This window comes from Vibrio ostreicida (assembly GCF_013074385.2).
In the GTDB taxonomy this organism is placed as follows: Bacteria; Pseudomonadota; Gammaproteobacteria; order Enterobacterales; family Vibrionaceae; genus Vibrio; species Vibrio ostreicida.
Map to the genome: position 1 here is coordinate 57,672 of NZ_JABEYA020000002.1, position 115,343 is coordinate 173,014.

Genomic DNA, 115,343 nt, shown 5'->3' on the forward strand with positions numbered 1-115,343 from the left:
TAAACGAATAAAACCATTGGTGATGAAGTTGACCAAAACCACAATCGGAGAAAGGAGCTTCATCAAAAGGCTAAGCACAATGCTGCTGGCGTATGAGACTCGCTCTGGATAGAGTGCTGCCAACGTTTTTGGTGTCACTTCGGCGAAGACCAAAACCACCATAGTTAATGCACCTGTTGCAATCGCGACGCCAATATTACCATACAGACGCATTCCAAGAATGGTGGCAATGGCAGAGGCTAAAATATTGACTAGGTTATTGCCGATCAGAATCAAACCAATCAGACGGTCTGGCCGACTCAGCAGTTTTTCGACACGTTTAGCACCCTTGTGTCCACTGTTGGCTAAATGCTTAAGACGGTAGCGATTCAATGACATCATTCCGGTCTCTGAACCTGAGAAGTATCCTGAAATAATAATCAGACACGCGAGTAGCGCAAATAAGATACCCGTTGATATGTCGTCCAAAACTTATCTTTTCCTTTTGATGTTTGATTAATTTATGACTTAACTGACTCGTTAAGTCAATCACAGGTCACGGACAAAGCATTGTAAAAGAAAGGTGCTGCCTATGCACCTTTCAATATCAATTAGTTAAGAATGATTTCTCTAACGAAGCGACTGCCAAAATAGGCCAGTGTCAGTAAGGTGGCGCCTGCCACTGCAAACCAAGTCACCTTCCGCCCCCGCCATCCTTGTTGATAATGTCCCCAGAGCAAGATGGAATAGACGACCCAAGCAACAAACGACAGAATTCCCTTATGTGCTTTACCTTGAGCAAACATATCCTGAACAAAAACAAACCCAGTCAGTAATGTCCCTGTTAGAAGAAGGTTACCGACCAGTATGATCTTGAACAACTGGCGTTCCACCATTAACAAAGGGGGTAAGTTGGGGTTAATGGCGAGAGCCTGCTTAGTCTTGAGCTTATGATCCAGCCAAGCCAACTGAAGCGCATACAAAGCACCTATGGTTAAGGTTGAGTATGAAAACAGCGCTAAAGTGATATGGATAAGTAGTTTGGGATCTTGTTCCAAATGGGTAATAAATGTACTTGGCAGAAACGTGGCGGCAGAAAGGTTAATCGCGGAAAAACTGTAAACTACGGGGAGCAAAAACCATAGACGAGTTTTTAGCATGGCCACACTGAGCACCAGAGAAATAATAAAGCTGATTAGGGACGCGACATTGAGAATGCTGAGATTTTGCCCTGAACCTTCAAGAATAAGGGCGCTCAATAGCCAAGCATGAAAAGAAAGCGCAAAAAATGCGCTGACGACTACGGTCTTGGATCGGATACCTGTTTGATGAACAAGGCCCGGGACTATGGTTGCGATTGCGAGGCAATACAGTATTGCGGCAGCAACGGCGATTAAGTTATCCATCATTCTCTAAGGTGTGGTGAATTTTTAACAAATTATACCCTGCCTCAAGAACTTGAGCTACGACTTATCTGCCTGATTTACGTGACTTGAGAGATCAAAATTCATTACAACCGTGCAAACCACCGACTGGCTAAGGTATACTCACAGTAATTTGTCGCCATTTTCGCGCGTCTACTCAAGTGAGCCGTTCAGGTAAAGAGACTAAGATGTTTGATAATTTAACGGATCGATTATCCAAAACGCTGAAGAATATCAGTGGTAAAGGTCGTTTGACCGAAGACAATATAAAAGAAACCTTGCGTGAAGTTCGCATGGCTCTGCTTGAAGCCGATGTGGCGTTGCCGGTTGTACGCGATTTCGTTAAGCGGGTCAAAGAAGGCGCCGTAGGGGTAGAGGTGTCAAAATCTCTAACACCGGGCCAAGAATTCATCAAGATTGTTCAATCTGAACTTGAAGCGGTGATGGGTGAGTCTAATGAAGCGCTCGATTTAGCCGCTCAACCGCCCGCCGTGATTTTAATGGCTGGCTTACAAGGTGCGGGTAAGACAACCTCTGTGGGTAAGTTGGCAAAACTGCTCCATGAAAGAGACAAAAAGAAAGTACTGGTCGTTTCTGCAGACGTTTATCGTCCAGCCGCGATCAAACAGCTAGAAACCTTGGCAGACGATGTTGGTGTTGATTTCTTTCCTTCATCAGTGGACCAGAAGCCAATTGAGATCGCTAATGCTGCTATCGATCACGCTAAGAAAAAGTTCTTCGATGTATTGATCGTCGATACCGCAGGTCGTTTAGCGATTGATGAACAAATGATGGCTGAGATTCAAGAGCTGCATACAACAATAAAGCCTGTTGAAACGCTATTTGTTGTTGATGCGATGACCGGTCAGGATGCGGCGAATACCGCTAAAGCATTTGGTGACGCACTGCCGCTTACCGGTGTCGTGTTGACCAAGGTTGATGGTGATGCGCGTGGTGGTGCTGCACTCTCGGTTCGTCATATTACGGGTAAACCAATTAAATTCTTAGGGGTCGGTGAAAAAACCGATGCTCTAGAACCTTTCCATCCTGAGCGAGTTGCGTCGCGTATTCTAGGTATGGGCGACGTCCTTTCTTTGATTGAAGATTTACAGCGTAACGTTGATACCGAAAAAGCGGAGAAACTCGCTAAGAAATTTAAAGAAAAGAAAGGCTTTGATCTTGAGGATTTCCGCGAGCAACTCGGCCAGATGCAAAACATGGGCGGCATGATGGGGATGATGGATAAGCTGCCGGGAATGGGGAACCTTCCTGACAACGTCAAAGATAAAGTGGACGATAAAATGTTTAAGCAGATGGAAGCCATCATCAGCTCAATGACCATGAAAGAACGCCAACGACCTGAAATGATCAAAGGTTCACGCAAGAAGCGTATTGCCGCAGGATCGGGGACTCAAGTACAGGATGTCAATCGCCTCTTGAAGCAATTTACTCAGATGCAAAAAATGATGAAAAAAATGCAAAAGGGTGGAATGAAAGGCATGATGCGCAACATGCAAGGCATGATGGGTGGCATGGGCGGTGCAGGTGGCATGGGCGGTGGTTTCAATCCCTTCGGACGTTAATCTAAAGAGTCACAACACATGTTGAGGTTGCTACGATGACCGCACTGGTTGCCCACTCTCTTTAGATTGGTTAGCCGAGTGGTGAAAAAATAGCTAAAGACCTTGCATTGCTCCGGAATAAGAGTAAAATTCCGGAGCTTTATTTTGGCACGAGCCCCAAACTGTTTAGCGATAAATGGTTTCTGGGGTTAATTTTATTTTTGAGAAAGCAAAGAGGACGACATGGTAACCATTCGTTTGGCACGTCACGGCGCAAAGAAGCGTCCATTTTATCAAATCGTAGTAGCGGATAGCCGCAATGCTGCAACTGGCCGTTTCATCGAGAAAGTGGGTTTCTTTAACCCAACTGCGAAAGGTCAAGAAGAAGGTCTACGTTTAGACCTAGATCGCGTTAACCATTGGGTTGGTCAAGGCGCATCTGTATCTGACCGCGTAGCTAAGCTAGTTAAAGACGCTCAAAAAGCGGCATAATTCTTCAGTTAAGAAGTAGTAATTAGCTTATGTCGATGAAAGGTAAAGAAACAATGAACAGTGAAAAGATTGTTGTTGGTAAGTTTGGTGCTTCTTACGGCATTCGAGGCTGGCTCAAAGTTTTATCCTACACAGACAATACTGAAAGTATATTTGATTACGCACCTTGGTTTATTAAACAGAAAGGTGAGTGGGTCGAGTTCAAAGTAGAAAGCTGGAAGCGCCATAACAAAGGTTTGGTGGCTAAGCTGGAAGGTCTTGAATTGCGTGAAGAAGCGCAATTAATGACGAACTTTGAGATCTCCATTGACCCTGTCGTCCTTCCAGAATTGCCAGAAGATGAATTCTACTGGCGTGATTTGATTGGAATGCAGGTTGTAACCGACAAAGGTTATGATCTCGGCATTGTCTCTGACATGCTTGAAACGGGTTCCAACGATGTTTTGGTTGTGAAAGCAAATCTAAAAGATGCTTTCGGGCAAAAGGAACGATTAATCCCGTTTCTTGAAGAGCAAGTGATCAAGATGATTGATCGTGAAGCTCAACGGATCGAAGTTGACTGGGATCCTGGATTCTAACTCCCGGTAACGGAGCGATTGAACCAAGTTGAATTGGTGAAAACATGTGGATTGGCATAATTAGCCTGTTTCCTGAAATGTTCCGCAGCGTTACTGACTATGGAGTAACAGGTCAAGCGGTTAAAAAAGGTCTTTTGTCAGTGACAACGTGGAATCCTCGAGATTTTACTCACGACAAGCATCGCACTGTTGATGATAGACCTTACGGTGGTGGCCCAGGTATGTTAATGATGGTTCAGCCTTTGCGCGACGCTATCCATACTGCAAAGAAGGCCGCACCGGGTAAGACGAAAGTTATTTACCTGTCTCCTCAAGGTCGAAAGCTCAATCAGAAAGGAGTAGAAGAGCTGGCAACGAATGAGAACATGCTTCTGATTTGTGGCCGCTACGAAGGGGTAGATGAGCGTGTCATTCAGTCTGAAGTTGACGAAGAATGGTCAATCGGGGACTTTGTGATGACGGGGGGAGAAATTCCTGCCATGACGCTAATTGACTCAGTTTCTCGGTTTGTTCCGGGTGTATTGGGTGATTTTGCATCTGCAGAAGAAGATTCTTTTGCTAATGGCTTATTGGATTGTCCTCACTATACGCGTCCTGAATTGTTGGATGGGCAAGAAGTACCAACGGTACTCAAGTCCGGTAACCATAAGGACATTCGTCTTTGGCGGCTCAAGCAGTCGTTAGGCCGAACCTGGATGAGAAGACCAGAGCTCCTGGAAAACCTAGCTCTGACTGACGAACAGGAACAATTACTTGCTGAGTTCATTAGAGAACATAAAGCAACGTAACCTATTAATTTAGTATCAGTTTATTCTAGGAATATTTAAAATGAGTAACATTATTAAGGCTCTTGAAGAAGAGCAAATGAAATCAGGCCTACCTAAGTTTGCACCAGGTGACACTGTGGTTGTTAAAGTTAAGGTAAAAGAAGGTGAGCGTGAGCGTCTACAGGCTTTTGAAGGTGTTGTAATCGCAATCCGTAACCGTGGCCTGCACTCTGCTTTCACTGTACGTAAAATTTCTAACGGTGAAGGTGTTGAGCGTACGTTCCAAACTCACTCTCCAATCGTTGATAGCATCGAAGTTAAACGCCGTGGTGCAGTACGTCGTGCCAAGTTGTACTACCTACGTGAGCGTTCTGGTAAGTCAGCTCGTATTAAAGAGAAACTTGCTAAGAAGTAATGCTATAACTAGCGTTCTCATAATGTTAACGGAGACCATTTGGTCTCCGTTTTTTTATCTTCTTTGGCCGTTTGTTATTATTTATTGGATAACGAGTCAGGTGTTTCTTGTGTTAGTCACAACGCGTTATGTTGTCTAATGTTGTTCCTCTGACCAGCCATCGGAATCTGACATATCAGGCGCACCCGCGATACTGTTGTCTTCATCAGCCCATTCACCAAAATCAATCATTTGGCATTGTTTACTACAAAAAGGGCGGTGCGGGCTCTGTTCTCCCCATTCAACGTTAGCACCGCACTGTGGGCAAGGCACTATGGTGGTTTTTGTCATGTAATATCTCTAAAAAGGTGGTGGTATTTTGGTGGAGTATAACGGTAACGGCGTTAACTACATACCGCTAGACGAAATTGAATTTCATCGATGGATGCCTGACCGGATGCAAAGTTAATAAACTTAATGGCGAAACGGTTTTTGTGGCCGGAAATCATTGGATACACACCATAGTGTGTTGGAATATCCAGCCTAAGAATATTAGCGTCCTCTGCATCACTTTGGAAGAAACCATTGGACGCCATTTGTGCTTGAAAGTGTCCAGTTTCACGGGTCAGGCGGAGCCAAAGATTGAGTGAGTTGGTCAATGGCTGCAATACGTCGAGCCACAATTGCGCATCGGCGTTTTTTTGTTCAAGAGATAAATGAAGCCAATGATGGAGGGCGGGTAAATCGAAACAGCACGATCCTCCCGGCAGATTAAAGCGCTGACGAATGGCGCTGAGGAAACGATCTTCTTTCAAGCTTTGCCCAAATCGTTCTGCAGCCATCAATTTGCTGTGGACGTGATCCACTTCGCTCAAAATATCGTTCAGCATCGTTTGATCAACGCCATCAACGTTGAGCCATGATCGATAGGATAAGCGTTGCTTTTCGATGTCTTTTGCCAGCTCACTTTTCAACTGAATTTGGTCGAATATTTCTAATAAATCAAACAAAGATCGAAAGAAAAGCAAATGCTGCATGTCATCACTAAACTGAGAAGAAATGCCTAGTTGGTTTAGCAAAGCTTCAACGCGCAAATAGATGCGAGTTTTCTCGTTGAGTGGATGTTCAAAAAAATGCGTTGTCATTAACATGCGGCCTTAGACTGTTCTATGTTCATTCTCACCGATCTTCCCTACACATTTCTAGGTACTTTTGATGTAATTCTGTGATTTGAGGCAAAAGTTCTTCGTTTTTTGCGTTATTATTAATCACATCGTCTGCAATAGCCAAACGTTCAGACTGGCTGGCTTGCGCTTTTAGGGTCGATAGAACCTGCTCCACAGGTACGCCGTCCCGTTTAGTGGTTCTACTAATCTGGACTTGTGGATCGACATCAACCACCAACACCCTATCCGCTAAGCTTTGTAAGTTATTCTCAACCATTAAAGGAATCACCAACATAGCGTAAGGGGAAGACGTTTGGTCTACTTCAGCACGCATTTTTTCTCTGATGATTGGATGCAGCAATCGGTTGATCCAATCTTTTTCTTGTTCTGAACTGAATATCACGTCGCGTAGTTTTGCCCGATTTAATGTGCCATCTTGATATAGAATAGACTGGCCGAAGCGTTTTGTAATGGCATTAAGGCCTTCAGTGTCCGGTTCTACTACTTGTCTGGCAATGATATCAGCATCGATCACATCGATTCCAAAGTGGAAATTGAACAGATTTGCGATGGTGGTTTTGCCACTGGCAATCCCTCCAGTGAGTCCGACAACATAGGTCATTTTAAATCCCCAGAAAATACGTGAAGTACCCTTCTATGATGCGTTCTCCCCACATCATGAAAATCCAACCAGCGATAGCAAGGTAGGGCCCAAATGGAAATGCTTTGTCGATTCCCTGCTTTCTTAAGCGCAACTGTATCATACCGAACACGATCCCAATAAGAGACGAAAGAAAGATGATAACAGGCAGCGATTGCCAGCCCAGCCAAGCACCTAAAGCGGCGAGTAACTTAAAATCACCATACCCCATCCCTTCTTTACCCGTAAGTAATTTGAATAGCCAATAAATACTCCACAGAGACAAATAGCCGAGCATGGCCCCCAGTACTGAGTCATAGAGAGAAACCGGTGTGACGTCAAACAGGGCCAAAGCCATCCCTGCCCATGTCATCGGTAGGGTCAATTGATCCGGTAAAAGCATGGTCTCGAAATCGATAAAGGTGGCAGCGAGCAGTACGAAGGTAAACAGCAATAGCGTGATTGAGAACAGGCTAGGGGAATATTGATAAGCAACAGAAAAGCTAAGCCCTCCAGAGAGCAATTCAACAAGTGGGTAACGTGGACTGATTTTCATCTGACAAGTGTGGCACTGTCCCCGCAATAGTAGCCAGCTTATGAGTGGAATGTTATCTCTATTTCGAATCTGTGTACGGCAGCCAGGACAGGTTGAGCGCGGTAGGCTGAGGTTATAAATATCAGATGGAGGGGTTATCTTATACTCTGGAAAACTGTCGGCACATTCTTGTCGCCATTCTCTTTCCATCATTATCGGCAGGCGATGAATGACGACATTAATAAAACTCCCCACAATGAGCCCAAATATGGCTGCTAGGGTAGGAAATAGCCAAGGATAGTAAACAAATAAATCCATAAGTGATTCAACTGGTCGCTGTCGTCTAAGTTTAGAGGGATATACTATCCCATTATGCTCATTAAGTTAAAGATAGGCAGATACATGGCAAGGACCAAGATACCGATCAGTCCCCCGAGTAAAACAACAAGTAAAGGTTCGAGTATTTTTATCAGGTAATCGACAGAAATGTCGACCTCTTCCTCATAGGTGTCAGCAAGGTGATTCAGCAAAGTATCCAATTGACCTGATTCCTCTCCTATCATGATCATTTGCGTCATGAGTGGGGGGAAGGCTTTGTCATGGCGCATTGCGGTTGAAATTGGGCTGCCTTCGTTGACCTTTTGAAGCAGGTGAGCAAAGGCTGATTGATAATATGGGTGGTCGGCGGTTTTGGCCGCAATAGTGAGACATGAAATGACAGGAATGCCAGCCCTCACACATGTTGATAGGGTGCGACTGTACCTTGCGAGGGTCGTTTTCACTATCAAACCTCCAACAACAGGTAGCCTCGTGACAAGCTCGCTTGTCCGTATTGCAAAGTTCTTTGACGAGTGTCTGGCAATTGTGAGGGTCGATGATAAGAACACAGCACCGATCAACAGAGAAATGTGATGCGTTTGGGCCAAAGATGAAAGATAAAGGACCCCTTGTGTCAATGGCGGTAGTTGAGCGTCGTAGCTATTCAGCATTATTTCAAACTCAGGTATGACGTGGCTCAGTATCACGTAAATCACAAACACTGCAGTCAGGATCACGACTGCTGGGTAGAGGGACACTCGGATTAGTGTTGACTTTAGGCGTGCGATTTTTTCCCGGCTTTCCGCAATGCGGCACAAACTTTCACCAAGATTGCCGGTTTGTTCACCAGCTTGGACCAACGCGATATATAAAGAATCAAATTTTGGGCTGATGGCGCTGAGAGCCACCGAAGTGGGTAAACCTGATTGGACTCTTTGACTGAGTAAAAACAATATTGATCTCATCTCAGCTTTATGTGTTCTTTCTGCAATCAGCTGTAAGGACGCAATTATCGGAATTCCAGAGGAAAGCATAGTCCCCCATTGCCTAGTGAACTGGTTGATGTCTTTGGGGGTCATTCTTTGTGTAATGCGGGAGTAAAGTCGGGCTGGATGTTGACGTAACCGTGTTATTCTAATGTTGCGACGATTAAGCTGAGCGGTCACCTCGGATTCGTGCATGGCTAAGTCGCTTCCGACCATTCTTTTTCCATGGCAATTAATACCTGCCCATCGATACTGATGGAGTTTTGGGAGCGGGTTTTGAAAGAAAGTTTTCATGATTCGGTCATGTCAGTAGGACGCGTTGCAGTTCTGCATAGCTGATGATGCCTTGAGACAGTTTTTCTATTCCTGATTGTTCTAACGTTTGCATTCCTTGTTCAATTGCGGCGCTCTCTAATTGCTGAATGTTGGCATCTTCAAGGATAAGATGAGTGATTTCTGGGGTGATCTTAATGACTTCATAGAGTCCCACTCGACCAAGGTAGCCATTATTGCAATGGTGACATCCTTGTGGATAAGCTTCAAAGTGCTCTGTCAAAGCAGGGCCCGAGACCGACGTTTGTATTGAAACGGGGAGGGTGCTCAGACGCTTACACAGTGGGCACAGGCGCCTGGCGAGCCGTTGAGCAACCACTAAGTTGAGAGAGCTGGCAAGGTTGAAGGCTTCGACGCCCATGTTCTTTAATCGAATAATACTTTCGACGGCGGTATTGGTGTGCAGAGTTGAAAGGACCAAGTGACCTGTCTGAGCGGCTTTGGTTGCAATATCTGCGGTCTCTCCATCGCGAATTTCTCCGACCATGATCACATCGGGATCTTGACGCAAAAAAGACCTCAGTGCTTGTGCAAAACTGAACCCTATTTGCGGTTGTATCTGAGCTTGATTCACGCCATGGAGGTTAATTTCGATTGGGTCTTCAGCAGTAATGATATTGATATTAGAGTTGTTGATTGTGTCCAGCCCACTATAGAGGGATAGCGTTTTTCCGCTGCCAGTTGGTCCTGTAATGAGAATCAAACCCTGAGGTTTGCGCAGGGCTTCTTGATAGAGCTCGCTTTGGATTTTGTTGAGGCCGAGACTGTTTAAATCTAAGCCAATGTTCTGGTTATCTAGCAGTCGTAACACGACTTTTTCTCCCCAGAGCGTTGGCATCGTTGAGACTCTCATGTCGATGGCGTTATTTTCACCGAGTGATATTTTCATTCGTCCATCTTGCGGGAGTCGACGTTCGGTTATGTTGAGTTTTGAGAGCACCTTGAGCCTAGCCACGAGACGTTGGCCCAAGTGATACGGTGGGTTGTTCACTTCAATTAACAAGCCATCACAGCGAAATCTGACACGAAATGATGCCTCATATGGCTCAAAGTGGACATCGGATGCTTGCTTCGCGACCGCATGAAAAAGAACTTGTCGAATATAACGGCTGATTGGGGCCTGCTCCTCGCTCAATATTTCTCCTGTTAAGGTTTCTTCCGTCGAAAGCTCGACTAGCTGCGCCAGTTCTTCCTCATTGATGTCTTTTCCCTGGTAAGAAAAACCGCGGTCAACGCCATACAACTGACGTATCGCTGCCATTAAACTCACAATATCGACAATGACCCGTGTGATCTTTACTCCTGTTGCGAAGCGGAACTCCTCTTCGACGGTTAAGTCTGAAGGATCCGCCACGGCGAGTGTCAACATGTTTTCGGTTTTTTGCAAAGGTAATGCGACCCAATAGTGGACCATATCGCCAAGGCCGAGAGTGTTACAACAGGCCTCATAATCAAATTGATCCAATTGAACTAAGGATAAACCGAACAGTTTGGATAGCTGATCCGCCAGCGAGTGGGAGGTAAACAGCCCCATTTCAATGATGGCTATGGGAGCGTTGATCCCTTGAGTTTGAATGCTGGTGTTCAGAGAGGCTTCTTGGTCTGAGTTGATCACATTGGCGCGGCATAAAATCGAGGGAAGCTCACTCATGTTTCTTACCTCGGGCACCAGTCTTGAGCGCTTTTGCCGCTGCAATTGATTCCCCACGTAATCGTATGTGATGAAACTATGGGGGTCAGCATGACTTTTGCCTTAGAGGGCAGGGCGCCTTTGGCCCCATTGGCGGTCGCCGTAATCACGTTGGCGGCGCCACTGACTTGTGCTGAGATTGAAAAATGATCAAAGTGTTGCTGAGGTGGCACCCCGTTCATCCCTGAAACACACTGGCTTGCTATTGTATGATTGGCTAGGCAGATCACGAGCGCTGTTTTCATCGCAGAGGCTGCGGTGAGCATATTACTGGCATGAGCGCGCTTAGTGTAACTCTGATAGGCCGGTATAGAAAACGTTGAAAGAATGCCAATAATTGCCACGACAATCATCAATTCAATCAGACTGAATCCACGCAAGGTAAACCGGGTTACGTTCATTATTTCCTCTTACACCAGAAAGACGGTGCAAGCGAGAATACGATAAGTCGTGTGAGGTAACGATGATTGTGATAATGGCTTGCGATAAGCTATAGGGAAACTGAGCGCTACTCATCACTGGTATTTCAGCGTTATTCGATGTAAGGCAAATTTCCACGCCAATATGGTAAAAAAGAGGCGTTGCCTCTTTTTTTTCGAAGGTAGTGAAAGTATTACTTAAAACGCATGGAAAGGTCCATCGCTCGTACATGTTTGGTGAGGGCGCCAACCGAAATGTAATCAACCCCAGTTTGTGCATACTCGCGCAAGGTTTCTAAAGTCACATTACCTGAATTTTCTAATGCGGCTCGGCCCGCATTTATTTTGACTGCCTCACGCATCATATCGGTGGTGAAGTTGTCAAGCATAATGATGTCAGCCCCTGCTTCAATGGCTTCTGTCATTTCTTCAAGGCTTTCAGTTTCTACTTCGACGGGTTTTCCGGGATGGCGTTCTTTTGCTGTTTTAATCGTTTGGGTAATCCCACCGTTGGCGATAATGTGGTTCTCTTTGATCAGGTAGGCGTCAAAAACGCCAATACGATGATTATAGCCACCGCCGCATGCGACGGCGTATTTAAGGGCGCTACGCAGCCCCGGAATCGTTTTTCGCGTGTCGAGAAGCCTGCAATCTGTACCATCAAGTTGGCGGGCATACTCTGCTGTTATGGTCGCACACCCAGATAGGGTCTGAATAAAATTCATGGCACTGCGTTCACCTGTCAGCAGTGCGCGAGATGGGCCGGATAATGTACAAAGGGTTTGGTTTGGCTCAACGCTATCGCCATCTTTTACGTGCCACTCCATGGTGACTTGGCCACCGAGTTGTTTAAACACCTCTTCCGCCCAAGCCTTTCCGCAGAAAACCCCTTGTTCTCGAGTGATGATTGTTGCCTCGTTGTGCGTTTCTTCAGGAATTAAATTTGCGGTAATGTCAGCATTGGGGTCTAGGGTTCCGCCTAAATCCTCTCTGATGGTATCACCAACAGAGCGGCTAATTTCAAGGGGTAATTGCTGCTGCAAATATTCAAGACGTTGTTGGCTATTGTGGGAGTTTTTCATCGCAAATTTAATACGCAGTTGGAAAAGGGTTGAGAATAATACGATGACTGAGGGCGAAATTCAGCCATTAATCTCGCATTTCGTTGGTAAAAGTATAAAATTAGGGGCGAAGCAATGCGGGGGGATGGCAATGATCGATGAAACTGGCTGGTATCAAGGTGCAAGGCATGTCCCTTCTCCCTTTTATGATCAAAGAAGTGATGCGTTAGATATCTCCCTTTTGGTGATCCATAACATCAGTCTTCCACCTGGTCAGTTTGGTGGCCCATATATTGAACAATTCTTTACTGGCAAGTTAGAACCCAGTGAGCATCCTTTTTTTGAGGTTATTCATCAGATGGGTGTTTCAGCACACTGTCTTATCCGCCGAAATGGTGAAGTCATTCAGTTTGTCCCTTTTAGTGCGAGAGCTTGGCACGCAGGCCAGTCGAGCTTTGCAGGTCGAGAACAATGTAACGATTATTCAATAGGGGTTGAGCTTGAAGGCAGCGACTTTGTGGCTTATACCGAACAACAATATCAGGCACTTTCAACGCTGAGTGTGGAGATCATGCGCAAGTATCCTAAGGTGACGATTCCCCGAATCACTGGACATCAATATATTGCCCCACTGCGCAAAACCGATCCCGGACTTGTTTTTGAATGGCAGCGTTTCAAGCGAAGTGTCAGCCAGTGAACCGTTCTATAAATGATTTGGCCTGATGAGGGCTGAAAGCGCATGTGTTCATGTCGAATATGCTGCTCAGGAGAAGGGTGGACAAATCCCCCCTTCTGCTTAAAGGGTTTCCTGATATTCGATGAGAATTTGTTCAATCCAAGTCTCGATACGTTGATCACTGAGTTCGTATTGTGAATCTTCATCGAGCGCGAGGCCGACAAAATGGCGACGGTCGTTGATGAGGGCTTTCGACGCTTCAAACTCGTAACTTGTGTCATTTGGCCAGTAGCCAATGATGCGCGCTGCGGTGTTTTTCAGTTCATCATGCAGCATACCCATCGCATCCAGATACCATTCGCCATAGCCTTCTTGATCGCCTAAACCAAATAAAGCGACAACTTTACCACTCAGTGATATACCATTGATTTGGTCCCAAATTTCGTTCCAGTCTTCTTGAATTTCGCCGAAGTCCCAAGTTGAGATACCCAAAATTAGAAAATCATAATTGGCCATTTCTGATAAGGGCGTGTCTTTCACATTGTGCAGGTTGACCATCTCTTCGCCAATCATCGCACGCATTTTCTCAGCGACCATTTCGGTATAACAGGTCGTAGAGCCGTAGAACAAGCCAATTTTCATCACGTTCATTTTCACTAATAAAAAATCAATAGCGAATTCTACCCACAAAATGGCGAGGTTTGCAGCGAATATCCAAGCCAAAGTGCAATTTTTATGGCTTTCTGGTCGCTCGGCCCTTACATTGGGCGCATATTAGAAATTTGAGGTTCACTGTGGCGGACATTATATCTTCTGATCAAGAGGTGGTTGAACGGTTTTTGGATGCGATGTGGCTAGAGCGTGGCTTGTCAGAAAATACGGTCATGTCTTACCGAAATGATCTTTCTAAGTTACTCGAGTGGATGGCTGACAAGAACTATCGGCTGGCTTTTGTTAGCTTGTCTGGGCTGCAAGATTATCAGAGTTGGTTACTGGACAAAGATTACAAACAGACCTCTCGAGCGAGAATGCTCTCGGCAATACGTCGCTTATTTCAGTTCTTGCATCGTGAAAAATTACGTTCTGATGACCCCAGCGCTTTGTTGGTCAGTCCCAAGCTACCTAAACGTTTACCTAAAGACCTTAGTGAAGAACAAGTCGAGGCCTTACTTCAAGCACCTGATCCTAGTGATTCAATAGAGCTGCGTGACAAGGCAATGCTCGAATTGTTGTATGCGACAGGACTGCGAGTGACGGAACTCGTGAGTCTGACGATGGAAAACATCAGTTTGCGTCAAGGTGTGGTGCGCGTGACCGGTAAGGGCGGAAAAGAACGTTTAGTGCCAATGGGAGAGAATGCGGTTGAATGGATTGAAACTTTTCTTAATGAAGGCAGGTCTGACTTGTTAGGGGAAGTGACCTCTGATGTGGTCTTCCCAAGTAAACGGGCAAGACAGATGACCAGACAAACGTTCTGGCATCGTATCAAGCATTATGCGATTCTCGCGGGCATTGATACGCAGCTTTTGTCCCCCCATGTGCTGCGCCATGCTTTTGCCACTCATTTGCTCAATTATGGCGCAGACTTGCGAGTGGTTCAGATGCTACTCGGACACAGTGATTTATCGACGACACAAATTTATACTCACGTCGCCACTGAAAGATTAAAGCAGTTGCACAGTGAGCATCATCCAAGGGCATAAGGGAATATTCCTTATCAACAAAGTAAGGTGAATGAAATGCGCGTACTACGCCGAATAACTCTTCTGACGTTACCATTTTTAGTGGCAGCTCAGGCTGTTTCAGCAGCAGAGATAAAATTTGACAAAGCACAACTTGAAGAGCGCTTTTCAAAGTTGGGACTCGAAATAAAAAAGGTGGCCCCTGCCGACATTGATGGACTCATTGAAGTCCAAACAAGCGGCGGTATTATTTTTGCGTCGCCAACGGGCGAGTACTTTTTAGCGGGCACGCTGTATAAATTTGATGGTCAGGGTCAGTATGAAGATGTGTTAGCGAAACGACAGGCTCCGATCAATGCGAAAAAAATTGAATCGTTTAAAGACAGTACGATTGAATTTAAAGCGAAAGACGAAAAATACGTGGTGACCGTATTTACTGATATTACCTGTGGATACTGTGTGCGATTACATAATCAAATGCAGGACTATAATGATATTGGAATCACGGTTCGTTATATGGCTTACCCTCGACAGGGCGCAACAGGCTCTGTTGCTGACCAAATGGCGGCGATCTGGGGGGCGAAAGATCCGAAGTCTGCCATGCACGATGGTAAAGTGAATCGTCAATTCCCTGAGAAGAACAAAAATTTTGCGCAGTATCAGGATATTATCAAGCAACAGTATGATCTTGGTCGTGAACTCGGCATTAACGGTACCCCCGCGATATTCTTGCCAAATGGAGAAATGGTCGGTGGTTACCTCCCACCTAAGCAACTGATTCAGCGCCTTGAACAAACGAAAAAATCGTAGTGCTTTGTTCAGCATCACTCTTATTAGGAAGTGATGAACCAAGGGTAAGCTTACTTCTCTGTTTATTGGACGTAGGCTTACCACTCCGTAGATCGAAGCTTTGTAATTCACCTCCCAAATAAGACTCCATCTAACGCTATGATAGAAATTCAACGCCGACCTGATGTCGACCTGAGTCTGCTTAGTGCAGACATTCCTCCGTTACTTAAGCGACTTTATATTTCTCGTGGAGTACGCCATGCTCAACAGCTAGACACGAGCGCGAAAGCTTTGCACTCCTACCAAGCGTTGCACGGGATTGATATGGCGGTCAGTCTTTTATTTGACGGGATCCGCCACCAGAAACGTATCGTCGTTGTTGGTGATTTTGATGCAGATGGTGCGACCAGTTCGGCATTGTCTGTTTTAGCACTGCGAATGTTAGGGTCGACCAATGTTGATTATCTGGTCCCTAACCGTTTTGAAGATGGCTACGGATTAAGCCCAGAGGTGGTTGATCAAGCCATAGAAATGGGCGTTGAATTGATTATGACGGTCGACAACGGGGTGTCTTCCAACGATGGCGTTCGTTACGCGAAAGAGCAAGGGTTGACGGTTGTTGTCACGGACCATCACCTTCCAGGGCACGCTTTGCCAAATGCCGACGCTATGGTCAACCCAAACTTACAGGAATGTGCCTTTCCATCCAAAGCGCTTGCTGGTGTTGGTGTTGCGTTTTATCTCATGATGGCGCTGTGTGTTGAAATGCGAAAACAAGGTTGGTTTGCTCAGCGTGATAGGACAGAACCTAAGTTAATGGAACTGATTGATCTGGTGGCGTTGGGCACGGTGGCGGACGTGGTTCCGTTAGATGACAACAATCGAATATTGGTGCATCAGGGGCTTCAGCGTATTCGTGCGGGAAAAGCGCGTCCAGGTATTCAAGCGTTAATTGAAGTGGCAAAACGAGATGCGCGACGCTTAGTTGCTGCTGACTTTGGGTTTGCATTGGGGCCTCGTATCAATGCGGCAGGGCGTCTGGATGATATGTCATTTGGTGTAGAATTGCTGATGACAAATAATATTCATGCCGCTCGACGTATGGCCAGTGAACTGGATGCGCTTAATCAAACGCGCAAAGAAATAGAGCAAGGAATGAAACAAGAGGCGCTGGCTTTTTGTGAACGTTTACAGTTTGGTGAGCAAGATATGCCCTCAGGTTTGGTTTTGTTCCAGCGCGATTGGCATCAAGGGGTTATTGGCATTCTTGCTTCCCGTATCAAAGATAAATTTCACCGTCCGGTGATTGCCTTTGCAGACGGTGGAGAGGGGAGTATTAAAGGATCGTGCCGATCGATTGCGGGTCTGCATATGCGCGATGCTTTGGATCGCATTGATACCCAGCACCCAGGATTGATCGCTAAGTTTGGTGGCCATGCGATGGCGGCAGGCTTAACGATCTTGGAAAAAGATTTTGAACGGTTCTCTGAGTTGTTTGATCAAGTGGTTAAACAAGAATTGGATGACGCAGCATTAAAGGGCGTTATATTATCGGATGGTGAATTGTTGCCGGAAGAATTTTCCATGCATACCGCCGAAATTCTGCGTGCTGGAGGACCTTGGGGGCAAGCATTTCCTGAACCGATCTTTGATGGTGAATTTAAAGTATTGCATCAGAAATTAGTCGGAGAAAATCATCTAAAGTTAATGTTAGAGCCGCTCCATCAGACTCATCCAACGAATATTATGCTCGATGGTATTGCGTTCAATGTCGATCTACGTCGTTGGCCAGATGCCTCGATTAAAACCGTGCGTCTGGCTTACAAACTTGATATTAATGAATTTAGAGGGAATCAATCGTTGCAGCTGATGATTGAGCATATTGAAGCAAATTAGACCGAGCAATTCCACAGTAACAGCAATGAGTGTTTTCAACACGGGAGGCACTCACTTTTGCATTCCACTGATTTTCTTATTCTTACTTCTCAAGCCACTCGCAAGACTTTGACCAATCTCAGCCTCTTTCTTTCAATATGACCTCTTTGCAATTGGTCGGACCAATATTTTTGCTGTTTTAATCAGCTATTGTTATCAAAGTGTTGATGCACTATGTGTTCTATGATTTGGGTCAACTTTTGTCTGGAACTTGCGTTTTAATTATGTTAATTTTATGGCCAACTTGAAATTGGTAATACCAATTGACTGCAAAGAGTAGAAGAATAACAACTATGGCTTATCAAAGGATTCGTCAGCCAAAACTTTCTGATGTCATTGAACAAGAGTTAGAAAGGCTGATAGTGGAAGGAACATTGTCTCCGGGGCAACAATTGCCACCTGAGCGTGAACTGGCCAAACAGTTTGATGTCTCCCGACCTTCAATCCGAGAAGCGATTCAGCGATTGGAAGCTAAGCGGCTTCTTACTCGTCGTCAGGGCGGCGGTACATTTGTAAGCGAGAGTCTTTGGACGAATTTTTCTGATCCTTTGCTCAACCTTCTATCAAGCCATTCAGAAACACAGTTGGATTTGCTGGAAACGCGTCATGCGATGGAAGGTATTTCTGCCTATTTTGCAGCAGTTCGTGGTACCGAAGAAGATTTTGCCTGTATTCAGGCTTGCCTGAAAAACATTAGTGAAGAACAAACGAAGAAAAACGTTGAAGCAGAAGCGGCGGCAGTCATGCAGTTTCTTATTGCTTTAACCGAAGCTGCGCATAATGTTGTGTTGCTTCACATTGTTCGGAGTTTGGCCCCTCTACTCGAGCAAAATGTCCTACAGAATCTTAAGCTCTTACATCGCCGCGAAGAAGTGGTCGAGAAAGTAAGTAAACACCGAGCTAATATTGTGGATGCGATAGTCTCTGGTCTTCCAGAAAAGGCGCGCGAGATGTCACATTCTCACTTAGCTTATATTGAAGAAACATTGTTGGATTTGAGCCGGGAAGAATCTCGCAGAGAGCGCTCTTTACGTCGAATACAACAGGGTAACGACTCGTAATAGCGTTACTTAAATATATAGATCCAACCAACAGAAGGATAGATCGCCATGTCTGATATGAAGCATGACGTAGACGCACTGGAAACTCAAGATTGGCTAAAAGCTCTTGAATCCGTTGTTCGTGAAGAAGGTGTAGAACGTGCCCAGTTTCTACTAGAAACCGTTCTAGAAAAAGCACGTTTAGATGGTGTTGATATGCCTACGGGGATCAACACTAACTACATTAACACTATTCCAGCCGCGCAAGAGCCAGCATACCCGGGCGACACCACGCTTGAACGTCGTATTCGTTCAATCATTCGCTGGAACGCAATCATGATTGTGTTGCGTGCTTCTAAGAAAGACCTAGACCTAGGTGGTCATATGGCTTCTTATCAGTCTGCAGCGTCTTTCTACGAAGTATGTTTCAACCATTTCTTCCGTGCTCCAAATGACACGGACGGTGGCGATCTGGTTTACTACCAAGGTCATATTTCTCCAGGTATTTACTCGCGCGCATTTGTTGAAGGCCGTCTGACTGAGGAGCAGTTAGATAACTTCCGTCAAGAAGTCGACGGGAAAGGTATACCATCATACCCACACCCTAAACTCATGCCTGAGTTCTGGCAGTTCCCAACCGTCTCTATGGGCTTAGGTCCTATTTCTGCTATCTACCAAGCGCGCTTCCTCAAGTATCTTGAAGGACGTGGTCTGAAAGATACTTCAGCGCAACGTGTATATGCGTTCCTCGGTGACGGTGAGATGGATGAACCAGAATCACGCGGTTCTCTTTCGTTCGCTGCACGTGAAAAGTTAGACAACCTGTGTTTTCTTATCAACTGTAACCTACAGCGCTTAGATGGCCCTGTTATGGGTAACGGTAGCATCATCCAAGAACTAGAAGGCCTATTCAAAGGCGCTGGTTGGAATGTTGTTAAAGTTATTTGGGGCAGCAACTGGGATTCCCTACTGGCTAAAGACACGTCAGGTAAGCTGCTTCAGCTAATGAATGAAACGGTAGACGGTGATTACCAAACCTTTAAGTCTAAAGATGGTGCGTACGTACGTGAACACTTCTTTGGAAAATACCCAGAAACAGCAGCACTTGTTGCTGATATGACGGATGATGAAATCTTCGCTCTGAAGCGTGGTGGTCATGAGTCATCTAAGTTGTTTGCCGCATACAAAAATGCTGCGGATACAAAAGGTCGTCCAACCGTTATTCTAGCGAAGACGGTTAAAGGCTACGGCATGGGTGAAGCGGCTGAAGGTAAAAACATCGCACACCAAGTTAAAAAAATGGATATGACTCACGTATTGCACCTACGTGATCGTTTAGGGCTTCAAGACATCCTCACGGATGACGCAGTACAAGCGCTACCGTATCTGAAACTAGAAGAAGGCTCAGCGGAATACGAATACCTTCATGCTCGTCGTCAAGCACTGAAAGGTTACACGCCACAGCGTTTACCTAATTTCACTCAAGAGCTTCAAGTTCCTGAACTTGAAGAATTTGCGCCACTCCTTAGTGAGCAAAAGCGTGAAATCTCGACAACAATGGCCTATGTCCGTACGCTAAACATTCTGTTAAAGAATAAAGGCATTGGCAAAAACGTTGTGCCTATTATCTGTGATGAAGCACGTACGTTTGGTATGGAAGGCTTGTTCCGTCAAATCGGTATCTATAACCCGCACGGTCAAGAATACACACCGGAAGACAAAGGCATTGTTTCTTACTATAAAGAAGCGACGTCTGGTCAAGTACTCCAAGAAGGTATCAATGAACTAGGGTCTATGGCGTCTTGGGTTGCAGCGGCGACGTCATACAGCACGAACGATCTTCCTATGATTCCGTTCTACATCTATTACTCGATGTTCGGTTTCCAGCGCGTTGGTGATATGGCGTGGATGGCTGGCGATCAGCAAGCTCGTGGTTTCCTACTCGGTGCAACAGCAGGACGTACAACCCTTAATGGTGAAGGTCTGCAGCACGAAGATGGTCACTCTCACGTGCTAGCGAATACGATTCCTAATTGTATCTCTTACGATCCTACATTTGCTTATGAAGTTGCGGTGATTATGCAAGATGGTATCCGTCGCATGTACGGTACGGATCAAGAGAATGTATTTTATTACCTTACAGTGATGAATGAAAACTATGCAATGCCAGCAATGCCAGAAGGCGCTGAAGAAGGCATTCGTAAGGGTATCTATAAGCTTGAATCTTACACGGGTGATAAATCCAAAGTTCAATTATTGAGCTCTGGCACTATCATGAACGAAGTGCGTAAAGCGGCGACGATCCTGAGCGAAGAATACGGCGTAGCATCAGATGTATTCTCGGTGACTTCGTTCAATGAACTGACTCGAGACGGTCAGGATGCGGAGCGTTACAACATGCTTCACCCAGAAGCAGAAGCGAAAGTGCCATACATCACTACGGTATTGGGTAATGAGCCTACCATCGCAGCGACTGACTACATGAAGAATTATGCAGAACAAGTCCGTGCGTTCATGCCAGCGGAATCATATAAAGTCCTTGGGACTGATGGCTTCGGTCGTTCTGATAGCCGTGAAAACCTACGTCGCCACTTCGAAGTTAATGCGGGCTATGTGGTTGTTGCAGCACTAACTGAATTGGCGAAACGTGGTGAAGTTGAGAAATCTGTAGTGGCTGAAGCTATTGCTAAATTCGACATCGACACTGAAAAAACTAACCCGCAATACGCATAAGGTAGATAGACAATGGCAATCGAAATTAATGTACCTGACATTGGTGCTGATGAGGTTGAAGTAACTGAGATTCTTGTAAACGTTGGCGACAAGGTTGAAGAAGAGCAGTCACTGATCACTGTTGAAGGCGACAAAGCTTCAATGGAAGTTCCTGCGTCTCAAGCGGGTATCGTTAAAGAAATCAAAGTAGCAGAAGGCGATTCTGTTTCTACTGGTTCTCTTATCATGATCTTCGAAGCAGAAGGTGCAGCAGCATCGGCTGCTCCAGCAGTTGAATCGGCGGCGCCAGTTGCAGCTGCTCCTGCAGCGGCGGCCGAGCTTAAAGAAGTTCACGTTCCAGATATCGGCGGTGACGAAGTTGAAGTCACTGAAATCATGGTTGCTATCGGTGATGCCGTAGAAGAAGAACAATCTCTTCTTACGGTTGAAGGCGACAAAGCTTCAATGGAAGTGCCTGCACCATTCTCTGGTGTTGTTAAAGAAATCAAGATCGCTTCTGGTGATTCAGTCTCTACTGGCTCTCTAGTCATGGTATTTGAAGTCGCTGGCTCTGGCGCTCCAGTAGCCGCAGCTTCTGCTCCAGCAGCGGCACCAGTTGCAGCGGCTCCAGCAGCTGAGAAAGAAGTGAACGTTCCTGATATCGGTGGTGACGAAGTCGAAGTGACTGAAATCATGGTAGCGGTTGGCGATACAGTAGAAGAAGAGCAATCTCTAATTACTGTGGAAGGCGACAAAGCTTCAATGGAAGTGCCTGCCCCATTCGCGGGTACAGTAAAAGAAATCAAGATTGCCGCTGGCGATAAAGTGTCAACGGGTTCTTCAATCATGACGTTCGTTGTTGAAGGTGCAGCGCCTGATCCTGTTGCAGCCCCTGCACAAGCAGCAGCTCCAGCGGCGGCACCTGCTCCTAAAGCCGAAGCGCCAGCAGCAACGGGCGACTTCCAAGAGAACGGTGACTACGCGCACGCCTCTCCAGTGGTTCGTCGTCTTGCTCGTGAATTTGGCGTTAACCTTTCTAAGGTTAAAGGTACTGGTCGTAAGAGCCGTATCCTTAAAGAAGACGTTCAGTCTTACGTTAAAGATGCACTTAAGCGTCTTGAATCTGGTGCTGTGGCATCTGGTAAAGGCGGCGACGGTTCAGCTCTTGGTCTACTGCCATGGCCAAAAGTTGACTTTAGCAAGTTCGGCGAAACTGAAGTTCAGAAGCTTTCTAAGATTAAGAAGATCTCTGGCGCTAACCTGCACCGTAACTGGGTAATGATCCCTCACGTTACCCAGTGGGACAACGCAGACATCACTGAGCTAGAAGCATTCCGTAAAGAACAGAACGCAATCGAAGCGAAGAAAGACACCGGAATGAAGATCACACCACTTGTGTTCATCATGAAAGCGGTTGCTAAAGCGCTAGAAGCATTCCCAGCGTTTAACTCTTCTCTTTCTGAAGATGGCGAAAGCATCATTCTTAAGAAGTACGTAAACGTGGGTATCGCGGTTGATACACCAAACGGCCTTGTTGTTCCTGTCTTCAAAGACGTGAACAAAAAAGGCATTTACGAGCTATCTGAAGAGCTAATGGTTGTGTCTAAGAAAGCACGCTCTGGCAAGCTGACAGCGGCAGACATGCAAGGCGGTTGTTTCACCATCTCTAGCCTTGGCGGAATTGGTGGTACAGCATTTACACCAATCGTGAATGCGCCAGAAGTTGGTATCCTAGGTGTTTCTAAGTCTGAAATGAAGCCTGTATGGAACGGTAAAGAATTTGAACCGCGTCTCCAACTTCCACTGTCTCTATCATACGACCACCGTGTGATTGATGGTGCTGAAGGTGCGCGCTTTATTACCTTCCTAAATAGTGCACTATCTGATATTCGTCGTCTGGTTCTATAAACGACACTCTGATACAGAGGCGGCTATCGTCGCCTCTGTTAATAATGATTACCGGATAATTTGGTTGTAGGCCTTAGGATAACTAAGGTTTTCCCAATCGAACTGTCGTCTAGCTCACAGGCTAAATGGAATTGCTTTTCACACCTTTAACATCTCTGTAGACTGTTGTCGGTCTGAAAATAATGTTTAATACCAACCAAGCTTAAACAAAGCATCTATACCCACTCAGCCTGTTAGGGATAATGACTACAAGAGGTCAAAATGAGCAAAGAAATTAAAGCCCAAGTTGTTGTACTTGGTTCTGGTCCTGCTGGTTACTCCGCTGCATTCCGTTGTGCAGACTTAGGTCTTGAAACTGTACTTATCGAGCGCTACAGCACTCTTGGCGGCGTATGCTTAAACGTGGGATGTATTCCCTCTAAAGCACTCCTTCATGTCTCTAAAGTGATTGAAGAAGCGAAAGCAATGGCCGACCACGGTGTTGTTTTCGGTGAACCACAAACAGACATCAATAAAATCCGTATTTGGAAAGACAAAGTTGTCAATCAACTGACTGGTGGCCTTAGCGGTATGGCTAAGATGCGTGATGTGACAACCGTAAGCGGTTACGGAAAATTCACTGGACCTAATTCGATTTTAGTCGAAGGCGAAGGTGAGTCGACGGTCGTGAACTTTGACAACGCGATTGTTGCGGCAGGTTCTCGTCCGATTAAACTGCCATTTATTCCGCATGAAGACCCACGTATTTGGGACTCTACTGATGCACTAGAACTCAAAGAAGTACCGGGTAAGCTGCTTATTATGGGCGGTGGTATTATCGGTCTAGAAATGGGTACTGTGTACCAATCTTTGGGCTCTAAAGTCGACGTAGTGGAAATGTTCGACCAAGTAATTCCAGCTGCGGATAAAGACATTGTAAAAGTCTATACCAAGCGTGTGAAAGACAAATTCAACTTGATGCTAGAAACGAAAGTGACGGCAGTTGAAGCCAAAGAAGATGGCATTTACGTTTCAATGGAAGGCAAGAAAGCGCCAGCAGAAGCTGAACGTTATGACGCCGTGCTTGTTGCGATTGGCCGTGTACCAAACGGTTTATTGATGGATGCAGAAAAAGCGGGTCTAGAAGTTGATGAGCGTGGTTTTATCAATGTTGATAAACAGATGCGTACCAACATCCCTCATATTTTTGCTATCGGCGACATTGTTGGTCAACCAATGCTTGCGCATAAAGGTGTTCATGAAGGTCACGTGGCGGCTGAAGTTATCGCAGGCAAGAAGCATTACTTCGACCCGAAAGTGATCCCTTCAATTGCCTATACTGAGCCAGAAGTTGCATGGGTTGGTAAGACAGAAAAAGAAGCAAAAGCGGAAGGCATCAAATATGAAGTTGCGACGTTCCCTTGGGCAGCATCAGGCCGTGCTATTGCATCTGATTGTGCAGATGGTTTGACTAAGCTCATCTTTGATAAAGAGACTCATCGTGTTATTGGCGGTGCTATTGTCGGTACTAATGGTGGTGAGCTGCTGGGTGAAATCGGCCTCGCTATCGAAATGGGCTGTGATGCAGAAGATATTGCATTGACTATCCATGCTCACCCGACTTTGCATGAGTCAGTTGGTCTGGCTGCAGAAGTATTTGAGGGTTCAATCACTGATCTCCCAAACAAAAAAGCAGTTAAGAAGAAAAAGTAATGTTTCTTGATCGTTAGTATAAAAAGCCGCTGATAACTCAGCGGTTTTTTTTCACCCAAAATTGAATAAAAAAAGCCAAGCATGTCGTGCTCGGCTTTTGTATCAGCGAATTAAGTTAGTCTTGTTTGTAGATGCAAAGCATATCTAAGTAGCTTTGTGTCAAACGGCTGACTGACTCGTCGTCTTGTGTACGGTTTGCCTGTACAAATAATGAGTAACAGATTCCATGGAATAATGTTGCAAGATCTGCAGCATCATGAACATCACACACTTCACCACGCTCGATGGCTTTAACAAACATATTTTGTACAAGAAGTTGATTGGTGCGATTGGTCGTGACAAACAATGGCCACACTTCATCCCGTGTTGATGCACTCCACTCGAACCAGACTTTAAGCCAATGGCAATCATTGACGACTAAGTCAACCATAGCGGATGTCAGGTTACGTAGATTTTCCTTAGCGTGAATATCCAAATCTATATTGTCAGACAGGAAGTTTGAGAATTGGCGCACGACGTAATTTAATACGTCGTCGACCAAGTCTTCACGCGTAGGAAAGTAATTAAAAACGGTTGCAACCGAAACCTGCGCGATTTCGGCGATATCAGCATGACCCCCACGTCCGATCCCGCGACGCGCAAAAACTTCTAGAGCAATTTCCATAAGTTGTTGCTTACGCTTTTGTGGGGAAAGACGCGTACGTGGTCTTTTAGCTATTGAGTCCATAATTAATATTTCCTTGCCAATTGAGTTGTTTTTGTGGGCTGAGCCCTTTTTGTATTTTATTATTGCTTTCGCAGTAATGAGTGTAATGGTGCATATTAATTAGGTCAACGATTTCAGTTTATTTAATAATCATTTTTATTAATACCGTGCTGATGATCATACGATTGCATATATTTATTGCAGGCTTTAATCAAGCAAACGTTTCACCTACCGCGATGCGATGCTAAACTACTTGCTCAAAAATTATCTGGCTGTCGATGAGCGAGCTAACGTGAATAGAGAAATGAGATTGGTATGAAGCATACAATTGAGGTTTTGATTTCTGAACAAGAGGTTCAGAAACGTGTGGACGAGTTGGGCAAACAAATAACTGCCCACTATCAAGGAAGTGAAGACTTGGTACTCGTTGGTCTTTTGCGTGGTTCATTTGTTTTTATGGCCGATTTAGCAAGAAGTATCGATCTGACTCACCAAGTCGATTTTATGACGGCATCAAGCTATGGAAATACCATGGAAAGCTCACGTGACGTTCGTATCCTTAAAGATCTTGATGATGATGTAAAAGGTAAAGATGTTCTTATAATTGAAGATATCATTGATACTGGTAATACTTTGAACAAGATTAAAGACATCTTGACATTACGTGAGCCTAAATCCATTGCCATTTGTACTTTATTGGACAAACCTTCTCGTCGTGAAGTTGACGTGCCTGTCGATTGGATTGGTTTTTCTATCCCTGATGAATTCGTTGTTGGGGTGGGTATCGACTTTGCACAGAAATATCGTCATTTACCTTATATAGGCAAGGTGGTTCCTCAGGAATAAGGGGTTAACTTACCAACAATGAATAAGACCCGTAATGACGGGTCTTATTGTATTTATCCTATTACTGGTGAAGACAGTATCTTGTTGAGCGCACTTTTGTGACTCGCTTCGAGCGTTTCTCGGCTCGAACCACGGACCCCCAAATCTTGCAATTTGCCATTGCCAATACCATAAACAAACCCATGAATCTCAATCTCTTGTCCTCGCTCCCATGCACCTTGCAAAATGGTAGAGTGCCCAAGGTTATAAACTTGTTCTGCCACGTTGATCTCACACAGTTTATTTCCCCACTGCTCTTGAGGAAGGGATTCTATTTGAGTCTGATATTTAAGGTAGTTGTCGCGAATATGAAGCAGCCAATTGTTAATCAAGCCAAGCTGAGGGTTATCAATTGCAGCATTGACACCGCCACATCCGTAGTGGCCACAGACAATAATGTGCTTTACTTTGAGGACATCGACAGCGTATTGCACTACAGAAAGACAGTTTAGATCAGTATGAATGACCTGATTGGCCACGTTTCGATGGACAAATAATTCGCCTGAGTACAAGCCCGTCAAACGTTCTGCGGGGACTCTGCTATCCGAACAACCAATCCAAAGAAAACCAGGGCTCTGGCCTTTCTCAAGTTGTTCAAAGTATTCTGGCTGTTGTGCTTTGATGGATTCAGACCACGTTGAATTGTTTTCAAATAGCTGTTTAATTTCCGGCATCTTACAATTAATCCTTAACAAGTCTTAAACCACTATACACAATGTAACAATTTTGGTCTTGTCAAAAGTTTGCAAATAAGCACTCATCTGACGTCTTTAGGGCTAAAAAGTACAAAGTTAGTAGCGAAATAAGGGAAAAGTTTCCAATTGGCTATTTCGAAATAAAAAATGGATTTATTTTTTGCTCCCGTATTTGATAAACTATCAATATCGATGATTTCGCAGATGATCGCGTCAATATTGTCTTGTTTTTACTACAAAGTTTGTGGTTTTTAATTGTTGTGTTTTTAATTATTAATTAAATTGAATTAGACCCGTCGGTCAATGAAATGGAGCTGAGTTTTGGTTGGAAGTCGTTTTGAAGAGATGAGCCTCAAAGGAGATGTCTTTGGCGGGGTAACTACCGCGATTATTTCACTGCCGCTTGCTTTGGCTTTTGGTGTGGCATCAGGCGCGGGAGCGGAGGCCGGCCTGTGGGGCGCGATTATGGTCGGATTTTTTGCGTCTCTATTTGGTGGCTCAAACTCGTTGATCTCTGAGCCTACCGGACCGATGACGGTCATCATGACGGCAGTCCTAACTAGTATGGTGGCTAAATACCCAGACGCTGGAATGGCAATGACATTTACTGTCGTGATGATGGCGGGCGCATTTCAGATTTTGCTTGGGACTTTAAAGCTCGGTAAATATGTGACTTTGATGCCCTACAGTGTGATTTCGGGTTTTATGTCTGGAATCGGCGTAATCCTGATTATTTTACAGTTTGCTCCCATGCTGGGCCAACCTGCGCCAGCAGGAGGTGTCATCGGTACACTGTCGCATTTTCCTGATATTCTTGAAAATATGAAACTTAGTGAGTTGTTTTTAGGCGGATTGACGTTAGCTTTACTGTTTTTCTTTCCCACAAAATATCGTCGATATGTCCCTGCTCAACTGGTCGCTTTGATTGCCGTGACACTATTGTCGGTGCTTATTTTTGATACGAATGATATTCGCCGCATTGGTGAAATCCCAGCAGGTTTACCCTCTCTGGTTGTGCCTCAATTCAATGCAGATATGTTGACCACCATGGTTATCGATGCTCTAGTACTTGGCACACTGGGTTGTATTGACACCTTATTGACCGCGGTGATAGGCGATTCGTTAACTCGTAAAGAGCATGACTCAGACAAAGAGCTACGCGGACAAGGGCTGGCGAATATGATTGCGGGCTTGTTTGGCGCATTACCTGGCGCAGGAGCCACTATGGGAACTGTCACCAATATCCAAGTTGGCGCACGTTCTCCGTTGTCTGGCGTTATTCGAGCTTTAATTCTGGCTTTAGTTGTGATGGTAGCGAGTGGTTTAACCGAGCCTATCCCTATGGCGGTTTTGGCAGGTATTGCCATTTATGTCGGGTTTAATATTCTGGACTGGAGCTTTATCCAACGGGCGCATAAAGTTAGCTTTCCCGGTATGGCGATCATGTATGGAGTCATGTTGCTGACGGTCTTTGTGGACTTAATTGTTGCGGTGGGGCTAGGCGTATTTATTTCCAATATCATCATTATTGAAAGGCTCAGTAGGGAGCAGGCTCGTCAGGTGAAGGCGATCAGTGATGCCGATGAAAATGATGTCCCTTTAACTGACAGTGAACGTCAGCTACTCGATAAAGCGGAGGGTAAAGTGCTGTTCTTTTATCTTTCAGGCCCGATGATTTTCAGTGTTTCTAAAGCGATATCCCGTCAACACAGAAGTATTTCCGACTATGAAGTGATGATTCTTGATCTGACGGATGTCCCTATGATTGACGTCACAGTAGGGCTTGCACTTGAGAATGCGATTAAGGATGCACTTGAAGCGTGTTGCCAAGTTTACTTGTTGTGTCCAAACCAAACGACACGACAGCAACTTGAAAAGTTTCATGTGATTGATTTGGTTCCTGACGATAATACGTATAGATTCCGTTATGAGGCACTCAGGGCGGCGATCAAATATGTAGAAAATGATGAGCATCAACAACAGGCTATCTAAGGGTTACCTCAGTACATGAGAGTGTGAAATCTATATTTCCACAAATTTCGAATTATTGGATTGTTTTCATCGTCAGTCAACGATAGACTGGATGATAGCCGTGGTTTCTGTCAGTGTTTGATGGTTTGACCACCTCCTCAAACCTCAACAAAAGTGAAACCCTGAAATTATGTATGCATTGGAAATTGAACAGCTTCGCAAAACCTACGCAGGAGGACTTGAGGCGCTTAAAGGCGTAAGCCTCAACGTCAAGGAAGGTGACTTTTACGCTTTACTCGGCCCAAATGGTGCGGGTAAATCCACAACAATTGGCGTCATCTCTTCTTTGGTCAATAAAAGTTCAGGTAAGGTCAAGATTTTTGGTCATGATATTGATCAGGAACTAGAACTGGCAAAGCAGAACCTTGGCTTAGTCCCGCAAGAATTTAATTTCAATCCTTTTGAAACAGTTGAACAAATTGTACTGCAACAAGCGGGTTACTACGGTGTCCCGCGTCCTCTTGCCAAAGAACGAGCGCAAAAGTACCTCACTAAGCTTGAATTGTGGGACAAACGTAATGAGCGAGCACGAAATTTATCGGGAGGCATGAAGCGTCGCCTCATGATCGCACGAGCATTGGTCCATGAACCTAAGCTATTAATTTTGGATGAACCGACGGCTGGTGTCGATATTGAGTTACGCCGGTCAATGTGGGCGTTTTTACAACAAATTAATCGTGAAGGTATTACCATCATTTTAACCACACACTATCTTGAAGAAGCCGAAATGCTGTGTCGTAACATCGGTATCATCAGCAAGGGTGAGTTGATTGAAAACACGACGATGAAAGCGTTGCTGAATAAACTGCATGTCGAAACGTTTGTTCTTGATTTAGAAGAAGGAGTGGTGGTGCCAACTTTGAGTGGGGTCACGAGTCAGAGCGTTGAAAATGGGTCACTGGTTATAGAGATAGAAAAGAATCAGGGACTCAATTCGGTCTTCGGCCAATTGACTGATCATGGGGTGACAGTATGGTCAATGCGTAACAAAGCGAATCGTCTTGAAGAGCTGTTTGTGCATATTGTTCAAGAAAAAGGAGCATTCTAATGTACCACCTTTACTGGACGGCTTTTTGTAGCTTAGTGAGCAAAGAAATTAATCGGTTTACTCGCATTTGGGTGCAAACTTTGGTACCTCCTGCGATTACGATGACACTGTACTTCATTATTTTTGGTCGCCTCATCGGTTCCAGAATCGGTGAAATGAATGGCTTTAGTTACATGGAATATATTGTGCCGGGATTGATTATGATGTCGGTCATTACCAACTCTTACTCAAACGTAGCATCCTCGTTTTTTAGTGCAAAATTTCAAAAGAACATTGAAGAACTTCTTGTTGCCCCTGTGCCCAATTACGTCATCATTTTTGGTTTTGTGATGGGAGGCGTGGTTCGTGGACTACTTGTTGGTGCTATTGTCACGTGTGTTTCCCTATTTTTCGTTGATTTAAACATTGACCATTGGGGGATCATTATTGCAACGGTATTTTTGACCTCGGTGGTCTTCTCATTAGGTGGTTTGATCAATGCGGTATTTGCCAAGACCTTTGATGATATCTCAATCATTCCGACTTTTGTGCTGACGCCTCTAACGTATTTAGGCGGGGTATTTTATTCCATCAACTTATTGCCTGAAGTATGGCAAAGTGTCTCTAAAGTAAACCCAATCATTTACATGGTTAATGCCTTCCGTTACGGATTTCTCGGCGTGTCTGATGTGGGAATCGTGACGTCATTTTCTGTACTGGGTGTTTTTGTCGTGGCGTTATACGCTGTCGCACATTATTTGGTGACAAAGGGGATTGGTCTGAGGTCTTGAGCCTTGTTGGAGTGGCTTGAAAGGGTAGAGGTTTCTCAACCTCTACCCATCAATGATGACTGTTTGTTACTCGATATTATCTGCTGTGTGTTCGTCTTCTTTAACATCAACAATTAAATCTACAATCTGGTTGTCGATTAATCGCGCTTTGCCCAAGAAGGCAGACATGAGAATGACGGCCTTAGCGGAATCGGGATTCACGGGCTGAAGAGTGTGTGCATCGCGAATAAAAAGCTCATCAGGCTGAAGGCCCGCAGCACGAAGCTGATCACTGGCATCTTCAATCACGGAACTGTAGTCGTCTCTGCCACCTCTGATCGCGCTGCTTATCCAACGCATGGTACGGGCTAAAACGGGCGCGCGCTGACGCTCATCAATAGTCAGAAGGTTATTGCGTGAACTCATCGCTAGGCCATCCATTTCGCGGACAGTAGGCACCGCAATAATCTCAGTGTTTAAGGCTAAATCTTCGGTCATTTTTCGAATAACGGCTAACTGCTGATAATCTTTTTCACCGAAACAGGCGATATCTGGTTGCGTCAGATTGAATAGTTTCGTCACTATGGTGGCGACACCACGAAAATGCCCTGGTCGAGAAGCTCCCTCAAGGATATTGGACAAGCCAGGAACGTCCACAGACGTCTGCTTTTCAAGGCCTTGTGGGTACATGATATCTGCAGTAGGGATAAATAGCGCGTCGACATCTTCGCTGTTGAGTTTGGCGATATCTTCTTCGAGAGTTCGCGGGTAATTATTGAGATCGTCCACACGTTCAAATTGCATTGGGTTAACAAAAATGCTGACGACAACTATATCTGCGTGCTCACGAGCTTTGCGTACTAAGGCCAAGTGCCCGTCATGGAGATTACCCATAGTCGGTACTAATGCGACGCTGCGGCCGTCGCGCTTATACTGTTTAATTTGCTCGCGCAGTGCGGCAACGTCAGTAACAGAATACATGGGTCAGGTCCTTAGGCGATGGTGTGGGTTTCATTAGGGAAGACACCACTTTCAACTTCTCGTTTATACATAGCTACAGCTTCATTCAGATCGCCAGTTTCAGCAAGGAAGTTCTTTGAGAACTTGGGCATATAATTTGCCGAAACTCCGAACATGTCATGCATGACTAGAATTTGACCGTCGGTCATGTTGCCAGCACCAATACCAATTACAGGGATATCACAGACTTCCGTGATACGTGCGGCCAATTCTTTCGGTACACATTCTAGTACCAGTGCTTGGGCTCCCGCTTCCTGCAGATCCAATGCATCGCGAACCATGCGGTCTGCTTTTTCTTGTTCACGGCCTTGAACTTTGAAGCCACCAAAGAGGTGAACCGATTGGGGCGTTAGGCCTAGATGAGCGCAAACAGGAACCGCTCTCTGGGTTAGCATTTTAACGGTATCTACCAGCCAGTCGCCACCTTCTATTTTGACCATGTTTGCGCCAGCGCGCATGAGTGTTGCTGCATTCTCACAAGCTTGCTCCGGTGTTGCAAAGCTCATAAAGGGCATATCGGCCATAAGAAGACAATTTGGGCTTCCAGCACGTACACTGCGTGTATGGTAGGCAATATCTTCTACCGTCACGGCTAAGGTGGAGGAAGTGCCCTGCAACACCATTCCCAGAGAGTCGCCGACTAAAAGGACGGGGATTTCTTGCCCTTCGAATAGCTGGGCAAAACTGGCATCATAAGCGGTAGAAGTGGCAAACTTACGCCCTTCTTGTTTCCATTTTTTGAGGTCGTTTATAGTCATTTTTTTCATGATTTTTCCTTTTAAGGAGTTGGCTATGATTGCCAAATACGCAGACCGTTTTGCTCAACAACTTTTAATAAGTCTTCCAGTCTGGTTCCACATGGGAAGGTTAAATTTGGTGCGATCTCTGCAAGCGGGTAGAGCACGAATTCACGCTCTTTCATTCCATAATGAGGGACAGTCAACCGCTCCGAGTCAATCACCTCATCGCCGTAAAGTATGATATCTAAGTCTAGGGTTCGAGGCCCCCAGCGTTGATCTTTACGGACACGCCCTTGATCTTGTTCGATAGCTTGAGTGCAATCGAGCAATTCAAGCGGCGTTAATTCGGTGCTAATTTTTACTATCGCATTGATATAGTCGGGCTGATCTTTAGGCCCCATAGGTGCGCTACTATACAGCATTGAGCTTTGGTTAAACTCTGATCTCGGTAGCTTTTTTAGAGACTCTATGGCTTGATTTGCTTGAGCGATCGGATCGGTCATATTACTGCCAACAGCAATGTATACGATGTTCATGATGTCGTTGTCTTGGTTTTTTTCTTACGTGTTGGTCTGCGACGACGCTTTCTGCTTGAATCTGGTGATGTAGTCTCTAATTCTTCAAGCATGGTTTGACGAATATTACGTCCGCCACTTTGAAAACTTTCCCACCATTGAGCAAGGTCTTGCGTTTCTTGGCCCTCTATTTCACCGCGCATTTCGAGAAAATCAAAACCCGCGCGGAATTTAGTCAGTTCCATTAAGCGTAGAGCGCGTTTTCCGTTTCGGCGTGGTAGGCGCAGTTGCAGTTGCCAGATTTCACGTATAGTTGCAGTGTGGCGACGAGGGATTGCAATGGTACGAACCTGATCATCGAGAATGTCGTTGCTGGCTTCCATGATGGCATCATAGTGAGGCAGCTTGCGTTTCGCCATCAAGATTTCAGCCCTTGCTTGGAGAGGGTACCAGAGCATAGCAGCAAACATGAAAGCGGGGTTGATTCGCTTACCTTCTTCAATCCTTTGGTCGGTGGAGTCCAAGACCAAATCCAACATTTGCTCAGTTTGAGAAGAATAGTCTTCGGTAAAGTGTTCAGAAATTACAGGAAAGAGCTGTTGGAAAAGATTGTATTCGCGCATCAGATGATAGGTTTCGAGACCGTAGCCGGACTGAAGCATCTTTAGAGATTCTTCATACAATCGAGCTGAAGGGATTTCCTGCAGCAAAGTCGACATCTCTTCAATTGGGGCCGCAGTTTCCTCTTCGATATCAAAGTCTAGTTTGACAGCAAAACGAATGGCACGCAGCATGCGTACGGGATCTTCTCGATAGCGGGTCTGAGGATCGCCAATCAAACGGACTAATTTGTCTTCTCTATCTTCATTACCGCCTGCGTAGTCATGAATTGAGTAGTCATCGATATTGTAATACATCGCATTGACCGTAAAATCACGACGCTCAGCGTCTTCGTCAATCGTCCCGTAGACGTTGTCGCGCAACAGCATGCCGTCTTTGGACTGCTGGGAAACGTTTTTGGTTGTCTCTTGATGATGGCCTCGAAAAGTGGCGACTTCGATAATATCGCGGCCAAACATAATATGTGCGAGACGAAATCGTCGACCGATCAGACGACAGTTTTTAAACAGATGGCGAATCTGTTCAGGGGTTGCGTTAGTCGCAATATCAAAATCTTTTGGCTGTTGGCCAAGAAGAATATCGCGAACACCCCCGCCAACCAGAAAGGCATCGAAACCTGCACCATGAAGTCGGTATAGCACCTTCAATGCATTGTCACTGATTTGTTTGCGAGAGATATTATGCTCTTGACGAGGGATAATGTTCAGAGATAGCTCTGTATAATTGTCGTTTTCGCTTGGTGTATAGTCGTTTTTATTCATGTGCATCAGTTACTCGTTCAGCAGGCAACTTTTGGGACCCGTCTTCGAGTTTGCCTTTTGGGACTTGCTTATGATTCATTTATGCCCAGAGGGCGAAGTTGCGCCTAATGATAGCTTACAGCGAACAGTTTGAGAATCTTGGTGTAACCTTAGTTGCGCCAGTTAACTGTTCGACGCACCAATTCTCAACGCCCCATTCAATGATTTCTTCTATATTAGCATGCTCAATTTCTTTACTTATTTCAAAGTCTAAACAGCGCATTGCTTCAATTAATGCGGGAATAGGTTCGTTATTATCCAATGCTGGAGCGTGATTCTGTTTGGATAATTTGTGACCATCTTTACCTATTGCCAAAGGTAAATGCAAGTAACGAATAGGTGGCTTACCTAAAATTTTATATAGGCTTAACTGTCGCCCTGTTGGCTCTATTAAGTCTGCCCCACGAACGACTTCAGTAATACCTTGTTCAATGTCATCCAATACTACCGCAAGGTTGTAGGCATATAAGCCATCACGGCGTTTTATAATAAAATCTTCATCTGCTAGCTGTGATGGAATTGTTAGGTGGCCATGTTTTTGATCGTTAAATTGGTAAACTGGTTCGGTCATTTTAAGGCGTACAGCGCATTCTGAAAGATTGTTCAGTTCTAGAGTGCGACAAGCCCCAGTGTAAAAACCGCCCATAGCTTTGATTTTTTTCCGAGTACATTGGCAATAGTAAGCTTGCTGCGTCGCGATCCATTCTTCAATTTGCGCTTGGTAAATAGCTTGTCTTCGGCTTTGAAACATGACTTCGCCATCCCAGTGCAAATGATAAGCTTCCAACGTTTGCAAAATGAGAGTAGAGGCATTTTGCATTTCTCTTGGGGGATCAATATCTTCAATCCTGACCAACCACTTACCATGCTGTGACTTTGCCTGAAAGTAGCTCCCGAGCGCCGCAATTAAGGAACCAAAGTGCAGCGGACCAGAAGGCGAAGGGGCAAAGCGACCTATGTAGTGCATATTTGTACTGTCATACCAAACCAAAAAGGGAGCTAATGCTCCCTCTATTATTATCCAAAAGCGAAGGGTTAGCCTTGCATTTGCTTTTCTTTCATTTCTGCCAATGTCTTACAGTCAATACATAGATCGGCTGTCGGGCGAGCTTCCAGACGGCGAATCCCAATCTCGACACCACACGATTCACAGAAACCAAAATCCTCGTCTTCGATTTTTGTCAGAGTTTTCTCAATCTTTTTGATCAAGCGACGCTCACGATCTCGATTACGTAGTTCTAAGCTGAACTCTTCTTCCTGAGAAGCACGGTCAACAGGATCTGGAAAGTTTGCCGCTTCATCCTGCATGTGGTGAACGGTGCGATCAACTTCTTCCCTGAGCTGGTTGCGCCATGCTGTCAAAATTTTTGTGAAATGAGCCAATTGGTCCGGTGACATGTATTCTTCACCAGCTTTTTCTGTGTATGGCTCAACCCCTGCAATGGCTAGGATGCCTAGCGCTTTTTTCTTCGATTCTGACATGCAGTATCTCCTACTAACACCTAGTCAACTGCGCTCGCAGTTAGATTTTAAGGCGGGTATCTATAGCAAAAAGAGCCAATCGAGGCAAACTCTAAAGAGTAAACTTGTTGTCAATGTGAAGATGACAACATTTTTAACTCAATAGATGAAATCAATACGCTCGTTCAACCTCATCTCTGAGTTTGAAAGTTGTGCTTTGTAGCACAGTACTTCCACTCCTCGCTCTTGTGCGACTTTCAACAATTGTGAATATTGTGCATCTATATGGTGTGCTGGAGAAACTTTTTCAATCCCTGAATGTAAAACAGTGAATAAAAGTATTGCTCTGCTTCCATTTTGTGCCATTTCTGTGAGCTCTCGCAGATGTTTCTGACCGCGTGTGGTCACCGCATCAGGAAATCGTCCCTGCCCACTTTGCTTGTCATCCAGTAGCGTGACGCTTTTAACCTCTATATAGCAGTTTGGGCGACGTTCTGACTTGAGCAAGATATCAATCCGACTATTTTCATTGCCATATTTAACTTCTGTTCGAAGGTCTTGGTATCCCAGCAGCTCCGGAATCGTGCCTGACGCAATGGCTTCGACGGCGAGTTGGTTTGCCCGTGCAGTATTGACACAGATAAGATCGCCACATGAGGTTTCAGTTAACTCCCAGCTGTTTGGGTACTTACGCTTGGGGTTGTCAGAGGTTGAATACCAGATGGTGTTGCCGGGTGTTGCGCAGCCAGTCATGGCTCCGGTATTTGCACAATGAATTGTAATGTCGGTTTTATTCGGTAAAGAGATGTCTGCCAGAAAGCGCTTGTAGCGTTTGATTAACTGGGCGGATTTGAGTGAGGGATCAAACTTCATTTGGCACTGGATTTATGTACAATATTAGTATTATTACACCACAAGGCCATTCTATTGTCACAATTGCCGATTGAGAGCGTGATGCCTGAGTTGATCTCAGCGGTAGAGACCCGCTCCCAAGTTATCTTAAAAGCGGCCCCTGGAGCCGGTAAATCGACGTATTTTCCGCTGCAACTCCTTCTTCAGAATGTGGTTGAAGGTAAGATTATTTTGCTCGAGCCTAGGCGATTAGCAGCGCGTAATATTGCCAGATATCTTGCCCAGCAACTCGGTGAGCCCGTTGGGGAAAGAGTCGGTTATCGGGTGAGAGGGGAATCTCAGATCAGCGAGAACACGCAACTCGAGGTAGTGACCGAAGGTATCTTGACTCGTATGATCCAGTCCGAACCTGAACTCAATGGTATTTCATTGCTGATCTTTGATGAATTCCATGAGCGAAGCATCCATGCCGATATTGCACTGGCGTTCAGTCTTGAGATTCAGTCAGTGTTGCGCGATGATCTTAAGTTGGTGGTCATGTCGGCAACGTTGGATCATGGTGCTTTAAATACTCTGATGCCTGAGGCTAAGTACATTGAATCACAGGGGCGCAGCTATCCTGTGATTTACCGCTATCAACCACTCAAGCCGAATGAGCGTCTTGAAGAGGCGATGTTCAAACAGATAATCACGTTAATGAATAGTGAAACGGGGTCGTTATTGGCTTTCTTGCCCGGTGTCGCTGCGATTAAGCGTTTAGAAGAACGGCTGCTACCTGTGTTCACTGATATTCACATCTGCCCGTTATACGGACAGTTGAGTTTTTCTCAGCAGCAAGCGGCCATTCAGGGGGGCAGTCGTGGTGAGAGAAAGATCGTGCTGGCGACCAATATTGCAGAAACGTCTTTAACTATTGAGGGGATCCGTCTTGTCGTTGATTCAGGGCTGGAACGGGTGGCTAAATTCGACCTCAAAACAGGCGTGACACGTTTAGAACAAGTGAATATTTCTCAATCTTCCGCTGAACAGAGAGCGGGCCGTGCTGGTCGTGTTGAAGCGGGGGTCTGCGTGCGTTTATACAGTGAAGGTCAATTGGCTCAGAGACCTTTTTCGCCGAAAGCGGACATTCTTCAATCTGACTTATCCGGCTTGATGCTCGAAGTGGCTCAATGGGGAGCCAGTCACCCTAATGAATTGTGCTGGCTTGATATACCGCCACAAAGTGCGATAAATCAAGCGAGAACCTTACTGATCCAACTGGGTCTGTTGGATACGAAAGGGCGCCTGACAGAAATGGGTAGGGCAGCGGGGCAACTGGGTTTAGAGCCTAGGTCTTCTGCGATTTTGTCCGGTGCGACTCGGTCGCTAAGTACGGGATTTGCCATTGTCGCTTTACTAGAAGAACCTGAGCGCAATACGATTGATTTTATGCACAGTATTGAACGATTCAAGCAGGGGGAGCATGATAAACAAAATATCGTTTTGCGGCGGGCAAAAAATCTCGCCCAGCGTGTTGAGCATAATTTTCGGCTGACGGATGTTCAAGAAACCATGGTGGCACCGTTACTGGCTTTGGGATTTCCTGACCGAATTGCTCAGAGCCGGAAACATCAACTCGGGCGTTTTGTGCTTGCGAATGGGCATGGTGCTGAATTGCGAGACACAGAACGTCTATCCATGAGCCATTACTTGGTGGTGCTAGATTTACTGCGCAGTCAGTCTAATGATTCATCCAAAATATTGTCGGCGATCGACATCGATATAGAAGGCCTTCAGAGCGATTTTCCTCATCTTTTTTCTGAGTGGGAGCATGTCGATTGGGACGAGAAAAAAGGACGACTTGTTGCTGAGCAACACCTTAAGGTTGGCCAACTCGTTATTGATAGCCGAAGACTGGCAGACCCACCTCGTGAAAAAATGACCTTAGCTTTACTTAATTTTGTTCGCCGCCAAGGCTTGTCGGTGCTCAATTGGACCCGAGAAAGCAAAGAGTTACTTGAGCGTGCACGTTGTGGAAAAGAATGGATACCAGAGCAAGCTTGGCCAGCGCTATCAGACACGGAGTTACTGGCCAATTTAGAGCAATGGTTAGAACCCTATTTGAACAACGTCGGTTCAGTAAAAGCCTTGTCAACCGTGGCGCTTGATACAGCGTTGTTGGCTTATTTGGGCTGGCCGCTGAACAAAGACATAGATAAATGGTTACCAACGCATTATAAAGTACCGACGGGGTCGCGTAAAAAAATCCGCTATCTCTTCGGCCATGACCCCGTTTTGTCTGTTCGCTTACAGGAAATGTTTGGAGAGCATAGCTCACCTCAGATTGCGTTGGGGCGAAAAACGCTCGTTCTTGAACTTTTGTCTCCCGCTCAAAGGCCTTTGCAGGTGACTCAAAATTTGGCCAGCTTCTGGCATGGAGCCTATAAAGATGTACAGAAAGAAATGAAAGGCCGTTACCCTAAACACGTTTGGCCAGACGATCCTGCCAGCCATCAAGCGACGACGAAAACTAAGCGACATCTTAATTTATGAGTAAGAATAAAACCCCGGCAAGCAACAAATCAAAATCAGCCAAAAAACCAGCTCGAAAGCGTCAATCTGGCCAACGTAAAACGGTCAATAAACCCCGTAGAAGTTGGATTAAAACTTGGTGGGGAATCAGCTGGAAATTCGGATTGGCGGTTTTTGCGTTAATGGTTTTTGTGGGCATTTACCTCGATAGCGTGGTGAAGCAGCGTTTTGAAGGTCAATTGTTTGATCTTCCAACCGTTGTTTATGCCCGTATTCTCACATTATCACCGGGAGACTCGCATTCTCTTGAGGAAGTACGTAACGAGCTTGATGTCCTGAATTATCGTAAAGTTCGCCAGCCGCGTTACCCAGGTGAGTACTCTTCCTCATCCACTAAAATTGAACTTATTCGTCGACCGTTTGAGTTTACTGGTGGCCCTGAGCCGGACCGCCATGTCATGTTGCACTTTGATTCTTCAGGGCTTCAGCGTGTTCAATCGCTCGAAACCTCGGGGGATTTAGGGTATCTGCGCATTGAACCTAAAATGTTGGGAATGTTAGAGAAAAATCATGATGAGCAGCGCTTATTTTTGCGCAGAGATCAGTTTCCTGAAGTGATGGTTGATGCATTACTTGCAACAGAGGATAGGGATTTCTACCAGCATGAGGGGGTGTCGCCACTTGCGATAACCCGAGCGATGGTGGTCAACTTAAAAGCCGGACGTACGGTGCAGGGGGGAAGTACGCTAACCCAGCAGCTCGCAAAGAATCTCTTTCTTTCCAGTGAAAGGACCTTATTGCGTAAACTTCGTGAAGCCTATATTGCCCTAATCATTGACTATCGTTACAGCAAAGACCAAATTCTTGAGGGTTACCTCAATGAAGTTTACCTTGGACAAAGTCGTGGGGAAGCTATCCATGGTTTTGGTTTGGCATCGCGATTGTACTTTGGTCAGCCGATTCAAGAATTGCGTATCGATCAACTGGCGTTGTTGGTCGGAATGGTAAAGGGGCCCTCGTACTATAACCCAATACGTTTCCCTGAACGGGCAAAAGAAAGACGGGATTTGGTGTTACGTCTGATGATGCAGCAGGGTATTCTCCGTTCAAGTGATTATGATTTAGCGGCCAGTCGACCTTTAGATATTCAGAAAAATCCTCGAATTGCGAGCCGCCAGCCTGCTTACTTTGAGCAACTAAAACGTGAACTCAAGACGAAAGTCGGCAACGCATTTCAATCAGATATAGGTTTAAGAGTGTTTACCTCGTTAGATCCGGTTTCTCAGCAGCAACTAGAGCGGGCGATTGCGACTAAAATCCCCCAGTTGGTTAAAGTGGCGGGGTCATCACTAGAAGGCGCGGCGATTGCTGTTGATCGACACTCTGGTGAAATTCGGGCAATGGTGGGGGGCAAACGAACGGGTTACGATGGATTCAATCGTGCTTTGAATGCAAGTCGTCAGATAGGCTCACTGGCCAAGCCCGCCGTGTATTTAACGGCATTGGAGCAGCCGACGAAATATAACCTCGCGACAACTTTGCATGATAAGCCGTTGAGCTTGAAAGGCTCAAAGGGAAGCGTCTGGTCACCCAGAAATTACGATCGGAAATTTCGTGGGGATGTGCCTTTGTATATCGCGTTGGCTAAATCTCTTAACGTACCGACGGTACAATTAGGTATGGAGCTCGGGATTGCGAATGTGGTTAAAACATTGGAGAAACTGGGCGTAGACCAGAATGAGATTCGGCCCGTGCCATCGATGTTTTTAGGCTCTTTTACTCTTACGCCGTTGCAGGTTGCTCAGATGTATCAAACCTTGACTAACTCAGGTAAGCGGGCTTCATTATCTGCGTTACGCTCTGTGGCGGATTTGCAAGGTAATGTTTTGTTTCAATCTTTACCCCGCTCTTCACAAACCGTTGATCAACGAGCAGCATGGTTGACCACTTACGCCATGAAACGTGGTGTTCTGGAGGGAACCGGGCGATATCTCAACGGTCAGTTTGGCTGGGCGGCATTGGCTGGAAAAACAGGAACCAGTAATGATACGCGCGACAGCTGGTTTGTTGGCGTTGATGGTCGAGAGGTCACTACTATCTGGCTTGGTAGAGACGACAATAAGCCGACCAACCTTACAGGATCGAGTGGTGCGCTGCGTGTTTACGCTGAATATCTCAAACACCGTATACCAGAAAAGCTCACGTTACCTTGGCCAAAAGGGATCAGTACCCATGGTTTTGCTCATTCAGAGTTAGGGGGGCTTAAACTTGAGTGTGATAACGCATTCAAACTGCCTGTTTGGGATATCAATGATACGTTGAAACAGCAGTGTGAAAATCGGCCTGCACAATGGCTAGAAAAAATATTTAGCTGGTAATTGCTATTAATGCCAATAATCTACAGTGGTGCACTCCGGCATACAGATAAAAAAAGGAATCTCTAGAGTGAGAAAGTTAGCCCTGCTTACGTTAATTTTTGTCATCCCCATAAGCTGTACAGCCTTAGCGCAAGCAGAGAGAAAAAAACAAGAACCGCGGCCTAAAGTGGCGGTTGTGCTGGCTGGTGGAGGCGCAAAAGGTGCCGCACATATCGGTGTATTGAAAGCCCTTGAAGAGTTGCGAATCCCAGTTGATTACATTACGGGTACAAGCATGGGCGCTTATGTAGGTGGGCTGTATGCAACCGGCATGAGTGCGGATGAGATTGAATCCTTGATCGAAACGGTGGACTGGAACAATGGTTATCGAGATCGGGTTGATCGCAGTGAACGCCGAGTGAGAGACAAAGAATACGAAGATCGATACCAGTTGACGACGGATCTGGGCCTTCGCTGGGGCGAGATTCATGCTGCTCGGGGGATTGTCCAAGGGCAAGGTATGTTGAAGATTCTGCGAGAAACGACCGGAAATCTTCCGCCATTTGAGTCTTTTGATGATCTTGCTATTCCTTATCGTTCTGTTGCGACAGACATTGTCGAACTTAAACCTGTAGTGCTTGGTGATGGTTATTTGGTTGACGCGATGATGGCCAGTATGTCGGTGCCAGGTGCTCTGCCACCTTATGAATTGAATGGTAGCTTGTTGGTGGATGGTGGCGTGACCAACAATATGCCGATCAATGTGGCGCGCGATTTGGGGGCCGATGTCGTTATTGCGGTTGATATCAGCACGGATTACAAAGAGGAAGATGACTTTACGACGTTGTTTACAGTGGCCGATCAGCTCTCTAACTATTTAGTGCGCCGTAGTACCAATCGGCAGACAAAAACGCTTACGGATGACGATGTGTTTCTTCAACCTCAAGTTGGCGAGATGGAGACCACTGAATTTGACAAAATGCCAGAAGCCTTCAAGCAAGGTTATCAGGTCGCGATGCAAAATGAGCAACAATTAAAGCGTTACCGTTTGAGCTCTTCTCTATATCAGGATTACATTGATGAAAAGGAGGAGGCTCGCCGTCGGTTGCGATATGGTGACGAAGTCAAAGTTCAAAAGATCGTGATCAACAATGAAACTCATTATAGTGACGATATACTGAAAAAAAGGCTTAACCTCACTCCGGGCAAGCGCTACCACACCGCTGAAATAGAACAAAGTGTGCAAGATCTTTACGCTCTGGATCGGTTTGAACTGATCACCTACCGTTTTGAGAACCTTGATAATCAAGACACCCTATTTATCAAAGTCAAAGAAAAGTCTTGGGGGCCAAACTATGTTAATTTTCGATTTTTCTTAGAAGATGATTTTGATACGGATAGCCAGTATTCAATCGGCCTTTCAACCAATTTTACTGATCTCAATTCTGACGGTGCAGAATTGAGAATAAATGTAGAGATGGGAACAGATAAGTGGCTAGAAGGCGAGCTTTATACCCCATTACTCTCAAATTCCAATACGTTTGCAACGTTCGGCATGATATTGAGCAATGAAAAGGTCAATGTGTCTTTGAACGATGCTCAAGAGCCATCTTTAAAGGATACTGAAGACTTTTTGTCGGTCGATTACGCTAAATGGGTTAGTGAGCTCGCTATTGGTTATCAAGATACCCTGTGGCGCCAGTTTAAAGTTGGTGTTCGATATACGGATGGCTCGGGTGAATTCACGTCGCTTCCGTCGCTGGGCGATGTGTCTTTTAGGCGTTTAGGGGCTTTTGTCAATTATCGGATCGATACCCTCGATGACTTTAGTTTGCCGACTCAGGGCGTTTACCTTGATTTGGATTATTTAATTTCTCATGACGAAAGTGTTGGTAGTACCGGTAGTGCGTTCAATGATCATGACGAAGATACGGCGTATGAATATGGTGCAAAACTGATTTATGCTAAAAGCTTTTCGCGCCACACGTTAGTGGCTAATCTTGATTTTGGTATGGTGGAGAGCAAAAAGTCCTCGTTGATTCTTGATCCCAAAGAACTCGGCGGTTTTCTTAACCTGTCAGGGATTCCACGCAATAGTTTGACGGGACAAAATAAAGCTTTTGGTAGCCTTATCTATCGATATCGTTGGTTTGATAATGACTTTGGCTTATTTTCGTCCCCCTTTTATTTAGGGGCTTCATTGGAGTATGGCGGGGTATGGTCCAACCCAGATATCGAATTAGATAACGCCCCGTTATACGCGGCGGGCTCTGTATTTGCGGGAGTGGATTCACCCGTTGGGCCTATTATGTTTGGCTATGGGCGTACAGAGAAAAACTACGATTCAATTTACCTGATTGTTGGTACGACATTCAAATAATCGTGGTGCTTTCGTGGCATTGATGTTCGACATGTGGCAGACCGCCAGATGCCTGTCTGTGAGGTATAGCGCCTCACAATCATTCTAAGTTGCTATGTTGGTCAAAGTGATGAGATTTTAATTTATCGTTAAATTTGCTATCATGTCGGCCACAAGTTGGCCTCTATGTTGCTCCTTTTATTAGAATGGAAGGAAGCATACGATCGATGAGAGTCAAGTTTCCAAGGATGTTCACTTCGTTACGCTAAATTATAGTTATAATAATGAAGGGACCGCAATGAGAGGAAAAAGTCGTGCTTGAAGCCTATCGTAAACACGTCGAAGAGCGTGCTGCTGAAGGAGTTGTTCCAAAACCACTAAATGCTGAGCAAGTAGCTGGTCTTGTTGAACTGCTAAAAAATCCCCCTCAAGGTGAAGATGCAGTTATTCTTGACCTTCTAGAGAACCGAATTCCTCCGGGTGTGGATGAAGCGGCCTATGTGAAAGCGGGTTTTCTTACCGCAGTAACCAAAGGCGAAGTCTCATCCCCCCTAGTAAGCCGCGAAAAAGCCGCTGAGCTATTAGGGACTATGCAAGGGGGCTACAACATTTCCCCTTTGGTCGACCTGCTGGATGAAGAGGCACTGGCTCCCATTGCGGTGAAAGCCTTGTCTCATACCTTGTTGATGTTTGATGCTTTCTATGATGTTGAAGAGAAAGCCAAATCAGGCAACGCTCATGCTCAACAAGTGATGCAATCTTGGGCTGATGCCGATTGGTTCTTATCCAAACCTGAACTGAAGAAAAAAATTACTCTTACGGTGTTTAAAGTCACAGGTGAAACGAACACCGATGACTTGTCCCCCGCTCCTGATGCATGGTCTCGGCCAGATATCCCCGTTCACGCTTTGGCAATGCTTAAGAATGAACGCGAGGGAATCAATCCTGATCAGCCAGGCAGTATTGGTCCAATTAAGCAGATTGAATCTCTTAGTCAAAAAGGGCACCAATTGGTGTATGTTGGTGACGTGGTTGGAACGGGTTCCTCACGTAAATCTGCGACTAACTCCGTCCTCTGGTTTATGGGTGACGACATTGCCAATGTGCCTAATAAGCGCGCCGGTGGCTATGTTCTTGGTGGTAAAATCGCTCCGATTTTCTTCAATACGATGGAAGATGCGGGTGCGTTGCCCATTGAAGTCGATGTCACTAAGCTGAATATGGGAGATGTTATTGATGTTTACCCGTTTGAAGGCAAAGTCTGTAACCACGAAACGGGTGAAACTCTGGCGGAGTTTTCTCTCAAAACTGATGTACTGATTGATGAAGTTCGTGCTGGCGGTCGTATTCCATTGATTGTTGGTCGCGGCCTGACAGAAAAAGCACGCCAGTCTTTGGGGCTTGAAGCATCGGATGTTTTTCGTAAGCCCGGAGTGGTTGCTGATTCAGGCAAAGGTTACTCGTTGGCCCAAAAAATGGTCGGTAAAGCCTGTGGTGTTGAAGGCATCCGTCCAGGGACATATTGTGAGCCTAAAATGACCACAGTCGGTTCTCAAGATACCACCGGACCGATGACACGTGATGAGCTCAAAGACCTTGCTTGTCTGGGTTTCTCCGCCGATTTAGTGATGCAGTCGTTTTGCCATACATCGGCCTATCCCAAACCTGTGGATGTGAACACGCACCATACCTTACCAGACTTCATTATGAATCGTGGCGGTGTCTCGCTACGCCCTGGTGATGGCGTGATACATTCCTGGCTTAACCGTATGTTGCTGCCGGATACTGTGGGGACCGGAGGCGATTCGCATACCCGCTTCCCACTTGGTATTTCCTTCCCAGCCGGTTCAGGACTGGTCGCGTTTGCTGCAGCTACCGGTGTGATGCCGCTAGATATGCCGGAGTCGATTTTGGTCCGTTTTAAAGGTGAAATGCAACCTGGGGTAACACTGCGTGATCTCGTGCATGCGATTCCTTATTACGGTATCAAACAAGGTCTGCTTACGGTTGAAAAAGCGGGCAAAATTAATGAATTTTCTGGCCGCGTTCTGGAGATCGAAGGGGTTGAGCACCTGACAGTAGAACAGGCGTTTGAATTATCTGATGCCTCTGCAGAGCGCTCTGCAGCTGGTTGTACCGTTAAACTGTCTCAGGCGTCTATTGAAGAATATCTAAACTCAAACATTGTTATGTTGAAGTGGATGATTTCTGAAGGCTACGGTGACCGACGTACCATTGAACGTCGTATTACTGCGATGGAAGAGTGGCTCGCGAACCCAGAATTGATGGAAGCCGATGCTAATGCAGAATACGCTCATGTCATAGATATTGATCTGGCCGAAATCGACCAGCCTATTTTATGCGCGCCAAACGATCCTGATGACGCTCGTTTGCTTTCGGATGTTGAGGGGACTAAAATTGATGAGGTCTTCATCGGCTCTTGTATGACCAATATTGGTCATTTTCGAGCAGCGGGTAAGTTGCTCGAAAAATTTGGTGGGCAGCTTGATACTCGACTTTGGGTTGCACCACCGACCAAGATGGACCGTGATCAGTTAACCGAAGAGGGGTATTACGGTATCTATGGCCGTGCAGGGGTTCGCATTGAAACGCCTGGGTGTTCATTGTGTATGGGTAACCAAGCTCGTGTTGCGGATAAAGCGACCGTGATGTCGACATCAACGCGTAATTTCCCTAATCGACTTGGGACAGGTGCAAACGTTTATCTGTCATCGGCAGAGCTAGCGGCAGTTGGAGCTATATTGGGTAGGATTCCATCGAAGGATGAATATCTTGAATATGCCAAACAAATCGACGCGACGGCAGCAGATACCTATCGTTACTTAAATTTCCACAAGATGGAGCAGTATACCGAGAAAGCGGATACGGTGATTTTTCAAGAACCCGTTTAACGTTAGACCTACTGACAACGAGCGCCTGTTTTAGCAGGCGCTTTTTTTGTGCTTTTCAAACCATGGCTATATAATCTGCGCGTTATTTTCATGAGGTAGAGCGATGGAATTTGAGTTTATACGTAACACCCTGATGGGGGAATACTATATAAAGTCGAGCATGGGACATGAAATTGTAGGTCGCTGGCTTCAAGAAGAAATAGGAAAAGATAGGCAAAAAATTGCGCAAGTTGACGCTTTACTTGAATCTGCACAACGTTCGCCTTCTGAAGAGCACACTTTAGTTGGAAGAGAAATATCGGTTGCGATTCTTGAGAATGAGGTTGTGGTTCAGGAAAACATCTTGACGCATGGGCAAGCTATCCCAGAAGAGAGTGAATTTGACTTCTACGACAGTGAAAGTACCGCCTGTTGTGGCCTTAAGGATTTGCAACATTTGCTAGAGCAATGGCAAGTTTTCTTAACCTCAAGATAGCTGTGCACTGAAAAAGTGAATTGGGCACGGAATGCTTAATCTTTGTGACTAAGGCGCACCATAATGGTGCGCCTTTTTTTGTTTTTTAGCCTTGCTACCATCATAATGCTTTTAATATCAATGGGTTGATAAGTTGGCATGTCCTTTGGATTAAGTTAGTGAAAGGACAATGGATTCAGAGAGGATGCAATGAAATTAATCAACGCGATTATCAAGCCATTTAAATTAGATGATGTTCGTGAAGCGCTTGCCGATGTTGGTATCGAAGGTATGACGGTCAGTGAAGTTAAGGGGTTTGGGCGTCAAAAAGGTCACACTGAACTTTATCGAGGGGCAGAGTACCAAGTGGACTTCTTGCCTAAAGTGAAGCTCGAAATTGCGACTCAGGCTGACAATGTTGAACGCGTGATTGAAGCGGTAGCGAGGGCGGCTCACACCGGAAAAATTGGAGATGGCAAAATTTTTGTTTACGACTTAGATCAGGCCGTACGCATTCGTACCGGTGAGATGGACGCTGAAGCACTTTAGGACTTGAAAGGATTGGAGATAATACAATGGAATTAGCAACAACAGTGACGGAATTGCGTTACGCACTAGATACTTTTTTCTTTCTTATTTCGGGTGCGCTGGTGATGTGGATGGCAGCGGGTTTTGCGATGTTGGAGGCTGGGCTGGTAAGATCGAAAAACACCACAGAAATCCTCACCAAAAATGTCTGTTTATACGCCATTGCTTGTACCATGTTCCTGCTTGTCGGCTATCACATCATGTATGTTGATAATGGCGAGGGAGGTTGGCTACCCTCACTAGGCGCTTTGATAGGGACACAATCTGAAGGTGCCGATCATTCCCTTGAATCTGATTTTTTCTTTCAGGTTGTTTTTGTCGCTACCGCCATGTCTGTGGTTTCAGGCGCGGTTGCCGAACGCATGAAATTATGGGCTTTTCTCGTTTTCTCGACCTTATTCACTGCTTTTATTTACCCAATGGAAGGGTATTGGACTTGGGGGGGAGGCTTCCTTTCGCAAGCGGGTTTCAGCGATTTTGCTGGGTCAGGTATTGTCCATATGGCCGGTGCTTCAGCGGCGTTAGCAGGTGTCATTCTGCTTGGTGCTCGTAGAGGGAAATATGGAAAAAATGGTGAAATGTACCCAATCCCAGGTTCAAATATGCCATTGGCGACATTGGGTACTTTCATCCTTTGGTTCGGGTGGTTTGGTTTTAACGGTGGTTCTCAACTGATGGTGTCGGATTTTGAAAATGCCACCGCCGTCGGTCAAATATTTCTTAATACGAATGCAGCGGCAGCGGCGGGGGCAATGGCTTCTTTGCTCGTGTGCAAAACCACTTGGGGAAAAGCTGATCTAACGATGATCCTGAATGGTGCTTTGGCGGGGCTGGTAGCGATTACTGCTGATCCGCTTTCTCCTTCTCCGCTTTACTCGGTGGCGATAGGCGCGGTATCCGGTGCCTTGGTGGTCTTTAGTATTATTGGACTGGATAAACTTAAGATTGACGACCCAGTAGGCGCAATCTCTGTTCATGGGGTGTGCGGCTTATTTGGTTTGATGGTCGTGCCACTGAGTAATGGTGACGCCAGTTTTGGTGCTCAATTATTGGGTGCGGCGGTTATCTTTGGTTGGGTGTTCGGTGCCAGTTTGATTATCTGGGGTGTCTTGAAAGCCACCATGGGTATAAGAGTCTCTGAAGATGAGGAACTGGAGGGGATGGATATGCACGATTGCGGCGTCGGGGCTTACCCTGAATTTGTTTCTGTGAAGTAACTTGCAGCAAGATACAGACTGTTACAAATAAAATACTCAAAAACCTGCTGTTATCGGCAGGTTTTTGCATTGTGGATGATTGTTTTCTAAATGGTCATGCTTATAATAACGCAACTGATAAACGTTATCATTACGAATTTAGGAAACTGAACCAATGAAAAAATTGCTTACTCTTTCAGCCGTCGCTTGTGCAACGATTGCTCCTGCAACTATGGCCGCGGAAGAAGTTAATGTTTATTCTTACCGACAGCCTTTCCTTGTTGAACCGATGTTTGACGAGTTTACTAAGGAAACGGGTATCAAAGTAAACGTGAAGTTTGCTAAGAAAGGGCTGGCAGAAAAATTGGTTCAAGAGGGCGAATATAGCCCCGCTGATGTTGTGTTGACGGTTGATATTAGCCGCTTGTCTGAATTGACGAAAAAAGATGTTGTGCAGAGCGTCGACAGTAAAGTGCTTGAGAAAAACATCCCAGCTCAGTATCAAGACACAAGTAATGAATGGTTTGCTTTGACCACTCGTACTCGCAGCGTTTACTCTTCTCGTGACCGAGTTGGTAAGCTGGGTGATGATTTCACTTATGCGGATCTTGCCAAGCCTGAATTCAAAGGAAAAATCTGTACACGCAGTGGCAAGCACCCTTATAACGTCTCTTTGGTTTCGTCGATGATTGCCCATAAAGGTGAGGTGGAAACGAAAGCTTGGTTAGAAGGGTTAAAAGCGAATCTTGCACGTAAACCTCAAGGAAACGATCGAGCTCAAGTGAAAGCGATTAAAGAAGGTTTGTGTGATGTCTCTCTTGGTAACAGCTATTACTTAGGCAAGATGGTTAATGACCCAGAGCAGAAAGCTTGGGCAGAAGCCGTTTATATCAATTTCCCGAATCAACAAACGACGGGTACTCACGTAAATATCTCGGGAATGGCAATGGCTAAATATGCGCCTAACCGAGAAAATGCCCTGAAGCTTATGGAATTCTTATCTGATAACCAAGCGCAAAGCATGTACGCTGAAGTCAATTTTGAGTACCCAGTCAAGCAGGGGGTTAAGCGCTCAGAGTTGGTGGCATCTTGGGGCGATTTTAAAGCGGATACCATCTCTTTAGATGAAATTGCTAATCATCACGCTGCGGCTATTAAGCTTCTTGATGAAGTAAAATTCGATCTATAATTGTCTAAAACCCTGCGGCCCTAGGTCGCTCTTTTGAGCTGGGTCCCTTGAGGTTGTTTGTTTATAAGGGTATAAACTTAACCCTTATAAAGTTGAAGGCATGTGAGATCGCGCCAGCAGCGCAGCGCATAGCTTGATATAGTTGGACGATGAAAGAAAATAATTACTTATGGAAAACCAGTAGTGGGGTCTTAACCTTACTACTGGTTTTGCCGATCTTAGCCATATTTCTCACTTCAATAGGTGAGACCAATGAGCTGTTCGAGCACCTGATGTCGACCGTGATGCCGACTTATACCCTTAACACCATTTTGCTAGCATTAGGCACCATGATGCTCTCATTGGTCTTTGGGATCCCGAGTGCCTGGATCATGGCAATGTGCCGTCTACCGACTGAAAAGGTATTACAATGGGCGCTGGTGTTACCATTGGCCATGCCTGCCTACATTGTTGGTTATATTTTTACTGACTGGCTTGATTTTGCTGGCCCTGTTCAAATCCTATTGCGTGACATCACTGGCTGGCAAGCTGGTGAGTATTGGTTTCCAGATATCAGAACCCTACCGGGGGCGATCATTGTACTCGCATTGGTTTTATATCCTTACGTTTACCTTCTGTGCCGAGCGGCTTTTATGGAACAGAATGTTTCGTTGTTGCAATCCGCACGATTGCTGAAATGTTCACCTTGGCAAAGTTTTTGTCGCGTTTCTTTGCCTCTAATACGCCCTGCTATTGCAGTTGGATTATCATTGGTTGCAATGGAAACCATTGGTGATTTTGGAACGGTCAGTTATTTTGCTGTGAATACATTGACGACCGCTGTTTATGATACTTGGCTGGGTTATTCGAGTTTAACCGCAGCCGCTAAGATTTCCGCTATTATGCTGGTATTTGTTGTTCTATTGCTCAGTATTGAACGTTACAGTAGACGCAAGCAAAAGCTATTTCAGAATCAATTCAGCAGCAGAGAAAGTTTTCGTTACCAGCTTTCGGGGTGGCAAAAATGGTTGGCACTGACGTGGTGCTGGGGACTGGTTGCGATCGCTTTTCTCCTGCCACTTTGCCAGCTTGGCCTTTATGCCTATAAATATTTTTTACAAAGTTGGACACCGCAATTTAGGGAGTATGCCCTAAATAGCCTCTATGTTTCTCTTTCTGCGGCTGTTATCGCCGTGGCAATAGCGATCATCGTCAATTTTTACTCTCGGCTATCGTCCAATCGGCAGGGGGTGATCTTTATGCGTTTATCTTCGATGGGCTATGCGGTTCCTGGTACTGTTTTGGCGATTGGTGTCATGGGGCCAGTCCTGTTGATGGACCACACATTGAATGATGTGGCCAAACTGCTGGATTGGGGGAGGCCGGGTTTGGTGTTTTCTGGTTCGATGTTCGCTCTGATTTTCGCATTGGTCGTTCGCTTTTCTGCCGTCGCTATCGGTAGCCTTGAAAGTAGCTTGAATAAAGTGCCTCCTTCTCTGGATATGGCATCGCGAACAATGGGGTGCAATGCCAATCAAATGTTGAGGCGCGTGCACTTACCATTAATTCGACGTGGCGCATTGATTGCCGGGTTGTTGGTTTTTATTGAATCCATGAAAGAGTTAAATGCTGCTTTGCTGTTACGACCTTTTAATTTTGAGACTCTAGCGACTTATGTTTATAACTTTGCTTCAGACGAGCAATTAGAATTAGCCGCATTGCCCGCGGTACTTTTAGTCTTGGTTGGATTGATTCCACTCGTTATGGTTAACCGTTCATTGGAGCGTACACATTCATGAGCTGTGCTTTATCTATTAAAAACTTAACGTGCAAGTACGATAGCCAGACAGCGGTGTTAGAGTCCTTGTCGCTGGACGTAGAACATGGTGAGATTGTTTGCCTCTTAGGGGCCAGTGGTTGTGGAAAAACCACGTTGTTAAAAGCGATTGCAGGTCTGTTACCACTGAGTTCTGGTTCAATGAGCCTGAATGATATGATCATCGATGATGGGCGTGATTGGCGGCCTCCAGAGCAGCGTAACATCGGTATGATTTTTCAGGATTATGCTTTATTTCCTCATTTAACGGTTGAAGATAATGTTGCTTTTGGCCTCACTGCCCTGAGCCCGATACAAAGAGCCCATAAAGTCACAGAGATGCTTGAACTGGTTCATTTGCAAGATTTCTCCAAACGTTACCCTCATCAATTGTCAGGGGGGCAGCAACAGCGGGTGGCTATTGCTCGTTCACTGGCTTACCACCCTGATTTATTGTTGCTCGATGAACCTTTCTCCAACATCGATACTCAGGTCAGGCATGAGTTGATTGGCGAAATACGAAAAATTTTTAAAAAGCAGGGTGTGACAGCAATATTTGTGACACACAGTCGAGAAGAAGCTTTTGCTTTTTCTGACAAAATGGCCGTCATGAATCATGGTGTGATTGAACAATATGGGACGGCCAGTGAGCTGTATTATCAGCCCTCAAGTAAGTTTGTTGCTGATTTCTTAGGTGGAGGCAGCTACCTTCTTGCCACACGTATTTCAGAAACAGAGTTTGAAACAGAGCTAGGGCTTGTTGAAGCTCAGGCACAACAAAATATTGTGCTTAATGCGCAGTGTGAGCTGTTACTTCGGCCTCAACATGTACAAATCAGCGCCACGACAGAAAGCAGTGTGACCGTACTTGAACAACAATTCATGGGCGATCATTGTCGCTATGTGATTGATGCCAGTGGTCGTCGGTTGTTGGCAAGCTCATCGGAGCCCCTTACCGTAGGTCAGGCCGTTTCTGTAAAAGTCGAAACTCAGGGCGTTCTCGCGTTTTAGTGGGTTAAGCGGGCTCCGCAGTTTAAGAGGTTTCTAGGTGAAAGAAAAAGACTGAGAGCATGGCTCTACGGGTGGCGATAACCAATGTTTTGTTGATCTAAATTGGGTAAATGTGCGATTAATCTCGATCGATAATCCTGCCAGTTGCGCAGTTTTTTCTGGGTCCAGCAAACTTCTGCTAACGCGGACAGGCGCGGAAAAATCATATAATCGAGCTGTTGCTGGTGGATGGCGTGCTCACTCCACAACGCACATTGAACGCCCCAAACGTGTTGATGTATCGGGTCATCGTCTTTGATATTGGCAAGGGGCTCGTAACCATAGGCCTTTTCAAGAGAAATGACACCAGCCCAATGCATACCCGGTTCTTGGGGGGCTTCGTCCTGAACCATATCCAAATAGGTAAACTGAGCAGGCTGCAGCACCACATCAAATCCCTGTTTGGCACTTTTTAGAGCCGCCTCTTCATTTGACCAAGAATACAGAACGGTCTTTTTACTGATTTTTCCACCAAGTCGAACTTCCTCCCAACCCAGCATACGTTTGCCAAGTGAGTGCAGCTTCTCTTCGATGTAGCGGAATAGATGCCCTTGAAGATCTTTGGTTGAACGGTAGCCTTTGCTTCTCATTAATGTTTGACAACTTGGGCTGTTAAGCCACACCCCGTCGGGGATCTCGTCGGCGCCAATATGTATCCACGGTGCAGGAAAAAGGGTTGCGACTTCTTCTAAAACGCGGTCTAGGAATTGATAGGTACCCGCTAAAGCGGGCGATAACACGTTGTCGGAATAGTGCTGAACGCTTAGGTAACTTGAGGTATCGTTGGTGTCGACCAGCAAATCAGGCAGAGACCTTATTGCGGCTCTGCAGTGGCTGGGAATATCTATTTCAGGGATGATTGCGACGCCTCGTTGATTAGCATAGTCGATAATGTCGAGCACCTGTGCTTGCGTATAGTAACCACCATAGACGCAAGAAAGGTGGCTAAACTGCGGCTCTAACGAGGTTGAGTGGCCACGGTAAGCACCTATCTGAGTTAATTGAGGAAAGGCGTTGATTTCCAGTCGCCAGCCTTCATCATCGGTTAAATGCCAATGAAATACATTGAATTTGTATGAGGCTAATTGATTGATCAAGCGCTTAATACTGAGAACAGAATGAAAGTGGCGAGCGCAGTCAAGCATCATTCCACGATATTTAAAACGAGGCGCATCCATGATGTGTACGTAAGGAATGCATAGCCTGTGAGTGCGGTGACATGGCTGGAACAGTTGTAATAACGTCGCGCTGGCATGAATAAAACCTGAGGGTGAATTTGCTTCCACTCGTATCCCCGTTTTGGAGACCGTTATCTTATATTGGTCGACGTCCAACCTCTCGTTAGCAAAAAAAACTAAGTCATTTTCTCCGTTGGTGGTGAATTGGTATCCAAAACGGCACTGCAACTCGTGGTTAAGCCAAAGAGAAGCAGAGGTCGCTTGGGAAGAATCGAGTTTGATTTGGCTGCGTGAAGATAAGTGGAAATGACCAGTTTGGTGGCTGATCTTACTCGGTAAAGGGATGAGCGCCGTCTTTGGTAAGGGGGAATCGCACAGATCAGAGGCTGTTTTAAACTCGGGCATGGGCGTCATCGGTGAAATCGTAACGGCCAGCATGTTATTGATGTTAGCTTGTTTGATAACCGCTTCTCTAATCCCATCGGAATGAAACCTGATCGGGCGCGGCTGAATGTCAAATTCACAGTAAAAATGATCGTTGACGGCGAGAGTTTTGCAATTAGGATCTAAGGTGCAAAAGCTGCCCACTTGTGCCAGCCTGCCGTGGTTGACACTCTCCGGTACAATCGTTTGATCGAGGATCAACAGCAATGTCCACTCTGAAAGCTCTTCTTCTGATAAGTTATAAAGGGTTAACCCTAAACGAGTGCTTTGATTACTTTCAGATAAAACAGCCAGATCAACGCGGAAATCCATCGTATTTTCCTTAGTTTTTAGCATCAAAATGATTGAACTGAGCGATGATGGCGATCAGATACCAGCCGGCGTGAGGCAGCCATTGTTCACCCCAACGCCAGTTTTGTTGTAAGTCAAACTTGTGTGGTAGGGGGTTAAAAGCAATGCCTTGTTCGTCATTAAAACCGGCGGTGATCCCATTACAAATCCCGCCTTTGGCGTTGAAGAATCCGAGATCGGGTAGATAGTTTGGATTGTTACGTCCATGTCCATCGAGCATGCAGAGATCGTATGGATTCAGTCCTAATATCCAGTTAAGAGCACTATGAGACAAAGTCATGACATCCTCCTTGAGATGGATGTTTTCAATATAGTCAAAAGCAAAGTAGGCCATTGTGCTGAGTGAGGCCAAGCGAGCGTTTTCACCTTGCCACCAGTAGCCTGTTTCGTTGTTCTGAGCCATGAAAAAGGCGTCACGCTTGATACCGCCAAGAGATTGAACATACTGACGTGGGTATTGGAAAGGGTTATCCACATAGCGCGTGATGGTCAGTTCGAATTGAATGGCCTGATTGATGGTTTTGATCGCGGACTGTTTCCGTGTTGGGTCCGTTTCTATTTTTAGATACTCGCACAACGCAATAACGGGTAAGCCGGCTTCGACAGCATGATAAAAAGGTCGAGATCCATTCGCATTGGCTGACCAGAAATATGAAAAATTATCATCACTTTGCTGACGGTTTTGTAGCTTTGTGGACCACTGGCGACATTCGTCCAATAAGGCGCGTTTTGAGGTTGTCCTATACAATTCAACGGCGGCGAGCAAAGCGCAGTACTCATCAATAATGTTTTCCTCACCATCGTTGATATAGTGATGATTAAATTCTTTCAGGTGCCAGTAGCCCTTTTCAGCGGCTTCCTGATACTGGTATTGGCTGAATTCACCACGTTCTGTGAGCCTAGCGGCGGCGGATAACGCCGCAATCGCCATGCCTCCGCCTTGCCTAAACCCTGATTCAACGTCATTCGTTTTGTGGCCCTTTTGGGTTGCGTAGGCACAAACCTCTCGTTGGTCGACATCTTTGGACCACTGATCAAAGACCGTCATATAGAAAAATCCAGCCTGATTTTGCATTCGCACAAGAAAATCAGCACCAAACAAGGCTTCTTCCGCGAGTCGCCATTGGCTGAATGGGGGGCATCGATTGTTTTCTGAGAGTAATTCGAGCCCTTTAAGCATGTTCCACACAACCATAGGGGTTTGCTGTGGGTTGAGGTAATTAGAGTAGGATAAGTGGCTGAGATATTTACTAACATCTCCAGAGGCATCGTACCAGCCACCATGTACATCGACGTTGTCATCGGAATGGATCAAAGGCACGCTATGATCTCGCTGATCAAAACGGCCTCCAGAGCGCTGGGATTTAAAGTAGTGCAGGACATCGGAAAGAGTTTCTTTTAACAGTAAACCTTTGGCAATCACGAAGACGTTCGAGTTGAGGTTTGCGACGTTGAGATAATAACGACCGTTTGTTTGAAAATCAGAGAATTCAATGCGGGAGGCGTGTCCGAGCTGCCATTGGTCGGTGAGGGTGCCGTTTGGGATATTTAAGGTCGCGACGGTCTGTTGCGTATCTACGCATATTAGGTAGGCGTGGCAGTCGCGATTGCAGGCTTGATCTCTTATGAAAACCGCGTGTTTTGGCCCTTGTGTTTCATAACCAATGTGATTAACCAGCAGCATGACGTTCTCCAACTAAAAATGTGTTAACAAGACCAACCTTAAGGGGGTGATGTTTATTGTTGATATAAATAGCAGCGAACGAAATGGTTATCCGAGAGTTGAGTTACCTCCGGAAATGATTCCCTGCATTGATGGGTTGCCTGTGGGCAGCGACTGACAAAAGGGCAGCCTGAAGACTGAGGCGTCCATAGAGGAATCTCCCCTTTATTAGCTGAAATTTGTCGATGAGTGGTGCGAGTCGGGTCAGGGACGGCAGAGATAAGCAGTTTTGTATAAGGGTGTTGGGGGTGATGAATAATGTCTTCTGACTCTCCCCATTCGACCATGTGACCTGAGTACATCACCGCCAAATCCTCGGCAATATAGCGAGCTGTCGCGATGTCATGAGTAATGTAAAGCAGCGACATTTGTTGCTCAAACTTCATCTTCTCCATTAGATTTAGAATGCCCGCTCGAATTGACATGTCCAACATTGATGTTGGTTCATCTGCCAAAATAACCTCAGCGCCAACCGCGATATTGCGAGCCAGATTGACCCTTTGGCGTTGTCCTCCTGACAATTGGTGAGGAAATTTGTTTGCTGTTTCTTTAGAGGGAGTAAGTCCGACTTGCTCGAGGAGGCTATATACGTCTTCCTCTAACTGCTTTTTATTGCTCGGGTTTATTTTGTTATGAATCAAAAGTGGACGAGCGATATGGTGGAATATGTTATGGGTGGGGTTGAGAGAGCCAAATGGGTCTTGCCAAACCATTTGTACGCCTTTGCGATAAGCCATCAGTTCTGTGCGAGAGCGGATATCTTTAAGATCTTGCCCCTTGTATTCGATACAGCCAGAGGTGGGTGCATACATTTTGGCAATCATTTTGGCGGCGGTAGATTTACCGGAACCTGATTCCCCTACGATAGATAGGCCGCGGCTCCTATACATTTTGAAGGACACTTTGTTGAGCGCGCGGAGCAAAGGTTGTTGCAAGGCATGACGGTTTATGGCGAAGTCCTTGGTCAGGTTTTTTGCCTCAACCAGTAGGGGGTCATTTTCTGATCTCATCCTCATCTTCCTTAATGATTCTCGTGTTGGTGACAGTCACTCCTTTAACTGAGTTGGGTTGATGCTGTCAGTATAAATATGGCAATTAGATAGCCGCTCTGGTGTCACGTGACGAAGTTGAGTCGCTAAATGGCGGCAGACAGAATGCGCCCGATGGCAGCGTGCCTGAAACCGACACCCCTGTGGAATGTCAAGAAGGTTGAGAGGGTTGCCTGGAATTCCAGTCAGAGGGACCTTGGGGCCGGTCAGAGACGGAAAAGAGTGGCTTAGGCCCTCGGTATAGGGGTGGTAAGGGTTGGTTAGAATATCCTTTGAAGGTGCGATTTCAACCAGTTCTCCGGAATACATCACCCCGATGCGGTCAGAAAATTCGGCCATCAGCGACAGATCATGAGTAATAAAGAGAATCGTGAAACCGAACTGCGCTTTTAATCCTTCAATTTTTTGCAGGATCTCACGCTGGACTACGACATCTAAAGCGGTTGTCGGTTCATCCATAATGATGATTTTAGGGTTAAGTGCGAGCGCAATGGCGATCACCAGCCGTTGCCGCATGCCTCCTGAAAACTGATGAGGATAATCAGAGAGTCGGCTTGGATGAATGTCCACAATCTCCAGTAATTCTTGTGCACGTTGACGGGCTTGACGGCGAGACATCTTGGTGTGATGCCGAATCACATCAGAAAATTGCGCTTCAATAGTTAAAACAGGATTAAGTGCATTCATCGCGCTTTGAAATACCATTGACGTCTCTTTCCAGCGAAATGCTTGCATCTGTTTTTCCGTGTATTTTAGGATGTCTTCACCTCGGAATATGATTTCGCCGCCTGCAATAAAAGCGGGTGGGTTAAGCAGGCGCATTAGGGAAAGCGCAATGGTGGATTTACCACATCCGGATTCTCCGGCAAGCCCTAAAACCTCGCCTTGAAACAGGTCAAAACTGACATTATTACAAGCCCGGATATCACCAACGTCGGTGGTAAAATCAACGCATAAATTGCGAACAGAAAGCAAAGGTTGAGTCATGAACACTTGTCTCCATTTAGTCGGGGGAGCTTGGTTGCTGGTTGTCTTAGGGGCGTTCGTTTCTTCCACCATTTGGTCCTGTGGTGTGAGCGCAATTGCGGATTAGCAATCTCATCGACCGCGAAATTCAGCAGTGCTAGGCCAGTAACCAGCAAGATTAATGCGAGGCAAGGGGCGAGTAACTCCCACCAAGCCCCAATCAGCATTGAAGACGATGTCTGAACGTTGTAGAGCATGATGCCCCAACTGATCGTATTAGGGTCACCTAAACCGAGAAAAGAAATGGTGGCTTCCATCATAATGGCGTACATGACGGAGCCGATAAAACTGGCGCCAACAATAGGTGTCAGATTGGGCAGTATTTCGACTAAAATAATCCTAAACTGAGATTCTCCCAATATTTCTGCTGCTTTAACGAACTCTTTTTCGCGTAAAGCTAAGGTTTGTGAACGAATGACTCTGGCCCCCCAAGCCCAAGCGGTCAGGCCAATAATCAAAGCCATTGTCATGGGGCCAGCTTCACCAATAAAAGCCGCTAAAATAAACAACAGTGGATACTGTGGGATGACGAGCATAATGTTCATTGCCGCAGTGAGCGCATTGTCAATATGCCCACCAAAATAGCCTGCTGTCATACCAATGATGGTCGCGAGAAAGCACACCGTTATTCCGGCACCAAAGCCAACCGCGAGTGATACACGTGCTCCGTGGACCAACTGTGACCACACATCCCTACCCATACGAGTTGTTCCTAAGCTATGGTCCGCTTTTTTCGACATGAGCAAGGTTCTTCTGTCTGTGGCGACATTTTGGGCCAACCAGCCTTCGGGGTTGGATTGTGCAGCTTTGACGAGAAAAGAGGGGTACTCATGAGGGGAACCGGTTCGCTTGTCGGGAGCGTGTTGAGCAATTAGAGGGGCAGTGAGTGCTATCAAAACAAATAATAGGACGATTAAGCTACCCACCAAGGCGATAGGGTTAGCCACAATCAGCTTAACAAAATCTTTCATGATGCTTGACCTGCTTTATTGAGCCGGGGATCAAGGGCAATATAAAGCATGTCCGCAAGCAAGTTGAACATCAGCATAAATATCGTCATGATCAGTAATTGGCCTTGAAGAACCTGATAGTCACGAGACGTAATGGCATTAAAAAGTACTGAGCCCAGACCGGGATAATTAAAAATGATTTCAATGATCAATTGCCCGCCGATAGCTGTGCCCAAAGCCATAGATAAAGCGGTCACACTTGGTAAGAGTGCGTTGCGAGCTGCGTAGTTGAAGACGATTCTTTTTTCATTGAGGCCCTTTCCTCTGGCCATAGTGATGTAATCTTCGGCAAGAAGATTAATCATGTTATTACGCATATTGACTAAGAATCCCCCAACCTGAACGATGGATGCACAGAAAAGGGGAAGAATAGCGTGATAGGCGACGTCTTTTATGAAGGCCCAGCTGGTCCAGTCAGGGGGCAAACCAGCGGTGTACGCGTAACCTGAGGGTAGCCACTGCAAACCAATAGCAAATATATACATTGCAGCCATGGCGATGACCATTTGGGGAATAGCCTGAATGATTAACATCCCTGATGTCATAAAGGCATCGTATTTGCTCCCTCTTTTCCAAGCGGCATAAATGCCGAGAAATGATCCCAAGCAAAAGGAAAGAGTCACGGCACCCCCAGCAAGAAAGAGAGACCAGCCAAAGGCTTCTCCAAGCAAATCATTGACGGAGAGTGGATAGAACTGAATGGAAGTGCCAAGTTCCCAGCTGAGGATATTGTTAATGTAGACCCAATACTGCTTCCACAAACTGCCATCAACAAAACCCAGCAGTTGTTTCATGGCAGTAAGGCGTTCAGGGGTCACTTGAACAGAGGCATTGGCAAACATCATGGTGACAGGATCGCCCGGCATGGCTCTGGGAATAATGAAGTTGAGAGTCGCTGCAACCAAAAACGCGACGAAGTAAAATGATAAACGTTTTAAAAAATACGCCACAGATTTCGCCTTATTTTGGTGGAATTGAGCTTCAGTTTTCGTTTACGCGCGGCGGGATAAGCGCCAATCTAGGACCTTGTCTTGTTATGACATCAGTCTGGTTAAGATTCGCCTAGAGGATCGGTTCTAAGTCCAGAACATGAAGTAATCGCTCTGGGATACCTGACCAAATGTTTGGCCTTCCCTTCGCATTTTCTTCGTTCCACCACCCAGTAAATCGCGTGGTATTATATTGATACATGTAGGCGCCTGACATGACGGGTATCGTAACCTGTTCAGCGGCTATAATACGCTGAATATCATGGGCAATATCGAGCTGTTTTTCTCTATTATTGGTTTTATAGAAGCGGTTGAGTAAGTCATCCAGTTGCTTATTCTTGTAAAAATGCATGGCGAAACGAGGCATTCCCTCCCCAGACTGCAGTCTGGAGTTGAACGCGCTGTTCCAGTATGTAAATGGGTCAGCCCCATGAAAGTAATTGGTGTAGGCGATATCGTATGTGGCATCTAGCATCGTTTGGTTGTAAACCGAGAAATCCGGTGTTCGGGCTTTGGCTTTGATACCCACTTCCGCGAGTTGTTCAACGGCAAGTTGAACCGTATTGTTGAAATCAGTCCAACCATTTGGTGATTGAAGGATGAGCTCCAAAGGTTGGCCTGAAGGTGTTTCAACGAATCCATCCTGATTAATATCAATAAATCCAGCGTTAGTCAGAAGCGTTTTGGCACCTTTAACATTGTAAGTATTGAAGTATTTATACTTGTTGTGAACGTTTTCATCTGACCAAGTTTCAAAGGCGTAACCGAGGCCAGATGCAAAATCGTTGATGGTGCCACTGCCGTAAAACGCAATATCTATAATGGTTTGACGATCCAGCGCCATCGAGAAAGCTCGACGAAAATCAAGGTTGGTTAGAGTCTCTTTTTTCGCAGGATTAGGGTGCTTGAAGTTAATCACAAACGCTTGGGTTCCCGCAGGCGGGTACCAGTATTGATGATTTGGGCTGGCTGCAGCGTAGGTTCGATCCACATCTGGGATGAACGAAGAAGTCCAGTCCATTTCTCCCTTGATGATTTTGCTTAAAAATTGATCGTTGCTGGCGATTTGTGGAACACGAAGGCAGTCCACGTCGAGGTTAGCGGCATCCCAGTAATGAGGGTTACGACACTGAATATATAGCTGAGAGGTAAAGGTCGTGATGTCAGTGAAAGGACCAGTGCCAACGGGTTCAGGATTGGAAAATGCAGTAGGGTCTTGGATGTTTTCCCATATATGCTGGGGGACTATCGGAACTTTTGATATCTCGTAAGGGGCATTCGAATTTGCTTCTTTAAGATAGAAGGTGATCTGATAGCTGTTCAATTTCTTGATACTGGTGACCCAAGCGTTGATCCCACTTTGATCGAGTTCAGGGTGATGATTGACGAGTTGAAATGAATATAGGACATCATTGGCGTCAAAGGCTTCTCCATCAGACCATGTTATGCCTTTGCGAATGGTAAAGGTGACACTCGTCAGATCTTCAGACATGGTGTACGCTTCTGCCAAACGAAAGACAGGGGCATTTCCTTTCATTTCGTTAAAGATAATCAGAGGCTCGTAAATAAAATCCCATGTTGTATGCAGGTGCGTTGAACCTAAATAGGGGTTGAAGTTTCGGACAAATGACGTGAATTCTTTGGGGTGAATGGTGAGCTCACTGAGCTGTGTCTCCGCATTGACTAGAGATGCAGCCAAAGTCGTCAATGTCAGGGTGACTGCTAAGGCAGTCTGTTTTTTATTGGCACGCATCGCTTGTCCTTAGTTTTTAGGTGATGATCACTCGCCTGTGTTACTCGACAATGTCATTGTTCGATCTGGTCATATGCCATTGAGAAAAGTGCGCGATATTGCTGGAGCTATTTAAGAGAACACCTTTCGGTTAGATTTAGCAATTTGCTTTCTCGTCAAAAACGTTAAACTCGTCCTTTCTGATGTTAATCCCGTTAACTTGACGCCAGTAAAATCGGCCTTTTTTTGGGAGATCGTCTTGAATGACTGGCAAGGTAAACGCTGTTTTTCAAGTAGACGGAGCAAGTGAAGACTTATAATTCATTGTTTTTAATTCAGTAAATCCTGATTTCATCACTGGTGAGCACTTGTGCACCTGTGGGTACGGGATTCTTAAGCTCAAATCTGCCGTCTTGTTGTGATGGTGTTCGCAAACTAAGTGTTTTCCGCTTGAGGGCTTTAGCTGGTCAACAAATGCTGAAGCTTGTTCCTCAAGGTCTCAATATGAGAGCGCTCAGGGGTCATTTCTTTACAGTGTTCAAGGATGTAGTCTAGTGAATTGAGTACCGTTCTCCAACGTGGCGTTTTGGGCAGGGTTTCGACTCGTAGGTACTTATCGAGTGTGCGAGTTTGAAGGGTGCTTCGGTCAAGATACACTCGCCATAAACCACTTTGTTCAGCAAAAGAAAACTTACTTTGGCCAGTAACTGTTTCCCAGTAAGTCAAAGCAGAGGTCATGGACTCCACCAAAATGCGTCTCATGATGTCTTGTTTAGATTGGTAATCAGTTGTGACTCGGTCTGCAAGTCGAGTAAATTCGCCACCCAGCTCTTTGAGTTGTTGCAGTTTGGCTTCGTCGCCCTCAAAGGCGAAACTTGATAGTGCTTCTATGGCGGTTTCAAGGTTTTCAATTCGGTTGGCATTCAAGCTTCCACCGATATCGAGGATGTACATGGCTTTGAGACCTGAGGCTTGTGGAAGTTTGAGAATATCGGCCGATAAATGCTGCCGGATGTCTTCAACATAGATGTCAATCACCCCACAATAATGAGGGTGTTCAACGGTTAGAAATTTTGGTGCTATCAGTTCCTCGGCAGTGGAACGCTTGAGCTGTTCATGCGTTCGTTTGAAGAGGCGAGTGGCGGCGTCGTTAGTAAACCTAATTTTATGGTCTTCGCTAACACAGACGATAGCTTCAGGTGCCGACTCCAATTGTTCCAGTAGGCGGCCTTGTGTTTCAAGTAAGCTAGCTTCGATCATGGCTCTTTGTTTGAGTTCTTGTTGCAGCTTCTGGTTTTCAACTCTCCTAATCTCTGCCTTGCTGGCAGCAAGATGAGCTCGGATCCGAGCCGCTAGTTCTTGATTATTGAAGGGTTTAGGTAAATAGTCGTTTGCTCCGACTTCAAATCCCCTGACTCTATCTTCGGCTTGATTGAGAGCGGTTAACATAATCACTGGTAATTGCGCGTGATCAAATTGTTGGCGCAAGATCTCACATACTTGGTAACCACTCACTCCAGGCATCATGACATCTAAAAGAACCAGTTCTGGCTTCTCTTTACGGATAGATTCGATCGCTTGTTCACCATCAGCGGCACTGCTTACGCGGTAACCTTCTAGGCGCAAAAAGCTGTCTAGTATACGCAAATTAATCGGTTCATCGTCGACAATAAGGATTAATGTTCCCTGCGGGTTTTCTGGTAAATTGGGGGAGCCTGAAAGGGTTAACTCATGGCTCTCGGGTGCGATAAAGTGCTCGTCTTCACTCAAGGACGTTTGTCGAATCTGTTGTTGAGAAGCAAGGGGTAGAGTAAAACTAAAGGTGGTCCCCACCATGGGTTGACTGCTGACATAGAGCGAGCCTTGCATGAGCTCTATCAACTCGCGGCTAATCGAAAGCCCTAGCCCCGCCCCCTGACGGTAGTGATGGCTGTCTTGGCTCGCCTGCATCAGGGGCTCGAAGATGTACTCGAGCTGTTCGGGGGGGATGCCCTCGCCCGTGTCGACAATTTGAACGCGTACCTTCTCATCGATGATCTGGGCGGATATCACTATCTTGCCCTCATTGGTGTACTTAATCGCATTACCAATTAAGTTGTATAAAACCTGCTCCAGTCTCTGGGGATCTCCGCATCCCCACAAGGCTTCTTTGGGAACTTGATTGATGATACGGATAGGTTTGGAGCCTATCAAATGAGAGGACAACTCCAAGACCAATCGTGTTGCGCTGGAAATATCCACAGCACGTGCTTCAATCGACATGTTGCCATAACGCATTTTATGATAATCGAGCAGATCATCGACCAGTGTGGCGAGCCTTTGTCCACTACTAACGATGATATTAAGTTGATATTGATGTGAGGCGGTAATTGGGCCGTTAGCCCCTGAAATTATAGCTTCCGCTAACCCGATCATACCATGCAATGGTGTTCTTAGTTCATGGGAAGTCGTGGCAAGGAATTCGTCCTTGAGTTTGTCTGCCAGCTGAAGTTCATCGTTCTGCTTTTGGATCAGTCTCAGGTTATCTTCAAGCTCTTCATTCTGCTGTTTGATCAGCCGTATTTTTTCACGAATAGACCGCTGCATGTATTCAAAACTGAGTGCTAATCGTCCTATTTCATCTTTACGATCGGTATTGATCATATCGGTTTCAAGATCGCCAGCAGAGACCTTTTCGGCCGCAGATGTCAACTGTAAAAGTGGTGCTGTGATAAAGTTAGACAAGGTATGAGAGGCAAGGATAACCAATAGAATCGCGCTGAGCATGATGAAGACGAACAGAGTTTCCAACTGATGAACGCGAGCAAAGGCCTCTTTTTCAGGGAGTTCAACGACTAGGGCCCAATGAGTATTTTTAAACGTTGTTGGGCTGTAGGCTGCAATCGTCGCTTCACCCACTGAATTCATATAGGTTCCGACGCCGGTCTCTCCTTTTAAAGCGAGCTTCACTACACTCATACTTTTGTTGATGTCATCCTGCTGTGAAGAGAGTGTGATCGAGTGTTGTTCATCGCTAACTAACAAGGTTTTCATCGATGGCGTGACATGGGTGTCGGCGATTAGCTTAGTAATGCCATTATTAGGCAGCCGAAATAACGCATAACTGTGCAGATAGCCTTGTTGTATTATCGGTGCGCCAAGCCATGCGACCTGCTTTCCTTGCTCGGGCCTGAAATCTGAGATAAAGATGGGGGTATAGTCTTGATTGGTTTTACGTTTTTCTGCGACCAAAGTACTGAGCTTATAATACGTCTCCCCTAAGTTTGTCTCTCGGTATCGACCAGTAAGTAGGTTTGTTCCATAGTTGTCATACTTATTGATAGAATAAGTGACATTACCGTCGAGATCGACGAGTAAGAGATCATCAAAATCCGAACGCTTGAGTAATTCAATGTAGGCACGGTGATAGCGTTTATGCAGTAACCTGTAACGTTCCGTCGCGTTGAAAACGGTAGACTGGCGCAGTACCGATGTTTTTATCTGATCTCCAGAGCCTTGGATATAACGGTTTTGAGCATTTTGGCGAGCTTGTTCAATATCAATACCTAGGCTTTTGAACGCATTCACCAAGCCATAGAATCTGCCACCACTGGCGTAGGCCAGTTCAGAGCGCACAAAGCTCAGCACTTCTTTTTCTCTTGTTTGCAGATAATTGATTAACTGTTGGTGTTTACTATTTCGAACAGAAATTAGGTGCGAGGTACTTTGTTGTTGAAGATCTTTGCTGTGTGACTGAAGAAAGAACAGAGTGATTACGGTTAGTGGCGTAATGCTTAAAATTAGGAAAGCTAGCATGACGGTGTGTTTTAACCGTTTAACGGTTGGTTTTTTATTTGACTTATCCATGTGTTGACCAGACTTTCCAAGACGAAGGCAGGCATGAAGATGCCAAAATGACAACGAAGTTTTCCAGAAAGGACAAAATTAGCGAGTTTTTTTACTTTGACAAGTAAGTCGAGGTGAAAGCGTGGATTAAAGCGCAAATTTCGGGTGATAGTGATAACTGAGCCCAGTTACATCCGCTAACTGGGCTCTAATTTCAATTTTTTGCCGAATAAATCGCAAACTTTTTAGTCTTATTTAGCGTCTCGCAATTACCAAAAGCTTGTTCAATAATAGGAGAGTATTTGAGGAAGCTGTTTGCAACGATCAGCAATTGTCCGTCGTTATTCTGGTGTTGAGGAGCTTGCGACAATAAGGTTTCGGTCGCTTTGTAGCTAGTCTCTAGACCGGCATGAAAAGGAGGGTTGCTGATGATAAACTGGTAATCTTTGCTGGTATCAGAATAGACGTCAGAAGCAAAAACTCGGCCTTTTAGCTCATTTGCTTCCAGTGTCGCTTGACTGGATTTGACCGCCAAGGCGCTAATATCACACATCTCAAGTGCAATGTTGGGATTTAGGATGGCCATCACACAACCAATCACACCGGCTCCACAACCAAAGTCCAGCACTTTGCCACTCAGTACAGGCAGTGAGTCGAGTAATAATTGAGAGCCTACATCAAACTGACCATGGCTGAAAACACCAGGTAAGCTCTTCACTGTGATCGCTTTGTCTTGGTAGCATATTGAGTACTGTTTAAACCAATCTTGCATATTAAATGCAGCCGGTGGGTGAGTACATTGCCCCCAATAAAGAGAGCATCGTCGCGCCGAATCGATTTTGTTAACAGAGCCGTAGGGTTTGAACAATTTTTCTATGCTTTTTACCCCAGAACGATTTTCGCCAATGACCACTATTTCTGTATTCGGGCCGAGTTTCGCCATAAGCATCGCGAGTAGATATTCTGCTTCGGCTTTTGCTTTAGGCCAATATAAAAGAATCATATCTGCGCAAGTCTCTCGCTCAAACTCAGCGCCAAATGCCACTGTGATTTTCTCACTGGGCTTAAGCTGACGGTAGTAGCCATAGTTTGTGGTGAATACGGTAACGGACTCACAATACTGTGCTAGTTCAATGGGAAATAGATCCTCGGATTCACCAGCAACAAGAACATGCTTTCCTGCAAAGTGGGTAAGCTGTCTTTGAGCAATTTGACTTGGAGCGATATAAGCAGACATAGTGGACTCTGGCTAAAAAAGACGGGGGATTCTCGCACAATCCCCTAAATTCTTGAAGTTTTGCTTTTGATGGCAGTTAGTTTTGATCCTGCTGGTCAAGAAAGTTATGAAACTCTTCTTCATAAATATTGAATAGGACCATAGTGATAGCAAAGATCAATGGCCCATATATTAGCCCAATAAGACCAAAGAGATGAAGCCCCCCAAGTAGAGAAAAGAAAATCATTAGGGTATTCATCCCCCCGCTGCCTTGCATTAGAAAAGGTCGGAGTAGATTATCAATAGAGCCGACAATAACCACGCTCCAGATGGTCAGGAAAATGGCCCAGCTAGTGTCCCCACTGAGGAATAAATAAGCCGCCGCTGGTATCCAAATCAGTGATGTACCAATCACGGGAATAAAGGATGCAAATCCCATCATGGTACCCCAGAATAGACCCGGGAAGCCCGCTAGCCACATACCAAGGCCACCAGCCAAACCTTGGGCAATGGCGGTCAGGAAAGACCCCATAACGGCAGATTTAGACACTTGTTCAATTTCATCAAGTAATTTGTCTTCCTGACTACGAGACAAGGGCAGGATATGGCGTATTGCGGCGATAATTTTATCGTGATCACGAAGCAGAAAAAATAGAACAAACAACATCAGGAAGAAGTTCAGCAGAAAGTTTGTCGCATCGCCCAGTATTTTGGCACTGATGCTAACTAAATTGGAACCAAACGAAGTAGCAAAGGCGGCGATTTTTTGGCCTACCTCTTGAGGTTTTACCTCATCAAAGGGCAAATAAGTGTTCACTAAAGATAGAATTTTGAGTATCCAAGGGTGTTCGAATAGAGCTTGAATACCGCCGCCTGAAACCCACTGATAGACGTTTTGTGAAAATGCAGAGCCTTGTTGAATGATAGCGGCAAAAACAAAGAGTAGTGGCAGCACAATGATCAGGCTTAATAAGGTGCACGACAGTAGGGAAGCTAAGTTTTTAAACTTAGGTAAACGGTGCTCTATCCATTCATGCACAGGAAAGATTAATAGCGAAATAATAAACGCCATGATGATAGAGTTTATATAGGGTTCGACGAGCAAAAAGCAGGCAAAGCCAGCAAGAAGGAGAGCAATAATCAACACCCAATGGCTGGAAGTTATTTTGAATTTTTCTGACACGTTTGTTGTCCAAGTTTTCGTCGCAATAGCAGTATAATGACCACAAAATTCCAAGTGTTCAATGTAAAACAGAATGTTAATGTAGGAGAAAGAGATTATGGGGTGTTGCAATAAAGAAAAACCATGTGGCAATAGCAAACCGAGGCGGCCGTTTCCATGGTTTTTGGCAATGCTTGTGTTACTGATTTTTCTTGTGATCGCTAACTGGCGTTAAAAAGGCTGTGATTACAGCCATTTTATAAAATGGTCTGGCTTTTAACTTTCTTGAGCCATGATAGTGAAACTGCGTTCAGCTGCTTCTAAGGTGGCTTCGATTTCTTTACTGCCATGAGCAAGAGAGGTGAAGCCCGCTTCGAAAGCGGATGGCGCCAAATAGACACCATGTTCTAGCATCAAGTGGAAAAAGCGTTTAAAACGTTCCACGTCACATTGGGCGACTTCTTCATAACAGGTAACCTGTTGCTGTTCAGTGAAAAAGAAACCAAACATGCCTCCGACTTGATTTACAACCAAAGGTATACCTTGTTGGTCAGCCAGTGTTTTGAAGCCTTCGGCCAATTGTTTTGTTATTGAATTGAGGCGCTTTTCATTGCCTTCTTCTTTCAACAGGTTTAAACAGGCATAACCAGCAGCCATCGCAACAGGATTACCCGACAAGGTACCAGCTTGATAGACAGGGCCTGTAGGAGCAATAAATTGCATGACCTCTTTACGACCACCAAATGCCCCCACGGGCATGCCTCCGCCAAGGACTTTACCCAGTGTGGTGAGGTCTGGTTTTATGTTGTAGTGGCCTTGTGCACCGCCTAAAGCGACTCGAAACCCAGTCATCACTTCATCAAAAATCAATAAAGCGCCTTGCTCATCACAAATTTGGCGCAGGCCTTGATGAAAACCTTCTACAGGAGGTACACAGTTCATATTGCCAGCCACGGGCTCGACGATAATACAGGCTATCTGTCCCTTGTTGGCGGCAAAGAGTTCACGAACTGAATTCAAATCGTTGAAGTTTGCAGTCAAGGTATGTTTAGCAAAATCTTCAGGTACACCCGGAGAACTTGGTTGACCTAGGGTTAGGGCACCAGAGCCTGCTTTCACCAGTAAGCTATCGGCATGTCCGTGATAGCAACCCTCAAATTTGATTATCTTATCGCGCCCAGTAAACCCTCTTGCAAGGCGTATTGCGCTCATCGTGGCCTCGGTCCCTGAGCTTACCATCCGGACTTGCTCCATGGAAGGCACCAATTCTGACACCAGTTCGGCCATTTTTATTTCGATTTCGGTGGGAGCCCCAAAGCTCAACCCTCGCTGCGCTGCGTCTATAACCGCTTCACGAATTGTGGCGTGGTTGTGGCCAAGGATCATAGGTCCCCAAGAGCCAACATAATCAATATAGGCCTTGCCATCAGCATCAAAAATTAACGGGCCGTCAGCACGTTCAATAAAGATAGGAGCGCCACCTACGCCATTAAAAGCACGAACTGGGGAGTTAACGCCGCCAGGAATGGCATGCTGTGCTTTTTCATACAACTGAGCTGATTTGGTCATGGATATATCCTCTGTTTTTATTACTTGGACCAATTTGGCAGGCATTGTACCCGTCCCGTCCAGTACAAGAAAACGGTTTACACCACATTCTGGTCAGTTTTCCTCCGTGTTTATCGTGTTTTTTTTGAAAAATGCGTCTGATAGCTGGTGAATACTTGAACGCTTCACTCAGGTATTAGATAATGAACCTATTAGAGAAAGAATGTTTATCCATTGCTTAGTACAGTGATTGGGTCAAGATGAGTAAGAGAGGTCATTGTGAGCGAACTAAATATCCCGCTAACATTTTCAGATGCAGCAGCGCAACGCGTTGGTGCTTTGATCGCTGAAGAAGAGAACCCAGATCTAAAGCTGCGTGTGTACATTACTGGCGGTGGATGCAGCGGGTTTCAGTATGGATTTACATTTGATGAAAAGGTCAATGAAGGCGATATGACAATCGTCAACAGTGGTGTGACACTGGTTGTTGACCCCATGAGTTTACAATATTTGGTCGGTGGACAGGTCGATTATACTGAAGGGCTTGAAGGCTCGCGGTTTTTTGTGACCAACCCCAATGCAACGACAACCTGTGGTTGTGGGGCCTCGTTTAGCGTCTAATGAGTACCAAAACGAATGAAAAAAAACGCCGCGCTCTGCGCGGCGTTTGCATTAATGGGTAGCAAGCAACTGCCCATAGCGTTCGAGTTTTTCAAGTCTTAGCTTTGTATTTGCAATAAAGGTGCGTTTGGCTTTGCCTGTCAAAGATTTGGATTGAGGCAATTTTACTGTTCTGGGGTTCTTATGGGTGCCATTGACCAGAAACTCGTAATGTAGATGAGGTCCGGTAACCCTCCCGGTTCCGCCTAACGTACCGATCGTTTGGCCCTGTTTGACCCGCTGCCCTGTTTTCACTGAGCGCTTTGTCAGGTGAAGGTATTTGGTAATATAAGTATTGCTATGTCTAATAAAGACGTAGTTGCCATTAAATTGGTTATAGCTTGATTTCTGAACGATCCCATCGCCTGCGGCCCAAATTGGGGTGCCAACCGGAGCGGCGTAGTCAGTCCCTCGGTGCGCACGAACTTTTCCTGTCACAGGGTGCCTACGACGCGGGTTGAAATTGGATGATACACGACGAAAATCAAGGGGCGACCGTAAGAAAGCTTTTTTCATTGCTCGGCCTTTTTCATCGTAATAGTTACCCGTGTTATCGTCTAGAATCGCTTTAAAGGTATCGCCCTGATTGGAGAAAATTGCAGCGATAATTTTACCTCTGCCGACCACTTCCCCTTCTACGATTCTCTCTTGATATAAAATTTCAAAGTGGTCGCCTTTACGAATATCGAGTGCGAAGTCAATATCCCAACCAAAGATGCCCGCCAGTTCCATTATTTGATTTGCGGTTAGGCCAGCGCTGACCCCTGCATTCCAAAAATTGGAGGTAATATCTGCATTGGCGTAGTTGTATTGATAGTGAACGTCTTTTTTGCTCAGTGTAGAAGTAAATCCGTTGTCGGTTCGTCTGATATGGAACGTTTCATATGGGCTTAAGGGACGCTTTATTTCGACCAATTGGTTATCGGGGTCAAACCCAAATTGAAATGAATCTCCTGGACGAACTCGAGTCAGTTGTGTGTTGATATCTTTATTGGTGGTGGTCAGTTGATAAAGCAATTGTGAAGACAGTCCAGCTCGTTGAAAAAGCAAGGCCATAGTGTCACCAGAACCTATGGTGTGGTTCTGCCAGCTCACTAGCGCTGAATTTGGTACCGTGCTTGATGACATCAAAGCGTCGCGCTTGATATCAACAGGGTAGTACTCCCCGATTTTATACAAGGCATCATCGGGCCTCATAGTTTGAGGCGATGGTAAAAGGAGCGCAATGAGGATCAGCGCGCCGAATAAAGCGATACAAGCTTGGTGTATTCGGGGAAGCCGAGAAAAAATAGACAACATCGTATAGTTCGTTCTGCAAAATCATTAAAAATAGCAAGCTGTTTAGTCTAACTGGTTTCAAAAATCATCGCTATTCAAGTAAGATGGGAAATTATCAAATTTTTGCCAAATCTGTGGGAGTGAACAAGAATGGCGAGCATTGAAGCGGCACTGGCCGAAATTAAACGCGGCGTTGAAGAGCTAATTCCAGAAGAAGAGCTGATTGAAAAGCTCAAAGAAGGGCGACCTCTGCGCATCAAATTGGGTGCCGATCCCACTGCACCGGATATTCACCTTGGCCATACGGTGATTTTTAACAAACTGCGTCAGTTTCAGGAACTGGGTCATGAAGTCACGTTTCTTATTGGTGATTTTACCGCGATGGTCGGTGATCCTACCGGAAAGAACTCGACGCGTCCGCCGCTGAGTCGTGAGGATGTGCTTCGAAATGCGGAAACGTACAAAGAGCAAGTGTTCAAAATTTTGGACCCCGCTAAAACCAAGATTCAGTTTAACTCTGAGTGGTTATCGGAGTTAGGTGCTGAAGGCATGATTCGTCTGGCTGCGAATCAAACGGTCGCGCGTATGCTTGAACGAGATGATTTTAAGAAACGCTATACCGGCGGCCAACCGATCGCTATTCATGAATTTATGTATCCTCTTCTACAAGGCTGGGACTCTGTTGCGATGAAAACAGACGTTGAGCTAGGCGGGACGGACCAGAAATTCAATCTGCTTATGGGACGTGAACTGCAAAAATCAAATGGCCAGAAACCTCAATCTGTTTTGATGATGCCACTTCTTGTTGGTCTTGACGGCGAAAAGAAAATGTCTAAGTCGGCGAATAATTACATCGGCATCAGTGAAGCACCAAGCGAGATGTTCGGCAAGATCATGTCTATTTCCGATCAGTTGATGTGGAGCTATTACGAGCTGCTGTCTTTCCGTCCTTTACAAGAGATTGAGCAGTTTAAGACTCGCATCGACGAGGGGCACAATCCTCGTGATATTAAAGTTCTGCTAGCAAAAGAAATTATTACACGTTTTCACAGCGCAGCGGATGCGGATGCAGCAGAGCAAGAATTTGTTAATCGCTTTGCTAAAAACCAAATACCAGATGACATGCCAGAATTTGATTTTGAAGAAGGGCTGCCGGTAAGTAATCTTCTTAAAGAAGCAGGGCTATGCTCATCGACGTCAGAAGCGATGCGAATGGTTAAACAAGGCGCCGCTAAGATTGACGGTGAAAAAGTGGCTGATGCAAAGCATACGCCAGCGGTCGGAACGTTTGTTTTTCAGGTGGGTAAACGTAAGTTTGCTCGCTTAACTATCAAGTGATCGAATTATCCATTCAATAAAGGTCAAATAACTTTTGGCGAACGGTTTTAAAGTCCGGTATTAGAGGTCTAATATCGGACTTTAATTTTTTGAAGAGAAATTCTCTACCCTCGCTAGGTCGCAAGTTATTGATATTATTTGTTGACCCTCGCCTGAGTTTTTTGAGCAAAACTTGATAAAATTTTGCAGAAACCTGACGTGGCTCGTGAGCAGGTTCTGTTAGCATTCCCGCGCTGTCAAACTGACAGTTTTTTTGGAGTTATTTATGAACAATATCGACCATCCTCCTAGTATCAAAGGAGAAAGGTAGCCCGTTTGGTATTGGCGTTGTTCGTCTCTACCCTTGGGTAGAGTTATCCCCCCTTTAGGTTTTCTCGAATTTTTCTCCTCGTCTTCTAGAGTTCTGTTGTTAGTGACATTCATCGTGTTTTCAAACACGTTATCGCTTGCAACTTGATGGTCGTTACCACTGCCAATCGGGAGATTCGCCATGACGGTAATGAGCAAAACACATAACGAAACTATTTCGCACTTTTCTAATCAAGAAATTAGCGCCGCTCGCAAGGCTTTCTTGCAATACGAACAAAAGCAGCAAATTTTTTTACTTTCAGTAATGCCGATTGAAGAAGCGGTTGCAATACTGCGCGACTGCTCAATTGGTTTCGTTCAGCATCTCCTTATGGAGTTGGACAATGACGGTTCTGATAAGCGGGCACGCCACTATGCCCATCATTTAGGCTTTATTCATTCGGAAGTTGAAACATCAAATAATTATCTCAGTACGTCGGTCTGGGGCCACGTTAAACAGAGGATTGGTTGGATTATTGCCTTGGCATTACTCGGTATTGTATCCGGGTTGATTATCAACCAGTATGAAGACACTTTAAGTCAACTAATGTTGTTGGCTGTTTATATGCCAGTTATTGCAGCGGCAGGCGGTAATACTGGATCACAGTCAGCGACGCTTGTGATTCGTGCCTTAGCAACAGGATCACTAAAAAAGCGTCAGTGGTTAGCGGTTTTTTGGAAAGAGAGTCGTATTGCTGTCTGCCTTGCATCCGCTATCGCAACAGTGATGGTCATCAGAGTGATGTTATTTAGTGGTGATGCTTCCACAGGAGGGTTTGATCTTCAAACCATAGCACTCGCCATTGCGGTTGCCTTGTTTATACAAGTGACGATGTCGACCACGTTGGGAGGTTTGCTCCCCATCATAGCGAGAGCATTGAATCTGGACCCTGCCGTTTTAGTGAGTCCCGTGTTGGCTTCCCTCGTTGATATTTCAGGAATATGGATTTATTTCACTGTAGTGAACAAATTTTTAGGGATTGAGTGACTTAGCTTCACTATATCCTGATAGAAGAGGGTTTCAAACTTAGTGATTGGCGCTTCCGTCGGTTTTTGATCGGGCTTGGGTTTGGGGGGCAGGTAGTCCGCGACGTATTGTACAAACAAGGTTGCGGGTTTACCACTCGAGTCTAAACCAAATCCAGCCATATTATAGCTCCCATAGACGGAGCCACTTTTCGCAATAAAAGCCCCTTTTATAGGTTGTTGGCGCATACTCCGGCGATATTTTAGTGTCCCTGATTCTCCAGATACGGGCATCATCGCAATGAGATTGAGAGTATCATCATTGGCCCAGATATAGCGTAGGATCTGAGCCATTGACTGACTGGTTAAGCGGTTATTACGTGATAAGCCGGAACCATCGGCCAGAGGCGCGGCGTCCAAATTAACGCCCGTATGAGCAAAAATAATTTGCTTTATTGCTTTGGTACCATTGCTGAAACTACCGGGTTGAATATAAAATTTTGCCCCTAATGTTTTCGTGACATTGTCGGCGATCAAGTTGTCCGACCGTTTGAGCATGGTCTCGAGTAATTTGACTAAAGGAGGGGAACGGTGGGTCGCGAGTAAGGTCGTATTGTGCCGCTGTAGCGAACCGATTCTAACGCTACCGTTAAATGTTATATTCAGCTCCTTTAAGATATTGTGTAACATGCGTTGTGTGTAGAGTTCAGGATCTTGAACGGCAAACTTCAGCGGCAGAGGTTTATCTCGCTTCACTAAACAGCCATTTAACTGATAGTGGTTATCTGGGGAGGAGATCAGTTCCAAATCACATTGTGTACTGGTCTTTTGCTCTGTGGTGACACTTTTTGCCTGCGTTGTTACATAAACAGGATAGTGTTCAGGTACGTAGACTCTGGTGCGGCCGTCATCTTGTGTGTAGATGGAGGCTTGAACACAATTTCTATCCAAAGATATTGCCGCAGCGGGGGCACTGTAGCAAACGCCGAGTATGTCCCAAGGCCAACCAATGCCACGGTTGTAGCCTGTAAATGCTCGGTTATCTAGCCAGATGTCCCCACGTATTTCTCTCAACCCATTTCTTTTAGCAACCGCAAATAATTGCTTTAAATTTTTGGTTTTTAAGGTCGGATCGCCCGAAAAGCGTAAAGCAAGGTCATCGTCGGCTTTTTCCAATGTTGTTTCAAAATAAAAGTTATCCCCAAGCTCTAACTTTGCCGCCAGCGCGGTGACTAGCTTCAATGTGCTGGCAGGTGGGAAATATTGCTGACTATTGGATGTATCGAGCAGCGTATCGTTTTCGACAAGAGATTCAACAAGCAACGTTGCTCTGCTCCCATGGGGCAATTCACTGAGAGGGGCATAAGCAAACGCCTTAATTGGAGATAAAAAAAGGAAAACAATCAGGAACACGTTGAGTAGCTGCATAGAAAGCGCCATGTGGGTAGATTACAAAACAGCAGTATAGCGAGTAAAAAAAACGCCCGCTATAAGCGGGCGCTGAGATTTGCTTGGCTAAGCGACAAACTTAGAAGTCGTAGCGTAGACCCATAGCGATCTCATCTTCAGATTGGATCTTAGTTGCGTTGCTCGTTGTTGTTGCAACAGAGCCAACTTTATCCCCTTCACTGATAAGGTTGATGTTGTAAGAAACATAACCACGGAAGTTTGGTTTGAAGTAATAAGTGGCATCAAGAGCAACGTTGTCAGCAGAGGTCTCTTTGTTTGTTTCGGCGCTGTTGTAGGTTGTAGAAAGCACAGTTTGACCCATTGTGTAGGCCGCCGCTAATTCGTAACCAGTATAATCTACAGTGCTCTTAGAGTTAGAAAGCTGTTTCTCGCCATCTGTATAGATACCAGCAAAGTATAAGTCATTGATTGAGTATGATGCCGTCCCCATGTACTCGTTTGCTTCATCCTGAGTCGCATAACCTGCACCTAGCTTAACGCCTGTTTCACCGATAGCGTAGATAGCAGAAAGTGAGTAACCATCTTGGCCGTTGTCAGAAAACTGATCTGTGGCAACATCTTCAGTACGGTCAGCGAAGCGGTAGCTGGCTTTTAAACCAAGGTCAGAAAATTGACCACTGTAGCTAATCATGTTGTCTGAGCGATCCGCGACAGCGATCTTATCTGCGGCAGAGTTACCGTGGTAAGCCATGATATCGGTAAAGTCAGTCAAAACGCCCAACGCACCTTCATTCTTACCGTAAGTTACCTCACCGAATGCACCACCAATACCACCGTAAAGATAACGGCTAGTTAGGCTATCATTGCCTTCGTTGGCGTCTGCTTGAGATGCGCCTTGCTCGTTTGTGGTAAATTCGCCTTCGTAGAAACCGACACCGTAAAGATTGTCATTGATTTGTGCAGTGCCAAGGAAGTTTAGACGTACACGCGATTTGTCATCAGCTTTACCATCTTTGAGTGATAGACGGGCTTCGGCGCGGCCGCCCATTTCGATAGAATTTCCGTCCTGATTGTAAAGTTCTGCGGCGTTAGTGGCAGTGGCTAGTGCAGCAGCTGAAACTGCTAAAGCGATCAGAGTTTTGTTCATCTTATAAGTCCTAATTTACTGTCCATGAATACATTTTTTAGAGAAGTACGCTGTGATTGGCTTTTTTCTCTTTGTTTCGTCTCTGGCGTTTGTCAGCGCTGCCAATCAATGGCGCGTACATCAACAGCCGGAGAGTATTTGGTGAAGAATGTTTTACCGCCAAAGTTCCTCAATGAGTTAGTAAAACAATATAAATCCTCGTTGTGAACGGTGTTTTATTTCTGGTAAAAAATAATCAAGAATTTGTTTTTTAATAATTTTTTCGACAATTGCGCCGTTTAATTACATTTTTATTATTTATATTTTTTTACTTTAACGGCCTGATGAAAACGCCAATTGAGATAATTTCAATTATGAGAAGAAGGGAGAATGCTGCGTAAGTCATCCAGATATTGAATTGAGATGATTTAGTCGTTAAGTTTGTTTACACTAGAAGATATTGTTCAATGATCCCGTAACCCAATCCAATTGGACTGGGAGGGTTTTTTTTGTCCAAAGACGGCTTTGGCAATGAGGTAAATAATGGAAAAAGTCCCAATGACAGTGCGCGGCGAACAAAGGCTACGCGAAGAATTAGAACGATTACTTAAGCTTCGTCCGCAAATTTCGGAAGCGATTGCTGAAGCTCGTGAACTGGGTGATCTGAAAGAGAATGCTGAATATCATGCTGCGCGCGAGGAGCAGGGTATTTGTGAAGCTCAGATTCGTGATATTGAATACAAGCTTTCTATGGCGCAGGTTATTGATGTGACCAGTATGGAAAATTCAGGTAAGGTGATCTTTGGTGCAACTGTTAGCTTGATTGATTGTGATACGGAAGAAGAAAAAACCTATCAGATCGTGGGTGATGACGAAGCCAATATCAAATCTGGTCGTATTTCTGTCAGCTCACCGATAGCACGAGGGTTGATTGGTAAAATGGAAGGTGATGAAGTGGTCATCTCAACCCCTGGTGGAGATCGAGATTTTGAAATTGATAGCGTTCAGTATATTTAGAGCCTGAATGATAAGCAAAAAGGTCGCGATAGCGACCTTTTTGTATTACAGAAAATAGGGAACGGTGTTATTTGCGAGGTAACTCGATTTTACGTTCTTCGGTCTGGCGATACAGGACGAGTGTTTTGCCGATAACCTGTACCTTTTCTGCGTTTGTTTCACGCACTATGGCTTCAACAATCAGGTTTTTAGTTTCACGGTCTTCAGAAGCGACTTTAATTTTAACCAGCTCATGGTGGTTAAGCGCAAGGTCTATTTCCGCAAGAACCGCTTCAGTGAGCCCATTTGCGCCCATTAGCACAACAGGTTTTAGACTGTGGGCTAGGCCTTTTAGATGCTGCTTTTGTTTGGTGCTTAGATTCATTACGCGGCCAATTTTGTTTAATGTAAGGGTTGAAAAATACCATTTTAACGCCATCTAACCCTGAAGACTATAATTTATTGGGCTAGAGATCCCCTCCATTAGTTAGGAATCGAATGAGCAAACAAAAACATTCAGCCAGTTCTGGTCGTTGGTTGAAAGAACATTTTGATGATAAGTACGCGAATGAAGCAAGAAAAAAAGGCTACCGCTCTCGTGCTTATTTTAAAATGGAAGAGATCCAAACGAAAGATAAACTACTAAAAGCTGGTATGACAGTCGTTGATTTGGGCGCTGCACCAGGGGGATGGTCTCAATATGCTGCTAAAATAATTGGTGAGCAGGGACAAATCATTGCGTGTGACCTGCTACCCATGGATGCGATCGCTGGTGTGTCATTCCTTCAGGGGGATTTTCGAGAAGATTCTGTCCTTGAAGCGCTACTCGAGAGAATTCAACCAGAGATGGTGGATGTTGTGATGTCGGATATGGCGCCGAATATGGCGGGCAATTTGTCTGTTGATCAGCCTCGTGCTTTGTATCTTGTTGAGCTAGCTTTAGATATGTGTCGACAAGTTCTGGCGCCCAATGGTAGTTTTGTTGTAAAAGTATTTCAGGGCGAAGGCTTCGAGCAGTACGTCAAAGACGTTCGTGAGATGTTTAAGACCGTGAAAATACGTAAACCCGATTCTTCGAGGGCGCGTTCCCGAGAAGTGTATATTGTAGCCACTGGTTACAAAGGTTAACTATTTGTTCGAAAGCGCAGATGTTAACACCGTAGCTACAGGTAACAAACTGTAGTACCCTACCTTCAATTACAATTAGTTATCGCGAGGCTGACACCTTGAGTGACATGGCAAAAAATTTAATTCTGTGGCTTGTAATCGCTGTGGTTTTGATGTCGGTTTTCCAGAGCTTTGGTCCTGGGGACAATAACGGCAGAGCAGTTGACTACACGTCTTTTGTACAGGAAGTTGGCCAAGGCCAGATTCAGGAAGCAACGTTCAAAGGCGAAGAAATTACCTTTGTGCGTCGTGGCAATGGAGCACGTTTTGTGACTTACATGCCAGTATACGACCAGAAGTTGCTGGATGACCTGATTAAACAAAATGTGAAAGTGCAGGGTACCCCACCAGAAGAAGCAAGCTTACTGGGTACTATCTTTATTTCGTGGTTCCCTATGATTTTGCTGATTGGGGTATGGATCTTCTTCATGCGCCAAATGCAAGGTGGTGGTGGAAAAGGGGCCATGTCTTTCGGCAAGAGCAAAGCTCGTATGATGAGCGAAGAGCAAATCAAAACGACGTTTGGTGATGTCGCGGGTTGTGATGAAGCCAAGGAAGATGTAAAAGAGCTGGTGGATTATTTACGTGACCCTAGCCGGTTTCAGAAGCTCGGTGGTAAAATCCCCACGGGCGTATTGATGGTCGGTCCTCCGGGTACGGGTAAAACCCTGTTAGCAAAAGCGATTGCAGGTGAAGCCAAAGTTCCGTTCTTTACGATTTCAGGCTCAGACTTTGTTGAAATGTTTGTTGGTGTTGGTGCTTCTCGCGTACGGGATATGTTTGAGCAAGCCAAGAAAGCAGCGCCATGTATCATCTTTATCGATGAGATCGATGCAGTCGGTCGCCAACGTGGTGCCGGAGTCGGCGGTGGGCACGATGAACGAGAGCAAACATTGAACCAAATGCTGGTCGAAATGGATGGTTTTGAAGGCAATGAAGGCATTATTGTCATTGCCGCGACCAACCGTCCAGATGTACTTGACCCTGCCCTACTGCGCCCTGGTCGTTTTGATCGTCAAGTCGTTGTGGGTCTGCCTGATGTACGAGGTCGAGAGCAAATCCTGAAAGTTCACATGCGTAAAGTTCCGACCGCAGACGATGTCGAGCCTTCATTGATTGCACGAGGAACACCAGGTTTCTCGGGTGCTGATCTTGCCAACTTAGTGAACGAGGCTGCTCTGTTTGCAGCACGTGGCAACAAGCAGCTCGTCTCTATGGTCGAGTTTGAATTGGCTAAAGATAAGATCATGATGGGTGCGGAGCGCCGCTCGATGGTGATGTCTGAAGAAACTAAGGAATCGACTGCGTACCACGAAGCTGGGCACGCTATCGTCGGCCGATTAGTTCCAGAACATGATCCAGTCTACAAGGTGTCTATCATTCCACGTGGACGTGCTTTGGGGGTCACTATGTACCTTCCAGAACAAGACCGTGTTAGCATGTCTAGATTGCACTTAGAGTCTATGGTCTCAAGCCTTTACGGTGGACGCTTGGCGGAAGAAATTATCTACGGTGCCGATAACGTTTCTACCGGTGCATCGAACGATATTGAAAGGGCAACGGACATTGCGCGTAAAATGGTGACTCAGTGGGGATTCTCTGACAAGTTGGGACCACTACTCTATGCTGAAGATGAAGGCGAAGTCTTCCTCGGACGCAGCGTGACCCAAACTAAGCATATGTCTGATGAAACTGCGAGACTGATTGATACGGAAGTCAGAGGCATTATTGACCGCAACTACGCTCGCGCTAAGCAGATCCTTGAAGATAACATGGATATCATGCATGCGATGAAAGATGCGTTGATGAAATATGAAACCATTGATGCCGGTCAAATTGATGATTTGATGGAGCGTAAGTCAGAGATTCGTGACCCTGCGGGTTGGGGAGATACTGACAACAAACCTCAAGCAAAGTCGCAAAGCAAAGCTGAAGAAAAAACAGCGAAGCCAGTGGAAGATGACTCATCTGCACCGGCTGAATCCAGCCAAGAGCTTACCTCTGAAAAGAAAGATTCAGAGTAATCCTTTCCAATAGAACAAACCCCGAGGAAACTCGGGGTTTTTGTATATTCTTATGATCATTACTGCAAATAATAAAACCTTGAATTTGTCTTCTCCTCAGGTGATGGCAATTCTGAATGTTACACCTGATTCCTTCTCAGACGGTGGTCGGTTTAATTCGATTGATAAAGCGATGCGTCAAGTAGAACTCATGATCGAAGCTGGCGTAGGAATCATTGATGTTGGTGGAGAATCGACACGGCCAGGTGCTCCCGATGTCTCCTTAGAAGACGAACTCAGTCGAGTCATTCCGGTGATAAAGGCCATTCGAGAGAGATTTGATGTGTGGATTTCTGTTGATACGAGTAAGGCAGAAGTCATGCGTCAGGCGATTGCTGCTGGTGCTGACATGATTAATGATGTTAGGGCCTTACAGGAACCTGATACGATTGACGTTGTTGCAGAGTCTGGTCTGCCTGTTTGTTTGATGCACATGCAGGGTCAGCCAAGGTCAATGCAAGCGAACCCACATTACGACGATTTACTTGAGGAAGTGAAGGCTTTTCTTGTTGAGCGAGTTTCTGCGTGTGAAGCTAAGGGTATCGACAAGCAGCAGCTTATCTTAGATCCCGGTTTTGGGTTCGGGAAAACCCTTGAACACAACTATTTTATGCTTGCCCACCTTGAAGATTTTCATCAGCTCGGATTGCCCGTTTTAGCGGGAATGTCGCGTAAATCAATGTTATTTAAGCCTCTTGAGAAAACGCCTGAAGAATGTATGGCGGCGAGTGTCAGTTGTGCCACTGTCGCGGCCATGAAAGGAGCACACATCATCCGTGTGCATGACTTTGAACAGACGATTGATGCAATGAAGATTATCTCAATGGTAAAACAACACGGTTGAGAGCAAGAGAAATAAGGAATAAATATGTCTAATAAGAGACGTTATTTTGGTACTGATGGGGTACGTGGCAAAGTGGGTCAGTATCCGATAACACCGGACTTTGTGCTGAAACTGGGTTGGGCTGCTGGTCGAGTTCTGGCGAAGCAGGGCACCAAAAAAGTGATCATCGGCAAAGATACCCGTATTTCCGGCTATATGCTTGAATCGGCATTGGAAGCCGGCCTCGCTGCTGCTGGCTTACAAGCGACGTTCACCGGTCCTATGCCGACCCCAGCGGTGGCATATTTGACGCAAACGTTTCGTGCCGAGGCAGGAATCGTCATCTCTGCGTCCCACAACCCATATTATGATAATGGCATCAAATTTTTCTCTTCGGAGGGCACTAAGCTGGCTGATGAAGTGGAATTGGCCATTGAAGCGGAATTGGACAAAGACATTGAATGTGTTGAGTCACCCTTGCTTGGCAAAGCCACCCGACTTAATGATGCTGCAGGGCGTTATATTGAGTTTTGTAAAAGTACCTTTCCGTCAACCCTGAGCTTGTCAGGAATGAAGGTTGTGGTTGATTGTGCGCATGGTGCAACCTATCAGATTGCACCAGCCGTTTTCAGTGAACTTGGTGCTGATGTGATAGCCATGGGTGTTGAACCGAACGGGACCAACATCAACCATGAGGTGGGAGCGACGGATGTACGGGCATTACAAAAGCGCGTTTTAGAGGAACAAGCCGCATTAGGCCTTGCTTTTGATGGAGATGGCGATCGGATAATGATGGTCGATCATCTCGGCAACAAGATAGATGGTGACCAAATCGCGTACATGATCGCGCGTGATGCAATGCGCAGAGGTGAGCTAAAGGGTGGGGTTGTTGGCACGTTAATGACCAATTTAGGAATGGAAAATGGTCTGAAACAGCTTGGTATTCCTTTTGTGCGTGCTGCCGTGGGTGATCGTTATGTTATGGAGCAATTGCTGAAGAAAGGTTGGAGAATTGGCGCGGAAAACTCAGGACATGTGATTTTATTAGACAAGGTCACAACGGGTGACGCGATTGTTGCTGCTCTTCAGGTATTGGCTTCAGTTGTCAGCAGTAATTTGTCATTGTACGAACTCTCTCAAGGGATGACGCTCTATCCTCAGGTACTTGAAAATGTACGTTTTTCTGGTGAATCAAATCCTATGGAAGCAAAGGCGGTAACGGATGCTGTGGCTGCCGTTGAAGCTGAGTTAGGTGAGAAAGGACGGGTATTGTTACGAAAATCCGGTACTGAACCTCTGATAAGAGTCATGGTAGAGGGTGAAGATGCCGAGTTGGTCAAAATCTCAGCTGGGACAATTGCACAAGCCGTCAGAGCGAGTTTTTAAATCTTGATGGTGCGATTTTTTCTTTTGTAGGAAAGAGAATCGCTTGCTAAAAGTGAGCATTTCGCTAGCTATCAATGCTCGGCTGCACTGTGCTAGGATTGGCGTAGCATTGTTAATATGAAGAGTAAGGTTATGAATCAAGACGACCCGTTGTATTTACAAGAAATGGGTATCCAAATGTACGTTTTGCATCACCCTGAGAGATTGCAAGGCTATCAATCGTCAAATATTCATTTACCTGATGATTGCCGATTGCTGGTTGTTGCTCCTTCATTGCCGCAAGATCGCAGCGCTCAGTTTTTTGAACGTGTCTTGAAAAGTTTGGATTTATCCATTAACCAGTCAAGGCACCTTTACCCTGAACAAATTTATCAACTTGGTGACCAACATCAAGAGTGGGTCTGGTTTGCTGGGTGTGAGCATGATCCCCGTGTAATGGGGAAAGTGCTTCAGTCTACCGATTTGAACTCGATAGAGGGTAATCATCAACACAAAAAGTTTTTGTGGCAGCAAATTTGCTCTTATCAGTAAACATTATGAATGTAGAAATATGCCCACTCGATACTAAACACCTTTCTGATATCTGTCGGATAGAAAAGGTTGCACACACTCACCCTTGGTCAGATTCATTGTTAGTCAATGTCGACAGTCGAGGGGCTTGCCACCGCGTCTTGCTCAAACAAGGGCGAGTCATTGGGTACTATTATGCGCAGCACGTTGTTGGTGAGGTTACTCTCCTCAATATAGCCATCGACCCTGAGTATCAAGGCAAAGGTTACGGTAAAGTCTTGTTGGCCGTTTTCCTTGAGATGTGTGTTGATTTGAAAGCAGAGAGTGCTTGGCTTGAAGTTCGTCAAAGCAATGTGACGGCTTGTTCAATCTATGAATCAGCTGGATTTAATGAAGTCGACCGACGGAGAAACTATTATCCGACCTCTACAGGTAAAGAGGACGCGATTATAATGAGTCAGTTCTTTTTCTGAACGCTACTTTTGAATCGCCTTCAAAGAGGTGAGAGACCCTTCAATTGGGTAGAAATTCTTCTCAAATCGTTCGTCGAGCTCCGCCGCGGGAAGAGGCTTATCAAATAAATAGCCTTGAAATTGATCGCATCCCAGTTTTTTGAGAGTATTTAATTCGTGGACGTCCTCAACACCTTCGGCAATGACTTCCAAATTAAGCCTTTTCGCGGTCATGATAATGGTGTCGACAATGGCTTGGTCACTTTCATCCAGATGCAGTTGTGTGACAAACGAGCGATCAATTTTCAGCACGTCAACAGCGAGGTGCTTCAAGTATCGGAGCGATGAGTAGCCAGTACCAAAGTCGTCTATCGAAATTTTCAGCTGGTGCAGTTTAAGGTCACTCATTTTCTGGATAGCCCCTTCCACATTTTCCAACAATAGATTCTCTGTTATTTCTAGTTCGATATGCTCCCCGCTGATCTCTGCCTGAGCAAGCACCTCACAGATATGCTCAACAAAACTGTTTTGAGAAAATTGGAGCGGGCTTATGTTGATCGCGAGACGGCGGAAGGTATCTGGAAGAATACCTTGTTTACACCAGCGTGAATACTGATAGCAGGCTTGTTCTATAATCCAGTTCCCGATCTGCAAAATTTGACCAGTTTCTTCAGCGATCGGCATAAATACTCCCGGAGGGAGTAGCCCTTTCTCAGGGTGGTTCCAGCGAATAAGCGCTTCCACACCAACAATTTGTTGGTTATCACTGACTTGAGGCTGATAGTAAAGCTCGAGTTGACCTTTGCTCAATGCTTCATGAAGTCCCTTTTCTATTTCAAGGAACGATTCTACCTGAGCCTGCATTTCGGGCTCGTAAAACATGTATTTGTTTCGACCCGCAACCTTGGCTCGATAAAGCGCGGTATCAGCCTGACGAAGCACATCAATATTGGTGCAACTTACCGAAGGAAAAATCGAGATTCCGACACTGGTTGTGCAATAGAGCAAGTGATCGTCAATAGAATACGGATTTGAGATTAAGGCGAGCAACTGCTGCGCTGTCTCATGGGCTTCCTCAGTACTCATTGATGGGATTAAAATAGCGAGTTCATCTCCCCCAATACGTGCGGCAGTGTATTCTTCGTTCAACCAAGCTTCGATCCGCTGTGCAATCGCTTTAATTAAGTGATCCCCAATCGTGTGACCAAGAGAATCATTGATGGTTTTAAAGCGATCTAAATCTAGATAGAACAGAACGCCAGTTGATTTATTGGTAACGGCCTGTTCTATAGTCTCTTCCAACATTTGTAACAGCAAGCTGCGGTTGGCCAGTCCTGTTAACGAATCGAAATAGGCCAATTGGTTAAGCTGAGCTTCCGCTGCCTGCCGATCTTTCCACAAACTGTGGAATGTTTTTGCAAGTTGGCCCAATTCGTCGTCCCGATTCAAATTCGGTAGTGGCGCTTCGGTTCTTTTATCTTGAAGAGAACGAACCCAGTCAATCAAGGTAACCAGTGGTTTGGACAATTTTTTATAGAAAAACAACAACAGAATGGTCGTCAACAAGACATTTCGCAAAAGATCGAACAGCAATATTTGACTGGTCTTAGAAATGAATTCCTTGGCAATGTTTGCGCCGTTAACGGAAAAACTCAGTGTTCCAACGACGACATGCGAATTGGGCTGGTGTAATTCTGTTTTGTACACTGGTGTTGTCGGTGTGAGATAGCGTGAAAGTGCTTCGGTAAATGTGTTCTCCAGAGAGATGTTTCGTTGACGCTCTGTTAAGGTGTCTCCAAAATCATCGACGATTGAAACGTCGTAGATAGCGCCATCCATCATTAGACTGGAGGCAACCTGCTGAGCCAATAGCTGATTCAGGTGATAGGCTGCCTGACTAGCATTAGAATAGTTTTGCAGCAACTTAAATTGGTAGTGTTCTTCGATCCGTTTTTGTTCCTGATGAAGATCCACCAAAATTTGATAGAAGCTAAAAATCAGTCCTAGTATCACAGACACTAGAAACACGGTTTTCGCTTGTCTAAAGGCTAATGAGTTTATCTTCTTGCTCGCAGGCATAATAGTCTTTGTTCCCCTCTACTCTCTTAGTTATAGCCTAAATTTATTGATATTTTAATTTGTAAGTAATTTGGGCGCGATTTATTGGACATTTAGGTCGCTTAGTTGCCCCAAAGAGCAATATAAGGGACAATGCGTGGAATAACTTAATCCCCCTGCCAGTCTATGAGTCACATCTTGAGTTGATCCTATCTGGCGTCTTGAACTGAAGAAGATCTTTTTGATGTCAAACACAGCATTTATAGGCGAGGTTTCCAAGCGGAGAACTTTCGCTATTATTTCCCACCCGGATGCGGGTAAAACAACCATTACAGAAAAAGTGTTACTTTTCGGACGTGCGATTCAGACCGCTGGAACGGTTAAAGGTCGAGGGTCATCGCAACACGCGAAATCAGACTGGATGGAAATGGAAAAAGAACGTGGTATTTCCGTGACGACTTCTGTGATGCAGTTTCCTTATAATAACTGTCTGGTTAACTTGCTTGACACTCCCGGTCACGAAGATTTCTCGGAAGATACGTATCGAACATTGACCGCAGTCGATTCGTGCTTGATGGTGATCGATGCTGCCAAAGGGGTTGAAGACCGAACGCGTAAATTGATGGAGGTGACTCGTTTACGTGATACACCAATCGTGACATTTATGAACAAACTAGACCGTGATGTTCGTGATCCTATGGAAGTACTCGATGAGGTGGAAACCGAACTTGGAATGGCCTGCGCGCCAATTTCATGGCCGATCGGTTGTGGGAAAGAGTTTAAAGGCGTTTATCACATCCATCGAGATGAAACCATTTTGTATGAATCTGGCCATGGGCATGAAATTCAAGATGTCAGGGTCATTAAAGGATTAGATAACCCAGATTTGGATCAAGCCGTTGGTGCCGATTTAGCGCACAGTGTGCGCGAGGAAATCGAACTTGTTATAGGCGCTTGCCCTGAGTTTGATCATGAGTTGTTTCTAGCGGGTCAATTGACTCCCGTTTACTTTGGTACTGCTTTAGGTAATTTCGGCGTTGACCATATGTTGGATGGATTAACAAAGTGGGCACCAGAGCCACAAACTCGCCAAGCCAATGAACGCTCTGTCGAATCAACCGAAGAAAAGTTCTCTGGGTTTGTTTTTAAAATTCAGGCGAATATGGACCCGAAACATCGCGATCGTATTGCCTTTATGCGCATTGTCTCGGGTACTTACTCTCAGGGCATGAAAATGAATCATGTTCGTATGGGTAAAACAGTCAGTATTTCCGATGCGGTCACCTTTATGGCCGGAGATCGTGCGCGCGCTGAGAAAGCATACGCCGGTGATATTATTGGTCTCCATAATCATGGAACAATTCAGATTGGTGATACGTTCACTCAAGGCGAAGGGCTAAAATTCTCAGGTATCCCGAATTTTGCGCCGGAGCTGTTTCGACGAATTCGTCTTCGAGATCCATTGAAGCAAAAGCAATTATTAAAAGGTTTGGTTCAGCTGTCTGAGGAAGGCGCCGTTCAGGTGTTTCGACCGTTGCAGAATAACGACCTTATCGTTGGGGCCGTCGGTGTCCTACAGTTTGATGTTGTCGTTGCACGTCTTAAAGCAGAATATAATGTTGAAGCTATCTACGAGAGTGTCAATGTAGCAACAGCCCGTTGGGTGGATTGCAAAGATGGTAAGAAGCTTGAGGAGTTCCAACGGAAAAATCAGGCCAATCTCGCTTTGGATGGTGGTGATAACCTCACTTATGTTGCGCCGACGATGGTTAACCTAAATTTAGCCAAAGAACGTTTTGCTGATGTTGAGTTTCGAGCGACGCGTGAACACTAACGTTTTTAGTGTTCCATCAGTAGTATTGCTTTTGAAATCGCTTTCTTGAGACGTGTTCTGTAAGAAAAGCTCAGAGAGCCATCCATGTTTAAAAAAGGGGGTGACGTTTAACGTCAACCCCTTTTTTCAGACTAGTTTTTTTTCTTTCCGGCTTTCTTTTTGTTCTTAGCCAGAAGCTTAGTTTTGTCGTCTTTCTTCTTTTTCTTAAAAGTCGGTTTCTTGTGTTTTGGTCGAAGTTCTTTAATAAAACGTTCTTTTATTTCTTCTTTCACATAACGCGCTACTCTATCCATCATCGTCTGATCATGAGCCTCGACAAGAGAAACCGCGTTACCTTTTTTGCCCGCGCGAGCAGTCCGGCCGATACGATGGAGGTACACGTCCGCGCTACGAGGTAAGTCATAATTGATGACATGGCTAACGTCTGGCAGGTCGATGCCTCGCGCTGCTACATCGGTTGCAAGAAGGACATTGACACTTCCGTCTCGGAAACGGGCAATCGCGTTGTTACGACGATCTTGAGGCATTTCTCCTTGAATCCAGGCACATTGGATATTGGCCTTTTCAAGCTCTCCGCGTAATTCGGCTAAACGATCCCGCGTTTTAAGAAAGACAATACTTCTCTCCGCTTGATCATTGAGAATTTTCTTGAGCAGTTCGAGTTTATGGTTCATATCATCGGCTCGATGATACCATTGAGCAATCTTTTTACGCTCTCGGCGTGATGGCTCTGCGTCAATCTCTGCGGGGTTCTTTAACAGGTCGGCAGTAAAGCCTTCTACGCCTTTCCCTTCTAATGTGGCTGAAAACAGCAACGTTTGCTTACGCCAGCGGCATTCAGAAGAGAGGCGATCAACCGTTGGACCAAAACCCATATCTAACATTCGATCAGCTTCATCGAGTACTAGCCACTCAATCGCACGGCAATCAAAGCGTTCGGCTTCAATATATTCCATTAGGCGTCCTGGCGTGGCGACAACAATATCTTGAGTCTGAGCGAGAATATCAGCGTGTTCTTGGTATTGAACACCGCCAGTGATAGTGACAATGTTCAATTTGGTATTTTTTGCCAGTTCACGTGCCTGATCAGCGACTTGCATGGCCAATTCACGAGTTGGCGTTAAGATCAGGATGCGAGCAGGGCCGGGCTTTTTACGTGGAAAATCTTGCAAATATTGCAGAGCAGGTAGGACAAACGCAGCGGTTTTTCCTGTTCCAGTTGGTGCCGATGCCAAGATATCGCGTCCATCTAAAGCTTGTGGAATTGCGTCGGCTTGAATTTGGGTAGGGCGTGTGTATCCCATTTCTTCAATGGCCACGAGCAGATTTGAGTCTAGCTCTAATTCAGCAAAATTTTTGATCACTCTGTTGTCTCCACAAGCTGTTCAGCGAGAAGGTAAAGTTTAAGGACGGTCATTATAGAGTGTTCGGTGACAAGGATCACACCTTAATTGCTACATCTTTAAATAAAAGTGTTTGGTCAGATCGATAAACTCGTTCGTGTAACCCTGATGTGTGCGAATGATAAGAGATTGGTACTGAGTGGCTTTTGCCGTTTTACTGATTTGAATGAGAAGACGGTTCGCCTTTTTTTCTGGCGTAGGTTGTATCTCACAGATGACGTCAAGGTACCAAGTTAGACGCTGGGCTGCCTGTATAAATGCTTGCCCTTCCATAACTGGCAGTATAAAACTTGCGGTGCCTCCCTGATTGAGCAGGTCATAACACCGCCTCAGCAGCGGTTCATGAGGAAGACTATCACTGTGTCTTGCCGTCGCTCTTTGAGGTGTGTTGGCATGTTTTCCACTCGTGAAATAAGGAGGGTTGCAGATAATAGCCCCGTAGCTTTTCTCAAAAGGGAAAGTCAGTACATCGCCAGCGAGGACGCTTAATCTCTCTTTCCACGGTGAGGCCAAAAAATTACGTTGCGCAGCTTGTAAAGCCTGCTCGTCAATGTCGATAGCGTCGACCATGCAATCCTGATAGCGCTGGGCACACATCAAAGACAACAGGCCAGTACCAGTTCCAATATCCAGTATATGTTGAGCGTGATTACTTTGGTGCCAGGCCCCGAGAAGAACGCCATCCGTACTAACGGGCATCCCTGAATAGCCGCCATAAATAGTAAACTGCTTGAATGTAAAATCTTTAGTTCTTTGCTCGTCTTTTTCCATTTTATGCTACTTGCTAAATGCTATTGAGAGATTAAGTTCGTTACTGGGCAAATACATGAAATTTTGTTCTGTTAAAATTGCATTTCTTTTGTTTTTTTTCGAGATAATAAACTGCACTTTTTCAATTTGGTAGTTGCAAAATCTCTTATTTAGGTGAAATTATAAATTTATATGGTGTTTTTTAGCTTGGGCTTGCGAATTGGATAGCGTTTCGTCATCATTCGCCTCCAAATTTATCGATTGGGTAGCCTATTGGACTGCTCAACGCGCACAACATCACTCAAACAATAATTAAAGGGTCTCTTGTGAATCAGACTTTAAAATTAACAGATATTATCGCGTTAGGCTTTATGCTTTTCGCTTTCTTTTTAGGTGCTGGTAACATTATTTTCCCGCCTCTGGCTGGTCAATTAGCAGGTGAGAGCCTATTGCCAGCCATGACGGGTTTTCTTGTGACGGCAGTTGGCCTTCCTCTGATGACCATCGTCGCCATTGCGGTGGCTGGCGGTTCTTGGCAGGATCTAACTAAAGATCTGCCTAAATTTGCGGCTACGCTTATGGCGGTACTGATATTTATTATTATCGGACCTGCGTTTGCTGCCCCTCGTACCGGTTTAGTGGCATACGAAATGGCGGTTAAGCCCTTCTTTATCGATGCACAGCAATCCTATCTGACCGTGTTTTCGATTTTGTTCTTCGCGGTAGCGATGTTTTTTGCTTGGTCTCAGGGCAAGCTCATTGACGTTATTGGCAAAGTATTGACCCCAGTGCTCTTTATCGGTTTGATGGTGTTGGCTACGGCCGTTTTTCTTGATCCTCAAGGTGAGTTTATTGCCGCGCAAGGCGAGTATCTCACTCATCCTTTACAGAAAGGTTTTCTTGAAGGTTATAACACCATGGATACGTTCGGTTCCTTGATGTTTGGTGTTTTGATTGTGGATGCACTTCGCCAAAAAGGGATCACGGAGAAAAAAGCAACAGCCAAGTATTTGATCAGCGCTGCTTGTATCGCAGCGGCGGGGCTTGCCTTTGTGTATATCTCCCTGTTCTATCTAGGGGCGACGAGTTCAGCTGTTGCCAGTGGGGCTGACAATGGTGGGGTTATTCTGAGTTTGTATGTTCAATCCTTATTTGGTCCATATGGTCAGGTTGTCTTGTCTGTTATTGTTCTTCTTGCGTGTTTGACGACCGCAATTGGCCTCATTTCAGCGTGTTCTGATTATTTTGGTTCATTGACCAAGATATCTTACAAAACGTGGGTCATTATTAACGGGGTGGCGTGTGCTGTTGTTGCCAATGTGGGTCTAACCCAGTTGATTGCCTTTTCAGTGCCGGTTCTATTTGCCTTGTACCCTGTTGCGATTGCTTTGGTTGCACTCACCTTCTTGCGTGGTCAATTTTTCAACCCTAAACAAGCCTACTGTGTGGTCATTCCAGTCGCGTTGTTGTTTGCGCTTGTTGATGCGGTTAAAGTAGCGGGTATTGATGTATCGGCACTGAACTCGTTACCGCTGTTTGATATTGGAATGGGTTGGCTATTGCCGACAGTCGCTGCAATTATCGTTATGTTTCTGCTTGGAAAATCACAAGCAAAACTGACGTTAAAAGCCAAGCCTTCCAACTCTTATTAACTATCAGTCAAGGCCCCCTGTTACGTCCGCGTTAACAGGGGATTTTCGTTTAATTCCGGCCCCATTACAGCATCAAAAAAATCTGTATCTTCGAATGACTTTTCAGTACAATTCCTTGGTTAAATTCTACCCATAAATATTGAGCAAACATGTTTGAAATCAATCCTATTAAAAACCGCCTTAAGGACGTGTCTGAACGCACTCAAGTCCTGAGGGGGTACCTTTGACTACGATGTGAAGCAAGAGCGTCTCGAAGAAGTCAATGCAGAATTAGAACAGCCTGACGTTTGGAACGAGCCAGAGCGTGCTCAATCATTGGGCAAAGAACGTGCATCACTAGAAGCGGTGGTGGAGACGATTGACCTTCTCGAGCAAGGGGTAGAAGATGTTGATGGTCTGCTCGAACTGGCTGTAGAAGAAAACGATCAAGAGACATTTGACGAAGTTGAACCAGAATTGGCTGAACTTGAGGCAAAATTAGAAAAGCTTGAGTTTCGCCGAATGTTTTCGGGCGATCACGACAGCTCTGATTGCTATATCGATCTTCAATCAGGTTCAGGTGGTACAGAAGCTCAAGATTGGACTTCAATGCTACTTCGTATGTATCTTCGTTGGGCCGAAGCCAAAGGTTTCAAGACCGAGGTTATCGAGGTTTCTGAAGGGGAAGTCGCAGGCCTGAAAGGTGCGACAGTGAAGCTGAGTGGCGAGTACGCCTACGGCTGGCTTCGTACTGAGACGGGTGTACACCGCTTGGTTCGAAAATCGCCTTTTGATTCTAGTGGTCGTCGTCATACTTCTTTTGCTTCTGCGTTCATCTACCCAGAGATCGATGACAACATTCAAATCGATATTAATCCATCAGATTTGCGAATTGATGTTTATCGCGCCTCAGGGGCGGGTGGTCAGCACGTTAACACGACTGAATCGGCGGTGCGTATTACTCATGTGCCAACCAATACTGTGGTTCAATGTCAGAATGATCGTTCTCAGCATAAAAACAAAGATCAGGCGATGAAACAGTTGCGTGCAAAGCTATTTGAATTAGAAATTCAAAAGCAGAATGCTGAAAAGCAAGCTAATGAAGATGCAAAGTCAGATATCGGTTGGGGAAGTCAGATACGTTCTTATGTACTGGATGATTCCCGTATAAAAGATCTGCGTACTGGGATTGAAAATCGAAACACACAAGCCGTTCTTGATGGCGATCTCGACAAATTTATTGAAGCTAGCCTGAAATCAGGTCTGTAAGCTTTTCAACGACATTTAAATGAAACAGGGTACATCTAAAATGACTGATGCTGTTCAGAATGAAAATCTAGAAGAAAACAAGCTGATTGCGGAGCGCCGCGGCAAGTTAGATCATATCCGCCAAAACTGCAACGCCAATGGTCACCCAAATGATTTCCGCCGTGATGCACTTGCGGGTGACCTTCAGGCAGAATTTGGTGATAAGACCAAAGAGGAATTGGAAGCGCTCAATCATATTGTCGCGATCGCTGGTCGAGTAATGGCAAAGCGAGGCCCATTCTTGGCGATCCAAGAAACATCTGGCCGAATCCAAGCCTATGCAGCAAAAGACATTCAAAAAGCGTTAAAAGATAAGTATCAAGGTCTAGATATTGGCGACATTATTGGTGTTAAAGGTGCACTTCATAAATCAGGTAAAGGTGACCTTTATGTGAATATGGAATCGTACGAGTTGCTGACCAAAGCGCTGCGTCCACTTCCAGAGAAATACCATGGTCTCACTGACCAAGAGATGCGCTATCGCCAGCGTTATGTTGATCTCATCGTGAATGAAGACTCTCGCCAAGCATTTATCATTCGTTCCAAATTGGTTGCGTCGATTCGTAACTTTATGAGTGCCAAAGGGTACCTAGAAGTTGAAACGCCGATGATGCATGTTATTCCAGGGGGGGCGACTGCTCGTCCATTCATTACTCATCATAATGCCCTCGATATTGATATGTATTTACGAGTCGCCCCAGAGCTGTACCTGAAACGTCTCGTTGTGGGTGGTTTTGATCGTGTATTTGAGATTAACCGTAACTTCCGAAATGAGGGACTCTCTCCTCGTCATAATCCTGAATTTACTATGATGGAGTTCTACCAAGCCTACTCTGATTACAAAGATTTGATGGATCTGACCGAAGAGATGTTAAGTACCGTTGCGTTGGATGTTCTTGGTTCAACGTCAATGCCGTATGGTGGTGAAACGGTTGAATTTGGCGGCACTTATGCGCGTATGAGTATGTTTGAAGCGATCAAACACTACAATCCAGAACATATGGACATTCAAGCCTTAACAGAATCAGACCTGCAAGATAGAGATAAGATGGTGGCGATTGCAAAATCTGTTCACGTCTCCGTTGAAACGTTTTGGACATGTGGGCAGTTACTTGAAGAAATTTTTGGTGAAACCGCTGAACCTCAGCTAATTCAGCCAACTTTTATTACGGGTTACCCTGCTGATATTTCACCATTGGCTCGTCGTAGTGATGACAATCCGTTTTTCACTGACCGCTTCGAGTTCTTTATTGGTGGCCGTGAAGTCGCAAACGGTTTCTCTGAGCTCAACGATGCTCAGGACCAAGATGAGCGTTTTAAAGCTCAAGTTAACGCTAAAGATGCGGGTGATGATGAAGCGATGTACTATGACGCTGATTACATTACCGCGCTAGAGCACGGTTTGCCGCCGACTGCGGGTCAGGGTATTGGTATCGACAGGCTTGTCATGCTCTTTACAAACACTCACACCATCCGCGATGTGATTTTGTTCCCTGCGATGCGCCCACAAGGGCAGTGAGCACATTATCCGTCAATGCGCTTAGCTCGATGACACCCTTTAAACCCGATATAACGATATCGGGTTTTTTTCGCTTCGAATTTACATCAGGGAATAAGGGGTGAGATCACGTTGAGCTTGTCGATGTCCCGCTCTTTGTTTAAAGACTGAGATAGAGATAAGAGACAGGCGATCTATTTAGAAATCTCAATGTTGTCTTTGCATGTTGAAATATTGCTTTGGGGGCGTTGGAAAGGCTAGCCAGTGCGATACGCTGTTAGTTTTTATGGCGTCTGTGCTGGGTGAATAACTCTTCTACTTCTTGTTTTGGTTGAGGTCGGAAGAAATGAAAGCCTTGGATAGAGTGACAGTTGAGGTTAGAGAGCAAGGTTGCTTGTTGCTGGGTTTCTACCCCTTCGGCGACGACCGTCAGGTTAAGGGATTTCCCTAAATTAATAATATTTTCTATAACAGTGATTTGTTTGGGTAATGTGTCGATGTCAGAAATGAAAGCGCGGTCAATTTTCAATTCGTCGATAGGAAAACGAGCTAAATAGGATAGGGACGAATAGCCTGTCCCAAAATCGTCAATAGACAGCGCGAAGCCCAATTTTTTTATGGCTCTAAGCATTTGCAGGGTATGCTCACTATCACTCATCACGGCGCTTTCGGTGAGCTCAAACGTTATACAGTTCGGGTCCAACTCTGTTGCACGTAACAGTTTTTCCATATAGTCGATAAGCTTCGGGTTACCAAACTGCTCTGGCGAAAGATTAATAGCGACACGCCCTAGCAAAATTCCCTGCAGTTTCCAGCGTTTTACAGTGCTGAAGACTTCACGCATAACAACGCGGCCCAAATGCTCAATCAGCCCTGCTCGCTCGGCAACTGGAATAAATGCACTTGGACTGATATAACCTTCAACAGGGTGTTTCCAGCGAATCAATGCTTCGGCACCGTTAATACTGAAGTCACGAGCGTTAACTTTAGGTTGATACCAAACTTCTAAGCCATTTTGTTGCAGGGCTTTTTGTAGCTCGATCTCAAGCCACAGACGCATTCTGGCTTCTTTATTCATTTGGTCATTAAATTTGATCAGGCGATTACGCCCTCTGTCTTTGGCTTCATACATTGCAGTATCTGCATTTTGCAACAAGAGGCGAGCATCGCTGCCATCATCGGGGTAAATGACACTGCCAATAGAACAGGAAAGACGTTTACTAAAGTGCTGGAGGTCAAAAGGTTGATTGATCAGAGAAATAATGCGTTCTGCCAATACCTCTGCCATACGATTGTTATCGGGGTTTGGTAGAATAAGGCCAAATTCATCGCCACCTAGGTGGCCTACAACCGCATGTGATGGCATTAACCTTTTCAATCGAGATGAGACTTCCTTAATGACTTTATCACCAATATGATGACCCAAAGAGTCATTGATGTTTTTAAAGTTATCGATATCCAGATAGAGAAGTAAGAGCGGGGTGTCACTCTCGATGAAGTGCTCCAGTCGTTTCGTAAAACCAAAGCGGCTGTGTATTCCAGTGAGTGAATCGATATGGATATCTTCTAACGATTTCTGGTGAGGAAGCTGAGAGCTTTCATCTGCGTCTTGAATCAAGACTAGCTGCGAACGAGCACCAAAGATTAAAGTATCATCTGCTTGGAGTTTAACTCGGCGTTCAAAACCACAACGTGGGCCGGTCAAGCAGATCAGCGCGCCTTGGGTCAGGTCTTGACTCAACGTTTGGCTGAACACAGTCTTTGTTTGTTGATCAATAAAGAGTCGAGAAAGTGCTTCGCCGAGCAAGTCTTGGTTTTCATTAAAACCGAGTAAACGAACCGCCGCCGGGTTAGCCGATATAATGCAGTCATCCTCTATGATCAACAGCCCGATAGGTAATATCGAGGCCAGTGTGGAATACTTTCCTTCAGATTCTTCTAGAGAATGGATAAGAATATGTTTTTCTGAGGTATCAACAGCACTAAACGAGATGTATTTAATTTCATCATTGATTTCAATCGGTGTGAGGCTGAAATGCAAGCTGGTTTCAAGATCAATATCATTGAGCGTGATCTCTGCTTCAAGAGACTCCCCTTTAAATGCACGCTCATAATAGGGTCTAAGGTGATGATAGAAGTGTTGACCAAGGATTTGAGGGTCATTCATACCGATCAAGTTTTGAGTGGAAAGCCCAGCAATGTCGCAATAGCGCCCGTTGACCATGACATAATTATGCTGGCTATCTAAAATCGCGAAAAAGAACGGGCTGTTTGCCGTTATTTTCGAAAACCAATGCTGAAGTTGTTGCGAAAGCATCAAGGGTACTACCGATTATCCAAAGAGCAATGCGAGTCACTGCGATATGACGAAAGTAATTCCGCTAACTATAACTGCGATTGCAAACAGATTAAAGCGTTAGGGGCATCAGAGGAAACATTTGACATAAAATCGGAATCGTTCCCAAAGTAAGAAGGACACTGAAGTAGCGCTCCAAAACGTAAGGGGGGTTCATTCGATGAACAATAGGTATTCTCAACGCAGAGCGTCGTTGTCACCGATTTTCAGCGTAGATAGTAACGCTAAGTACGAAAACACACATCTGTAGGGTATGTCTTCGGACAACTGAATGGTGCCATTAGGTTGGTAGGGCTTTAAGGGCCAAATAGTCACACGGTCCACTACTGATTAGCTGCTCACTAATCAGAATAAATCTGTTAGTTGATTTCGTGATTAAAAGGTTACAATTACCGATTACACTCAAAGAGGTTATAAATGCTAATTCGAACTGAAGCGCCGGTGGATATACTCGCAGTCGATAGATTGCTTAAATCTGTTTTTGAGACCGATTCAGAAGCTGAACTCGTGATGAGGTTGAGAGAAAACGGTCGTAGAACGTTGTCGCTTGTTGCTTGCAATGACGATGGTGAGGTTGTGGGTTATGTTATGTTTAGCCCTGTCACCCTCAATGATGAAGAACTAAACTGGCAGGCCCTTGCGCCTTTAGCCGTGAAGCCTGAGTATCGTCGCCAAGGTATTGCGACAGAGCTAGTAAAAGAAGGGCTTATTATTTTAACAGAATTCAATTACCCTGCTTGTGTCGTGATGGGTGACCTGAAATTTTATGGCCAATTTGGATTTGCACCTGGTCAAGAATACAATCTGCAAAGCCAAAGGGACACGACGTCACAGGACTTTCATGCCATTGCTTTGACGGAAAATGAATTTAACGAAAGAAAAGGAGTGGTGGGTTTTAGCCCTGAATTTCACTCAATGAGTTAAACAGCACGATCTCGAGAGCAAAATTGTGTTTTTGTCCTTTTTTTAACCATTTAGCCCTCAGTGACTCTTTTTTTGAAAAATTATGCTTGTCAGCGGTATAACGTTTCGCTAGTATTGCTCCGCCTTCACAAGGGAGGTCGCTAGCCTTGTTCGTGAGATGTTTTCGAACGGCGCTGGCTCAACAATTTGGAACATAGGTGGAAGCAATGTTTACAGTTCTACTTGTGATTTACCTGTTGGCAGCGATCGGTGTGATTGGCCTAGTGTTGATTCAACAAGGTAAAGGCGCAGATATGGGAGCCTCATTCGGAGCAGGTGCATCAAACACAGTGTTTGGCGCAAGTGGCTCGGGGAACTTCCTAACCAGAATGACTGCAGTTTTTGCAACAGTATTTTTTATCCTCAGCTTAGTCTTAGGTAACATGTCCACCCATAAAACTGAATCTCAGTGGGTTGACCCGACTCAAGGTCAAGTGATACAGCAAGCTGACGATGCAGCGAGTGAAGTTCCAGCCCCAACGGGTGATGAAATTCCTCAATAAGCTTTTTTCTAGCTTAAGAATAGAATTAGCTGCCGAGATGGTGAAATTGGTAGACACGCTAGCATGAGGTGCTAGTGCCTTTGGTGTGAGGGTTCGAGTCCCTCTCTCGGCACCATTATTTACAAACTTGTAATACACCTTGGAGAGCGTATAATGCTCGACAAGTCGGACGCGGGGTGGAGCAGTTTGGTAGCTCGTCGGGCTCATAACCCGAAGGTCGTCGGTTCAAATCCGGCCCCCGCAACCAATCCTTTATAGGATGTTGGCAAGTTTGCACAGTCGCTTATAGCTGCTGTGAGTTAAGCAACATCGGTGTGCTTAACACATCAGGGTCCAGCATCAAAAAACCCCGACTTTCGGGGTTTTTTGTTATCTGAATTTCCACTTTTTGGTTATTTGGGTATTGCTTGGAATTTAAAATGGGCTCTGAGCCCTTTTTTTGTTTCTGGAGTGGTTTAAATGACTGGTTTAGAAAGACAACTTACTGAAATGCTTGACGCGCCAGTTGCAGCGTCAGGTTATGAATTGGTGGGATTGGAATTCATTCGCGCAGGCGAACATTCAACGTTACGTATTTACATTGACCATGAGAATGGTATCACAGTCGATGATTGTGCAGAAGTGAGTCGGCAAGTCAGCGCTGTGATGGACGTTGAAGACCCCATCACCGTTGCTTACAACCTAGAAGTGTCCTCTCCGGGTTTAGAAAGACCACTTTTCAAAGCGGCACATTACCAACAATTTATTGGTCATGAGGTAAGCCTTGTTTTGAAAATGGCTGTTGGAAATCGTCGTAAGTGGAAGGGGATTATCCATTCTATCGAAGGTGAAACAGTGGCAGTTACTGTGGACGGTAACGCTGAAGAATTTGCGCTTAGCAACATTTCAAAAGCTAACCTGATCCCGAAATTTTAATTAAGGTCTTAGAGGCTATTTAAAATGAGTAAAGAAATTTTAGCGGTAGCGGAAGCGGTATCGAATGAAAAAGGGGTACCTCGTGAGCGTATCTTTGAAGCCCTTGAAATTGCTTTGGCTACATCCACGAAGAAAAAGCATGAAATTGAAATTGACGTACGAGTTGAGATTGACCGTAAAACGGGTGAATTCGATACTTTCCGTCGCTGGTTAGTGGTGGCGGATGTAGAGCACCCAACCAAAGAGATTTCTATCGAGGCAGCACAATACGACGATGAATCCTGCGAGCTGGGCGATTTTATTGAAGATGAAATCGAGTCTGTTAAATTCGACCGAATCACGACACAGACTGCGAAGCAAGTCATTGTGCAAAAAGTCCGTGAAGCTGAGCGAGCACAGATAGTTGAGCAGTTTATTGATAATGAGGGTGAACTGGTCACTGGCGTTGTTAAGAAAGCCACTCGTGAGAACATTATTTTGGATTTGGGTAATAATGCGGAAGCGGTGATCTTACGTGATGATCAACTCCCACGTGAAAACCATCGCCCAGGCGACCGTGTTCGCGGACTTCTTTATCGTGTTGCTCCAGATGCTCGTGGTTTCCAGCTATTTATTACGCGCTCTAAGCCTGAAATGTTGGCAGAACTGTTTCGTGTCGAAGTCCCGGAAATAGCGGAAGAGATTATCGAACTTAAAGGTGCCGCCCGCGATCCGGGTTCTCGTGCCAAGATTGCGGTCAAAACCAATGACAAGCGCATTGACCCTGTTGGTGCTTGTGTAGGTATGCGCGGCGCTCGTGTTCAGGCTGTATCAGGTGAACTTGGCGGCGAACGTATTGACATTGTGCTGTGGGATGACAATCCGGCGCAGTTTGTTATCAATGCGATGGCCCCTGCTGATGTGGCATCAATTATTGTTGATGAAGATGCCCATGCGATGGACATTGCCGTTGAAGCGGATAACCTTGCACAAGCGATTGGACGCAGCGGTCAGAATGTGCGTTTGGCCTCTCAGCTTACAGGCTGGGAACTGAATGTGATGACGGTTGCTGACTTGCATAAAAAACATGCAGAAGAGTCGCAAGCGTCAATTGAAAACTTTATGAAGTACCTTGATATTGAAGAAGATTTTGCTCAACTACTTGTTGAAGAAGGTTTCTCTTCATTAGAAGAAGTTGCGTATGTGCCAGTCAACGAACTTCTTGAGGTCGATGGTTTGGACGAAGATCTCATCGAAGAGCTACGTAATCGTGCAAAAGATGCGCTGACCACTATAGCGCTTGCTCAGGAGGAGTCATTTGACGGCCTAGAGCCTGCGGAAGACCTATTAGCACTTGAGGGTTTAGCGCGTGAGATGGCATTCAAACTGGCAGCCAAAGGAGTCATTACACTCGAAGATTTGGCGGATCAGGGTATTGATGATATCGAAGATATTGAAGGCCTAACTGAAGAATATGCGGGCGAGCTGATTATGGCTGCACGTAATATCTGTTGGTTTGGCGAAGACGCATAATTTCAGCAAGGAGAAAGCGGCATGACACAAATTACTGTTAAGGCACTGAGTGAAGAAATTGGTACACCAGTGGACCGCTTGTTAGAGCAACTTGCTGATGCCGGTATGACAAAAGCGAGTTCTGAGCAGGTATCGGAAGAAGAAAAACAACAGCTTCTTACTTACCTGAAAAAAGAGCATGGTGACACTTCAGGTGATACCTCTCCGACTCGTTTGACTCTACAGCGTAAAACTCGTAGTACACTCAGCGTCAATGCGGGTGGCGGCAAGAGTAAAGATGTTCAAGTAGAAGTTCGAAAAAAACGAACTTATGTGAAACGCAGCACTATCGAAGATGACGCAAATCGTGAGGCTGAGGAAGCAGCAAAGCGTGAAGCCGAAGAACATGAGAAGCGTGAAGCTGAAGAGTTAGCACAACGTGAAGCTGCAGAAAAAGCACAACGCGAGGCCGAAGAGAAAGCGAAACGAGAAGCGGACGCAAAACGTGAAGCTGAAGAGAAAGCCAAACGCGTACAAGCTGATAAGGCTAAAAAAGACATGAATGCAAAAAGTGCGGAAGTGAATACGGAAGCAAAAAAAGAAGCTGATGAACTAAAACGTCGTCAGGAAGAAGAAGCCCAGCGTAAAGCGGAAGAAGAAGCCGCTAAGCTTGTTGAAGAAGCTCGTAAACTGGCTGAAGAAAACGAAGCTCGTTGGACAGAAGAAGAACGTAAGAAGAAAGAGTTGGAAAATTCTGACTATCACGTTACGACGTCTTCTTATGCTCGTGAAGCTGAAGATGCTGCTGACCGTAAAGAAGAGGGCGGTCGTCGCAAGAAGAAGAAGAAAGCTGAAGAACCTGCTCGTGGTGGGCGTAATCAGCGTGGCGGAAAAAGTCGCAACAAAGGCAAACTCGCTAAGCCAACTTCTATGCAACACGGTTTTGATAAGACAGCAACCGTTGCTAAATCTGACGTTGTTATTGGAGAGACCATCGTTGTTTCTGAACTGGCGAACAAAATGTCAGTGAAAGGGACCGAGGTCATTAAAGTAATGATGAAAATGGGCGCAATGGCGACCATCAATCAGGTGATCGATCAGGAAACGGCCCAAGTCGTTGCCGAAGAAATGGGCCACAAAGCCATTCTTCGTAAAGAGAACGAGCTAGAAGAGGCTGTTCTATTGGATCGTGATAATAATGCGGAAGCGGTACATCGTGCTCCGGTAGTTACCATCATGGGTCACGTAGACCACGGTAAAACATCAACACTGGATTATATTCGTAAAGCGCATGTTGCTTCTGGCGAAGCAGGAGGTATTACCCAGCATATTGGCGCCTATCATGTCGAAACTGAAAACGGCATGATCACCTTCTTGGATACTCCTGGACACGCAGCCTTTACTGCTATGCGTGCCCGCGGTGCTCAGGCAACGGATATCGTTGTCCTTGTTGTTGCTGCTGATGACGGTGTAATGCCACAGACAATTGAAGCCATTCAGCATGCAAAAGCTGCGGGCGTTCCTTTGATTGTTGCTGTGAATAAGATCGATAAAGAAGGCGCGAATCCAGACAACGTTAAGAATGAGCTGGCTCAGTATGATGTTATTCCTGAAGAGTGGGGCGGTGAGAACATGTTTGTTCACATCTCTGCTAAACAAGGAACTAATATTGAAGGCCTGCTTGAGACTATTCTCCTTCAATCAGAAGTTCTTGAACTCAATGCAGTTGAAGAAGGCATGGCCTCAGGTGTTGTTGTCGAATCGCGCTTAGACAAAGGTCGTGGTCCGGTAGCGACTGTACTGGTTCAGTCAGGTACGCTGAATAAGGGTGATATTGTCCTTTGTGGTCAGGAATATGGTCGCGTCCGTGCAATGCGCGATGAAAATGGCCAAGAAGTCATGACTGCTGGTCCGTCTATTCCGGTTGAAATATTAGGCCTGTCTGGCGTCCCTGCTTCTGGTGATGAAGCAACGGTTGTACGTGATGAACGTAAAGCACGTGAAGTTGCTAACTACCGCCAAGGTAAGTTCCGTGACGTTAAGCTTGCTCGTCAGCAGAAAGCGAAACTTGAAAATATGTTCTCGAACATGGAAGCAGGTGAAGTCGCTGAGTTAAATGTTGTCCTGAAAGCGGACGTACAAGGTTCAGTTGAGGCTATCTCTGATTCATTACGTAAGCTGTCGACGGATGAAGTGAAAGTCAATATTGTTGGTTCTGGTGTCGGTGGTATTACTGAGACTGACGCAGTGTTGGCCGCGGCATCAAATGCGATTGTTCTTGGCTTTAACGTACGTGCTGATGCATCTGCTCGCCGTACTATCGAGACTGAGAATCTAGATCTGCGTTACTACTCAATCATTTATCAATTGATTGATGAAGTGAAGCAAGCCATGGGTGGTATGCTTGCACCAGAATTTAGGCAAGAGATTATCGGCCTTGCTGAAGTTCGTGATGTCTTCAAATCACCTAAACTTGGCGCGATCGCCGGTTGTATGGTTACTGAAGGCTTAATCAAGCGTAATAACCCAATCCGTGTACTTCGCGAAAACGTGGTTATTTACGAAGGTGAACTTGAGTCACTGCGTCGATTTAAAGACGATGTTCAAGAAGTGAAGAATGGCTATGAATGTGGTATCGGCGTTAAGAACTACAATGATGTTCGCGTTGGTGACCAAATCGAAGTCTTCGAAACAGTGGAAATCAAACGTACACTGGACTAATTGACTAACATTAACCACGATATCGTTGACAGATAAGTGGTAATTGGTTGTTGAATACACCATGGGGGGCTGGCATTTGACCATCCCCCCATTCTTTCTATTTGTGAGAAATTTTATGTCAAAAGAATTTAGCCGAACGCAGCGGGTTTCACAGCAGCTGCAAAAAGAACTTGCAATGATATTGCAACGCGAAGTGCGAGACTCTCGTTTAGGAATGGTAACGATCTCGGACGTTGAAGTCTCCCGTGATCTTGCTTATGCAAAAGTATTTGTGACTTTTCTGTGTGTGGGAGAGCAGACGCCTGAATCTTGCCTTACCGCATTGCGTGAGCATGAAGTACAAATTCGAATGATCCTAGGCAAACGTATTCGTTTGCGCTTGACGCCAGAAATTCGCTTTCAATATGACAACACCCTAGTTGAAGGTATGCGCATGTCTAATTTGGTCAGTGAGGTACTCACTGAAGACAAGCGTAAGCAAAAAGATTCAGGTCGCGAAGACGATAGTTTAGAAGAAGGCAACGAGTAATGGCTCGCCGTCGTAAAGGTCGCCCAGTCGATGGTGTCATCCTATTGGATAAGCCGACAGGCATTTCATCAAACGATGCTTTGCAAAAAGTAAAACGCCTTTACTTTGCTGAGAAAGCGGGACATACAGGTGCTCTTGACCCTTTGGCTACGGGAATGTTACCGATTTGTTTGGGAGAGGCGACAAAATTCTCTCAGTTTCTTCTTGAAGCCGACAAGCGCTATCGGGTAATTGCAAAATTGGGTGAGCGGACCAACACTTCTGATTCAGATGGTGATGTGGTTGAAACCCGTCCCGTTGCGGTTGAAATGGCCAAGTTGGAGGCCTGTATCGAGACCTTCCGTGGGGAGTCCGATCAGATTCCTTCGATGTTTTCTGCATTGAAGTATCAAGGTAAGCCATTATATGAGTACGCGCGTCAAGGTATCGAGGTCCCTCGAGAGTCACGTAAAATAACCGTTTTCGAGATTGTTTTACATCGCTTTGAAGGTGATGAAGTGGAAATGGAAATCCACTGTTCTAAAGGAACCTATATACGCACTATCGTTGATGATTTAGGTGAGATGCTCGGATGTGGTGCTCATGTGACTATGCTCCGCCGCACTGCGGTTGCTAAGTATCCATATGAGAACATGGTGACACTGGATCAACTCAATGCGTTGTTTGAGCAGGCCCATAGTGAAGAAAAAGCACCACGTGAGTTGCTTGACCCACTTTTAATGCCAATGGACACCGCTGTAGAGGATTTGGAAGAAGTTAACCTCATTCCTGAGTTGGCGGATATGGTCCAACATGGCCAGCCCGTCCAAGTACTTGGCGCTCCCGAGACTGGTCCGATTCGGTTGACCATGGGTGAAGATAAGCTTTTTATTGGCGTGGGAGATATTAGTGACGATGGCAAAATTGCGCCAAAGAGACTGGTTGTCTTTCGTGACTAATTGAGTTATTCCGAATAAAACCGAAGCTTGTGCTTCGGTTTTTCATTCTTATTGGATCAGCCCCTCAGCGGTGAGGATACCCCTTAACGTTTTAACCCGTTTGCGATTCACACCAAAATCTGAGTAACCTACTCGAGATTCTGACCGCACCAAAAGCTTGCCATTTTCTATCCGTAATTCAAGATCATCAACGAAACGCAAGATCTTAGAAGTACATTCGATACGCAGGTAACTGTCAGTTTTTACGGCAGATTTGGCTCCCGGCAGTTGCAGTGCTGCATTTAGAATATCATTGATGTTAGCGTCCGAATGGAGAACAAATGGTTCAAGGGCATAGTCGGTGCGAGTGTCCTGTGTGGAAACACAATTTGGCTTATCTCCGCAGGGAGACGATGTGCGGTCTGTCATGGTGGCGAATCCTTGGCTGCAAGCGGTTAAACCCAGTAAGGTTATTGATATAAGGACGAATTTTTTCATGTGACAAGATCCCTGTCGCGTAACGTATTTATTGTATGCCTGAATGATCACGTGCTGTATAACCAAAAGACGGATGATGATTCACCAGCCTGTTGATCTTTATCCAAACACAATCAAATATCCAGAAAGTCTAAGATGCCTTCTGCTGCTTTGCGCCCTTCATCAATCGCTGTCACGACTAGGTCTGAGCCTCTTACCACATCGCCACCGGCAAAGATTTTTTTGTTACTGGTTTGAAACTGAAATGGTTGATTGGATGAGGTTTTTATTCTGCCCCATTGATCGAGTTCGACACCATATGAATCCAACCAATCCATTTTATGTGGTTGAAAACCGAAAGCCATGATAACCGCATCAGCATCAAGAACATGCTCGCTGCCTTCTATAGGTTCTGCTCTACGACGTCCTACCTCATCAGCGTCACCGAGGGTGGTTTTAATCACTTTAACGCCCGTTACTTGGCCACCATCATCGATGACAATACCCAGCGGTTGGAGGTTAAACATAAAGTTAACACCTTCTTCTTTGGCGTTCTTTACCTCTTTACGGGAGCCCGGCATGCTGATTTCATCACGACGATAGGCGCATATCACGCTTGAGGCGCCTTGCCTAATTGAGGTCCGAACACAATCCATGGCGGTATCGCCTCCACCAAGGACAACAACCCTTTTACCCGTCATATCCATTGCAGGTTGAATTTCTTCTAAATCCATCACTTTATAGGTGTTAGAAATCAGGAAGGGTAGGGCGTCATAAACACCGGATGCATTTTCGTTATCGAGTCCGGCTCGTATGGACTGGTAGGTGCCCACACCGAGGAACACGGCATCATAATTGTCGATAAGAGATTGCATTGATCTGTCTTTACCAATTTCGACATTGAGATGAAACTCCACGCCCATTTCAGTAAAAATATGACGGCGATTTTCCATTACCCCTTTCTCTAATTTGAATGAAGGGATACCGAAAGTCAGCAACCCGCCAATTTCAGGGTAACGATCAAAAACCACAGGTTTGACGCCGTTGCGGACTAGCACATCGGCGGCGGCCAATCCAGCGGGTCCTGCTCCAATAACGGCGACTTTTTTATCGGTCCACTCGACGTTAGACATATCGGGTTTCCAGCCCATTTCGAATGCCTTATCCGTGATGTATTTTTCTATATTACCTATAGTGACAGCGCCGAAATCGTTATTTAACGTACAGGAACCCTCACACAGTCTGTCTTGTGGACAAACACGGCCACAGACTTCTGGAAGACTGTTCGTCTGATGAGACAACTCAACTGCTTCCAAAATTCGACCTTCATTAGCGAGTTTTAACCACTGTGGAATGTAGTTGTGAACAGGGCACTTCCACTCACAGTAGGGGTTACCACAATCTAAACAGCGATCAGCCTGAGCGGTGGCTTGCTGCTTAGTAAATGGCTCATAGATTTCTACGAATTCGATTTTACGCACTTTAAGCGGTTTTTTAGCCGGATCAACGCGCTGAACATCGATAAATTGATAAACGTTCTGACTCATTATTTACACCTCCCTCATGATTACTGAGCTTGAACGCGCAATTCTGCTGCGCTGCGACTTTGGTGACCAAGCAATGTTTTCAAGTCCGAGGCTTGGGGTTTCACCAGATAGAACTTTGGAATCCATTCATCAAAGCTTGCTAATATTGACTCAGCATGAACAGACTGTGTTTCTTCTAGGTGCTCGGCAATCAAGCCGCGAAGGTGCTCTTGGTGGATCGGTAGATTTTTGAGTCCAATGGCTTCGGCAGATTCATTGTTGACTCTCCCTTCAAAATCGTTGTTTTGGTCAAGGACGTAAGCAAACCCACCTGTCATGCCCGCGCCAAAGTTCACGCCTGTTGCCCCCAAGATCGCAACGATACCGCCAGTCATATACTCGCAGGCGTTGTCACCAGCTCCTTCAATAACCGCAATGGTTCCGGAGTTGCGCACACCAAAGCGTTCGCCCGCTTTACCTGCTGCAAACAGTTTGCCTCCCGTGGCACCATATAGGCATGTATTTCCCATAATCGTTGCCTGATTGCATCGAAATGCGGTACCGAGGTGAGGTTTTAATACCAGCTTCCCTCCCGCCATGCCTTTTCCTACGTAATCGTTGGCATCACCTGTCAGGTATTGTTCCAATCCCCCGGCATTCCAGACTCCAAACGACTGCCCAGCAGTTCCATCAAGGTGCAAGGTGATCGGACTCGTGACCATGCCTTGGTTACCATAGCGTTTAGCGATTTCACCTGAAAGACTCGCCCCGATAGAACGATCAGTATTAATGACATTGTAAAAGAAGCGGGCAGGCTGACGGGCCTCGACGGCAGCAAGAGCATCACTGACAATTCTTTGGTTAAGTTCGCCTTTGTCAAAGGGAGTGTTAGCTTCGGTCCAGAACAAGGGGTAGTTTTGTGAAGACACGGGTACGTCAAGAATATTGGATAGGTCGAGTTTACTTTGCTTTGCTGTTATACCCTGAATGGTCTCGATTAAATCGGTTCTTCCTATGAGGTCAGTCAATTTTTCCACGCCAAGTTGTGCTAGGAGCTCTCGAACTTCATCGGCCAGACCACTAAAGTAATGGATAACTTGTTCAGGAAGACCTTTAAAAAACGTTTTACGTAATGTTTCATCTTGAGTTGCTACGCCTGTGGCACAGTTGTTCAAATGACAAATACGTAAGAACTTACACCCCATGGCCACCATAGGGGCGGTGCCAAACCCAAAACTTTCGGCGCCCAAAATGGCGGCTTTTACGACATCTAGGCCGGTCTTTAGACCGCCATCAACCTGCAGACGAATTTTATGCCGTAACCCATTGGCGACCAAAGCCTGTTGAGTTTCTGCAAGTCCAAGTTCCCATGGGCTACCCGCGTATTTCACTGAAGTGATCGGACTGGCAGCCGTTCCTCCATCATAACCAGAAATGGTGATAAGGTCGGCATAGGCTTTTGCCACTCCGGTAGCAATGGTCCCGACCCCAGGCTCAGAGACGAGTTTGACCGAAATAAGTGCATTCGGGTTGACTTGTTTTAAATCAAAAATAAGTTGAGCTAAATCCTCAATGGAATAGATGTCGTGATGTGGTGGGGGAGAAATCAAGGTCACGCCCTGCACGGAATAGCGCAGTTTGGCAATTTCTGCGGTGACTTTGTGTCCAGGTAACTGTCCACCTTCTCCAGGTTTTGCACCTTGAGCGACTTTTATTTGTAGAACATCGGCATTAACTAAGTAATGAGGGGTAACACCGAAGCGGCCTGAGGCAATCTGCTTGATTCTCGAGTTTCGTTCTGAACCGAAACGTTGGGGGTCTTCTCCACCTTCCCCAGAATTTGAGTAGCCGCCGAGACGGTTCATCGCGATTGCAAGAGCTTCATGGGCCTCCGGACTGAGCGCGCCGATCGACATGGCTGCTGAGTCGAATCGCTTAAATAACTCGGTGCTTGGCTCTATATTATCGAGAGATAGAGGTGAGTCTAATGTTTTTAAAGTCATGAGGTCGCGAAGCATAGCCACGGGGCGCATGTTGACCCTATTTGCATATTGTTGATAATCGCTATTGTCACCGGATTGCACTGCTTGCTGCAAAGTGCTGACTACATCGGGGTTGTATGCATGATATTCTCCATCATGAACATATTTGAGCAGGCCACCCTGTTCAATCGCTTTGCGTTTTGTCCATGCCTTTCGTGATAGGTTGAATAAGTCTTGCTGAAAATCATCAAAATCTGCGCCCTCAATCCTTGTGGTGACGCCCTTGAAGCACAATTGAACCACGTCTCGACTCAACCCGACCGCTTCAAACAATTGTGAGCAACGATAAGAAGCAACGGTTGAGATGCCCATTTTTGACATGATTTTGTAAAGGCCTTTGTTAATGCCATATTGATAGTTCTGCATGACCTGACGATAGCTTTTATCTAGCACACCATCATCAATCAGTTTACCGAGTGCTTCGAAAGCCAGATAAGGGTAAACGGCCGTCGCGCCAAAACCCAACATCACAGCAAATTGGTGAGGGTCACGTGCGGTGGCCGTTTCGACCAGAATATTTGCATCGCAGCGGAGGTTTTCTTTGATGAGTTGGCTTTGGACGGCCCCTACCGCCATGGCCGCTGGGATGGGTAATTTACCTTTGACGAGAGCTCGATCTGATAAAATAATCAGAACGGTTCCTTCACGCACGACCTTAACTACTTGATGACATAAATCTTTAATGGCTTGGTGCAGCGTTTTGCATTCTGGATCGTAATTTATGTCCAGAATAGTATTACGGTAATGCTCATCTCCTAACTCAAGTAACTGCTGCATATCAGAATAAAGCAGAACAGGAGAATCAAAGGTGACTCTATGCGCATGACCATCGGTCTCACAGAAAACGTTCATTTCCTTGCCAATACTGCTGGCCAATGACATGACGTGCTTTTCCCTAAGGGGATCGATCGGAGGATTAGTGACCTGAGCAAACTTTTGACGAAAATAATCGGTTATCAAGCGTTCTTTGGATGACAACACCGCCATCGGTGTGTCGTCCCCCATCGAACCAACGGCTTCCTGTCCGAGATCACCCAGAACCCTAAGAACCTGATCTACCTCTTCATTGGTCATCGCAAACTGCTTTTGATAGGTCTTTAGGCGATCATCATCAAAGCTACGTTCTCCGACTAAATCATCAGATAAATGGCTAAAGGGTGTCAGTTTATGGACGTTGTTATCCATCCATTCTTTATAGGGATGGCGACCTTTGAGATCATTGTCTATTTCACTGGATTGCCAAAGTTTTCCTCTACGGGTATCGATGACAAGGAGCTCTCCTGGGCCAACACGGCCTTTCTCGGCAACTTCATCAGGGGTGTAGTCCCAAATTCCTACTTCAGAGGCCAGAGTAATCAGATTATCTTTGGTGATGATATAACGGGCGGGTCTAAGACCGTTGCGATCGAGGTTACAGGCAGCGTAGCGACCGTCAGATAAGACAATGCCGGCAGGTCCATCCCACGGTTCCATGTGTTTTGAATTGAAATCATAGAAAGCACGAAGATCGGGGTCCATATCCGGATGGTTTTGCCATGCTGGTGGAACTAACATTCGCATTGCCCTGAATACATCCATTCCACCAGCCAAAAAGAGATCGAGCATATTATCTAAGCTAGAAGAATCAGACCCAGTTTCATTAACAAATGGGGCGGCGGTTTGTAAATCGGGCAACAACGGAGAAGAAAATTTGTATGCGCGCGCTCGAGCCCATTGACGATTTCCGTCGATGGTATTAATTTCGCCATTATGTGCCAGATAGCGAAACGGTTGAGCTAACGGCCAACGTGGTTGAGTGTTGGTTGAAAACCGCTGATGAAACAGGCAAATTGCCGACTCCATACGTAAATCTGCTAAATCGAGATAAAAGCGGGGTAAGTCCGCTGGCATGCACAAGCCTTTGTAGACGAGTACTTGAGTGGATAGGCTACAAATATAGAAGTCGTTATCATCAATGATTTTCTTTTCAATACGCCGACGCGCAATATACAGGCGACGTTCAATATCTCGCTCACGCCACCCAGCAGGCGCTGAGATGAAGACTTGTTGGATAGTTGGCAGTGAGTCAAGGGCGATGGGACCTAATACGTCTGAGTTGGTCGGCACATCTCTCCAACCTGAAACGGACAGTGTTTCCTGAGCTAATTCTTGATTGATGATGGTTTTTGCTGATTGGGCTTTAATCGGGTCTTGGCTAAAGAAAATCATGCCAATGGCATATTGCTTACTGAGGTTGAAACCACACTCGTCAGCGACTAAGCGCAAATACGTATCCGGTTTCTGCAATAGTAACCCACATCCATCACCCGTTTTACCATCTGCTGCTATCCCGCCACGGTGCGTCATGCGATCCAATGCCGATATTGCGGTCCTCACTAGCTTGTGACTTGGCTGCCCTTCCATATGCGCAATTAAGCCAAATCCGCAGTTGTCCTTTTCAAAACTAGGATCATATAAAGCCATTGCAATTCTCCCTTTGCTTTTCCATCTTCCTGACAGAACTACCAACATAGAAAGGGTTGGTATTGTGACTAGTTATCTAATTTAAAGATGTCTATTTGCATTTATAATTAAAATTACACTGCGGTTATGCGTTAAACCGTTCACGATTTTTTTGTCTGACCTGACAACCTATCGCTTATGGTAAAAAAGGTCAAGTTTTTGGTACCACATCACATCAGTGCCTTTCTTATTTAATATTTGTGGTAAAAATTCAATTAATATCAATTGCTTATGATTAATGCATTACCGATAGGGTTTTGGGGCAATGCGTATTTAGGCCATCACACAATGATGGCCTAAATATTAAGTTTTGAATAATTGGTTGTTTATTCGTTTAATGCGCTTTACGAGTCAGTACGTTAAGTTGGTGCTTGAGTTAAGCGGAAAGCATCATAGAACTGGCTTTTGCTTCAAGGTGGGAGCTTCCCATTAGATACTGGTCGATTGCTCGTGCGGATTCTCGTCCTTCGTTAATACAACGTACAACCAAAGATTGACCAGTACGCATATCACCCGCAGCAAAAACACCGGCTTGATTAGTGGCAAAGTCCTGAGTAGCGACGTGACCACGATCATCCAGTGCAATATCTAGCTGAGCCAATACACCGGTTGGTTCTGGATGAAGGAAGCCCATCGCTAGAAACGCCATATCACAAGGTATCACTCTTTCACTGCCTTCAACTTCATTGAAGTGGGGACGTTCGCCTTCTTGTGGCGTATCCCAAACGATGTCAGCGATACGTAGGCCTGTCAATTTTCCTTCTTCGTCGCCGATGAAGGCTTTAGTTAGAATATTCCAATGACGGTCAGCCCCTTCTTCATGAGAACTCGATGTACGAAGAATCATGGGGTACTGTGGCCAAGGCATGTTTGCTGGTCGCTTTTCTGGTGGAATAGGCATAATTTCAACTTGTGAAATACTGGCCGCACCATGACGGTTAGAGGTACCTACGCAGTCTGAACCTGTATCACCACCACCGATGACCACCACGTGTTTGCCTGCCGCGTGAATCTCTTTACCTTTTATACTCATGTTGTTCGCTCGACGGTTGTTCTGGTTGAGAAATTCCAGAGCAAAGTAGACACCACTGAGCTCACGACCTGGGACGGATAAATTACGCGGAACCGTTGAACCGCCAGTGAGTAATAAGGCATCAAATTCTTGGCGCAATTGCTGAGCATTGACATTGATTCCAACGTGTTGATTGACTCTAAACTTGATACCCGCCTCGGCCATGAGGTTTACCTTACGATCAATTACGTCCATGCCCAGTTTGAAATCTGGGATACCAAAACGCAGCAGACCACCTACTTTTTCGTCTCGCTCGAATACTGTCACAGTATGACCAGCGCTATTTAGCTGCTCAGCAGCCGCAAGGCCAGCAGGGCCTGAACCGATGATGGCTACTGTTTTTCCAGTGCGAGAACGAGGTGTTTTGGGTTTAGCGTAGCCTTCACGATACGCCGTTTCTACGATGGTCTTTTCTATATTACAAATGGTTATAGGGTCTTGATTGATGCCGAGTACACAGGCACTTTCGCAAGGGGCCGGACACACTCGGCCCGTAAATTCTGGGAAATTATTGGTCGAGCTCAGAATATTCCATGCTTCTTCCCAACTATCACGATACACGGCATCGTTGAACTCGGGGATGATGTTGCCAATAGGGCAGCCGTTGTGACAAAAAGGCACACCACAATCCATACAGCGAGAAGCCTGCGTATTGATTTTATGGCCAAACTCTTTGTTGAGGACAAATTCTTTATTGTTCTTGATCCGCTGTTTTGGATCGATCTTCTTTGGTAATTCTCGACCATGTTCCAAAAATCCAGTAGGCTTTCCCATTATATGGCCTCCATGACTGTTGCTGTTTTCTGAGGCTCGGTTTGAGCCTGACGCTTGTGAAGTACGGTTTTGTAATCACGTGGCATGACCTTGATCATTGAAGTCAGGTTTGCCTCAAAATCATTCAAAAATGATTGAGCAACGGTACTTGCGGTGAACTGAATATGTTTGTTGAGCAGATCAAGCAATAAAATTTTGTCTTCTTGTCCGATAGGATCCAAATCAACCAATTCGTGGTTTAACTTAGATTCTAAGTCACCTGACGTATCCCAAACATACGCCACGCCACCGCTCATTCCTGCCGCAAAATTGCGGCCTGTTGGCCCCAGAATAATCGCGGCTCCCCCTGTCATGTACTCGCAACCATGATCTCCGATACCTTCAACGACGACGGTGGCCCCAGAATTTCGGACACAAAACCGCTCACCCGCCATGCCACGAATGAAAGACTCACCAGAAGTTGCACCGTAGAAACAAACGTTACCTACGACAATGTTGTTTTCGGCAATCATGCTTGATTTTTGGTTTGGATAGAGGATTAAAGTACCGCCTGACAGGCCCTTGCCCCAGTAGTCGTTTGCATCCCCCTCTACCTCGAATCTCACTCCTTTTACCAGAAACGCTCCAAAGGATTGGCCTGCGCTTCCCTTAAACTTGGTTTTGAATGTGAGTGGGAGTCCTTTATCTTGGTAAACCTTTGAAATTTCATTCGACAGCATTGTGCCTACCGAGCGGTCAGTGTTGACGATAGGGAACTCGACACTGACCGCCTTTCTCCCTTCCAATGCAGGCAGTGCCGCATCAATCAGCTGACGATCGAGCACCTCGTTTAGATTGTGGTTCTGCTGTATTTGGTTGAAGACCCCGTCTGTATCGCGAGCTGGCTCAAGGTGCAGCAATGGAGACAGGTCAAGGTTCCTATATTTCCAATGAGTAATGTCTTGACGAATTTTTAGCTTGTGGCTTTGTCCAACCATCTCATTTA

General features: G+C 45.5%; 92 protein-coding genes and 2 tRNA genes (2 of these 94 cut by a window edge). 50 read left to right on the plus strand and 44 right to left on the minus strand.

The features are described from left to right. On the minus strand, positions 1-468 hold the start of the coding sequence (locus HLM86_RS04010) for an HlyC/CorC family transporter (protein ID WP_076586104.1). 801 nt of this gene lie to the left of the window's left edge; the window shows 468 of its 1,269 coding nt (coding positions 1-468); it begins with the start codon at positions 466-468; its stop codon lies off the left edge, out of view. 122 nt (positions 469-590) lie between these two features. Further along, positions 591-1,385 carry a cytochrome C assembly family protein gene (locus HLM86_RS04015; RefSeq protein WP_076586106.1) on the minus strand — a complete coding sequence of 265 codons (795 nt, stop codon included), beginning with the start codon at positions 1,383-1,385 and terminating at the stop codon, positions 591-593. A 206-nt stretch (positions 1,386-1,591) separates the two neighbouring features. Between HLM86_RS04015 and ffh the strand changes: the two genes are divergently transcribed. From ffh to rplS, 5 genes are all read left to right on the plus strand, one after another. Then, positions 1,592-2,986 (plus strand): signal recognition particle protein, encoded by a 1,395-nt coding sequence (ffh, locus tag HLM86_RS04020; protein WP_076586108.1) that lies wholly within the window; start codon positions 1,592-1,594, stop codon positions 2,984-2,986. 222 nt (positions 2,987-3,208) lie between these two features. Next, the gene (gene rpsP / locus HLM86_RS04025) at positions 3,209-3,457 is read left to right on the plus strand and encodes a 30S ribosomal protein S16 (protein WP_005379962.1); all 249 of its coding nucleotides are present in this window, start codon (positions 3,209-3,211) and stop codon (positions 3,455-3,457) included. 29 nt (positions 3,458-3,486) lie between these two features. After that, positions 3,487-4,035, plus strand: a complete 549-nt coding sequence (gene rimM / locus HLM86_RS04030; RefSeq protein WP_076586109.1) for a ribosome maturation factor RimM — start codon at positions 3,487-3,489, stop codon at positions 4,033-4,035. A gap of 44 nt (positions 4,036-4,079) precedes the next feature. After that, a complete protein-coding gene (gene trmD / locus HLM86_RS04035; RefSeq protein WP_170882268.1) occupies positions 4,080-4,823 on the plus strand; it encodes a tRNA (guanosine(37)-N1)-methyltransferase TrmD in 744 nt (247 codons plus the stop codon). A 40-nt stretch (positions 4,824-4,863) separates the two neighbouring features. Next, positions 4,864-5,217 carry a 50S ribosomal protein L19 gene (gene rplS, locus HLM86_RS04040; RefSeq protein WP_076586113.1) on the plus strand — a complete coding sequence of 118 codons (354 nt, stop codon included), beginning with the start codon at positions 4,864-4,866 and terminating at the stop codon, positions 5,215-5,217. Positions 5,218-5,352: 135 nt separating this feature from the next. Here rplS and yacG read toward each other — a convergent pair whose 3' ends face one another. The 8 genes from yacG to nadC all read right to left on the minus strand — a co-directional run bounded on the left by yacG (position 5,353) and on the right by nadC (position 12,365). Beyond that, positions 5,353-5,547, minus strand: a complete 195-nt coding sequence (gene yacG, locus HLM86_RS04045; protein ID WP_076586115.1) for a DNA gyrase inhibitor YacG — start codon at positions 5,545-5,547, stop codon at positions 5,353-5,355. 53 nt (positions 5,548-5,600) lie between these two features. Continuing rightward, positions 5,601-6,341, minus strand: coding sequence for a cell division protein ZapD (gene zapD / locus HLM86_RS04050; protein ID WP_076586763.1), 741 nt, complete (start codon positions 6,339-6,341; stop codon positions 5,601-5,603). Positions 6,342-6,375: 34 nt separating this feature from the next. Then, on the minus strand, positions 6,376-6,984 hold the full coding sequence (gene coaE / locus HLM86_RS04055; protein WP_076586117.1) for a dephospho-CoA kinase: 609 nt from the start codon (positions 6,982-6,984) through the stop codon (positions 6,376-6,378). Position 6,985: 1 nt separating this feature from the next. Continuing rightward, positions 6,986-7,855: a prepilin peptidase gene (locus tag HLM86_RS04060; protein WP_170882269.1), complete on the minus strand. Its 870-nt coding sequence runs from the start codon at positions 7,853-7,855 to the stop codon at positions 6,986-6,988. Between the two features lie 44 nt (positions 7,856-7,899). Continuing rightward, positions 7,900-9,135, minus strand: a complete 1,236-nt coding sequence (locus HLM86_RS04065; protein ID WP_076586121.1) for a type II secretion system F family protein — start codon at positions 9,133-9,135, stop codon at positions 7,900-7,902. A gap of 7 nt (positions 9,136-9,142) precedes the next feature. Next, the gene (pilB, locus tag HLM86_RS04070) at positions 9,143-10,825 is read right to left on the minus strand and encodes a type IV-A pilus assembly ATPase PilB (RefSeq protein WP_170882270.1); all 1,683 of its coding nucleotides are present in this window, start codon (positions 10,823-10,825) and stop codon (positions 9,143-9,145) included. A gap of 5 nt (positions 10,826-10,830) precedes the next feature. After that, on the minus strand, positions 10,831-11,265 hold the full coding sequence (locus HLM86_RS04075; RefSeq protein WP_076586125.1) for a pilin: 435 nt from the start codon (positions 11,263-11,265) through the stop codon (positions 10,831-10,833). A gap of 212 nt (positions 11,266-11,477) precedes the next feature. Beyond that, entirely contained in the window at positions 11,478-12,365 is an 888-nt protein-coding gene (nadC, locus tag HLM86_RS04080) for a carboxylating nicotinate-nucleotide diphosphorylase (protein WP_076586127.1), read from the minus strand. A 130-nt stretch (positions 12,366-12,495) separates the two neighbouring features. On the opposite strand from nadC, the gene ampD reads away from it, so the two are divergent. Continuing rightward, a complete protein-coding gene (ampD, locus tag HLM86_RS04085) occupies positions 12,496-13,041 on the plus strand; it encodes a 1,6-anhydro-N-acetylmuramyl-L-alanine amidase AmpD (protein WP_076586765.1) in 546 nt (181 codons plus the stop codon). 99 nt (positions 13,042-13,140) lie between these two features. Here the strand turns inward: ampD and fldB are convergent, their stop codons facing one another. Beyond that, positions 13,141-13,662, minus strand: a complete 522-nt coding sequence (gene fldB / locus HLM86_RS04090) for a flavodoxin FldB (RefSeq protein WP_170882271.1) — start codon at positions 13,660-13,662, stop codon at positions 13,141-13,143. Positions 13,663-13,826: 164 nt separating this feature from the next. Between fldB and xerD the strand changes: the two genes are divergently transcribed. The 7 genes from xerD to lpdA all read left to right on the plus strand — a co-directional run bounded on the left by xerD (position 13,827) and on the right by lpdA (position 24,778). Continuing rightward, entirely contained in the window at positions 13,827-14,723 is an 897-nt protein-coding gene (gene xerD, locus HLM86_RS04095) for a site-specific tyrosine recombinase XerD (protein WP_390225857.1), read from the plus strand. Between the two features lie 36 nt (positions 14,724-14,759). Beyond that, positions 14,760-15,512 carry a thioredoxin fold domain-containing protein gene (locus HLM86_RS04100; RefSeq protein WP_170882273.1) on the plus strand — a complete coding sequence of 251 codons (753 nt, stop codon included), beginning with the start codon at positions 14,760-14,762 and terminating at the stop codon, positions 15,510-15,512. 138 nt (positions 15,513-15,650) lie between these two features. Further along, positions 15,651-17,387: a single-stranded-DNA-specific exonuclease RecJ gene (gene recJ / locus HLM86_RS04105; protein WP_170882274.1), complete on the plus strand. Its 1,737-nt coding sequence runs from the start codon at positions 15,651-15,653 to the stop codon at positions 17,385-17,387. 332 nt (positions 17,388-17,719) lie between these two features. Further along, positions 17,720-18,487, plus strand: a complete 768-nt coding sequence (gene pdhR / locus HLM86_RS04110; RefSeq protein WP_170882275.1) for a pyruvate dehydrogenase complex transcriptional repressor PdhR — start codon at positions 17,720-17,722, stop codon at positions 18,485-18,487. Positions 18,488-18,535: 48 nt separating this feature from the next. Beyond that, on the plus strand, positions 18,536-21,199 hold the full coding sequence (gene aceE / locus HLM86_RS04115; RefSeq protein WP_076586138.1) for a pyruvate dehydrogenase (acetyl-transferring), homodimeric type: 2,664 nt from the start codon (positions 18,536-18,538) through the stop codon (positions 21,197-21,199). Positions 21,200-21,211: 12 nt separating this feature from the next. Beyond that, positions 21,212-23,086, plus strand: coding sequence for a pyruvate dehydrogenase complex dihydrolipoyllysine-residue acetyltransferase (gene aceF, locus HLM86_RS04120; protein ID WP_170882276.1), 1,875 nt, complete (start codon positions 21,212-21,214; stop codon positions 23,084-23,086). 261 nt (positions 23,087-23,347) lie between these two features. Further along, a complete protein-coding gene (lpdA, locus tag HLM86_RS04125; protein WP_076586142.1) occupies positions 23,348-24,778 on the plus strand; it encodes a dihydrolipoyl dehydrogenase in 1,431 nt (476 codons plus the stop codon). 115 nt (positions 24,779-24,893) lie between these two features. Here lpdA and HLM86_RS04130 read toward each other — a convergent pair whose 3' ends face one another. Continuing rightward, a complete protein-coding gene (locus tag HLM86_RS04130; RefSeq protein ID WP_076586144.1) occupies positions 24,894-25,505 on the minus strand; it encodes a LuxR/HapR/OpaR family quorum-sensing transcriptional regulator in 612 nt (203 codons plus the stop codon). Positions 25,506-25,799: 294 nt separating this feature from the next. On the opposite strand from HLM86_RS04130, the gene hpt reads away from it, so the two are divergent. After that, complete coding sequence (hpt, locus tag HLM86_RS04135) at positions 25,800-26,330, plus strand: hypoxanthine phosphoribosyltransferase (RefSeq protein ID WP_076586146.1); 531 nt, start codon at positions 25,800-25,802, stop codon at positions 26,328-26,330. Between the two features lie 53 nt (positions 26,331-26,383). On the opposite strand, the gene can is transcribed toward hpt, so the two are convergent. After that, the gene (gene can / locus HLM86_RS04140; protein WP_170882277.1) at positions 26,384-27,043 is read right to left on the minus strand and encodes a carbonate dehydratase; all 660 of its coding nucleotides are present in this window, start codon (positions 27,041-27,043) and stop codon (positions 26,384-26,386) included. Positions 27,044-27,385: 342 nt separating this feature from the next. Between can and HLM86_RS04145 the strand changes: the two genes are divergently transcribed. From HLM86_RS04145 to HLM86_RS04155, 3 genes are all read left to right on the plus strand, one after another. Then, positions 27,386-29,056: a SulP family inorganic anion transporter gene (locus tag HLM86_RS04145; protein ID WP_143678118.1), complete on the plus strand. Its 1,671-nt coding sequence runs from the start codon at positions 27,386-27,388 to the stop codon at positions 29,054-29,056. 169 nt (positions 29,057-29,225) lie between these two features. Continuing rightward, positions 29,226-30,143: an ABC transporter ATP-binding protein gene (locus HLM86_RS04150; protein WP_076586150.1), complete on the plus strand. Its 918-nt coding sequence runs from the start codon at positions 29,226-29,228 to the stop codon at positions 30,141-30,143. After that, the gene (locus HLM86_RS04155; protein WP_076586152.1) at positions 30,143-30,913 is read left to right on the plus strand and encodes an ABC transporter permease; all 771 of its coding nucleotides are present in this window, start codon (positions 30,143-30,145) and stop codon (positions 30,911-30,913) included. The genes HLM86_RS04150 and HLM86_RS04155 overlap by 1 nt, the downstream gene beginning before the upstream one ends. Before the next feature lie 66 nt (positions 30,914-30,979). Here HLM86_RS04155 and panC read toward each other — a convergent pair whose 3' ends face one another. From panC to sfsA, 7 genes are all read right to left on the minus strand, one after another. After that, complete coding sequence (gene panC, locus HLM86_RS04160; RefSeq protein WP_170882278.1) at positions 30,980-31,873, minus strand: pantoate--beta-alanine ligase; 894 nt, start codon at positions 31,871-31,873, stop codon at positions 30,980-30,982. 11 nt (positions 31,874-31,884) lie between these two features. Further along, positions 31,885-32,679 (minus strand): 3-methyl-2-oxobutanoate hydroxymethyltransferase, encoded by a 795-nt coding sequence (panB, locus tag HLM86_RS04165; protein ID WP_170882279.1) that lies wholly within the window; start codon positions 32,677-32,679, stop codon positions 31,885-31,887. 23 nt (positions 32,680-32,702) lie between these two features. After that, entirely contained in the window at positions 32,703-33,188 is a 486-nt protein-coding gene (gene folK, locus HLM86_RS04170) for a 2-amino-4-hydroxy-6-hydroxymethyldihydropteridine diphosphokinase (protein ID WP_076586158.1), read from the minus strand. Further along, positions 33,185-34,555 (minus strand): polynucleotide adenylyltransferase PcnB, encoded by a 1,371-nt coding sequence (gene pcnB / locus HLM86_RS04175; protein ID WP_076586160.1) that lies wholly within the window; start codon positions 34,553-34,555, stop codon positions 33,185-33,187. Before pcnB ends, folK begins: the two co-directional genes overlap by 4 nt. Before the next feature lie 109 nt (positions 34,556-34,664). Further along, the gene (gene gluQRS, locus HLM86_RS04180) at positions 34,665-35,555 is read right to left on the minus strand and encodes a tRNA glutamyl-Q(34) synthetase GluQRS (RefSeq protein ID WP_170882280.1); all 891 of its coding nucleotides are present in this window, start codon (positions 35,553-35,555) and stop codon (positions 34,665-34,667) included. A 68-nt stretch (positions 35,556-35,623) separates the two neighbouring features. Beyond that, positions 35,624-36,070, minus strand: coding sequence for an RNA polymerase-binding protein DksA (gene dksA / locus HLM86_RS04185; RefSeq protein ID WP_076586164.1), 447 nt, complete (start codon positions 36,068-36,070; stop codon positions 35,624-35,626). A gap of 138 nt (positions 36,071-36,208) precedes the next feature. Then, on the minus strand, positions 36,209-36,922 hold the full coding sequence (sfsA, locus tag HLM86_RS04190; protein WP_076586166.1) for a DNA/RNA nuclease SfsA: 714 nt from the start codon (positions 36,920-36,922) through the stop codon (positions 36,209-36,211). Positions 36,923-36,976: 54 nt separating this feature from the next. Here sfsA and hrpB point away from each other — a divergent pair, with 54 nt between their 5' ends. From hrpB to HLM86_RS04240, 10 genes are all read left to right on the plus strand, one after another. Further along, entirely contained in the window at positions 36,977-39,433 is a 2,457-nt protein-coding gene (gene hrpB, locus HLM86_RS04195; RefSeq protein WP_170882281.1) for an ATP-dependent helicase HrpB, read from the plus strand. Beyond that, positions 39,430-41,790 carry a penicillin-binding protein 1B gene (gene mrcB / locus HLM86_RS04200; protein WP_170882282.1) on the plus strand — a complete coding sequence of 787 codons (2,361 nt, stop codon included), beginning with the start codon at positions 39,430-39,432 and terminating at the stop codon, positions 41,788-41,790. Before hrpB ends, mrcB begins: the two co-directional genes overlap by 4 nt. 67 nt (positions 41,791-41,857) lie before the next feature. Beyond that, the gene (locus HLM86_RS04205; protein WP_083949295.1) at positions 41,858-44,149 is read left to right on the plus strand and encodes a patatin-like phospholipase family protein; all 2,292 of its coding nucleotides are present in this window, start codon (positions 41,858-41,860) and stop codon (positions 44,147-44,149) included. Between the two features lie 293 nt (positions 44,150-44,442). After that, the gene (gene acnB / locus HLM86_RS04210) at positions 44,443-47,040 is read left to right on the plus strand and encodes a bifunctional aconitate hydratase 2/2-methylisocitrate dehydratase (RefSeq protein ID WP_076586174.1); all 2,598 of its coding nucleotides are present in this window, start codon (positions 44,443-44,445) and stop codon (positions 47,038-47,040) included. 103 nt (positions 47,041-47,143) lie between these two features. Further along, positions 47,144-47,515, plus strand: coding sequence for a YacL family protein (locus HLM86_RS04215; protein ID WP_076586176.1), 372 nt, complete (start codon positions 47,144-47,146; stop codon positions 47,513-47,515). A 189-nt stretch (positions 47,516-47,704) separates the two neighbouring features. Further along, the gene (locus tag HLM86_RS04220) at positions 47,705-48,043 is read left to right on the plus strand and encodes a P-II family nitrogen regulator (protein ID WP_076586178.1); all 339 of its coding nucleotides are present in this window, start codon (positions 47,705-47,707) and stop codon (positions 48,041-48,043) included. 26 nt (positions 48,044-48,069) lie between these two features. Beyond that, positions 48,070-49,299, plus strand: coding sequence for an ammonium transporter (locus HLM86_RS04225; protein ID WP_076586180.1), 1,230 nt, complete (start codon positions 48,070-48,072; stop codon positions 49,297-49,299). A 154-nt stretch (positions 49,300-49,453) separates the two neighbouring features. Beyond that, entirely contained in the window at positions 49,454-50,467 is a 1,014-nt protein-coding gene (locus HLM86_RS04230; RefSeq protein WP_170882283.1) for a Fe(3+) ABC transporter substrate-binding protein, read from the plus strand. Between the two features lie 149 nt (positions 50,468-50,616). Next, positions 50,617-52,245 carry an ABC transporter permease gene (locus HLM86_RS04235; RefSeq protein WP_170882284.1) on the plus strand — a complete coding sequence of 543 codons (1,629 nt, stop codon included), beginning with the start codon at positions 50,617-50,619 and terminating at the stop codon, positions 52,243-52,245. Further along, entirely contained in the window at positions 52,242-53,273 is a 1,032-nt protein-coding gene (locus HLM86_RS04240; RefSeq protein ID WP_170882285.1) for an ABC transporter ATP-binding protein, read from the plus strand. Before HLM86_RS04235 ends, HLM86_RS04240 begins: the two co-directional genes overlap by 4 nt. A gap of 65 nt (positions 53,274-53,338) precedes the next feature. Here HLM86_RS04240 and HLM86_RS04245 read toward each other — a convergent pair whose 3' ends face one another. From HLM86_RS04245 to hemL, 11 genes are all read right to left on the minus strand, one after another. Next, on the minus strand, positions 53,339-55,246 hold the full coding sequence (locus tag HLM86_RS04245; protein ID WP_170882286.1) for a beta-N-acetylhexosaminidase: 1,908 nt from the start codon (positions 55,244-55,246) through the stop codon (positions 53,339-53,341). Positions 55,247-55,256: 10 nt separating this feature from the next. Beyond that, positions 55,257-56,969, minus strand: coding sequence for a glycoside hydrolase family 9 protein (locus HLM86_RS04250; RefSeq protein WP_170882287.1), 1,713 nt, complete (start codon positions 56,967-56,969; stop codon positions 55,257-55,259). 53 nt (positions 56,970-57,022) lie between these two features. After that, positions 57,023-58,018, minus strand: a complete 996-nt coding sequence (locus tag HLM86_RS04255; RefSeq protein ID WP_170882288.1) for an ABC transporter ATP-binding protein — start codon at positions 58,016-58,018, stop codon at positions 57,023-57,025. Between the two features lie 36 nt (positions 58,019-58,054). Then, positions 58,055-59,044 carry an ABC transporter ATP-binding protein gene (locus HLM86_RS04260; protein WP_170882289.1) on the minus strand — a complete coding sequence of 330 codons (990 nt, stop codon included), beginning with the start codon at positions 59,042-59,044 and terminating at the stop codon, positions 58,055-58,057. Next, positions 59,041-60,054 carry an ABC transporter permease gene (locus HLM86_RS04265; RefSeq protein WP_076586199.1) on the minus strand — a complete coding sequence of 338 codons (1,014 nt, stop codon included), beginning with the start codon at positions 60,052-60,054 and terminating at the stop codon, positions 59,041-59,043. The genes HLM86_RS04260 and HLM86_RS04265 overlap by 4 nt, the downstream gene beginning before the upstream one ends. Beyond that, entirely contained in the window at positions 60,051-61,043 is a 993-nt protein-coding gene (locus tag HLM86_RS04270; protein ID WP_170882290.1) for an ABC transporter permease, read from the minus strand. The genes HLM86_RS04265 and HLM86_RS04270 overlap by 4 nt, the downstream gene beginning before the upstream one ends. 112 nt (positions 61,044-61,155) lie before the next feature. Next, on the minus strand, positions 61,156-62,835 hold the full coding sequence (locus HLM86_RS04275; protein WP_170882291.1) for an ABC transporter substrate-binding protein: 1,680 nt from the start codon (positions 62,833-62,835) through the stop codon (positions 61,156-61,158). 438 nt (positions 62,836-63,273) lie between these two features. Next, positions 63,274-66,660 carry a response regulator gene (locus tag HLM86_RS04280; protein WP_254868758.1) on the minus strand — a complete coding sequence of 1,129 codons (3,387 nt, stop codon included), beginning with the start codon at positions 66,658-66,660 and terminating at the stop codon, positions 63,274-63,276. Between the two features lie 193 nt (positions 66,661-66,853). After that, entirely contained in the window at positions 66,854-67,876 is a 1,023-nt protein-coding gene (gene rsmC, locus HLM86_RS04285) for a 16S rRNA (guanine(1207)-N(2))-methyltransferase RsmC (protein WP_170882292.1), read from the minus strand. A 76-nt stretch (positions 67,877-67,952) separates the two neighbouring features. Then, complete coding sequence (locus HLM86_RS04290) at positions 67,953-69,038, minus strand: AI-2E family transporter (RefSeq protein WP_170882293.1); 1,086 nt, start codon at positions 69,036-69,038, stop codon at positions 67,953-67,955. Positions 69,039-69,293: 255 nt separating this feature from the next. Continuing rightward, positions 69,294-70,586 (minus strand): glutamate-1-semialdehyde 2,1-aminomutase, encoded by a 1,293-nt coding sequence (gene hemL / locus HLM86_RS04295; RefSeq protein WP_076586209.1) that lies wholly within the window; start codon positions 70,584-70,586, stop codon positions 69,294-69,296. A gap of 258 nt (positions 70,587-70,844) precedes the next feature. Between hemL and erpA the strand changes: the two genes are divergently transcribed. Next, positions 70,845-71,186: an iron-sulfur cluster insertion protein ErpA gene (gene erpA / locus HLM86_RS04300; protein ID WP_076586211.1), complete on the plus strand. Its 342-nt coding sequence runs from the start codon at positions 70,845-70,847 to the stop codon at positions 71,184-71,186. 51 nt (positions 71,187-71,237) lie between these two features. Here the strand turns inward: erpA and shyC are convergent, their stop codons facing one another. Next, positions 71,238-72,524, minus strand: coding sequence for a peptidoglycan DD-endopeptidase ShyC (shyC, locus tag HLM86_RS04305; protein WP_170882294.1), 1,287 nt, complete (start codon positions 72,522-72,524; stop codon positions 71,238-71,240). Positions 72,525-72,653: 129 nt separating this feature from the next. On the opposite strand from shyC, the gene tyrS reads away from it, so the two are divergent. Together tyrS and HLM86_RS04315 are read left to right on the plus strand one after the other, a co-directional pair. Continuing rightward, on the plus strand, positions 72,654-73,841 hold the full coding sequence (tyrS, locus tag HLM86_RS04310; protein ID WP_076586215.1) for a tyrosine--tRNA ligase: 1,188 nt from the start codon (positions 72,654-72,656) through the stop codon (positions 73,839-73,841). Between the two features lie 490 nt (positions 73,842-74,331). Next, a complete protein-coding gene (locus HLM86_RS04315) occupies positions 74,332-75,177 on the plus strand; it encodes a magnesium transporter (protein WP_076586221.1) in 846 nt (281 codons plus the stop codon). Here HLM86_RS04315 and dacB read toward each other — a convergent pair. Together dacB and HLM86_RS04325 are read right to left on the minus strand one after the other, a co-directional pair. Then, complete coding sequence (gene dacB / locus HLM86_RS04320; RefSeq protein ID WP_076586223.1) at positions 75,138-76,583, minus strand: serine-type D-Ala-D-Ala carboxypeptidase; 1,446 nt, start codon at positions 76,581-76,583, stop codon at positions 75,138-75,140. The genes HLM86_RS04315 and dacB overlap by 40 nt on opposite strands. 100 nt (positions 76,584-76,683) lie before the next feature. Further along, positions 76,684-77,712 (minus strand): porin, encoded by a 1,029-nt coding sequence (locus HLM86_RS04325; RefSeq protein ID WP_170882295.1) that lies wholly within the window; start codon positions 77,710-77,712, stop codon positions 76,684-76,686. A gap of 522 nt (positions 77,713-78,234) precedes the next feature. Between HLM86_RS04325 and greA the strand changes: the two genes are divergently transcribed. Continuing rightward, on the plus strand, positions 78,235-78,708 hold the full coding sequence (gene greA / locus HLM86_RS04330; RefSeq protein ID WP_076586227.1) for a transcription elongation factor GreA: 474 nt from the start codon (positions 78,235-78,237) through the stop codon (positions 78,706-78,708). 67 nt (positions 78,709-78,775) lie between these two features. Here the strand turns inward: greA and yhbY are convergent, their stop codons facing one another. Next, positions 78,776-79,072 carry a ribosome assembly RNA-binding protein YhbY gene (gene yhbY / locus HLM86_RS04335; protein WP_076586229.1) on the minus strand — a complete coding sequence of 99 codons (297 nt, stop codon included), beginning with the start codon at positions 79,070-79,072 and terminating at the stop codon, positions 78,776-78,778. Positions 79,073-79,185: 113 nt separating this feature from the next. Here yhbY and rlmE point away from each other — a divergent pair, with 113 nt between their 5' ends. The 6 genes from rlmE (at position 79,186) to rimI (ending at position 85,109) form a co-directional block, all read left to right on the plus strand. Beyond that, positions 79,186-79,815, plus strand: a complete 630-nt coding sequence (rlmE, locus tag HLM86_RS04340; RefSeq protein WP_076586231.1) for a 23S rRNA (uridine(2552)-2'-O)-methyltransferase RlmE — start codon at positions 79,186-79,188, stop codon at positions 79,813-79,815. A 107-nt stretch (positions 79,816-79,922) separates the two neighbouring features. After that, positions 79,923-81,878: an ATP-dependent zinc metalloprotease FtsH gene (gene ftsH, locus HLM86_RS04345; protein ID WP_076586233.1), complete on the plus strand. Its 1,956-nt coding sequence runs from the start codon at positions 79,923-79,925 to the stop codon at positions 81,876-81,878. Positions 81,879-81,930: 52 nt separating this feature from the next. Next, positions 81,931-82,761, plus strand: coding sequence for a dihydropteroate synthase (folP, locus tag HLM86_RS04350; RefSeq protein ID WP_076586235.1), 831 nt, complete (start codon positions 81,931-81,933; stop codon positions 82,759-82,761). A 24-nt stretch (positions 82,762-82,785) separates the two neighbouring features. Continuing rightward, positions 82,786-84,126: a phosphoglucosamine mutase gene (glmM, locus tag HLM86_RS04355; protein ID WP_170882296.1), complete on the plus strand. Its 1,341-nt coding sequence runs from the start codon at positions 82,786-82,788 to the stop codon at positions 84,124-84,126. Positions 84,127-84,258: 132 nt separating this feature from the next. Then, the gene (locus HLM86_RS04360; RefSeq protein WP_076586239.1) at positions 84,259-84,657 is read left to right on the plus strand and encodes a DNA polymerase III subunit psi; all 399 of its coding nucleotides are present in this window, start codon (positions 84,259-84,261) and stop codon (positions 84,655-84,657) included. Between the two features lie 5 nt (positions 84,658-84,662). Then, the gene (gene rimI / locus HLM86_RS04365; protein WP_170882297.1) at positions 84,663-85,109 is read left to right on the plus strand and encodes a ribosomal protein S18-alanine N-acetyltransferase; all 447 of its coding nucleotides are present in this window, start codon (positions 84,663-84,665) and stop codon (positions 85,107-85,109) included. A 3-nt stretch (positions 85,110-85,112) separates the two neighbouring features. Here the strand turns inward: rimI and HLM86_RS04370 are convergent, their stop codons facing one another. After that, positions 85,113-87,167, minus strand: coding sequence for a putative bifunctional diguanylate cyclase/phosphodiesterase (locus HLM86_RS04370; RefSeq protein WP_076586243.1), 2,055 nt, complete (start codon positions 87,165-87,167; stop codon positions 85,113-85,115). A 223-nt stretch (positions 87,168-87,390) separates the two neighbouring features. Here HLM86_RS04370 and prfC point away from each other — a divergent pair, with 223 nt between their 5' ends. Beyond that, positions 87,391-88,980, plus strand: a complete 1,590-nt coding sequence (gene prfC / locus HLM86_RS04375) for a peptide chain release factor 3 (protein ID WP_170882298.1) — start codon at positions 87,391-87,393, stop codon at positions 88,978-88,980. Positions 88,981-89,111: 131 nt separating this feature from the next. On the opposite strand, the gene srmB is transcribed toward prfC, so the two are convergent. Further along, positions 89,112-90,344 (minus strand): ATP-dependent RNA helicase SrmB, encoded by a 1,233-nt coding sequence (gene srmB, locus HLM86_RS04380; protein WP_170882299.1) that lies wholly within the window; start codon positions 90,342-90,344, stop codon positions 89,112-89,114. A gap of 90 nt (positions 90,345-90,434) precedes the next feature. Next, on the minus strand, positions 90,435-91,154 hold the full coding sequence (locus tag HLM86_RS04385; RefSeq protein WP_170882300.1) for a tRNA1(Val) (adenine(37)-N6)-methyltransferase: 720 nt from the start codon (positions 91,152-91,154) through the stop codon (positions 90,435-90,437). A 305-nt stretch (positions 91,155-91,459) separates the two neighbouring features. Here HLM86_RS04385 and brnQ point away from each other — a divergent pair, with 305 nt between their 5' ends. The 3 genes from brnQ (at position 91,460) to lysS (ending at position 95,591) form a co-directional block, all read left to right on the plus strand. Beyond that, complete coding sequence (gene brnQ / locus HLM86_RS04390) at positions 91,460-92,785, plus strand: branched-chain amino acid transport system II carrier protein (protein ID WP_170882301.1); 1,326 nt, start codon at positions 91,460-91,462, stop codon at positions 92,783-92,785. Positions 92,786-92,934: 149 nt separating this feature from the next. After that, positions 92,935-94,033, plus strand: a protein-coding gene (gene prfB, locus HLM86_RS04395) for a peptide chain release factor 2 (RefSeq protein WP_143678120.1) whose coding sequence is annotated in 2 segments (ribosomal slippage) — positions 92,935-93,009 and positions 93,011-94,033 — 1,098 coding nt in all. Because the reading frame shifts where the segments join, the coding sequence is not laid out codon by codon here. A 40-nt stretch (positions 94,034-94,073) separates the two neighbouring features. After that, a complete protein-coding gene (lysS, locus tag HLM86_RS04400) occupies positions 94,074-95,591 on the plus strand; it encodes a lysine--tRNA ligase (RefSeq protein WP_076586772.1) in 1,518 nt (505 codons plus the stop codon). Between the two features lie 256 nt (positions 95,592-95,847). Here the strand turns inward: lysS and HLM86_RS04405 are convergent, their stop codons facing one another. Next, entirely contained in the window at positions 95,848-97,887 is a 2,040-nt protein-coding gene (locus HLM86_RS04405) for a putative bifunctional diguanylate cyclase/phosphodiesterase (RefSeq protein ID WP_076586254.1), read from the minus strand. Positions 97,888-98,343: 456 nt separating this feature from the next. Here HLM86_RS04405 and HLM86_RS04410 point away from each other — a divergent pair, with 456 nt between their 5' ends. The 9 genes from HLM86_RS04410 to truB all read left to right on the plus strand — a co-directional run bounded on the left by HLM86_RS04410 (position 98,344) and on the right by truB (position 105,986). Beyond that, positions 98,344-98,850 (plus strand): GNAT family N-acetyltransferase, encoded by a 507-nt coding sequence (locus HLM86_RS04410; protein ID WP_170882302.1) that lies wholly within the window; start codon positions 98,344-98,346, stop codon positions 98,848-98,850. A gap of 206 nt (positions 98,851-99,056) precedes the next feature. After that, the gene (gene secG, locus HLM86_RS04415; protein WP_076586258.1) at positions 99,057-99,392 is read left to right on the plus strand and encodes a preprotein translocase subunit SecG; all 336 of its coding nucleotides are present in this window, start codon (positions 99,057-99,059) and stop codon (positions 99,390-99,392) included. Positions 99,393-99,423: 31 nt separating this feature from the next. Further along, positions 99,424-99,507 (plus strand) — tRNA-Leu (locus tag HLM86_RS04420). Between the two features lie 55 nt (positions 99,508-99,562). Next, positions 99,563-99,639, plus strand: a tRNA-Met gene (locus HLM86_RS04425). Between the two features lie 212 nt (positions 99,640-99,851). Beyond that, entirely contained in the window at positions 99,852-100,307 is a 456-nt protein-coding gene (gene rimP / locus HLM86_RS04430) for a ribosome maturation factor RimP (protein ID WP_170882303.1), read from the plus strand. 24 nt (positions 100,308-100,331) lie between these two features. Further along, positions 100,332-101,819, plus strand: a complete 1,488-nt coding sequence (gene nusA / locus HLM86_RS04435) for a transcription termination factor NusA (RefSeq protein WP_076586261.1) — start codon at positions 100,332-100,334, stop codon at positions 101,817-101,819. Positions 101,820-101,840: 21 nt separating this feature from the next. Then, positions 101,841-104,519: a translation initiation factor IF-2 gene (infB, locus tag HLM86_RS04440; RefSeq protein ID WP_170882304.1), complete on the plus strand. Its 2,679-nt coding sequence runs from the start codon at positions 101,841-101,843 to the stop codon at positions 104,517-104,519. 115 nt (positions 104,520-104,634) lie between these two features. After that, positions 104,635-105,048: a 30S ribosome-binding factor RbfA gene (gene rbfA, locus HLM86_RS04445; protein WP_076586774.1), complete on the plus strand. Its 414-nt coding sequence runs from the start codon at positions 104,635-104,637 to the stop codon at positions 105,046-105,048. Continuing rightward, entirely contained in the window at positions 105,048-105,986 is a 939-nt protein-coding gene (gene truB, locus HLM86_RS04450) for a tRNA pseudouridine(55) synthase TruB (RefSeq protein WP_076586265.1), read from the plus strand. The genes rbfA and truB overlap by 1 nt, the downstream gene beginning before the upstream one ends. Before the next feature lie 48 nt (positions 105,987-106,034). Here truB and HLM86_RS04455 read toward each other — a convergent pair whose 3' ends face one another. The 5 genes from HLM86_RS04455 to gltB (HLM86_RS04475) form a co-directional block, all read right to left on the minus strand. Further along, positions 106,035-106,463 (minus strand): DUF1499 domain-containing protein, encoded by a 429-nt coding sequence (locus HLM86_RS04455; protein ID WP_170882305.1) that lies wholly within the window; start codon positions 106,461-106,463, stop codon positions 106,035-106,037. Between the two features lie 113 nt (positions 106,464-106,576). After that, positions 106,577-107,989 carry an FAD-dependent oxidoreductase gene (locus tag HLM86_RS04460; protein ID WP_076586269.1) on the minus strand — a complete coding sequence of 471 codons (1,413 nt, stop codon included), beginning with the start codon at positions 107,987-107,989 and terminating at the stop codon, positions 106,577-106,579. A gap of 20 nt (positions 107,990-108,009) precedes the next feature. Beyond that, positions 108,010-112,473 (minus strand): glutamate synthase large subunit, encoded by a 4,464-nt coding sequence (gene gltB / locus HLM86_RS04465; protein ID WP_170882306.1) that lies wholly within the window; start codon positions 112,471-112,473, stop codon positions 108,010-108,012. Between the two features lie 415 nt (positions 112,474-112,888). After that, the gene (locus HLM86_RS04470) at positions 112,889-114,358 is read right to left on the minus strand and encodes a glutamate synthase subunit beta (RefSeq protein WP_170882307.1); all 1,470 of its coding nucleotides are present in this window, start codon (positions 114,356-114,358) and stop codon (positions 112,889-112,891) included. Continuing rightward, positions 114,358-115,343, minus strand: partial view of a glutamate synthase large subunit gene (gene gltB / locus HLM86_RS04475; RefSeq protein ID WP_170882308.1) — the end only. Its footprint extends 3,565 nt past the window's final position; 986 of the gene's 4,551 nt are visible here — the last part of the coding sequence; its start codon lies off the right edge, out of view; it ends in the stop codon at positions 114,358-114,360. The genes HLM86_RS04470 and gltB (HLM86_RS04475) overlap by 1 nt, the downstream gene beginning before the upstream one ends.

Bases quoted from the DNA above. Each gene is read 5' to 3' on its own strand.
- HLM86_RS04015 (WP_076586106.1), bottom strand. From the start codon at position 1,385: ATGGATAACTTAATCGCCGTTGCTGCCGCAATACTGTATTGCCTCGCA.
- ffh (WP_076586108.1), top strand. From the start codon at position 1,592: ATGTTTGATAATTTAACGGATCGATTATCCAAAACGCTGAAGAATATC.
- rpsP (WP_005379962.1), top strand. From the start codon at position 3,209: ATGGTAACCATTCGTTTGGCACGTCACGGCGCAAAGAAGCGTCCATTT.
- rimM (WP_076586109.1), top strand. From the start codon at position 3,487: ATGTCGATGAAAGGTAAAGAAACAATGAACAGTGAAAAGATTGTTGTT.
- trmD (WP_170882268.1), top strand. From the start codon at position 4,080: ATGTGGATTGGCATAATTAGCCTGTTTCCTGAAATGTTCCGCAGCGTT.
- rplS (WP_076586113.1), top strand. From the start codon at position 4,864: ATGAGTAACATTATTAAGGCTCTTGAAGAAGAGCAAATGAAATCAGGC.
- yacG (WP_076586115.1), bottom strand. From the start codon at position 5,547: ATGACAAAAACCACCATAGTGCCTTGCCCACAGTGCGGTGCTAACGTT.
- zapD (WP_076586763.1), bottom strand. From the start codon at position 6,341: ATGACAACGCATTTTTTTGAACATCCACTCAACGAGAAAACTCGCATC.
- coaE (WP_076586117.1), bottom strand. From the start codon at position 6,984: ATGACCTATGTTGTCGGACTCACTGGAGGGATTGCCAGTGGCAAAACC.
- HLM86_RS04060 (WP_170882269.1), bottom strand. From the start codon at position 7,855: ATGGATTTATTTGTTTACTATCCTTGGCTATTTCCTACCCTAGCAGCC.
- HLM86_RS04065 (WP_076586121.1), bottom strand. From the start codon at position 9,135: ATGAAAACTTTCTTTCAAAACCCGCTCCCAAAACTCCATCAGTATCGA.
- pilB (WP_170882270.1), bottom strand. From the start codon at position 10,825: ATGAGTGAGCTTCCCTCGATTTTATGCCGCGCCAATGTGATCAACTCA.
- HLM86_RS04075 (WP_076586125.1), bottom strand. From the start codon at position 11,265: ATGAACGTAACCCGGTTTACCTTGCGTGGATTCAGTCTGATTGAATTG.
- nadC (WP_076586127.1), bottom strand. From the start codon at position 12,365: ATGAAAAACTCCCACAATAGCCAACAACGTCTTGAATATTTGCAGCAG.
- ampD (WP_076586765.1), top strand. From the start codon at position 12,496: ATGATCGATGAAACTGGCTGGTATCAAGGTGCAAGGCATGTCCCTTCT.
- fldB (WP_170882271.1), bottom strand. From the start codon at position 13,662: ATGAAAATTGGCTTGTTCTACGGCTCTACGACCTGTTATACCGAAATG.
- HLM86_RS04100 (WP_170882273.1), top strand. From the start codon at position 14,760: ATGCGCGTACTACGCCGAATAACTCTTCTGACGTTACCATTTTTAGTG.
- recJ (WP_170882274.1), top strand. From the start codon at position 15,651: ATGATAGAAATTCAACGCCGACCTGATGTCGACCTGAGTCTGCTTAGT.
- pdhR (WP_170882275.1), top strand. From the start codon at position 17,720: ATGGCTTATCAAAGGATTCGTCAGCCAAAACTTTCTGATGTCATTGAA.
- aceE (WP_076586138.1), top strand. From the start codon at position 18,536: ATGTCTGATATGAAGCATGACGTAGACGCACTGGAAACTCAAGATTGG.
- aceF (WP_170882276.1), top strand. From the start codon at position 21,212: ATGGCAATCGAAATTAATGTACCTGACATTGGTGCTGATGAGGTTGAA.
- lpdA (WP_076586142.1), top strand. From the start codon at position 23,348: ATGAGCAAAGAAATTAAAGCCCAAGTTGTTGTACTTGGTTCTGGTCCT.
- HLM86_RS04130 (WP_076586144.1), bottom strand. From the start codon at position 25,505: ATGGACTCAATAGCTAAAAGACCACGTACGCGTCTTTCCCCACAAAAG.
- hpt (WP_076586146.1), top strand. From the start codon at position 25,800: ATGAAGCATACAATTGAGGTTTTGATTTCTGAACAAGAGGTTCAGAAA.
- can (WP_170882277.1), bottom strand. From the start codon at position 27,043: ATGCCGGAAATTAAACAGCTATTTGAAAACAATTCAACGTGGTCTGAA.
- HLM86_RS04150 (WP_076586150.1), top strand. From the start codon at position 29,226: ATGTATGCATTGGAAATTGAACAGCTTCGCAAAACCTACGCAGGAGGA.
- HLM86_RS04155 (WP_076586152.1), top strand. From the start codon at position 30,143: ATGTACCACCTTTACTGGACGGCTTTTTGTAGCTTAGTGAGCAAAGAA.
- panC (WP_170882278.1), bottom strand. From the start codon at position 31,873: ATGTATTCTGTTACTGACGTTGCCGCACTGCGCGAGCAAATTAAACAG.
- panB (WP_170882279.1), bottom strand. From the start codon at position 32,679: ATGAAAAAAATGACTATAAACGACCTCAAAAAATGGAAACAAGAAGGG.
- folK (WP_076586158.1), bottom strand. From the start codon at position 33,188: ATGAACATCGTATACATTGCTGTTGGCAGTAATATGACCGATCCGATC.
- pcnB (WP_076586160.1), bottom strand. From the start codon at position 34,555: ATGCACATGAATAAAAACGACTATACACCAAGCGAAAACGACAATTAT.
- gluQRS (WP_170882280.1), bottom strand. From the start codon at position 35,555: ATGCACTACATAGGTCGCTTTGCCCCTTCGCCTTCTGGTCCGCTGCAC.
- dksA (WP_076586164.1), bottom strand. From the start codon at position 36,070: ATGTCAGAATCGAAGAAAAAAGCGCTAGGCATCCTAGCCATTGCAGGG.
- sfsA (WP_076586166.1), bottom strand. From the start codon at position 36,922: ATGAAGTTTGATCCCTCACTCAAATCCGCCCAGTTAATCAAACGCTAC.
- mrcB (WP_170882282.1), top strand. From the start codon at position 39,430: ATGAGTAAGAATAAAACCCCGGCAAGCAACAAATCAAAATCAGCCAAA.
- HLM86_RS04215 (WP_076586176.1), top strand. From the start codon at position 47,144: ATGGAATTTGAGTTTATACGTAACACCCTGATGGGGGAATACTATATA.
- HLM86_RS04220 (WP_076586178.1), top strand. From the start codon at position 47,705: ATGAAATTAATCAACGCGATTATCAAGCCATTTAAATTAGATGATGTT.
- HLM86_RS04225 (WP_076586180.1), top strand. From the start codon at position 48,070: ATGGAATTAGCAACAACAGTGACGGAATTGCGTTACGCACTAGATACT.
- HLM86_RS04230 (WP_170882283.1), top strand. From the start codon at position 49,454: ATGAAAAAATTGCTTACTCTTTCAGCCGTCGCTTGTGCAACGATTGCT.
- HLM86_RS04235 (WP_170882284.1), top strand. From the start codon at position 50,617: ATGAAAGAAAATAATTACTTATGGAAAACCAGTAGTGGGGTCTTAACC.
- HLM86_RS04240 (WP_170882285.1), top strand. From the start codon at position 52,242: ATGAGCTGTGCTTTATCTATTAAAAACTTAACGTGCAAGTACGATAGC.
- HLM86_RS04245 (WP_170882286.1), bottom strand. From the start codon at position 55,246: ATGGATTTCCGCGTTGATCTGGCTGTTTTATCTGAAAGTAATCAAAGC.
- HLM86_RS04250 (WP_170882287.1), bottom strand. From the start codon at position 56,969: ATGCTGCTGGTTAATCACATTGGTTATGAAACACAAGGGCCAAAACAC.
- HLM86_RS04255 (WP_170882288.1), bottom strand. From the start codon at position 58,018: ATGAGATCAGAAAATGACCCCCTACTGGTTGAGGCAAAAAACCTGACC.
- HLM86_RS04260 (WP_170882289.1), bottom strand. From the start codon at position 59,044: ATGACTCAACCTTTGCTTTCTGTTCGCAATTTATGCGTTGATTTTACC.
- HLM86_RS04265 (WP_076586199.1), bottom strand. From the start codon at position 60,054: ATGAAAGATTTTGTTAAGCTGATTGTGGCTAACCCTATCGCCTTGGTG.
- HLM86_RS04275 (WP_170882291.1), bottom strand. From the start codon at position 62,835: ATGCGTGCCAATAAAAAACAGACTGCCTTAGCAGTCACCCTGACATTG.
- HLM86_RS04280 (WP_254868758.1), bottom strand. From the start codon at position 66,660: ATGGATAAGTCAAATAAAAAACCAACCGTTAAACGGTTAAAACACACC.
- rsmC (WP_170882292.1), bottom strand. From the start codon at position 67,876: ATGTCTGCTTATATCGCTCCAAGTCAAATTGCTCAAAGACAGCTTACC.
- hemL (WP_076586209.1), bottom strand. From the start codon at position 70,586: ATGACCAAATCAGCTCAGTTGTATGAAAAAGCACAGCATGCCATTCCT.
- shyC (WP_170882294.1), bottom strand. From the start codon at position 72,524: ATGTTGTCTATTTTTTCTCGGCTTCCCCGAATACACCAAGCTTGTATC.
- tyrS (WP_076586215.1), top strand. From the start codon at position 72,654: ATGGCGAGCATTGAAGCGGCACTGGCCGAAATTAAACGCGGCGTTGAA.
- HLM86_RS04315 (WP_076586221.1), top strand. From the start codon at position 74,332: ATGACGGTAATGAGCAAAACACATAACGAAACTATTTCGCACTTTTCT.
- dacB (WP_076586223.1), bottom strand. From the start codon at position 76,583: ATGCAGCTACTCAACGTGTTCCTGATTGTTTTCCTTTTTTTATCTCCA.
- HLM86_RS04325 (WP_170882295.1), bottom strand. From the start codon at position 77,712: ATGAACAAAACTCTGATCGCTTTAGCAGTTTCAGCTGCTGCACTAGCC.
- greA (WP_076586227.1), top strand. From the start codon at position 78,235: ATGGAAAAAGTCCCAATGACAGTGCGCGGCGAACAAAGGCTACGCGAA.
- yhbY (WP_076586229.1), bottom strand. From the start codon at position 79,072: ATGAATCTAAGCACCAAACAAAAGCAGCATCTAAAAGGCCTAGCCCAC.
- rlmE (WP_076586231.1), top strand. From the start codon at position 79,186: ATGAGCAAACAAAAACATTCAGCCAGTTCTGGTCGTTGGTTGAAAGAA.
- ftsH (WP_076586233.1), top strand. From the start codon at position 79,923: ATGGCAAAAAATTTAATTCTGTGGCTTGTAATCGCTGTGGTTTTGATG.
- folP (WP_076586235.1), top strand. From the start codon at position 81,931: ATGATCATTACTGCAAATAATAAAACCTTGAATTTGTCTTCTCCTCAG.
- glmM (WP_170882296.1), top strand. From the start codon at position 82,786: ATGTCTAATAAGAGACGTTATTTTGGTACTGATGGGGTACGTGGCAAA.
- HLM86_RS04360 (WP_076586239.1), top strand. From the start codon at position 84,259: ATGAATCAAGACGACCCGTTGTATTTACAAGAAATGGGTATCCAAATG.
- rimI (WP_170882297.1), top strand. From the start codon at position 84,663: ATGAATGTAGAAATATGCCCACTCGATACTAAACACCTTTCTGATATC.
- HLM86_RS04370 (WP_076586243.1), bottom strand. From the start codon at position 87,167: ATGCCTGCGAGCAAGAAGATAAACTCATTAGCCTTTAGACAAGCGAAA.
- prfC (WP_170882298.1), top strand. From the start codon at position 87,391: ATGTCAAACACAGCATTTATAGGCGAGGTTTCCAAGCGGAGAACTTTC.
- HLM86_RS04385 (WP_170882300.1), bottom strand. From the start codon at position 91,154: ATGGAAAAAGACGAGCAAAGAACTAAAGATTTTACATTCAAGCAGTTT.
- lysS (WP_076586772.1), top strand. From the start codon at position 94,074: ATGACTGATGCTGTTCAGAATGAAAATCTAGAAGAAAACAAGCTGATT.
- HLM86_RS04405 (WP_076586254.1), bottom strand. From the start codon at position 97,887: ATGCTTTCGCAACAACTTCAGCATTGGTTTTCGAAAATAACGGCAAAC.
- HLM86_RS04410 (WP_170882302.1), top strand. From the start codon at position 98,344: ATGCTAATTCGAACTGAAGCGCCGGTGGATATACTCGCAGTCGATAGA.
- secG (WP_076586258.1), top strand. From the start codon at position 99,057: ATGTTTACAGTTCTACTTGTGATTTACCTGTTGGCAGCGATCGGTGTG.
- rimP (WP_170882303.1), top strand. From the start codon at position 99,852: ATGACTGGTTTAGAAAGACAACTTACTGAAATGCTTGACGCGCCAGTT.
- nusA (WP_076586261.1), top strand. From the start codon at position 100,332: ATGAGTAAAGAAATTTTAGCGGTAGCGGAAGCGGTATCGAATGAAAAA.
- infB (WP_170882304.1), top strand. From the start codon at position 101,841: ATGACACAAATTACTGTTAAGGCACTGAGTGAAGAAATTGGTACACCA.
- rbfA (WP_076586774.1), top strand. From the start codon at position 104,635: ATGTCAAAAGAATTTAGCCGAACGCAGCGGGTTTCACAGCAGCTGCAA.
- truB (WP_076586265.1), top strand. From the start codon at position 105,048: ATGGCTCGCCGTCGTAAAGGTCGCCCAGTCGATGGTGTCATCCTATTG.
- HLM86_RS04455 (WP_170882305.1), bottom strand. From the start codon at position 106,463: ATGAAAAAATTCGTCCTTATATCAATAACCTTACTGGGTTTAACCGCT.
- HLM86_RS04460 (WP_076586269.1), bottom strand. From the start codon at position 107,989: ATGAGTCAGAACGTTTATCAATTTATCGATGTTCAGCGCGTTGATCCG.
- gltB (WP_170882306.1), bottom strand. From the start codon at position 112,473: ATGGCTTTATATGATCCTAGTTTTGAAAAGGACAACTGCGGATTTGGC.
- HLM86_RS04470 (WP_170882307.1), bottom strand. From the start codon at position 114,358: ATGGGAAAGCCTACTGGATTTTTGGAACATGGTCGAGAATTACCAAAG.